The organism is Martelella alba (genome assembly GCF_005217455.1).
Classification (GTDB): Bacteria; Pseudomonadota; Gammaproteobacteria; order Enterobacterales; family Enterobacteriaceae; genus Acerihabitans.
In genome coordinates this window covers 1-114723 of sequence record NZ_SZPQ01000020.1, presented here as the reverse complement: position 1 = coordinate 114723, position 114723 = coordinate 1, and the positions used below count along the sequence as shown (strand labels likewise).

The window sequence follows — 114723 nt, the reverse complement described above, 5'->3', positions numbered from 1 at the left end:
CTGCCGCGCCGCCATGTCGCCGCCGGGCAACGCCACCGGCGGTAAACCGCCCAGCCATTCACAACGCCGATAGTCGATCAACAGGCATTCGCCCCCCCACAACGCGCCCTGCCCGACAGCGTTGCCCGGCGCCGCCGTCCGGGGCTCCGGTTGGCCGGGACCCGCCGTCGCGGCGCATAAGTCATCATCATAGCCCGGCCGGCTTTCACCGTATCCCAGCCCATCCAGCGCCAGACCGATAACCGGCCCGGCCTCCCGCGGCCAGCCGTTTTCCGCCAGACAGGCCGCCAGGTGGGCGTGATGATGCAATATGGCCACGCAAGGCAGCCCGTTTTGTCCGGCCAGTATTTCGCCCTGGCGACGGCTGAGATAGCCGGGATGCGCGTCCACGGCAATCAGGGCGGGAGTGAAATCCCAGATCTGCCGAAACAGCGCCAACGCCTGGCGCTGCTGTCGCGAGATGCCTTCATCGGCGAGATCGCCCAAATGCTGGCTGACAATCGCCTGTCCGTCGCGCAGCAGGCAAAACGTGTTTTTCAGATCGGCGCCCAGCGCCAGCACGGGCGGAATCCGTTCGAAACCGGGCGGCAGCGGCAGGGCGTCCGGTACATAACCGCGCGCGCGACGCAATATCTCCGGTCGTCCAAGGGCCGGGCGCACCAGGGAATCGTCGGCCCGTTGCAGAATATCCCGGTTATGCATTAGCCAGTAATCGGCGATTCCGGCCAGATCCGCCAATGCCCGGTCGTTCTCCAGCACGGGCGGCCGCCCGCCGGCATTGCCCGACGTCATCACCAGCGGCCGACCCGCGCGCCGCAACAGCAGATGTTGCAAGGGATTGGCCGGCAGCATCACGCCGATTTCATGCAGGCCGGGAGCGACAAGCCCGCATAAGGCGGATCCCCCACAACCCGGCGGTGCCGCCTCGGACGGCGGTTTGGCGAGAAGCACGATGGGCGCGGCCGGAGAACGCAGCAAGTCGATGGCCTCTTGGGTCACAGGGCCGAGATAACGCCGTAATCGACGCAGGTTCGGCATCATCACCGCCAGCGGTTTGGACGGCCGGTGTTTGCGCCGGCGCAACCTGGCCACCGCCGCCAGATTAGTGGCGTCGCAGGCCAGATGAAATCCCCCCACTCCCTTGATCGCCACAATTTCCCCGGCCAGCAACCGCCGAACCGCCAAACTGATTGCCGCATCGCCGGTCGCCAGTTCGCCGCCGTCCGGCCGCGCCAGCCAAACATGCGGCCCGCAATCGGGACAGGCGGTGGGCTGGGCATGAAAACGCCGGTCGGCGGGATCGCGGTATTCGGCCGCGCAGCGCGGACAAAGGGGGAAAGCCGCCATGGCGGTATTCGGTCGATCATAGGGCATGCGGCGGATCAGGGTAAAACGCGGACCGCAATGGGTGCAATTGATAAAGGGGTAATGCCGGCGCCGGTCGCCGCGATGCAGCAATTCCGCCAGACAGGCATCGCAGGTGGCCGCATCCGGCACCACCTGGGTGGTCATCTCGCCGCCGCCGCTGGCGAGAATGGTGAATTCCCGCGGCGGCCGCGGCCATTGCCATGGCAAACTTTCAATAGCGTGAATTTGCGCCAGCGGCGGACAGCATTGCCGCAACCGTTCGGCAAAGTCGGCGGCGTTGTGGCCGTACAAACGCACGTCGACGCCGGCGCCATTATTGCTCACATCGCCATTGAGGCCCATCTGGCGGGCCAGCCGCCAAACCGTCGGACGGAATCCCACCCCTTGAACCTTGCCTTTAATACGCAGCAGGATGCCGTCGTATGCCATATCTTGTCCTTGTATTTCCCCCGGCCGGCGGCGCCGTTGTCAGCAAATGCGCGGCAAAGGTTCATCATGGGGAAGATCCAGCAATCGGACAATCCCGTACGGACCACGCAACCTCACCTGTCCGTCATGGGTGGCCTCGCCTATGGTACAGGCCCCGCCCCCTAGCGGATGCCGGCGCAATGCCTGTAAAACCCGCTGTTCCGCGCCGGGTTCCACGGCCACCAGGAGTTTACCCTCATTGGCGAAATTGAGCGCCTCCAGCCCCAGCAATTCGCACACGCCCCGCACCGCGGGTTTGATGGGCAGGGCCGTTTCCTCAATAAGCATGCCGCAACCGCTGCCTCGGGCGAATTCATGCATAATGGCGGTGACCCCGCCCCGGGTGGCGTCGCGCAAGGCGCGGACGCCGGCGATATTGCGCAGCGCGGCGATCATGGGCGCCAGCACCGCGCAATCGCTCGCCAGATCCGTTTGCATGCCGAGATTTTCCCGCAGGTTGAGAAGGGTCGCGCCATGGTCGCCCAATGTGCCGCTGACAATGATCCGATCCCCCGGACGGATGGCCTTCACCCCCCAGTCCACGCCGGCCGGGATCATGCCCAGGCCGGCGGTATTGATAAACAGTTTGTCCGCCGCGCCGCGCGGCACCACTTTGGTGTCGCCGGTGACAATCTGCATGCCGGCGTCCCGGGCGGTTTCGGCCATGGAGCGGACTACCGCTTCCAGGGTCGTCAGCGGCAATCCTTCTTCCAGAATAAAGCCGCAAGACAGCCAGCGCGGCGTCGCGCCGCCCACCGCCAGATCGTTGGCGGTTCCGCAAACCGCCAGTTTGCCGATATCGCCGCCGGGGAAAAACAGCGGATCGATCACATAACTGTCGGTGGTAAACGCCAGACGATCGCCGGCCTCGGTCAAGGCATCCAGCGGCAAACGGGCCTGATCTTCGCCGGCCGCCAGCAGCGGATTGTCAAAGGCGCTGACAAATAACCCGCTTATCAGCGATTGCATGGCGCCCCCGCCATTGCCGTGCGCCAAGGTAATCTGTTTGGTCATGATTCGCTCCGACGATATTGATACCAGGCGGCGCAGGCGCCTTCCGAAGACACCATCAACGCGCCGAATGCGTTTTGCGGATTACAGTCTTCGCCGAACAACGGGCAGTCGGCCGGCTTACAGCGGCCCGTCAGCACCTTCCCGCAGCAGGCGCGGGGATCATCGGCCACCGGTTGCGGATCGGGCCGGAATCGCCATTCCGCATCGAACGGCCGCCACGCTTCGCGCAGGCTGACGCGCGAATCCGCTATCACGCCCAAACCCCGCCACTCGCCGGCGCCTTCGGTGATGAATACCTCATCCATCGCTTGCTGCGCCAGCCGGTTGCCTTCGTCCGGCACCACCCGCCGGTACTGGTTTTCCACGCACACGCGGGCATCGGCGTACTGCTCGCACAGCATCAGTAATCCTTGCAGAATGTCTCCCGGCTCGAAGCCGGTGATCACCACCGGCTTGCGGTAGACCTCGCAGATACCGGCATACGGCTGCCGGCCGATAACCATACTGACATGGCCCGGCGCGATAAAGCCATCGATACGAACGTCCGGTTGCGACAGCAGGCTTATCAGCGTCGGCATCAGCGTGATGTGCTGGCAGAACAGGAAAAAGTTCGTCACGCCGTCGGCCCGCGCCTGCCGCAAGGTGACGGCGGTGGCGGGCATGGTGGTTTCAAAGCCGATGCCAAAGAACACCACCTGCTTCTCAGGATGCTGTTTGGCCAGCATCAAGGCGTCCAGCGGCGACCAGACCATGCGCACATCGGCGCCGCGCCGGCGGGCGCTCAGTAATGTCCCTTGCCGGCCGGGCACCCGCATCGCATCGCCAAAGGTACAAAAGATGACGTCCGGTCGCAGGGCGATTTGGATACAGGCATCGATTCGCCCGGCGGGCAGGACGCACACCGGACAGCCCGGGCCATGGATAAACTCGAGCGACGGCGGCAATAGCCGATCCAGGCCGAATTTGAAAATGGCGTGGGTATGGCCGCCGCAGACCTCCATGATTTGCAGCGGATGTTCGGCGGTGAATCCGGTGTGCCCCATTCGGTCGTGGATGCGCGCCACCAGCGCCCGCACCAGATCCGGTTGGCGATACTCGTCAACATAGCGCATCGCCGCCTCCCCGCAGGAACGCGCCGACATCGTGCTCCACCTCCTCCATCGCCTGCAGCGCCGCCAGGGTTTCCCGCGCTTGCGCCTCGTCGAGCAGGCTCATGGCAAAGCCCACATGCACCAGAACCCACTGGCCCGGCAGCGCCGCCATGGCGTCTTTATCGGCGCAGACCAGCCGGATATTCACCCGCCGCCTGACGCCGCACACGTCCACCCAGGCGTCGCCGTCATGCTCGTTATCCAGCGCCAGCACTCGGCCGGGTATGCCTATACACATGTTTGTTCTCCCACCCGTTACGCGGGCGCTTTTGCTACTTCGTCCGGACGCGGTCGGCGCCGCTCGCCCGGTCCGTTTGGCCGACGTGACTTTACCGCCGCCGCTGTTCCTGCAACCAGTTCAGCCAGGCGTCCATCCCCTCGCCAGTGGTTGCTGAGACCTTCAGTACCGCGATGTCCGGATTGACCCGGCGGGCATAGTCGATACAGGCGTCGACATCGAAAGCGACCCAGGGCAGCAAATCGATTTTGTTGAGGATCATTAGACTGGCGGCGGCGAACATATGAGGATATTTCATTGGCTTATCCTCGCCTTCGGTTACCGAGAGCACGACGACCTTGCCGTGCTCGCCCAGATCGAAGCCGGCCGGACACACCAAATTACCGACATTCTCGATAAACAGCAGGCCGTTATCCGCCGGCGCCAGCCGAACGGCGGCGTCGTGTACCATCTGCGCGTCCAGGTGGCAGCCCTTGCCGGTATTTACCTGTATGGCCGGCACGCCGGTGGCGCGGATCCGTTGCGCGTCGTTGGCGGTTTGCTGATCGCCTTCGATGACCGCGCAGGGCAGAGTCTCCTTCAACCGCGCCAACGTTTCGCCGAGCAAGGTGGTTTTACCGGAACCGGGGCTGGAAACCAGATTAAGCGCCAGTATGTGGCGAGACTGAAAATACTCACGGTTACGAACCGCCAGCCGGTTATTCTTATCCAGCACATCCATCTCGATTTCCACCATGCGGCGCTGGCTCAGGCCGGGAGCATGCCCGCCCGCCTCGCCATGGCCGTAGTCCAAATCACCGCTGATATCCGCCCGCGGCGTAAAACCGCGATTTTCCGGCGCAGAGTAATAATAATGATGATGCACTTCGGCATGATAATGGTGGTGATGGATGATCTGCACGGGGGCGGCGTCCGGTTTGCGCGAGTCCGCATCATCCAGCGGGCCGAAACGGCGAAAAACGCCGTATTGGGCAGGCCGGCCGGGGTGATCCGGTTTATGGACATACCCGATATCGCTGTGCCGGTGATCATGGACATGCCCGTGGCCGTGATCATATTCGTGGCCGTGTTCATGGCCATATTCGTGGCCGTGTTCATGAGCATGTTCGTGGCCGTGTTCATGAGCATGTTCGTGGCCGTGTTCATGAGCATGTTCGTGGTCGTGGTCGTAGCCATGCCCGTGGTCGTGTTCGGGACCGTGTTCATGGTTGCGCTCATGGGCATGTTCGTGGCCGTGTTCATGTTCGTGGCCGTGTTCATGTTCGTGGTCATGAATCGGGACGTTTTGCTGATGATGACTTTCGACGACAAGATCGCCCTCTATTCGGCGTTCGCCTTCGCCGCAGCCGCAGGTACTGCACATGACAATTCTCCCTCTGACAGAGACCGGGATGGCGCGACCGGCGGCGGCGCCTCGGGCGGAACGCCCGGATGCGGGACTTGGGCCGGTTACGCCCCGGGGTAGTATAGCGTCAGGCCACTTCCATCCGTTTGATCTGGATTCGATCCTGAGCCTCGGTTTGCAAACGATCGGCACCGCAAAACGGACACACTGGAATCGGGACGGGGGGCAGCGTCACTTGCCGTCGACAGTGGGGACACCAGGCCCCGGCCGTCTGCTGTTCAAGATAAAGCCGGCAATCCTGCGCCAGGGTGCCGCGGCAGACCATATCGAAACAAAACCGCAGCGACTCCGCTTCCACGCAGGCAAAGGCGCCAATGGACAACCACACGCCGGTCACGCGCCGCGCGCCGCTTTTGCGCGCCTGCTGTTCTAGAATTTCCAGCGTGTTTTGCGCCAGCGTCAATTCATGCATCGATTGCCTCGTTTTACCCTCCCGCCATCGCCGTCTCCATGCAAGACGGGTGCCAGTTGCCGTCCCATCGGAACGGGGTTGCGCCTGAGGGACCGCGACCACTCCCAGCGACGGGGTTCTCAAGTAAAATCAGGCTATTGAGCGGATAACGCCGCCGCCGTCCCCGGGCTTTCCGCGGGGGCGCCCAACGGCGTCGTCATAAATGACGACGAAACCGCGCCCGCGAATTTCGTCACTTATGACGACTCCCATGCCCGCCGTCACGACCCGCCGGCAAGGGAAAAAGCCGGCAAGCCTGGCCTGCCGGGCTGTTTGGCAATATCCCTATTACTGGCATGGAAAATGCTTGCAGCGCCAGCATATTCAAACACGTTATCACGCAGCCTGAGAGGCATCCGTTTCTCCCGGAGGAGAAGGTTATGAACCGCTTCGTTATCGCGGAACCACAACTTTGCATTGGATGTAATACCTGCATGGCCGCCTGCACCGAGGTGCACAAGGCCGAGGGTCTGCAATCGCATCCCCGATTATCCGTTACCAAGACCGACGGGCAAACCGCGCCCATGCTTTGTCGCCAATGCGAAGACGCGCCTTGCGCCAGGGTATGCCCGGTCAACGCCATTACCCAGGGGCCGGATTCGATCATCTTGAATGAAAGCCTGTGTATCGGCTGCAAACTCTGCGCATTGGCCTGTCCGTTCGGCGCCATAACGCCGGCCGGCAGCAAGCCGGTGAATCTGCCTGCTACTTATCGGCATTACATCCCCGCCGAGCAGTTGGCCGATGTGCCGGAAAGTCCGCCGAAAACGCATCCGTTCCTGGCCTGGAATCCCGGCGTGCGCAGCGTGGCGGTGAAATGCGATCTGTGCGCATTCCTGCCGGACGGGCCGGTTTGCGTTCGGACCTGTCCCACCGATGCGCTGGTACTGGTGGAAGAGGACGCGGTGGAACAAACCGGCCGGGCGCGCCGTCGCTACGCGGCGCGCTGGCTGTCCTCGGGTCTGGATACCCCATCCCCCACCCTGCCGAAACAGGAGTAAACATGGACGCATTTCAATTACTGGGCGGCTCGCTTGGGCTGTATCTGGCGGGCGGTATCCTGTCTCTGCTGCTGGCGCGGCGGGAAAATCTGGCGATTTGGGTCGCCGGTCTGTCGGCCATGGCCGGCGGCTGCCTGGGGCTCTTGAGCGCGGCGCCGGTCTTGCTCAGCGGCCGAACCTTGAGCTATAGCATGGCCGGCCCGTTCCCCTTCGCTTCATTCAGTCTGCGCCTTGACGGCCTGGCGGCTTTCATGCTTTTGGTCATCTCGCTGCTGGTGGTGCTGTGCGCGCTCTATTCCCTGGCCTATGTCCGTGAATATCTGGGCCGGGGGGCGGCGGCCATGGGATTTTTCATGAATGTGTTTATCGCCTCCATGGCCATACTGGTGACGGTGGATAACGCCTTCTGGTTCATCGTGTTCTTCGAGATGATGTCGCTGGCGTCCTGGTTTTTGGTTATCGCCGATCAGGATGAGGAATCCATCAACGCCGGTCTGCTGTACTTCTTTATCGCCCATGCCGGCTCGGTGCTCATCATGATTGCTTTCTTCCTGCTTTACCGCCAAAGCGGCAGTCTGGAGTTCGCCTCATTCCGCGCTTTGACGCTGTCGCCGGCCAGCGCGTCAATCGTTTTCCTGCTGGCGTTTTTTGGTTTCGGCGCCAAGGCGGGCATGTTGCCGCTGCACAGCTGGCTGCCCCGCGCCCACCCCGCCGCGCCGTCTCATGCCTCGGCGCTGATGTCCGGCGTGATGGTGAAAATCGGTATTTTCGGGATCATTAAAGTCGGGATCGAACTGCTGGGCGCCAGCGAGCTGTGGTGGGGCGTGGTGGTGCTGGCGTTCGGCGCGGTCTCCTCGGTACTGGGCGTTCTCTACGCCTTGGCGGAGCATGATATCAAGCGGCTGCTGGCCTGGCATACGGTGGAAAATATCGGCATCATCCTGATGGGCGTCGGCGTCGGCATGATAGGCATCGCCGCCGGCCATCCGGTGCTGGCCGCGCTGGGTCTGCTGGGCGCGCTCTACCATCTGCTCAATCATGCGGTCTTTAAGGGCCTGCTGTTTCTCGGCGCCGGCGCCGTTATTTGGCAAACCCACACCCGCGATATGGAAAAAATGGGCGGGCTGGGCCGGCTGATGCCGTACACCGCCCTGGCGTTCATTATCGGCTGTATGGCGATTTCCGCCCTGCCGCCGCTCAACGGCTTTATCAGCGAGTGGTATACCTATCAATCCCTGTTCGCCATGAGCCATCAAAACGGTTTTATCCTGCGGCTCGCCGGACCCGTGGCCATTGTGATGCTGGCGCTGACCGGCGCGCTGGCGGCAATGTGCTTCGTTAAGGTCTACGGCATCAGTTTCTGCGGCGCCGCGCGCAGCGAAAAAGCCGCCCGGGCCGGGGAAGTGCCCCGGCCGATGATCATCGCCATGTCGATCCTGGCGCTATTGTGCGTATTGCTCGGGATCGGCGCGTCCTGGATCGCGCCGGTGCTGGCCACGGTCGCCGCCGGACTGGCCCACGCCCATGATGTCGCCGTGGCGCACGGCGCCGTGCTGATTCCGCAACAGGCCGGCCAGGCGATACTCTCCCCCTTGATGATTTTCATTCTCTTGCTGGCGCTGCCGCTGATTCCGCTGGCGATTTATCAGGCCGCCAAACGCGGCCAGCCGGGCTATCGGCGCGGCGGCGACCCTTGGGCCTGCGGCTACGATTGGCAAGGGACGATGGCCATGTCGGCAGGCAGTTTTACCCAGCCCTTACGGGTCATGTTCGCCGGATTGTATCGGCTGCGCCGCCAGCTTGATCCGTCGCCGGCGCTCAAGCGCGCTCTGGACGTCGCCGTACGGGGCGCCGGGCGGACCGAACCGTTTTGGGATGATTGCATCATCACCCCGCTGGTACGGTTGACTCAACGGGCGGGCGGACGAATTCAGGCGTTGCAGGGAGGCGACTTTCGCATCTACTGCCTGTATGTGGTCGCCGCCCTGGTCATCCTGTTGCTCGCCGCCGCCGTCTAAGGAGAAAGACCATGTTGACACAACCTATGCCGACGCTGCCCTGGGGACTGTTTGCCCTGATACAGGCATTGCTGCTGCTGGCGGTCACCCCGCTACTGACCGGAATCTCCCGGCAGATCCGCGCGGTGATGCACTCACGGCGCGGACCGGGCATCTGGCAGGATTACCGGGACATCGCCAAACTGTTCAGGCGGCAGTCGGTGGCGCCGGAACAGGCCGGCCCCGTATTTCGCCTGATGCCCTATGTTTTGCTGGCCACTATGTTACTGGTGGGCATGGCCCTGCCGGTTTTCACCGCCCTTTCGCCGTTCGGCGCGGCCGGCGACTTGATTACCCTATTGTATTTGTTCGCGCTGTTTCGCTTTTTCTTCTCGCTGGCCGGACTGGATACCGGCAGCACCTTTGCCGGCATCGGCGCCAGCCGGGAACTGACATTGGGGATCCTGGTGGAGCCGACGCTTATCCTGGCATTGCTGGTGGTGGCGCTCATCACCGGTTCCACCAACATCGGCACCATAAGCGCCACGCTCTCCGGCGGCTGGACATCGCCCACCGCCACCTTTTTGGCCCTATTGGCCTGCGGCTATGCCGCCTTTATGGAAATGGGCAAGATCCCGTTTGATGTGGCGGAAGCGGAACAAGAGCTGCAGGAAGGGCCGCTGACCGAATACGGCGGTTCCGGCCTGGCGCTGGTGAAATGGGGACTCGGCTTAAAGCAGGTCGCGGTGGCGGAGCTTTTCCTGACGGTGTTCGTCCCCTTCGGTAAGGCGGCCGTCCTGACCGCGCCCGCGTTGCTCTTCGCGCTGGTCGTCGCGGTCATCAAGCTGCTGGCGGTGTTCGTGCTGGCCTCTTTGCTGGAAAACAGCCTGGCCCGCGGACGCTTCTTACTGATACCGCGGGTGACTTGGCTGGGGTTCGGCGTCGCGGCGCTGTCTTTCGTCTTTTACCTTACCGGTCTTTGAGGAGCCAGGAAATTCATATGGAGACTATAGCCCTTGCGACCGTTCTGGTCCCGTTCGTCGGCGCGCTGCTCGCGGCATGCCTGCCAAGACGGATGGCAAAATGGATTTGCACCTTTTTCGCGCTGCTGGCCACGATCGGTACCTTATCGCTGGCCTGGACGTTTTATGCCCACGGCAAGACGGACGCCGTCTTCCCGCTACTGAGCTACGGTCATGCCGAACTCATCGGGATAACCGTGGATAGGGTCAGCACCCTTATCGGGTTCGCGGTGGTGTTTCTGGGTTTGCTGGTCAGTTTGTATTCCACCGGTTATCTCACCGCCGGCAACCGCGAACATCCCCATGAAGGCACCAACCGGTACTACGCCTTTCTATTGGTATTCATCGGCGCCATGGCCGGACTGGTATTGTCGTCCACCCTGCTCGGCCAATTGCTGTTTTTCGAAATCACCGGCGGCTGCTCCTGGGCCCTGATCGGTTACTACCAGACGCCCAAGTCTCTGCGCTCGGCCATGAAGGCGCTGCTGATTACCCATGTGGCCGCCATTGGCCTGTATCTGGCCGCGGCGACATTGTTTTTACATACCGGGACGTTCGCACTGAGCGCCCTTGGCCAAATGCAAGGACCGGCCGCGCTGGTGGTATTCGGCGGGATTTTGTTCGCCGCCTGGGGGAAATCGGCGCAATTGCCGCTACAGGCCTGGCTGCCCGACGCCATGGAAGCGCCGACGCCGGTCAGCGCCTATCTGCACGCGGCGTCCATGGTGAAAGTCGGCGTTTACATTTTCGCCCGCGCCATCCTGTCCGCCGGCAATGTTCCGCACATCATCGGCTGGATCGGCATGATTATGGCGGTCATCACCATGATTTACGGTTTTATGATGTATCTGCCGCAACAGGACATGAAACGGTTGCTGGCCTGGTCCACCATTACCCAGTTGGCGTATATCTTTCTCGCCCTGTCGCTGGCCATATTCGGCTCGAAGGAAGCTTTCGAAGGGGGCATCGCCTATATCTTCAACCACGCCTTCGCCAAAAGCCTGTTTTTCCTGGTGGCGGGCACCCTCAGCTACAGCTGCGGCACCCGGCTATTGCCGCGGTTGCGCGGCGTGCTGGGGAAAATGCCGTTGGCGGGCGTCGGCTTTTGCGTGGCGGCGCTGGCCATTACCGGCGTGCCGCCGTTTAACGGCTTTTTCAGCAAATTCCCCATTTTCGCCGCCGGCTTTGCCCTGTCGCGCCAATTCTGGTTACTGACGCCCATCATGATTCTGGTGCTGATGGAATCGGTCGCGAGCTTCGTCTGGCTGCTGTACTGGTTCGGCAAAGTGGTGCCCGGCAAACCCAGCGACGACGTGGCTGGCGCCGCGCCGGTGCCGCCGGCCATGAGCATTGTGCTGGGGGTATTGATAGTGATGTCGCTGTGCTCCAGCTTTATCGCCGTCGCCTGGCTTGGATAAGGAACAAGACTATGACCGGATCTCTAATTGTCAATAATTTGGCGGGGCTGATGATGTTAACGTCGCTGCTGGTGATCGGCGCCAAACGCCCCATGGCGTCCAGTTGTCTTTATGCCCTGCAATCGCTGGTGCTGGTGTTGATTTTCTTTACCCTGGCCGAGACCCTGCACGCGCGCCAACTGATGCTCTGGTCGCTCAGCGCCTTGGTGACCAAGGTTATCCTGGTGCCGCTGATTATGGCGCGGGCTTTTCGCAAACTCGCGGACCCCGCCGCGGACGGCGGGCTGTTGAGCCCGCCTTTGCTGATGCTGGCGGCGGCGATTATCGTGGTGCTGTGCTGGTTTGTGGTGGCGCCGGTGGCGTTGCCGCTGGCGGCGCCGCTGAAACCGGCCCTGGCGGTATCCCTTGGACACTTTTTGCTCGGCCTGCTGTGCATCGTCAGTCAGCGCAACATTCTCAAACAGGTGTTCGGCTACTGCCTGATGGAAAACGGCGCGCACCTGACTTTGGCGTTACTGGCCAACCGGGCGCCGGAACTGGTGGAAATCGGCATCGCCACCGACGCCATTTTCGCGGTGATTATCATGGCGCTGATGGCGCGTAAAATCCATCGCACGCTCAAGACGCTGGATGTTTCCCAATTAACGGCGCTGAAGGGGTAATGAGATGAGCGATACCGCTTTACTGTTGTTATTACTGGCGACGCCGCTGGTCTTTGCCCTGCTGTCGTTCGCCTGCGAACTGTTTGGCGCCGCGGCGCGCGGCGCCGTGACCACGCTGCATACCCTGGGTATCGTGGCGCTGCTGGCCGAAGCCCTGACGGTGGTGGCGCGGGTGGCGGCGGAAGGCCAGATCCTGGCGGCGCGCCAATGGCTGTATCTGGACAGTCTCGGCGCGCTGTTCCTGGCCATTTTGGGGATCATTGGTTTCGTTACCGGGTTGTACTCCATGGGGTATATGCGCCATGAAGTGGACGAGGGCGAAATATCACTTCCCGTCTTATGCCGTTATTACGGTTTCTTCCACCTGTTTTTGTTCACCATGCTCTTGGTGGTCAGCAGCAACAACCTGATCCTGATGTGGGCGGCGGTGGAAGCCACCACGCTCAGTTCGGCCTTCCTGGTGGGCCTGTACGGTCAGCGCTCATCGTTGGAAGCCGCCTGGAAATACATCATCATTTGTACCGTCGGCGTCGCCTTCGGTTTGTACGGCACCGTACTGGTTTACGCCAATGCGGCGAATGTCATGCCCGACGCCGGCCAGGCCATCTTCTGGACCGAGGTGCTGAAACACGCCGCATCGCTCGATCCCACCCTGATGCATCTGGCGTTCGTGTTCGTGCTTATCGGTTTTGGCACCAAAACCGGCCTGTTCCCCATGCATGCCTGGCTGCCGGATGCGCACAGCGAGGCGCCGAGCCCCACCAGCGCCTTGTTATCGGCGGTACTGCTCAATTGCGCGCTGCTCGTGATCCTGCGCTATTACATCCTGGTCAGCGGCGCCATCGGTCCGCAATTCCCCAGCCGCCTGCTGATCATCTTCGGTTTATTGTCCGTGGCGGTGGCGGCGTTTTTCATCCTGGTGCAGCACGATATGAAACGGCTGCTGGCTTATTCCAGCGTGGAGAACATGGGGCTTATCGCTATGGCGGTCGGGATCGGCGGGCCGTTGGGCATTCTGGCGGCGCTATTGCATACCTTGAACCACAGTTTGGCGAAAACCCTGTTGTTTTGCGGCTCCGGGAACGTGTTGCTGAAATACGGCACCCGCGATATGGGCGCGGTCAAAGGGATGTTGCGGGTCGCGCCGCTGACCGCCGTCTTGCTGGGCGGCGGCGCGCTGGCGCTGGGCGGCATGCCGCCGTTCAATATTTTCCTCAGCGAATTTATGACGGTTACCGCCGGTTTGGCGAGCGGCCATGTCGCGCTGACGGTGGTGCTGTTGCTGTTGCTGACCCTGGTGCTGGGCGGTCTGGTGCGCATGGTGGCGCTGACGGTATTCGGCGCCCAGCCCGCCGCGGTGGCTAAAGGCGAATTGGGTTGGCTGACCACCGCGCCGATGGTCCTTCTGCTGGTGCTGATGCTGGTCATGGGCACCGCCATTCCCCGACCGGTGACCCGGTTGCTGGAAAATGCCGCGACCATTGTGCTCAACCGCGACAGCGCCGCTTTTCACTGGCCCTGGACCGGCAACGCCGCGCACACCCTTAATACCCCGTCTGGAGAAGTAAAGTGACTGATACCCTTTCCGATAAACTTGGCCGTGACTACCTGGCCCGGGTGCATGAAAAATTCCCGACGGCGATCCTGGCGGAAGAATGGCAGACCGACAACCAACTCACCATCACGGTTAAAACCGACACACTGCCGGAGGTGGTGGAATTTCTTTATTACAGTCAGGGCGGCTGGTTATCGGTGTTGTTCGGCAATGATGAACGTACCTTGTGCGGCGATTATGCCGTTTATTATGTGCTGTCGATGGAACAGGGCGAGAAATGCTGGGTCATCGTTAAGGCGTTGGTAAGCCCCTCAACCCTTGAATACCCCTCGGTCACGCCCCGCGTACCGGCGGCGGTATGGGGCGAACGGGAAATCCGCGATATGTACGGACTTATCCCGGTGGGCCTGCCGGATGAACGCCGTCTGGTGCTGCCGGATGATTGGCCGCAGGATGTGTATCCGTTGCGCAAAGACAGCATGGATTACCGGCTGCGTCCGCCGCCCGCCAGCGAGAGCGAAACCTACCCTTTTGAAAATGCCGCCGCCGGCGAAACCCGGGTCGTGCCCATCGGTCCGCTGCATATCACCTCCGACGAGCCCGGCCACTTCCGCCTGTTTGTCGACGGCGAGCAAATCGTCGATGCGGATTACCGGCTATTCTACGTGCATCGCGGCATGGAGAAACTGGCGGAAACCCGTATGGGCTACAACGAAGTCACATTCCTGTCCGACCGGGTGTGCGGTATTTGCGGGTTTACCCATAGCGTGGCCTATACCACGTCGGTGGAAAACGCCCTGGGTATCACGGTGCCGACGCGCGCCCACGCCATTCGCAGTATTCTGCTGGAAGTGGAACGCCTGCACAGTCATTTGCTCAACATCGGCCTTTCCAGCCATTTCGTCGGTTTCGATACCGGTTTTATGCAATTTTTCCGGGTGCGGGAAAAATCCATGACCATGGCGCAACTGCTTACCGGCGCGCGGAAAACCTACGGCATGAACCTCATAGGCGGCATCCGGCGGGATATTCTCAAGGAACAGCGCGTCAAAACGCTGCAATTGGTCAACGAGATGCGCGGCGAATTCCTGCAACTGGTGGATATGCTGTTGAGTACGCCCAATATGGCCCAACGGACCCAGGGCATCGGCGTGCTGGACGCGAAGGTGGCGCGCGACTACAGCCCGGTGGGGCCTATGGTGCGCGCCAGCGGCTTTAAGCGCGACACCCGGTTCGATCATCCTTACGCCAACTACGGCAATTTGCCCAAGACGCTCTTCTCAATGGACGGCGGCGATGTTTATTCCCGCCTGACGGTCCGCATTAAAGAAGTGCTGGATTCCCTGGCCATGATCGAATACGGCCTGGACAACCTGCCGGAAGGACCGATCCTGACCGAGGGCTTTACCTATCAGCCGCACAAGTTCGCCCTGGGCTTTACCGAGGCGCCGCGCGGCGAAGACATCCACTGGAGCATGCTGGGAGATAACCAGAAACTGTTCCGCTGGCGTTGCCGGGCGGCCACCTACGCCAACTGGCCGGTTTTGCGCTATATGTTGCGCGGCAATACCGTCTCCGACGCCCCGTTGATTATCGGCAGCCTCGATCCTTGTTATTCCTGCACCGATCGCGTCACGCTGGTTGATGTCAATCGCCGCAAAGCCAAGACCGTGCCGTACCAGGAACTGGAGCGCTACGGTATTGAGCGCGTCCGTTCGCCGCTTAAGTAGAGGGCTGGACCATGTTTAAACTGTTTAAAACCATCCTGAAAGCCGGCGAGCCGACGGTGAAATATCCGTTTAAGCCGCTTGAGGTCAGTCCGGGATTTCGCGGCAAACCGCAATACGACGCGAGCCAATGCATCGCCTGCGCGGCCTGTACCAGCGTTTGCCCGGCCAATGCCTTAACCATGGAAACCGATGTCGACAGCGGCGAACGACGCTGGCAATTGTTTCTGGGCCGTTGCATTTTCTGCGGACGGTGCGAGGAAGTTTGTCCGACCCGCGCCATCCGGCTTTCGGATGAGTTTGAAATGGCGGTGGCCCGCAAGGAGGATTTGTATACCGCCGCCACCTTCAGCCTGCAAGCTTGCCGGGTCTGCGGCCAGCCCTTCACCGCCAAAAAATCCGTGGATTACGCGATGGCCTCGCTGGCGCAATCCGGGCTGGACAGCCAGGCGGTGGAGGCGATGCGCCCGCAATTCGAAACCTGTCCGGAATGCAAACGCCGTCAGAACCTGACCCGCAACCGTCACCTCAATTTGCAGCATAATCAGGGGGAAAAGAGACCATGAGCCACTCAGACATCCCGCTGCGCCAGCATGTCAGCCAACCGGTCGTTGTTGATGAACAGGCCCTGGCGCTCAAGAAAACCCTGCTAAAGGATATCCGCCGTTCGGCCTATGTCTATCGGGTCGACTGCGGCGGGTGCAATGGCTGTGAAATCGAAATTTTCGCGGCCATCACCCCGTTGTTCGATGCCGAACGGTTCGGCATTAAAGTGGTCGCCTCGCCCCGCCATGCCGATATCCTGCTGTTCACCGGCGCCGTAACCCGGGCCATGCGGGTGCCGGCCCTGCGCGCCTATGAATCGGCGCCGGACCCGAAGATCTGCGTTTCCTACGGCGCCTGCGGCTGCGGCGGCGGCATTTTCCATGACCTTTATTGCGTCTGGAGCGGCAGCGAAAGCATCGTGCCCATCGACGTATGGATCCCCGGCTGTCCGCCGACGCCGGCGGCCACTCTTTATGGTTTCGCGGTGGCGCTCGGCTTGCTTGATCAAAAGCTCAAGGGCGAAACCCATCACGAACAGCCCGGCGAGCGTGCCCTGTTGCCGTTGCCGGACGTACCGTTGCATACCCGGGTCATGGTTGAACGGGAAGCGCGGCGATTGGCCGGTTACCGCGAGGGGCTGAAAATCAGCGATCGATTGTTATCCCTGTTGTCGGGGGCGTCGGCGCCGGTACTGGCGCAGCGGACGGAAGAATGGCTGCGCGGTGAAAACGATCCGCGGCTGACGGAAATCGTCCGCCGCCTGTTGCACACCCTGCAAAGCGAAGCTCGCCATGGCTGACGTTTATATCTGGTCGTTACGGCAAAAGTTCCTCGACAGCAAAGTGGCGGTGCCCGAGCAGGCGCAGCAAGTCATGTACTACTCGCTGGCTATCGGCCATCACGTCGGCGTGATCGATTGCCTGAACAAAGAGCTGAGTTGTCCGCTTGAGCAATACCGTCAATGGACCGAACTGCTGCCGGAAGGGGATGCCCGGCGTAAACTGCGCGGTCTGCTGACCTTCGGCGAGATTATCATCGACAGTTCGCACACGGATATGCTGGCCCATGCCCTGGCGCCGTTGTGCGAAACCCAGCCGGCGCCGTTCAATGAATGGAGCGCCCGCCTGATAGCGCTGCTCGGTGAAATCGCCCGTGAACCGGCCATCTACCTTATCGTAAGAAAAGTATGAGCATAGTGAAGCAGACCATGAATAGCGCCGAGACCGATGTCAGTGTCGTGCTGACCGTGGGCAACAGTATGATGGGGGACGACGGCGCCGGCCCTTTGCTGGCCGAACTGATGACACAACAACCCGTGGCCGGCTGGCAAGTCGTCAATGGGGGTTCAGCGCCGGAAAACGTCGTCCACCAAGTCCGCGCCCTGCGCCCCCGCCGGGTGGTGGTGGTGGATGCCGCCGATATGGGCCTGACGCCGGGCGCCACCCGGTTAATCGATCCGGCGGATATCGCCGGGATGTTCATTATGAGCACCCATAATTTGCCGCTCAATTTCTTGATAGACCAGCTTAAGGAAGACATCGCCGATGTCTGGTTCGTGGGTATCCAGCCGGATGTCGTGGCGTTTTATTTCCCCATGACCGACCCGGTTGTCCGAGCGGTGCGGGATGTCTACCAACGTCTACCGGAGTGGCGGAATGATGGCGGGCTGGCCTGGCTTGACGATGGCGAGACCGATATTGCGGCGGTCCGGTAGCAGCGCCGTACCGGCTCATCCGTCCACCCGGCGCACGACAACGACCTTACCCATGGCCTGCCCGGCAAGGCACGCAGGAATGCCATAGGCGCAGTGACGAACCGGCGGCGACATCGTCACTTATGTCGAAAAACCCCGGGCAGCCGCAAACCTTGTTCGTTCCAGCCGGATCGCCTCAGATAAATATAATAAAAACATAAAGTTAAATTTTTCTAATGACTATTGCAAACTGGCATAAACCCTGCTTTATATAGGGACATTACCCCGCGCCAACCCGCGGGCCGCAAGTACAACGACCATCGGAACCGTGAGGAGAAACCAATGAACCGGTTCGTTATCGCTGATCCTCAAAAATGTATCGGCTGCTTTACCTGTGAAGTTGCTTGTGTGGTGGCACATAACGGCAACCAGCCCGGCGCGCTGACGCCTGAAAACTTTTTGCCGCGGCTGAAAGTGATCAAAGAGTGGAATATCAGTACGCCCGTATTATGCCGCCAATGCGAAGACGCGCCGTGCGCCAATGCCTGTCCCAATGGGGCGATTATCCAGGCCGGGGATCATGTCCAGGTCCTACAGGAAAAATGCATCGGCTGCAAAACCTGCGCCGTCGCCTGTCCTTACGGCGTCATGGATATCGTTACCCGGCGGATAAGCGATGAACGCAATCCGCTGGCGGGATACGCCATCAAGGCCGAGGCGCATAAATGCGACCTTTGCGCGGGCCGCGCCGAAGGCCAGGCCTGCGTCAACGCCTGTCCCACCGAAGCACTGGTGCTCATGACCCATGAAACGGTTGAGGGCATGAAACAAAAGAAACGGCAGCGGGCCGCCCTGGAAGGTCTCGGCGCTATCCTGTCCTGACCACATAACAGTTAACCACCGGATTAGGAATACAAATCCTCCACAAGGGGTATGGCACAATGCACAAAGCTCTTACCGTATGTCCGTACTGCGGCTCAGGCTGCAAAATCAACTTACTGGTCGAAAACAATACCGTGGTCGGCGCCGAGGCGGCGGATGGCCTGACCAATCAGGGGCAACTCTGCCTGAAAGGCTACTACGGCTGGGATTTCCTCAACGATACCCGCCTGTTGACGCCTCGCCTGCGCAACCCCATGATCCGCCGCGAGAAGGGGGGAGCGCTGGAAGACGTGTCCTGGGACGAGGCCATCGAATTCGCCAGTTCCCGTTTGCGGCATATTAAAGAAAAATACGGTCCCAAAGCCATCATGCAAACCGGTTCGTCACGCGGTACCGGCAACGAAACCAATTTCGTGATGCAAAAATTCGCCCGCGCGGTGATAGGCAACAACAACATCGATAATTGCGCCCGGGTATGCCACGGCCCCTCGGTGTCCGGATTACAGGTCACGCTGGGCAACGGCGCCATGAGCAACTCCATCGGCGAAATCGAAGACACCAAGTGCCTGCTGGTGTTCGGCTACAACGCCGCCGACTCCCACCCCATCGTGGCCAGACGCATTCTTAAGGCCAAACAGAAAGGGGCCAAGATCATCGTCTGCGACCCGCGGCGCATTGAAACCGCCCGGTTGGCCGATTTGTGGCTGCCGCTGAAAAACGGCTCCAATATGGCTTTAGTCAACGCCTTCGCCAATGTCCTGATTAACGAGAATCTCTATGACGCCGACTATGTGGCGCGTCATACGGAAGGTTTTGACGAGTACAAAGCCATCGTCGCCAAATACACCCCTGAATACGTGGAAGGCATCACCGGTCTACCCGCCCAGCAAATCCGCGAAGCCATGCGCATGTATGCCGCGGCGCCCACCGCCACCATTCTCTGGGGCATGGGCGTGACGCAGTGGGGACAGGCGGTGGACGTGGTCAAAGGACTTTCCGGTTTGGCGCTGATGACCGGCAATCTGGGTAAACCGAACGTCGGGGTCGGGCCGGTACGCGGTCAGAATAATGTCCAGGGCGCGTGCGATATGGGCGCGTTGCCAAACATGTTCCCAGGCTACCAACCAGTGACCGACCCGGAAATTCGGGCCAAATTCGCCCGGGCCTGGGGTGTCGCATCCCTGCCGGCCGAACCGGGATTTACGCTGACCGATGTGCCGCATAAAATTCTCAGCGGCGAAATCCGCGCCAATTATGTCATGGGCGAAGATCCCCTTCAGACCGAACCGGATCTGTCGGTGATGCGCCAGGCGCTGAGCCAGGTGGATCTCTTGATCGTGCAAGACATCTTCATGACCAAAACCGCCTCCATCGCGGACGTGATTCTACCCTCCACCTCCTGGGGCGAACATGAAGGGGTTTACACCGCCGCCGACCGTGGATTCCAGCATTTCGAAAAAGCCATCGAACCGAAATACAATGTCAAGACCGACTGGCAGATTATCAGTTTGATGGCCACGGCCCTCGGTTATCCCATGCACTACAATAATACCCGGGAAATCTGGGACGAACTGCGTGGCCTCTGCCCGCTGTATGCGGGCGCGACCTACGACAAAATGGCCGGCTTCGGCTACGTGCCATGGCCTTGTCTTGATGAGGACAGCCCGGGCACTCCCTGGCTGTATGCCGGCGATAAATTCGACCGGCCGAACGGCAAAGGCTTATTGTTCGCCGCCGAATGGCGTCCGCCGCTGGATCAGGTTGATGATGAATATCCGCTGATTCTCTGTACGGTACGGGAAGTGGGCCATTACTCCTGCCGTTCGATGACCGGCAACTGCACCGCGCTGGCCACTCTGGCCGATGAGCCGGGATATGTGCAGATCAACCCGCAAAACGCCGAGCGGCTGGGCATCAAGGATCAGCAACTGGTTTGGGTGGCCTCCCGCCGGGGCAAAGTGATATCGCGGGCCTCGGTCAGCGAACGGATCAATTTCGGCGCGGTATACATGACTTACCAATGGTGGATAGGGGCCTGCAACGAACTGACCATCGATAATCTCGATCCCATCTCCAAAACGCCCGAGTATAAATACTCGGCGGTCAAATTGGAGCGTATCGACGATCAGCGCTGGGCGGAAAATCACGTACAGACCGAATACAACCACTTGAAGGCCCGCCTGCGCGACGCGGTGGACGACGCCGCCCACACGGCGCAATCCTGACCGGCAAGCCGTTATGCCCGCCGCGACGGCGGCATAACGGCGCCCTGAGCGTTTTTTACCAGGCCTGCGGCGAGATTCCCAGCCGCTGCATGCGGGACAGCAGCGTGGTGCGTTTGACGCCCAGTTTGTTGGCCGCCCCGCGCGGTCCCGCCACAATGCCGTTGGTTTCGCGCAACGCCTGGATAATACGCTGACGTTCCACCTCATCGTCCTCCACCGGCGCTGATTTGCGCGTCAAGGCGCGGGACGGGGCCGAAGCGGGAGCCGGGGACGCCGCCGGCGAGACGGCCGGCTGCAATTCATCCAGTTGCAGGTTGAGCGTGCTGCCGCGCGAAAGGATCACCGCTCTTTCAATCACATTTTCCAACTCGCGCACATTACCCGGCCAGGGAAGACGGCAAAGCCGGCGCAGCGTTTCGCCGGGTATGCTGTCGATGGTGCGATTCATCCGCCGGGCGATTTTCTGTGTGAAAAATTTCGCCAGAAGCGGAATATCCTCGGGCCGCTCGCGCAACGGCGGGATATGGATGGGAAAAACATTCAGCCGGTAATACAGATCGCTACGGTACTGCCGGTCGGCCACCATGTGCTTCAAATCGCGATTGGTGGCGGCGACCAGCCGAACGTCCACCGGAATCACCCGGCTGCCGCCCAGCCGTTCGATTTCCCTCTCCTGCAACACCCGAAGCAGTTTCGGTTGCAGTTCCAACGGCAAATCGCCGACCTCGTCGAGAAACAGCGTTCCGCCCTCTGCCAGTTCGAACCGGCCCTGCCGCGTGGTGGTCGCGCCGGTGAACGCGCCCCTTTCATGGCCAAACAGATCGCTTTCCAACAAACCGGATGGTACGGCGGCGCAATTCATTTTAACCATGCGTTTGCCGCTGCGGCCGCTATGCTCGTGTATGGCCCGGGCGATAAGCTCTTTACCGGTGCCGGTCTCGCCCAGGATCAGCACCGTGCTGTCGCTGTCGGCCACCATCTGCACCTGTTCGAGCACGGCGTTCATCGCCGCGCTTTGCCAGACGATTTCACCAAAACTGCCGTTGTTGTAGATTTGTTCATTCAACCAGATATTTTCGTGTTCCAGATTGTCCTTCAGACGGGTGATTTCGTCATAGGCGCGGGCGTTATCCACGGCGATGGCAATGCGGGCGGTAATCTGGCTGAGCAGCCGCAAATTGGCCTCGCTGAAAATCTCGTCCCGGCTTTGCGCCAGTTTCAGGATACCGAGCGGCTTATGGCCAAACATCAACGGCAACAAACAGATCAGGCGCAACCCCTCCCGCCGGAGATCGGCCAGATGGGCGTCTTCTTCGGCCAGTCCCGGCTCACGCCGCAGATCAATCAGTACGGGTTCGGTGCCGGCCAGCGCCTGTTGGGCCAGACGATTGCCGGCCAGCGGCCGGGTGGCCTGCTCCCGCCGCATGGACTCGCCAGGGCGGTAATGGGTGATGTAGAGATTGAGCCTGGCGTTATCGCCGCTGTTCTCGCATAAGGCCAGATTAATATAATCAATACCGAAGAAACGGTGGATCTCTTTGGATACTTCCGCGGCCAGGGCATCCATCTCCCGGCAAGAGAGCACGGAATTGGTGACATCCACCAGGATCCGGTGATGATCGCGCTCATGGCGCAGTATCTCGTTCTCCTGGCGCAAGGTCTCCGCGGCGTCCAGATTCTCCAGCGCCAGCGCCAGCAACTGCGCCAGCCGGCGCAAAAACGAGCGCTCATCCTGACTGTAGTGATAACCGTCGGTACGGGTGAAAAACACATCGCCGAACCGCCGACGGGGAGAAACCACCGGCACCGCGCAGCGGCTGCAATTTTCCGGCAGCGTTTGCGCGCTGTCCGGTTCGGGTCCTTCGCACAGACCGTCGCGATCGCAGTGTAAATGGCTACGGGGCAGCGTAAGCACGAGATCGATATACTGGCATGGGATCGGCAGCGGCAGTAAGGCGGATAGAATCGCGGCGTTGTCCCGCAGGAAAAAGATTTTTTGCGAGATCTGGATTATCGCTTCCTGCCACTGGCCGTTATTTTCCGTATCGTTCGACGTTTTCAGCATCGGTATGGTTTCACGTCCTGGCATGTACAACTGCCGGTTATTTTAATTGAGACGCCCCATAAAAAATATTCGTCCTCTGCATTAGTTTGATCTGGGCCGGTATTTCACCGTGCCGCCGCCAATAACCGACCGATAATCGGGATAATTTCTTTCGTTATATATTTAATTACATATCACTTGATGGCCATTGCGCCGACTTAAATGAAAATGATTCTCTTTTGCATAGGGATATTTTGGGTAAGTACGCCCGCGGTGGCCGCAATCACTGGCGCTGATGCACAATGGCCGTTATGGAGGTTATGGAGGTTATGGAGGTTATCTTTATTTGCTCCAGCAGGTTACCGCGGTAAAAGATAACCCGCGGCGCGGTTTGTCATTATTTTGGCATATGTCCTTAAATGACCGTAATACGGCCACAATGGATTACCAGTCTCAAATTGGCGCTATCTATAAAGGCCCCTTTGCCAGCCGCCCGCGTGATTTCGTTGGGTTGGGGTTCAGTAAAATGCATATCAATGGCAGCGTCGCAAAGCGGTATCGACTGCTTAACGAGGGAAAAGGCATTGAGGATGACACTAACCCGGCCTATTCCCCGGTACGCTCGGCGGAATATGTCACGGAATTAAATCACAATGTGGCCATCACCCCCTGGTTCACGCTGCGGCCCAATGTGCAATTGCTGGCGCACCCTGGCGGCGCGGAAAACGTGAAGGACGCCTGGGTGTTTAGCACGCAAGTCATGCTGCGTTTTTGAAGCCAAACTCTGCGCCCTGCGTCGCGCAAGGGGACACCGTCCGCACGGTGGGGGCGGCGGACGGCGTATCGGCCGTTCAGGCGGTCTGCAAACGAATGATATCCACTTTTCGCTGACGAACCATGGCCAGCATTGCCGCGATACCCACCACCGCGAGAATGCTCGACAGAATGAAGGCCGACCGGTACCCCCCGCCGTACTGAATCAGAAAACCCGTGATGCCCGGCGAGAGAATGCCGGCCAGGTTGGCCAGCAAATGCACAAAGCCGCCTGCCGAACCGATACGGGAAGCCGGCACGATATCCTGCAACAGGGACCAGCAGGCCTGCGGCGTCATATAAGCGAACAGCGTCGCGACGGTTATCAGCATCACCGCCGTCTCCAGGCTGGCGGCATATGCGGTCAGCAACACGCAGATTGCCGCGATGGCCAGGCCACAGACAATCACCAGCTTGCGCGACAGTAAAAAATTACCGCTTTTGCGGAAAATCCCGTCGCAAACCATACCGCCGCCAACAAAGCCCAACGTGGCCCCCAGCCAAGGCAGGATACCGACGATACTCATGCTTTTAATGTCCAAATGCTGGAAATCCGTCAGATAGCTGGGCAGCCAGGAAAGAAAAAAGAACTGAATATAGTTGAAACAGAAGAACGCCGCCGCCACGCCCAGCACCGGCATGGATAACACATAAAAGAAGACGCCGTGCCTTTGCTGCGCCGGCATATCGCCGGCGGCTGCCGGCGTTGCCTGGCCGGCCGGACGATCAGCGACGATAGTGCCCGCTTCCTCGGCGGACACCCGACGATGTTGTTCGGGTTTGTCGCGGAACAACAGCAGCCAGGCCGCCAACCAGATAAAACCCAAAATGGCGATGACCACGAAAGAGACCCGCCAACCGAAACGAAGCCCCACCAGACCGACAATCGGCGCGGCGACGGCGGCGCCGAGCGGTTGTCCGGCATTGGTGAATCCGACCGCCCGCCCCACTTCCCGCCGGGGAAACCAGTTGGCGATGGATTTATTGGTTGTGGTTCCCATAGGGCCTTCGCCAATACCGAACAAAATACGCACCGTCATAAAATAACCAAAACCTGTGGCCATGGCGGTGGCGCCGCAAAAAAACGACCAGATGCCGGCCGCCCAGGCGTAAACCCGCCGCGGGCCAAACCGGTCGGCGGACCAGCCGCCGATAAAACAAAACAGGCAGTACCCCACAAAAAACACGCTGAACAGCAAACCCATTTGCGCATCGTCAATATGTAAGTCTTTTTTTATCAACGGCGCCATGACAGACAGCGCCGAGCGGTCAAGGTAGTTCAGCATGCCGGCGAAAAACAGTAATAATGCCACCACCAGGCGATATTTATTTTTCAGCATAGGGTCGCTCCATGGACAAATCGGCAAAGGCGATACGGTAGCGTTGCAACAACACATCGGCGGGATCGAACCCCAGCCCCGGCGCGTCGGACAACCTCAGGCGCGGCTGGAAATCCAGTTCCGGATACAAAGGCTCGGGCCATTGCAGATAGGGGACCTCCAGCGCCACATCCTCCGGCAAAGTCGCCACCAGATGGGCGGTGGCCAGCAGGGCCGCGCCATAGTAGAAACAATGGGGCACCACCTTTACCTGGTATTGCCGCGCCAGGCGATAAATCGCCAGCGCCGCGCTGATACCGCCCACTTTCGCCACGCTCGGTTGCGCGACGCTCAGGGCGCCGGCAATAAAATGCTGACGAAAACCTTCCAGACCCTGGGCGTTCTCCCCGGCGGCGATAGGCGTACCACAGGCCAGTACCTGCGCCAGGCCGGCCACATCATCCGGCGGCCAGACAGGCTCTTCCAGCCAGGCCAAATCAAGCTCCCGCAGATTCCGGGCCTGCCGGCACGCCTCTTCCACGCGCCAGGGACAATTCACGTCCACCATCAGCCTGGCATCCGCCGGCAGGCTATGCCGGGCGGCCGCGATAGCCGGGTATTCGGTCTCGTGCAACTTGATGGCGCGAAAACCGGCTCGATAGGCGCGCAAGGCGTGGGCGGCCACCTGATCGGGGTCGTTGTCGTAACTGACCAGGCTGGCATAAAGATCAATGTCGCGGCGCTCGGCGCCCAGTAACCGCCATAACGGCTTATCGGCTTGTTTACCGCACAGATCCCACAACGCGATATCCACCGCCGACAACGCGAACTGTATCGGCCCGCTGCGGCCAAACGCATGGAAGGCGCGCTGCGCCTCGTCCATCAGGGAAGCCAGCCCCACCGGGGTCCCGTCGAAGGTTTTACCAATGAAAAAACGGCCCACCGGCCCCTTTAGCGCGGCGAATGTCACCGGGTTGGACAGATGGCCGAAACCTTCGCCCCAGCCTTGCAGGCCGTCTTCTGTGGTCAGACGCACCAGCAAGGTTTCCATTTTGGTCAACGCCAATGACGCGGCGTTATAAGCATCCTCTCCCGCTTTGTCGTCGTGATCGCCGCTTCTGTCCGAGGTAAAAGGCATCGCCAGGCGCATCACTTCTAATTTGCTGATTTTCATTATGCCCGTCTCATGTAGGGTACGCCGGCCGCCATGGTTCAGCGGCCGAAGGAAGACATCCCCGCATTGCCAGTGAGAGATGTTAATATGATGAAACAAAAAGGAGTATAAAAGGTGGTCGGCGATGCCACATCATTCAGCAGCACAGCTTTGCAGGACGGAAATTGGTTTTCTTTGGGCAGATGAATAAACGACTGCGAACCTTATCACGAATTCCGCCTGCGTTTTGATTTATTGGCCGTCCATGGGGGCGTAAGCGCGGTCAGTCGCACACAAAATCGCGTTTGATTTCCGCCACGATGTTCTTTTCCGGCGTGGATTCACGGGTCAATAACGCAATCAATTTTTTTTGATTTTCCCGTTTGTCATCCTGGCCTCCTTGCTTAAAATACTGAATGTATTGCGCAATTTTATCAAACTCAGTGGGTTTGAGGTTATGGACGCCCGCTTCCACTATTTTACCGAAGGCATTAAACTTCGCTCTACCCGCTCTATCAAGAAACAATATCGGTTTATTCACCAATTGGTATTCAATAAGAAAACTTAATCCATCAACGATCAACAGATCGGAGGATTTAAAGACGCCCTGGTATTCCCCATTATCGATGATGCCTGTATTAGGTAACCCGTTCCACGCGGTGAAAAAAAGATCTATCCGCTCTTTTGGCTCCCCCCGCAGTGCGGCCAGCGTCGTAATAAGAGCCGGATGGGGGCTAAACAGAAAATCCACGTCCTGGTGGGTTTGCGCCAGGCGCAACATAGGTTCATAGACATCAGGGAAAACACCGAAATCATTCCATCCGCGACCGATGGAGTGATGCGCACTCCAAATGACTTTGAAATCGTTACCGGAGGAGATCGGCCAACTGGGTTTGGCATGCAATAGAAAATTGACTTTGGGGTGGCCAGTCACTACCAACCGGCGATCATTTCTTTTATTGTAATCTTTAACCAATTCATAAACCTCTTGCGAGGATAAAAATATTTTACTGCACATGTTGTGATAATATGTTGATAAAAACATCATGGCATGTTCAGCGATGGGCGCAATACCATAAGACAGATAGTATAATTTAGCAAAACCGATATGTTCCGTGCGGAAAGCCGGTGGCACATCGGGTTCCCAATGGGATTGACGAAAAATAACATGCGGTGCAATGGCCTTCAGAATCTGCAAATCCGCAAACGAATCCGCATCATTGAATCTGATGTGCTTAACGTTGAGCCGCGCCAATCCCTGATGATTTTTTTCCTCATCCTGATATGTCTCGGCACCAGGGTATCGCCGCTGTATTGAAATAACGGTGGGTTGAAATGTTTCATCATTAAGCATTTCTTCATAAACGGCATGCAGATTCGCCCACGCCTCGATATTATGTACCAGAAAAACACAGCGGATTTTATCCTTAAACCGTGTTTCAGATGCAATCATATTGATTGACTGATAAAGACTATCGATGGATTTCTTTTCAATTTCTGATTTTTCCAATAACTCCGCGCACTGGTTTGAAAGCTTTTCTTGAACGTTTAATAGGGTTTCCTGTTTCCCCAAGATATCGTTTTGTTTAGACAGTATATGGTCTTGCCTGGCATATAAATAGGGATAAATCTTTGATTTGACGGACTTGAAAATATGTATGCCTTTCATTACGTTCCCTCAACGGACACGGATTTTACGCTTTGTCTTTCTTTGAATAAATTTAAAACAAACGTTATTATCCAGTTTTAATTATCATTGTGATCGCAAATTTAATTAGCATTTCTTTATATACACTGAATACACCGAATTAAACCGCGGCGGCGCCTGGGCGATACCGTTGTCGGAAAAGCGGGTAAATAACCAACAAAGAGACAACGTAAGGAATTACGCGTCCGGGCGCTGGAAAATTCGGGTCGCCTTAATGTGTCTTGCTGATTTGGAGAATATTGCCGATATATCAAACCACAGATACTCGTTATACTTCAAGTTGTCTCTTTGTCGGCGACGCTCGCTCGCCCCGGTCACCGAGTGATTGATGCGACTGGGGACGGTCAGGGCGGGTCACAGGGGCATGGCCGCCGCCCGGCGGGGTTTGCGACGATAGAGGGCGACAACGCGGCGGTTGGGGCGAAGCGGCCATGGCGATACGCGGACGACCGGTTACAGCATCAGCTTGGGTAGCCAGGCCGCGCCGCGCACACCGCTGGAATCGCCATGCCGCGCCTTGCGGATTGGCGTGGAAAATTCCCGGCCGAATATCCATTCCGGCATCAGTTTCGGTAAGGTCTCATAGAGGCGGTTCACATTGCTCATTCCGCCGCCCAAGACGATAACGCCAGGATCGACGACATTCACCACATTGGCCAGGGCCTTGGCCAAACGCCGCTCATATTGCCGCAACGCCTCTTCGGCCAACGGATCGCCCTGTGCGGCCAGACTGACGATTTCGTCCCCTTTCAGCGCCGTCCCGCTTAATCGCCGATAGGCGGTGACGAAGCCAGTGCCGGAAATAAAGGTTTCGTTGCACCCGACCTTGCCGCAATAGCAGGGAACGTCGCGCTGATAGACCTGCTCGATGTCATCCGGCCAGGGCAGCGGATTATGCCCCCATTCGCCGGCAATGCCATTATGCCCTTGATGGACGCGGGTATTGATGGCCAGGCCACCGCCGCAACCGGTACCGATGATCACCGCGAACACAATGGGCACCCCGGCGCCCGCGCCGTCGGTCGCCTCGGAAATCGCCAGGCAGTTGGCGTCGTTGGCCACACAAAAAGGCCGCTGCAATAAACCTTGCAGATCTTCCCTGAAATAACGGCCGTTTAACCAGGTCGAATTGGCGTTTTTGATCTTGCCGGTGACTTGAGAAACCGTGCCCGGTATGCCGATGCCCACGCTGCCCCGCTCGCCCACCGCCGTTTCCGCCCTGGCGATAAGATCGCCAATCACGGCCAGCGTACCGTCGTAATCGCCGCGCGGGGTCGGCACCCGGTGCCGATACAATTCCTGTCCCGCATCATCCAGCGCGATCACTTCCGTTTTTGTACCGCCCAAATCAATACCGATATGCATAATGGGGCCTTTTAATGTTGTGGTGAGGGGAAAGCCAGACCGACTTGCGCCGGCCTTCCCCGCGTTCAGATTTGGCGCCGCCGCTTCAACCACGCGTTCAACGCAAAAAACAGCCCGCGGCATAATACAATGATGATGATAATACCGCCCCAGGTTGCGGTAATCATAAACGGATCCAGGCGTAACAGGTTAAGTCCGCTGGAAATCAGTTGCAGAATAATCACCGCCAACACGACCCCGGAGACCCGGCCGAAACCGCCGAAGGGACTGACCTTGCCCAAAAACGCCGCCAGCACCGCCACCAGCAGATAAGAATCGGCATAACTGGCCTTGACCGAATTAAGCTGACCCAGCATGACCAATGCCGTCAACGCGGCAAAACAGGATGACATAACGTACTGGATGACCGTCACCCTGGTGATGTTGACATTGGAAAAACGGGCCGCTACCGGATTGGATCCCATCATATAAAGCATAAAGCCGAAACGGGTTTTATTCAGGATGACCGATGCCGCGATCGCCGCGGCCAGAAACAGCAATAATGAATTGGGCACGCCGAAACTCTGCCCGTTGCCGATATTCACCAGCGCCTCAGGAAAGCCGGTAATGGTATAACCTTTGGTCAGCACCACATTCAGGCCGGAGACCAGCGTCATGGTACCGAGCGTCACCAGGATATCGGGAATTTTCAGCAAGGCGATCAACAGACCGTTCACCACCCCTACCGCCATGCAGGCCGCCACGCCCAGCACAATAGCCAGCGCCGCCATGTCGGCGGAGGCGGATTTCATGCCCTGGGGGAACACCGCCTGTAAAAACAGGGCCATCACAATGCCGCATAAATTGGTCGTGGCGATGATCGACAGATTGATGCCGCCCGAGAGCATGGAGATCATCATCCCCAAAGACAGAAAACCCACGATCGGCAATTGATAAGCCATGGAGCCGAAATTCTGCCAGCTCAGGAATTTGTCGCCGTTTAACGCATACATCATTAGGAATACCGCGATAAGCACCGCGTACAACGACGCGTTTTCACTGAGTATCAGAGGCAAAGATCGGCCGCCGGCCGGCTTTTTCGTTATCACGACCGCTTTCATGAGGGCTCCTTCATATCAACCATTACCCGCACCCGGGAGCGCCGCTGCCGCAATACCTGCAACGCGTTGGCGGATACGCTCGCCAGAATCACCAGGCCGGTGAAAACATTGTAATAATAAGGCGATATCTTCATTAGGGTCAGGCTGTTGCTGAGAATGGCAAACAGCAGTACGCCGAGCAGCGTTCCGGCCACGCTGCCGCGCCCGCCGGTCACCGATGCCCCGCCCAGCACCACGGCGGCGATAACCTGCAACTCGGAACCGACAATGGAATTGGGAATGACCGTTTGTACGACGGAAACCTGGATTATGCTGGCGAACCCGGACAAGGCGCCCACCAGGATATAGATAAACAACGTGGTTTTTTTCAGGTTGAAGCCGACCCGCTGTGCCGATACGGCATTGCCGCCCACCGCATAAATACTGCGGCCCAGCACGGTGTGGCGCAAAAACAGATGCAGCGCCAGCGCCAGCAGAAACCAAAGGCAGGTGATGAAACTGATACCGACCAGCGCGCCATTGGCGGCGTGCATGGGGAAGAGTTTCCACTCGGCCAGCCCAAGAAACGAGGGCGGCAGATCGTAAATCAGATCTCCTTGGGTGACTACATACAACAGCCCGTAAAAAAGACTGTTGGTGGCGATAGTGACAATAATGGCGGTGATTTTGAAATAGTATATGATAATACCATTCAAAGAACCCATAATGCCGCCAAGTACGATACTGCAAAATATCGCCAGATAAATATTATCCAGATCGGCCCGCAAAAAATAATAAACCACCGCATACTGCACAACCTGGGCGATAGCGGTAAAAGACACGTCAAAACCGCCCGAAATAAGCACCAGCAATACGCCCAGGGCGAATATCCCCAGCACGGTGTAGGATTTCAACAGGCTGGCGATATTATCCAAGGACATGAAAGCCGGATTCACCAGGGTAATGGCCGCGGCGAACAGGATAATCAACAGCAACAACAACCCTTCCCGTGATTTCACGATACCAGCAATACCCATCATTCATTTACCTCACCCGTGTTCTGTTCGGCGATTCGCCGACGCGCATTCCCCCGGCGTCAGGCATGTTCCAGTTCCCGTTGCAATGCCTCGTTTTCAATGGCGTCGGCGGCATACTCCTTGCCAAATCTGCCCCGGGTCATCACGATAATCCGATCACAGTTGGCTAATAATTCCGGTAGATCGTCGGAAATAAAGACGATGCCCATCCCCGCCGCCGCTTTTTCCTTCACCGTCTGATAGATGGCGCTTTTGGCGCCGACATCGACGCCCACCGTGGGGCTGTCTAAAATGAAAATGCGCGGATGGGTGGCAAGCCATTTAGCCAGGACCACTTTTTGCTGGTTGCCGCCGGACAGCATTCTGATGTCCTGTTCCTGGCTGCCGTATTTCACCTGCATGCGCGTGAGCAGATCGCCCACCGCCTGACGGAGTTTGCCGCGATCGAGTAATTTCAATGGACCCAGATAGGATTTCAAGGAACAAAGCGCGGTATTGGCCGCGATACTCTGCTGCATCACCAGTCCCTGGAGTAAACGATCTTCCGGGACATAGGCGATACCGTTGGCCACCGCGGCGCTGACGCTATCAATGCTTACCGGACGGTTCTCGATAAGGATTTGGCCTTCCTCGGCCGGCTCAATGCCGAACAGCGCCAGCGCCAATTCGGTTCGGCCGGCGCCCAGCAAACCGGCAATGCCCAGCACTTCGCCTTTGCGCAAATCAAAATGGATATCGCGAAAACTGTTTTTCCTGCCAAGCCCGCGAACACTGAGCAGCACCTCGTTCCCGGCATGGGATTGCCGGGGGGGATAGGTTAATTCGTACCCCAGCATCAGGGCTTCGATGCCGGCCAGAGTGAGTCGATTGGCCGCCGCGGTATCAATCACTCTTCCGTCGCGCATAACCGTGACACGATCGCAGATTTCCAGAAGCTCATTGAGCTTGTGGCTGATAAAGATGAATGAAAGCCCTTGCGAGCGCAGACGTTGCAACAAAGCGAACAGATGTTTGATCTCGGTGCGGGTCAGCGCGGTGGTGGGTTCATCGAGAATAATCAGTCGGGATTCATTAATCAGCGCCCGGGCGATGGCCACCAGTTGTTGTTTGGCGATAGGCAGATCATCCACATCGGCGTCCAGTTCGAGCCGGATGCCCAATTGCTGGATAATTGCGTCGACTTTCTCTTTATACGCGCTGGAAAATACCAGGGTTTTATTGTCATTGACCATCTGGCTGATATAAATGTTTTCCAATACCGTCAGGTTGGGAAATAATGACAGATCCTGATATATAATACCGATACCCTGTTTCACCGCCTCGATGGCGGAGTATTTGGCGATCTGGCGGCCGTTGATACGCAACATGCCGCGGTCGAAATTCAGTACGCCGGCGATAATTTTCATCAAGGTGGATTTGCCGCAGCCGTTTTCTCCCACCAGGCCATGAATTTCCCCTACTCGGATATCGAAACCGACATCATTTAATGCTGTCACCCCGTCGAATGTTTTAGTGACATGTTCAACGGCAAGAAATTCCATCGTCTTCTCCCCCCGGCTAGACATACCCGGCGCCGGGACGGTACGGCGCCGGCGTCATGGTTAAAAATCGTATTTGCTGTAGTTGTCCTTGGTAACGGTCAGCGGCCGGTCGAAAATGATATTCTTACCTTCAATGGACGGCTTGCCGATACCAGGAATCTCCAGGCCATTCTTGATGTGATCGCGCTTGCCTTCAAGGATCAGCTTGGCGATATAGGTCATTGAATAGGCGGCATCGCCCGGGCTCCACAATACGGATTCGGTCATGGAACCGTCTTTTAGAAACGTGGCGCTTTCCTTGGGCGAGGTGGTGCCCATCACCGTAAGCTTGCCCACCAGCCCTTTTTCCCGCAATGCCTGCGCCGCGCCCGGACCACCCTGACTGCCGAAGGAAATGACGCCCTTGAGATCGGGATACGTGGACAGCAGCTCAAGTGTTTTTTGCCGTGACGCATTACGGTCTTCACTGACCGGGAAACGCTCAGCCACCAGTTTCAGATCGGGATATTTGGCCTTGGCCTCTTTGATGGCCGCGTCCGCCCAGATATTATGCGCCGGTACGGTCAGGGACCCGACATAAATGGCGTATTCGCCTTTGCCACCCACGTGCTTGGCAAATTGATCGAGCATATACTTACCGAATTTTTCGTTTTCAATCATCTCCACGTCATAATCGGCATTAGGCTGATTTACCGATTCATGGGTAATCACCACAATACCTTTATCGTGAGCGCGGGCGAAAACCGGTTCGCAGGAACTGGCGTTATTGGGAACCACCAGCAAGGCGTTAACGCCCTGACTGATGGAATCCTCAATAATCCGGACTTGCTGCGCCTCGTCCGGCGACGCGGGCGCTTGCTGGTAAACATTGATATCGAAATCCTTGCCGCCTTTCTTTAACCCTTTCTCGTAATCATTGAACCAGGCGGAACGTAATTTCGGAATGCCGACCATGGTGAATTGTTGTTCGCCGGCGGCGGCGGCGGTTGTGGAATAACTGTTCACGGCAGCGCCCAGCAGCAGGCACAGCGCAAATGCGTTGAGTTTTTTCATGATATGTCCTCTGTGGCTGAAAAAGGCTATCAGGCGGGGTAACGGCGTTCCGGCGCGGGAATGGCTCCGGCATTACCTAATTCGATGACCGCCCCCTGAAAACGTTCTTCAGTATCGAGATAATAGAAAACATCGTCACCGATATTCCCGCTTTGCACGACCTGATAACCGCGTTTTTCATATTCCGCTATGGCGTGCTGGCAATCCTTGAAATACAACTTCATATGGTGCAGCCCATAGCCATGCTTCTCGATGTACTCGTTATAAATGCTGTAACCACTGACCGGCTGCATTAATTCCATCTGCACACCGTTAACCCAGCATACGGCGATTTTATAGATATGCTCCGCCGGCTTACCGCGATAAAAGGAATGCTTGATATTATGGGGTCCATAGGTATAGACATCCCAAGGCCCGATGCCGCAAACCTGGTGGTAGTGCGCCATTGCGTCATCCAGGTCGGCGACCAGATGCGCAATTTGGATGATGTCACCGTCTTTCATAATAAAGTCCTTTGGCGAGATGCATTAACGTCAGGCGAAGTGATGCGGCAATCCCTCAAGATTGGTATGGCGTTTTTTCATTTCTTCAAGGGAAATACCGGTTTTTTCGATCAACAGCATGGTCACGATATCCACAAATAAAAAGAGCGACTGTTCAAGCAACGACGACATGGGCTGGATGGAGGCGATCTCCTGATCGCCTCCGAATATTTGGCCCGGCACCCGTACAGTCAGATCCGCATAGCCGCCATGTTCGTTTTCGGGATGAGCGGTCAGCAACGCAATCCTGGCCCCCGCGTCCTTCGCCAGCTTCACCACGTTCAGTTCCACATTGGTCACCGCGCAATGGCCGATCAGCAGATCGCCCGATCCGATGCAGGGTGTAGTGGTGTCATACACCACGTAGCTGTCGAAGCCCATATGCTTAAGCCGCATGGCAAAAGCCCGCACGGAAAGTTGCATTCTTCCCATGGCATACAACTGAATCGTTTTTGCTTTACAGATCTCATCCATAAGAAGGTGGATTTCATTCTCATCCACCGCCAGCAGCGTGGCCCGGTTTTCATTGATGACTTGCTCAACAAGGCCTTTATAGGTAGACATCACGCAATTCCTCGCATTTAAGTGGAAAAAAATGTCGCCGTGATATTTTACATATTAATTAATTTGTAAAATTACAAGATCAATATGTGAATACAACATACGATAATAATTTTGTAAAACTATCGATATTGATCACGTTTTTTTAGCAAATTTGTTAAATTAGTAGCCAAATTGTTCATATTAGCGATCAGGATCACATAAGATAACCGGCGTCTTTCATTGCGCTATCCGACCGGAACCTCCGGCCATTACACGGTGATATTGGCGGGTTTGGTGGCGTCAGCCGGCGATTTTCCCTGGATAACGACGTTGCCGCCCCCCAGGAGGGCGCACCTCGCTTAGCTTCGTCCGCAGAGGGGCGCCGCCACGGTGGCCGCTTGATTTTACAACTTTTCTCATTTAAGGTAGTTACAAGGGAAAACTTGACAAACTTACTGCCGTCCGGCGTGATTTCAGATACCTGCGGCACTTTGGTGTCGCGGGCGCAATGACAAAGGGCGAAAAGAATCATTATGGCGAAAAGAGGTAAACTGGACGGCGTCTTGCAGAGCATCTTGCAACGGATCCGCGACGGCGTTTATGGCGAGGGGCAGCGTTTGCCCTCGGAAACCGTCCTGTGTGATGAATTCGCCGTTTCTCGGCCCACGGTATCCAAGGCGTTGGGAAAATTACGGGAACAGGGGCTTATCAACAGCACCCAGGGTTCGGGTCATTATGTCTGTCAGCGCAAGACGGGCGCCGCCGCCGAAGCTCAGGAACGGATACTTGGCATTCTTTCCCCCAGAATGGAGGCGAATGAAAGCGGTTTCTTGTTTGAGCAGATATTCAAGTCCATCGCTTCGCTGTCGCAGCAGTTTAATTTTTCCCTGGTCTGGAATGGCGTGGTAACCCTGGGTCCTAACGCCAGCAAGCAAAAAATTATCGATACCGTGGAAAAGATCATCGACCGCTATACCAAAAGCGGTGTGCAGGGTATTTTTTTTATTCCGCTGGAATTTCATCCCTTCGCTGATGAAATCAATGAGTTGATTTTACAACTGCTCTCCAAAGACCATATCCGCGTGGTTCTGGTGGACAGCGATCTTAAAACCTATCCCGAGCGCAGTGCCTATGATTTGGTCGGCATTGATAACATCGCCGCCGGTTATGAAGTGACGCGCCATTTATTGAAAAACGGCGCGCGACGCATCGATTTCCTTTGCGAACGCGATTCGGCGCATACCGTGTCCATGCGAATAATGGGTTATAAGCTGGCCCTGCTCGCCGCCGCGTTGCCGGCTGACCCTGCCTGGGTACACCAGGGCCCGACGGGTGACCGCGCCTTTATCGCCGATTTGCTGGATGCCGGCGCCACGGATATTGTCTGCGCCAATGATTTTACCGCCATGAAATTGCTGGCGGTCTGCAACCAGTTGCATCGCAAGGTCAATGTGGTCGGTTTCGACGATAACGAATATTCCGCCTTGCTCGGCATCCCGCTGACCACCTACAAGCAGCCCTTTGGCGATATCGCCCGGGAAGCGGTGGCGCTGATGCTGAACCGGTTGCGGCATCCCTCCGTTGCCCCGCGCCATCTGCAACTGCGCGGCGAGTTGATCATCCGTTCCTCCGGCGGCGCGGCGGACCGTCTTCCGGCCCCCTAGGCCGCGAAAGCGGCGGCGCGCCGGCTATGGCCTGGGACCGACCGAGGCGCGAATGCACAGCTCGGTGGCAAAGTCGCTGCGTTCCGGGCCGGCGGACTGCGCGCCGATCCGTTGCAACAGCAATGCGGCGGCGGCGCGCCCCATTTCGCGCCCCGGCTGGCGCACGGTCGTCAGTGCCGGCACTAGCCGGCTCGCATCGGGGATATCGTCGAACCCGGTGACGCTGATGTCTTCGGGCACCCGGATATGCCGCTCGGCGCATCGGCGGATAAACCCGATGGCCATCAAATCATTGGCGCACAGCACCGCTGTCGGCCGCTCCGCCATGACCAGGATCGTTTCCGCCGCCTCGCGGCCGCCGCGCTCAGTATAATCCCCGCGCAAGACCGGCACGCTGTCCGGCGGGATCCCCGCGCCGGCAAACGCTTCACGAAAGCCGGCCAGCCGTTGCTCGTTGGTCCACAGCCCCCGCGGGCCGCTGATGACCGCCAGCCGCCGGTGTCCGCATGCCAGTACATGCGCAGCCAGATCGCGGGCGCCGCTGAGATTTTGCGCGCTGATAAACGGCACGTCGATCCCCGGCAGGCATTCATCCACAAACACCACCGACCCCTGTTGCGCCAGACTGATCAGCGAAGGGCTGGGCAACCCGGTACCCGAGAGGTAAATCACGCCATTTAAGCGCTGGGTGCGCAGTACCTGGGCGTAATATTCTTCCCGACGGGTGTCCGACCAGGTCATGCACAGCACCAGCAGGCAGTCGACATTATCCAGCGCGCTCTGTATGCCCTCGGCCACATTGGCGAAAAAGGCGTTGCCGAGATCCGGCACGATAAAACCAATGGACGAGACGCGCTGGCGTTTCAAACTGCGCGCAGCGCTGTTGGGTTCGAAATGCAATTCGGCAATACAGCGCTGCACATGCTCGCGGGTTTCCACCGCCACCGGCCGGCCGCTGTTGTTGATTACGGCGCTGACCGTGCCGATGGACACTTTGGCCAGACGGGCTACATCGCGAATGGTCGGCCGGCCCGCCCGCGAAGATTTCACGCTATCACTCATTGATCGTCGACTCGGCCCGGCGGCGGGGACGACGCCAGTAACGCCGCGACCAGCGTCGCGCCGTCGACGAGGAGCGCCAAGGCGTCATGACGTATTCCAGGCCAATCACCAGCAAAAAGCTCACGACCCCCAACAAGGCGAGAAAACCGATGGCGGAAAAGGTGCCGGCGGTATTGAGCCGGGAATTGGCCTGCAACAAATAAGCCCCCAGCCCGCCACTGGTGGAGGCGGTCCATTCGCCGATCACCGCGCCGGTCACGCTGAAAGTGGCGGACAGCTTCAGGGCGGAAAACAGCGGCGTATAGGTGGCCGGCAATTTGACGTAACGGAATATACTCCAGCGCGAGCCCCCCATGGATCGCACCAGGTTCAGCATGTCCCTGTCCACCGAATTCAGCCCATCCAACACATTGACCACCACCGGGAAAAACACCACCAGCGCCACAATGACCAGTTTGGGCGCCAGGCCGAAGCCCAGCCAAATGGTCAGCGCGGCGGAAATGGCGATGACCGGTACCGCCTGGCTGGCAATCAGTATGGGGTACAGTACGCTACGGATCCAGGGCGTGGCATCCATCAGCACCGCGAATAAAAATCCGCCGCCGGCGCCGACGATAAAACCCAGCAGGAAGGTGGTGAAGGTGCTTTCAAAACCTATCCACAGCACCGACCAGTCCGACAGGGCATGCCGCCAGGTCATTTCCGGCGAGGGCAACACATAGGGCGGGATCTGGAAGATACGCACCGCCAGGTCCCATACCGCCAGCACAAGTATCAGGGCCGCCAGCGGCCCCCCCAACGGCAGCAGTAATCCACGCAGTTTATTCATGGGCGGCGACGTCCTGTACGGAGTGATCGGTGTAAATCAGATCTAAAATCCGGCTTTTCAGCCGGGTGAACTCGGGACTGGTCAGGCAGGACAACGGTCGCGGCCGGGAAATCGGCACGGTAAAGATTTCCCGGATCCGGCCGGGACGGGGCGTCATCACCACCACCCTATCCGCCAGAAATACCGCCTCGTCGATATCATGCGTCACGAACACCACGGTACGATGCTGCTCCGCCCACACTTTCAGCAACCACTGCTGCATGGCCAGCCGGGTCTGGGAATCCAGCGCGCCGAACGGCTCGTCCAGCAGCATCACGTCGCGATGCATCGCCAGGGTCCGCATCAGCGCCACCCGCTGGCGCATCCCGCCGGACAGCGCCGCAGGGTAATGATTGATAAACTCGCCCAAGCCATAGCGTTCCGCCAGCGCGACGCCGGCCTGGCGATCCTCGCGGCTGGCGCCGCCCTTGAGGATGGCGCCCAGCACGATATTATCGATGACCGTCATCCACGGCAACAGCAAATCCTTTTGCAGCATATAGCCCACATGACCGGTGCTGCCGGTCACATCGCGATCATCAATAAAAATTTGCCCGCTGTCGGGGGCCAACACCCCGGAAATGACATTGAACAGCGTGCTTTTGCCGCAGCCGGAGGGGCCCACCACACAAACGAATTCGCCCTGGGCTATTTGCAAATCGGTAGTCGCCAGGGCCGTCACCGCGCCGAAGCGGCGGCTGACCTGACGGATGGAGAGTTTGGACATGGTATGGCCTCTGTAACAGGGTCGCTTCCCGGCAGCGCGGCATGCGCCCCGTGCTTGTTTCTTTCCTTACAGGATCTCGCACCGCTCTCGGCCGAACCACAGCAGATCTTCCACCTTGACCGCGATGCCGTCCCGCCGGGCAAAAGGTTCTATGGCCCAGGCGCCCCACATGGGCGTGGCATTGCCGGCATCGATAAATCCTTCGGTATAGGCGGCGCCCGCCGTCAGCGAATGGCCTATGTTTCCCAGAAGATCCAGTAAAACGAAGCCTTCACGCGACAGGCGCTCCCGGCTCAGCCCGAACAGGTCGCAGGCCGGCATTCCCGGACGACACAAAGCCAGGGTATCCCGATGGAGTGTTTCCAGATCCCGTAACGCAAGCTCCGCTTCGGGATAGTCGCCGATGACCCGGCTGCGGGTGCAATCGGCCCAGAAGCCCTCGGCGGTGATGGGATGGACATCGACTATCAACACATCCCGCATGGCGGCGGCCTGTTCGCCGGGTCCCTGAGTCGGGAAGCAGACATGGGCGTTTTTGCCCAGTCCGACATTGGTTATCGTCCAGATGCCGGCCGCGCCTTGCGAGCGCAGATAATCATGAATGGCTTGCTCGACGACGGTTTCGGTCACCCCGGCGGCAACGGCGTCCAGGCCTTTCTGCGCGGCCGATCGGGCCAACAGCTGCGCTCGCCGCAACCCGACGGGCGCCTGGGGCGCCACGTCAGGCCCCGGGCGATAAGTCCAGGCGGGTTTCATGGGTAAAACAGGCGCTGTCATGACAGATGAGTCCTCCCTTTGGGAACGGTCCGCGTATCGGGCCGCGCCTTTGCCGGATTCAAGGCAGATACTGGTTGGTAAAATAGTGTTCGGCCGGCAGCGGCGCCTTGACAATGCCTTGGGCCTTTATCGCCGCCAGCAGCGCCTGCCAAACCTGTAGATCCATGCGCAGGGATTTCCCGTCCACCGGCGACAGCAACGGCGCGGTGTCCTGCCACTGCTGTTTGATAAACGCCGGATCATACGCTTTGCTATAGGCGGCGGCGAACGCGGCTACGCCCTCGTCCGGATGCGCAACCGCGTAGCGGATGCTTTTCTCGGTAGCGCGCATAAACGCCGCCGCCAACTGCGGATGGGTCTTTAGCCACGTCTGATTGCCGGCGAACATGAAAATCGGCGTATCGGGCACGCCATGCTCAATGGCCGGCAAGAATTCCGGTTGCTGTTTACCCATGGTGGCCATTTCAGTCCCTTCGGCATTGGTGATACCGGTAATGGCATCCACCCGCTTTTGCAACAGTAACGGCACCGTGTCGTCAGCGGCCGTCACCATCTTGACGTCGTCAAGGGTCAAACCGGCGCTTTTGAGCATAAGGGCCAATTGCGCCTTGGTCCAGGCATCATTGTAAATACCAATGGTTTTGCCTTTCAAGCCGGCGACAGTATAAGGTTTTCCCTGCGCGCTGATAACGCCCCAGTTATTGCCTTTGCCATAACGGCCGATGGCCTCCACCGGCGCGCCCTGCTCCTTGGCGAAAATAATATCCATGACCGTGGTGAAAGCCACATCCGCCCGGCCTGTGCCGAGGAATTTCATGGTGTCGGCCACGGTCGGCGGCGCGACAATGGTCAGATCGATACCTTCATCACGATAAAACCCCTTTTCCTTACCCAATATCCAGGGGATCCAAAAACCATCGGCCACTGGCCATTCCTGAACGAAGGTGACCTTGGCGGGCGCGGCGGCGGCGGCGTCCGCCGTAAGGCCATACCCCGGCAGCAGGTGGCCCATCAACAGGGCGCCGGCCAATACCGTTCCCTGCAAAAACGCGCGTCTTTTCATAAAGTGGCTCCGGCATAATGAATGAAAGAGATGAAACGATTTTTATATTGAAACGGTTCGATAATTTTTGTCAATATTATCTATCATATAAATTTCATATTGATTTATCAGTATAAAAATAACATAAATATAAGTTGAACCGGTTCGATAACTTTCGTACCGGATTGCCATAAAAAATGCATAACCGCACAACGCTTAACCCGGTTTGCGGGGGAGAATCTTCATGAATCGAAAAAAAGTCTTATTGGTGGGCGAAACCTGGGTGACCTCGGCGACGCATTTCAAAGGGTTCGACCAGTTCGGCAGCGTCACATTCCATTCCGGCGCGAAAGGCGTGCGCGCCGCCCTGGCCGATACGGCATTCGAGCTGATACATATGCCGGCGCATCAGGCTGTGGAGGAATTTCCCTTCACCCTGAAAGAATTGGATACGTATGACGTCATATTGCTGTCGGATATCGGCGCCAATTCGCTGTTATTGCACCCGGATGTGTGGCTGAACGGTAAAACCGTCGCCAACCGCCTCGTGTTGCTGCGGGACTGGACCGCCAAAGGCGGCGCGCTGGCGATGTTCGGCGGTTACCTGAGTTTTCAGGGCATTGACGGCAAGGCCCGCTGGCATCGCACCGCGGTGGAACAGGCGCTGCCGGTGGATTGTCTGCCCTATGATGATCGTATTGAAGCGCCGGAGGGATTTCACGCCCAGATCGCGCCGGAGCACCGTGATCATGACATGTTCGCGGGCCTGTCCGGCGATTGGCCGGCGCTGCTCGGCGCGAATGAACTTATCGCCAAGCCCGGCAGCGACGTGCTGGTACGTCTGCCGGCAGCGCTGGGCGGCCATCCGCTACTGGTGACCGGCCGATATGGGCAGGGTCGGACGCTGGCCTGGGCGTCGGACATCAGTCCGCACTGGCTGCCGCAAAGCTTTCGCGACTGGCCCGGTTACCGGCAATTGCTGGTCAATATGTTGACCTGGCTGACCCGTCGCTAGCCGCCACGGTCTGGACGCGGCCAATACATCCCGGCCTGACGGCCATTTTCGGAGAATGCCATGAGTACGACGCACGCCGAAGCCCCCGTTACCGTCGCCTGCCTGCAAATGGCGCCGGTGTTCGGCCAAACCCGGCACAATGTACAGACCACGCTGGATATGATCGAGCAGGCGGCGGCACAGGGCGCCAATCTGTTGGTCTTGCCCGAATTGTGCAATACCGGTTATGTTTTCGCCTCTCGGGCGGAAGCCTTCGCCCTGGCCGAAACCCTTCCCGACGGCCCGACCACCCGGGCCTGGATCGACTGCGCGCGAAGGCTGGGCGTGTATATCGTCGCCGGCATTACCGAACGCGAAAATGAACAGTTGTATAACTCGGCGGCCGTCATCGGGCCGCAAGGGTTTATCGGCCGCTACCGCAAGGCGCACCTCTGGGGCGATGAGGCCTTGTATTTTGATCCGGGCAATCTGGGCTTTCCCGTGTTCCGGACACGTATCGGCACGCTTGCCTGTCTTATCTGCTATGACGGCTGGTTTCCCGAGAGCTACCGACTGGCGGCCTTGCAGGGCGCGGAGATCATTTGCATGCCCACCAACTGGGTGCCGATACCGGGCCAGGATCCCAAACGGGAAGCCATGGCCAATATCCTGGTTATGGCGGCGGCGCATAGCAATTCGGTATTTGTGGCCGCGGCGGATCGCGTGGGGGTGGAGCGTGGGCAGCCATTTATCGGGCAAAGCCTGATCGCCAGCTATACGGGCTGGCCGGTGGCCGGCCCCGCCGACCAGACCGCCAGCGGGATCATTATGGCCACAGTCAATCTTGCCGACGCCAGACGTCACCGCAACTGGAATGATTTCAACCAGGTTCTGCGCGATCGCCGCACCGATGTCTACGATGGGATGCTGGGCGCCGAGTGCCGGCCCGGCCGCTACTAAGCGGCCCGCCGTTGCCGGCGACTAGGAGGCCGGGCCCGGCGCGATGCCCAGTCTTATGGTGAAATCCTCAGCCGGCATGGGTTTGCCGAACAGATACCCTTGCGCCTCCAGGCAGCCTTTTTTTCGTAGGCGCTCGCACTGCTCCAAGGTTTCGACCCCTTCGGCGATGACATCCATCTTGAAGCTATTGCCAAGATAGAGTATGGCCCGAACGATAGCCGCATCGGGCGGGGAATCGCACATGGCGCGGACAAAACTTTGATCCACCTTAAGCCGGGTCACTGGATAGTGCTTAAGCATGCTAAGGGAAGCATAGCCGGTGCCGTAATCGTCGAACGCGATGCCGACGCCGTCGGCATGCAGCTCTTTCAGCGGCAGCAGCATGGTTTCATCGTGACGCAGGATAATGTTTTCAGTGATTTCCAACTCCAGCGCCTGGGGCGGTAACCCCGATTCCCCCAAAATAGCGCGCACCTGCTGGGCAAGCGCCCCGGTGCGGAACTGGGCGCTGAATAAATTGACGCCGATCCGAAAATTCACCATCCCGGCCTCGCGCCAGGCCGCCGCCTGTCGGCAAGCGGTGCGGATAACCCACTCGCCGACCCGCTCGGCCCAGGGACCGGATTCCAGCGCCGGCAGAAAAACCGCGGGTCCCAACAGGCCCTTTTCCGGATGGCGCCAGCGCAGTAAAGCCTCGGCGCCGACAATGGCTTCGTCGGATAAACGGACTTGGGGTTGGTAAAAAACTTCAAATTCCCGTTTCTGATAAGCCCGGCCAAGTTCCGATTGATAAGAGCGTTTGGCTTGGGATATTTCCCGCAGTTCTCGCGTGAAAAACCGTCGGCAATGCCGCCCTTCGGATTTGGCCTGATACAAGGCCAAATCCGCGCTGGTCATCAATTCCTGTATGGTCAGCCCATGCAGCGGATACAGTACGATACCGACGCTGGCGCCGATATTGACCGGCTGACCCTCGACGGTCACGATCTTCGAAATTTCCTCGATAATCTGGTCGGCGATTTCCGCCGCCCGTTTAGGATCGGCCAGCCCCGGCAGCAATAAGGCGAACTCGTCGCCGCCCATGCGCGCCACCACATCGCCGGAGCGCACGCAACCACGCAGCCGCACGCCCACATCCACCAACACGGCGTCGCCCCCCGCGTGCCCCAGATTATCGTTGACGTCTTTGAAACCATCCAGATCCACTAGCATAATGATGGCCTTGTCTTCATTCCTTAGCACCTGCTCCAGGCTTGAAGTCAACAAGGTACGATTAGCCAGTCCCGTAAGATGATCCATGTGCGCAAGCTGGAACAGACGTTCCTCGTTCCGGCGTCGGTCTGTAATATCTCGCAAGATAGCTCCATAACTGACATGTTGGTGATCGACCCACATTGAGGCGGAAAGCTCAACCGGTATCCAGACGCCGTTCGCCGCCCGGACTTGCAATTCCATCATTCCGCCATGCCGTAATGTCTTTTTATCGGCCACCAAACCTTTTACACGAGCCACCAACCCGTCCGGTATCAGTAAGCTTATGTTTTGGCCGATAATATCTTTGCTTTCATATCCCAGTAACTGACTTGCCGCCGCGTTCCAAAAGGTAATTATGCCGGTCTCGTCCGCGCAGATAATCGCATCCGGCGAGGTGTGCGCGATATTTTCGAACCGCACCTGGCTGGCGCTTCGCGCCCTATCCAGCCGGAACATCTCCAGTTTATCCATTACCAGGACGGCCAAATCCTGCATGTTCTGTCTCTCGCTGCCGCTCAGATCGACGCGCGGCATGCGATCGATAATGCAAAACGAGCCGATGGCATAACCCCCGGGCGCCCTCAGCGGCATACCCGCGTAAAACCGGATAAAGGGTTCACCGGTCACTAAGGGATTATCTTTGAATACCGGGTCCGTCAATGCGTCGGTTACCACTAAAAAACCCTGCTTTTCGATGGTATGGGCGCAAAAGGAAATGCCGCGCGGGGTTTCGCACGCGACCAGGCCGCGGCTGGCGACGTATAACAGGCGCTCTTTTTCCAGCAGGGAAATAAGCACAATGGGAACCTTGAAGATATTGGCCGCCAACTGCGTTAAGCGAACAAATCCCTCTTCCTGGATAGGTTCATGGATACCATATTCACTCAGGGCGGCCAAACGCTGCTTTTCATCCTGACTGTGGGGCGGGTGACTCATATTTTCAACCTTTATACTCGTCATACTTCATGTTGCCTCGTGGTTGGCCGCGATGAGACGCGAATTATTAAGGTTATGGAACATACTATTTAATCTTAATTTATTCGCATAACTTCCGGGACACCTTCGGAAATATCATCGTCTCAGGGTACAGCCTATTTCAGATCCCACGGCGGATGACCCGCTTTAACCTGTTGGCGGGACAAGCCAGGCCGGACGAATACGCTTGGCATTCGCAAGAAACGCGACAAGGAAATGGGCTTGTCTTTGAGTATAGCCACCGCAACGGGAAAGGCGTAACCCTGCCTGAATACGCCTGGGGAATAATGGCGGGAAACCCCGAACGACGGGCCGGCAATAAGCGCCGGTCCGCGGGGTCGGTTAGTGCGCGGCGGCCTGAATGGTTTGCGGCTCGCCGTGGGCGGTCTGGTTTTCCGCCGAAGGGCCGTCTTCGCAGCCGGGAGTTTTATCGCAATAGAGATCGAGCAGCTTCAGCGTTACGCCGTTGGTCCAGCCGAACCCATCCTGCAAAGGATATTCGCCGCCGCCGCCACCGCCCAGACCGCTGCCTTCCACCACGTATTTTTCCACCAGTTTGTGCTGGTTATGATAAAGCCGTTGTACATTGCCCAGGAATCGGGTGGCGATATCCTGCGCCAATGCGTCTTTGCCGTAATTGCGCAACCCTTCCACCGCCACCCACTGCAAGGGCGGCCAGCCGTTGGGCGCGTCCCACTGCTGGCCGGAGACCTGATTGGTGGTGGCGATACCCCCCTGCTTGAGCAACTGCGCGCGAACGGTTTGCGCCGTGCGGTCGGCTCTGTCCAACGGCGCGATTTTGGCATACAGCGGGAACACCGTCGCCGCGGTGAGTTGCTCCCGCAGCTTTCCCAACTGCCAATCGTAGTCGGCGTAAAACCCTTCCTGATCATTCCAAAGATGATCGTTAATGGCCTTTTTACGCCGCTCCGCCAGTTGGCTGTATTCGTTGGCGGCCTGTTGATCTTTGGCCAGCACGCTGGCGTTGGCCAGGGTATGCTCCAGGTGATACATCAACGCATTCAAATCCACCGGCAGGATGGCCGTGGTACGGATCGATGACAAATCGGCGGGATCGCCGAACCAGCGCGAGCTGAAATCCCAGCCGGACTCGGCGCCGGCCCGCAGATCGCGATAGACCTCGGACGCCGGACGATCCTTCGCCTCGCTGGCCGTTTGCACATCTTCCATATAGGACTCGGTGCGCGGCGTATCCAGGTCATCCCAGTAGCGGTTCAGGATGTCGCCATCCGGCAAACGCACCACCCGTTTGGCCGCGGCTCCGGGCGCCAGATGCCTGGCGCCCGCCATCCAATAGTCATATTCTTTCTTCATCTGCGGCAAATATTTCAGATAAACCCCCTTGCCTTCATGGGTCGCCAGCAAATCGACCATCAGCGAAAAGAAGGGCGGCTGCGAACGGCTCAGATAATAACTGCGGTTGCCATTGGGAATATGCCCGAATTTTTCAATCTCATGGGCGAAATTGTCGGTCATATCTTTGACGAGATTCCATTTTCCGCTTTCCGCCAATCCCAGCATGGTGAAATAGCTGTCCCAGTAATAGACCTCGCGGAAACGGCCGCCCGGTACCACATAATCGTTGGGCAGCGGCAGCAGCGAATCATAAGGCCGTACCAGAGACGTATTACGGGTCAATATCGGCCACAAGGTATTGATATGCTCACGCAACGTTTGTCCCGTCGGCGGCACGTATTTCACGCGATCCGTCGGGAATATGAAATTTTTATCAACGAAGGCGCGCAGGTTAAAATTCTTACGGCGCTTTTTCAGCTGGTAATCGGCGATGATCGCCGCTGGCGACCGGCGAGGCACCGCGTCGGCAAAGGTTTTCTGATCAGGGAACAGTTTTGCCGACTGAACATCGACATACAATTGCCCCAGTAAAATATCCGGCCCCAGTAATTCGGGGATATTGGTTTTCATTTTCGCCGAGGCCGAGGAAAGGGCCAGGCCCGAGGCGGCGCCCAGGGCCATGCCCAGTGTCAGAAATCGTCTCCAGGTCCACCTGAAAGAGCGTGTAAGCATAGGCATCTCTCCTTCTTCATACGCCATTGGGCCAATCTGGCCGCGGCTCGCAAAAACCGCAGCGGAATAATAACTATAGACAGTGATGGCATCATTTGCGGCGCCGGCTTTAAATACGGCGGGTAATTAAATACGTCGGAATCTTCCGATTAAACGCAGCGGTAAACGGCGGTCAAACTGACGCCATTTTCACCGCCGCCAAGCGCTGATACCTTTTTGCCGAAGGCAATCCGAACGGCAATAATTTAAATGCTTTGTTGGTCATAATGTTATATCCCCGTGCTATTTCAAATTACCTCTTTGCGGGCGGCGTTCACCCCCGGTCAAAAAAGGGCCATGCCCCTGGAATGGGCAAGGATATCCTCTTTATCGCCACGAGCCCGCCGTAGGCGGTTCACATACCTTTTGGCCATGTATACCGCCCGCTGGCCGCCAGGCGCATAGCCGACGATATGACTGGGCTGAGCGAACGCAGCCAACGAGGAGACAACGTGAAGTAGGGCGAGTTTAGCGAAGTAAAAGGAATTTAGGAATTATCGCATCCGGGCCGGGGGATATTGCCCCCAGGCACGTGCAAAAAGAAACTCCAGTACGACGCAACGGCCTATCAGGGTTCGATCTGGCAAAGAGAACATTATTAATAAAATAAAACACATTTATGATAAATCAAATATACCCAATAATCTTCGTGACGTCGCGACGGCGAATGAGAACCCATGCTTCGGCAACAGAAAGGCACGGCCTGGGGTGGTTGGCGCGCCATTCGCGCCATGCCATTAAAAACGGCGATAACGCATAACATTATCGCCGTTGCATCCCCGAAATACCAGGGACTGGCCCGCAGGTTCAGACCCGCGGACGATCATACTCCATGTCGCTGACCCGCTGCCAAACATCGGCGGGCATGTATATCGGCATATTTTCGCAACCCATGGCGCAAAACAGCGCATCCGCTTCCGAGCTGGAAAACACATTATCGACCGGCTCCTCCGGTAGGGTAACAAAGAGACGCTTTAACTGCTCAAGGATCATCGCGATACTCCTGGCCTAGATAACAAGGCCCGTTGGTCGGGTGAATACAGAAGCGTAACGTCCGATATTAAGGGGTTATGCCTTAAACCGCCCGTTTACCGGTGGCGCTTGTCGGCCCGCGGGGGTTGAAGGATTTTGCATACCTGCTCTTTATTGAGTATATAAACGCAAATCGATTTACAGGGAAAGCTTTTTTTGGCCTTCCGCCGGCACCTCGCGTTTTTGCAGCCGTTTATCGCGACGATTTGCGCCCTTACAGTGCCACCGTCAATGCCTGGCTCAACTTAAGCGCATTGAAAAAAGGAACAAAACCCGATTGGCGGTGTTCGACCTCTGACCTGCCATAGGAAATTTTTATAGACTCCGCCTTCTTCAGGTGGCATGGCGGCCAACCCCCAGGCGACGGGAAGGATGACAAGGATACGCTGAGGTCATCGAGCCGCCCCATCGCCCGCAGCGTTATCCATCCCGCCGCAATGCCGACATCGGTCCCGTCCCGACGGGTTGCCCGGACAACGCGGCCGTTGTAGCATGAGGTAATATTGCCGATGAGCGACAACATGACCAAACCCCCAAACCGCCGCAACGTCACCGCCCGTTCAACCCAAGGCATTACCGTATTCGACGTCGCCCGCCTGGCCGGAGTGGCGCCCATCACCGTATCCAGAGCGCTTAACCAGCCCGCCAAAGTCAAAGAAGCCACGCTGCAAAAAGTGATGCGGGTTATCCAGGAGACCGGCTATGTCCGCAACCAGATCGCCGGGTCGCTGGCCTCCAACCGGACCCGGCTGGTGGCGGTTATCGTGCCGGTCCTGACCAATCCTATTTTCTCCGATACCTATCAGGCCATCGCCACCCGACTGGCCGGAGCCAAATATCAAGTGTTGCTCGGCATTTCCGGCTACCATGCCGCTCAGGAGCAAGAATTGATCGAAGTGGTTCTCAGCCGGCGTCCCGACGGCATCATCCTGACCGGCACCGTGCATACCGAACTGAGTCGCAAGCGGTTGCAGGCCGCCGATATCCCCCTGGTGGAAACCTGGGACATGAGCGCGCGCCCCATCGATATGCTGATCGGTTTTTCTCATGAGGATATCGGCCGGCGGGAGGCTCAACACCTGTTGGGCAAAGGGTATCGTCATTTCGCCGTGATCGAGGTGGATGATCCGCGCGGTATGCGGCGCAGCGAAAGTTTTATCGGGGAATTGCGCCGCCATGGCGTCGCGCTCGAGGATCGTCTTACCTTCCCCGGTCTGCCGACGCTGGAACAGGGTCGTATGGGGCTGGTCCGTTTACTGGGCCGCCCAAAGCCGCTGATGATCGTTTGTACCTCAGATACCCTGGCGCATGGAGTGCTGACCGAAGCGGCCAGCCGGGGATTGGCGGTTCCCGAACAGATCGCGGTGATGGGGTTTGGCGATATGAATTTTGCCGCCCATACCTTTCCGGCATTGTCCACAGTGAAAATAGATGGCCGGGATATCGGTCATCGGGCGGCGACGGCCCTGCTTGAACGACTGAAAAGCCGTTTAGCGGCGCCGGTGGTGACCGATGTGGGCTTCACGTTGATTGACAGGGAAAGCACGGCCAACATTGGTGGTCATCAGGCGGAATAATTCAGCCATACCCTCAGGGGTTCACGGCGCGTCGCGGAGGCGACGTGAAGTATGATGGGTATTATTAAAAATTAAATAACTCGCTTTAATAATCATATTTCGTCCGCAATGGAGGGCAAAAGAGTATTTATGTTTCACTACACAGAATGTGGATTACCGGCCATCTGGCTCGTCAATGGTTTTATGAAACGTAAAATATATCAGGGCGGCCCGGTCTATATCAAAAATCTTACCGGCCTGCATCGGCTCATCGCCAAAACGTTGATCAACTGCCGCAGCGCCCTGACCGGTAAGGAAATGATTTTCCTACGCCGCGAGCTGCGTCTTTTGCAACAAGAGCTGGCCGAGAGGCTGGGCGTGGATCCGGTGTTTATCCACCGTTGGGAGAATAGCCCGCGTCCCCTGCCGCGCCATGCGGATATTGCCCTTCGGGCGCTCTATGCCGGCGCACTGCTGGAAAGAAGCGAAAAAGAGCTGTTCGTCCACCTGATCTCGGAATCGGCGCCGTTGCTGGTTAAAGAACGGTTGTACTTCATTTTCAGCCAACGGCACTGGCAACGCTATCAACCGGCGCCAAGCCGGGCCTAGCCAGGCAGCCTCCCCGAGGGCGGCTTACGGCCGGACTCTCGGCGCGGCAATAAAATCGTCATATTGCCCCCCTATACTCGAACGCGTTCAACTTGCCCCGCAGCGGCAAGTACGGGCATTCCGGATGGTATGGACGCGCAAAAGCCGTGTCGCATCGCGGCGAGATACATAGCCCCCGACGACTGGGGCGGACAAGCATCTCCGACAACAAGACGGCGTTAAGGATGACGGGGATCGCGCTAAGCGGTTCCGGAGACTGTACGCAGCCGGCGGAGGGGTAGCTTGAAGCATGACGATTGCCGTTTAATGCCAATTAAGTCCCATAAGAGGATAACATTATGTTCGCCCGCCTGTCCTTTACGCAGCGGCGCGCTTTCGGTCAACGGTCATTGCCGGTCGACGCGCCCTGCGTTTCATTTTTGTTAACCGTAGCACTTCCTTCGGCAACAGCGCCGACGTTCTCCTTTCATCCTGACCACGCGTCCTGTGACGACACGGGGGAACCTCATGTCGCTTGCGCCTGACGAACGCGGCGCGGCGGCCATCGCCGTCAGCGGGTTGTGTCATGATTTTGCCGGAAGGCGGGTATTGGACGATATCCATTTGCATGTACCGGCCGGGACTACTCTGGCATTGCTGGGACCCTCGGGTTGCGGCAAAAGCACGTTGCTTAAACTGTTGGCCGGCTTGTTACAGCCTGCCGATGGCCGGATCTGTTTCGGATCCCGGCTGATTGCCGACAAGCGGATTTGCCTGCCGCCGGAGCGCCGGGATATCGGCATGGTTTTCCAGGATTATGCGTTATGGCCGCATATGAGCGTGGCGCAAAATGTCGAGTTTCCGTTGCGAATGCGCCGCACGGCCGGTGACGAACGCCATCGGCGGGTGGAAACGGCTTTGCGCCGGGTCGGCCTGGACGGATACGGACGGCGCCGGCCCGCTGAACTGTCGGGCGGTCAGCAACAGCGCGTGGCGCTGGCGCGCGCCATTGTGGCCGAGCCGCGCATACTGCTGTTTGATGAGCCGTTATCCAATCTTGATCGGGATTTGCGTGAAACCTTGTGCCGGGAAATGGCCAACCTGCTCAGCCAGCTCCATACCACCGCCGTCTATGTCACCCACGATCACGGCGAAGCCAACCGTTTGGCCCGGCGCATCGCGCACATGGCGCAAGGGCGTATCGTCGATATCACCACCGTAGAGACACCTTTAGGGAGTTAGCATGCGATCACTGATTACCCGTCCGTTCCGTTGTCTGTTGACAGGAGCCATTGCCACCATGCTGTTAAGTAGTTGTTTGCTAGCCGGCCAAGCGCAGGCACTGACGCTTTATACCGCCGGACCCGGTTCGCTGGCCAGGAAACTGGCGGCGGGCTACCAACAAAAAACCGGCGAACATATCGATGTCTTCCAGGCCACCACCGGCAAAGTCATGGCGCGGCTGGAAGCGGAGCAAGCCAATCCGCGGGCCGATGTGCTGATTTCCGCCTCTTGGGACAGCGCGGAGGCGTTGCGGCGACGGGGCTGGCTTTTGCCCTATCAAAGCCCAAACGCGGCCAACGTGCCTGCACGGTTCAAGACCCCTTACTATGTGGCGCAGGGCATCTCCGCCCTGGGCATTGTCTGGAACAGCGCCAGCGGCGCGCCCCAGCCCCACGATTGGCGGGATCTGGCGCAGCCGGTCTATAAGGATAAAGTCACCATGCCCGACCCGGCCCTGTCCGGCGCTTCGCTGGATTTGGTCATGGGGTTGCAAAATGCCCTCGGCGAACGGGCCTGGACGCTGTTCGATAAACTCAAAGCCAACGGCATGATTATCGCCGGTCCCAATGCACAGGCGCTGACGCCGGTTTTACAGGGAGCCAGGGCGGCGGTATTCGGCGCGGTGGATTATGTGGCCTTCAATAGCCAGCATAACGGCGAATCCGTCAAAGTGATTTTCCCTTCCAGCGGCACGGTTATCGCGCCGCGGCCGATGATGATTCTCAAATCCAGCCAGCATCCCGATCAAGCGAAAGCGTTTGTGGATTACGTCCTTTCGCCGGCGGGCCAGAAAATGGTCGCCGACGCCTGGCTGATGCCGTCGCGTCGCGATATCGGCGCCAAACGGCCATTGTTTGGCGATCTGACCCTGCTGCCCATGCCCGCGGCTGAAAACGCCGATCGCAAATCGGTCCTGACGCGGTTCGCCACGCTATTCGACCGGCATTGAGCCGGTCCGTCATCCGGGAAGAGCATGAGGAAATTCGCCCTGCCGCTACTGACCGTGGCGGCATTAACCCTTTTGGTGGCCCTGCCGGTGCTGTTTGTCATATTCCAGGCCGTCTTCCCGCACCTGGACGCCGGCGTGCTGACCGGGGCCTTCAGCGCCGTCCCGGCGCTGGTCGATGATCCGCGATTGCCCGCATTGCTAAAAGGCACGCTGACCACCGGCCTGGGCGTGGCCGCCGTCAGCGCGATGATCGGCGTGCCGCTGGGGGCCTTGCGCGGCCTGTTCCGTCTGCCGCTGGCCCGCTGTTGGGACGCCCTATTGCTGGCGCCTTTTCTGATCCCGCCCTATATCGCCGGTCTGTCCTGGATAATGACGCTGCAACGGCGCGGCTATCTCGAACAACTGACCGGCTGGCGGCTGGATCATCTGCTGTTTAGCCAGGCCGGCATTATCCTGGTCATGTCGCTGAACATTTTCCCGGTCGTGTACTTCGCGGTATCCCGCAGTATGGCCGCCGCCGGCGGACGGCTGGCGGAAGTGGCCCAAGTGCATGGGGCAGGCCCCTGGCGCGCCTTTTTACTCATCACCCTGCCCCTGGCGCTGCCCGCCATCGCCGCGGGCGTGTTGCTGGCCTTCACGCTGGCCATTGAAGAGTATGGCATACCGGCGGCGCTGGGCACGCAAACCGGCGTAGCGGTACTGACCGTCGGTATCGAACAACGTCTGGCGGACTGGCCCATTGATTTAACCTCCGCCGCCTTGCTGTCGCTGATACTGGCCGCCATCGCCCTGACGGCCTATGTGGCGCAACGGATGGCGGCCGGCGGCCGCGATGTGGCGGTAACCGGCGGCAAACCGGCCGGTATCGCCGCCCGTTCGCTGGGCCGGTGGCGCTGGTGGGTCGTGGGTCTTTTCAGCATGATGGTTTTGCTGTCGGTGGCGGCGCCCATCGGCGCCATGCTGACGACGGCCTTCACCAATACCGTCTCCGGCGGGCTGCATTGGCAAAACCTCGGCACCCGCCATTTTACCGTGCTGTTCTCCCAGCGGGGCGAAGCGCTTGATGCGCTGGGCGTTAGCGTGGGGTTGGCGCTGGCCACGGCGCTGCTTACCGGCACGCTGGGTTTTTTGGCCGCCTGGCTGACCACCGGCGGGAAAGTTCCCGGGGCCATCATTATTGACATGTTGTCGCTGTTGCCCGCGGCGCTGCCGGGCGTGGTGGTGGCCGTTGGCCTGATACTGGCCTGGAACCGTCCGGGATGGCCGATAACGCCTTACAATAGCGGCTGGATCCTGCTGTTTGCCTACGGTTGCCTGTTGATGCCCTATCCGGTGCGCTACGTCAGCGCGGCGTTGCGCCAGCTTGGCGCTAATCTGGCGCCGGCGGCGCGGGTGCATGGCGCCACCGAAGGGCGGGCGCTGGGTTATATCGTGTTACCCTTGGTTTATCCGGCGCTGTTGGCGGCGATGATGATGGTGTTCGCCATCGCCTCCCGGGAACTGGTGGCTTCGCTCCTGTTGGCGCCGGCCGGCGTCGAGACGGTTTCCGTGTTTGTCTGGCGTCAGTTTGAGCAGGGCTCGGTGGGCGACGGCATGGCGATGGCCAGTGTCGCCGTGCTGATAAGCCTGGTTATTATGTTGGCGGCGGTCGCCCTGCTGCACCGCCGCCAACGCTGAAAGCCGGATGGCCGGCCCCCCGCCGGGAAAAGGGGAGCCGACAACGCGCCCTGCCGGCGGCGCTTTCCTCAAGCGGTCCCCGCGACAATCCTGCCTGATTGCGAAGCGACCCGCCTAAACCGGGTCGTTCTTCTTGTGACGCCAGGGTTGCGGCGCTGGTGCGCTAAGACGCGGCCACGCCGGATTTATCAACCAAATCAAGCGGCCGCCCCAACATACCGCATTCACGCCCATCCCTGGTGCAATACCGTTGGCTGTGACGCGTGGCCGGCGACCCTGGGCGGGATACGCGGCTGGCACAGCCTTTGCTTGGTTCTCTTCAGTCCTACAACCGTGACGGCGATGCCAATAAACCGGCGCGTTTTACTCAACGCCCCGCCGGATAAGTTCGCCTTTAGTATGCTGTCGGCCCGGTTCAATAAAGGGGTCGTTTCTCATTACCTTTGCTGCAGGAGTGATACTATGCAACGACGTAGTTTGCTGAAAGCCTTTGCCCTCTCGGCCACCGTTATCAGCATGGGCATCAGTTGGGGCGCCCTGGCCGCCGACACCATCAAGGTCGGCATCATGCATTCCCTGTCCGGCACCATGGCGATATCCGAAACGCCGCTTAAGGACGTCGCCTTAATGACCATTGATGAAATCAATGCCAAGGGCGGCGTCCTGGGTAAAAAAATCGAACCGGTGGTGGTCGACCCTGCCTCGAACTGGCCGCTGTTCGCCGAAAAAGCCCGTCAGTTACTGACTCAGGATAAAGTGGCGGTGGTGTTCGGCTGCTGGACATCGGTGTCGCGTAAATCGGTCTTGCCGGTCTTTGAAGAACTGAACGGCCTGTTGTTCTATCCGGTGCAATATGAAGGCGAGGAAATGTCGCCGAATGTATTTTATACCGGCGCGGCCCCCAATCAGCAAGCCATCCCCGCGGTGGAGTACATGATGAGCGAAGACGGCGGCGGCGCGAAACGCTTCTTCCTGCTGGGTACCGACTACGTCTATCCCCGTACCACCAACAAAATTTTACGGGCCTTCCTGCACAGCAAGGGGGTACAGGATAAAGATATCGAAGAGGTTTACACGCCGTTCGGCTATAGCGATTATCAAACCATCGTCGCCAATATCAAAAAATTCGCCGCCGGCGGCAAAACCGCGGTAATTTCCACCATCAACGGCGATTCCAATGTGCCGTTCTACAAAGAACTGGCCAACCAGGGCATTAAAGCCACCGATGTGCCGGTTATCGCCTTCTCAGTTGGCGAGGAAGAACTGCGCGGCATTGATACCAAACCGTTGGTGGGCAACCTGGCGGCCTGGAATTATTTCGAGTCGGTGGACAACCCGACCAACAAGAAATTCGTCGCCGACTACAAAGCCTATGCCAAGGCTCACAATCTGCCCAACGCCGATACCGTGGTAACCAACGATCCGATGGAGGCGACTTATGTGGGCATCCATATGTGGGCGCAAGCGGTAGAGAAAGCCAAATCCACTGATGTCGACAAGGTCCGGGCGGCGATGGCCGGACAAACGTTCGCCGCGCCATCCGGTTTTACCCTGACCATGGATAAGACCAACCATCATCTACATAAGCCGGTCATGATCGGCGAAATCGAGTCCGACGGCCAGTTCAACGTGGTCTGGCAAACGGACAAGCCTATTCGCGCCCAGCCCTGGAGTCCGTACATACCCGGCAACGACAAAAAACCGGATCATCCGGTCAAGACCGCTATGTAATGGCCGGATGCGGTCATCTATCGGATGCCGGGCGCCGGCCCGGCGTGTTCGCGCGTTTTGCGGCAAGAACGGGGACTCACCATGAATGGATGTCAATTTGTGTTGCGCTGGTTATGTCTGGGGCTGGGGTTGTGCCTGCCACTGTGGGTATTGGCCGGCCCCGCCGCCGATTTCGTTGCCGCCAGCCACGGCGACCAGGCCAAAATGCTGCAAAGCTGGTCCGCCGCGCCGGACGCCGCGCGCCTGCCCTTGCTACAGGCGCTGCGCCGGGAAGCGGTGGTGGTCGACCAGGCGGGCCGACCGTTCGTCCAGCATGCGGGCACGCTAAGCCCTCTGGAGGGCGACGCCAAACCGCAAGGCGACGTCAAGAAGCTGTGGATGAACAACCGCCTACGCAATCTTATCGCCACGGCGCTGTCGGCCCATCAGTTGGTCAGCAATGATCCCCGCGTTCGGTTGCGGGCCGCCGTTACCCTGCAACGGGAGGCGCAACCCGATCAATTGCCCCTGCTGACCGCGCGCCTGGCGCAGGAACAGGACCCGGCGGTACACAGCGCCCTGCAATCGGCGCTGGCCAATCTGCAATTAACCGATCCCGACCCGTCCGTGCGGCTACAGGCGGTGCGTATCCTCGGTGGTTCCGGCGATCCGGATACCCAGGCCCGCTTACAGCGGCTTACCGACAATAAAGTGGAAACCGATAGCCGGGTTCGCGCCGCCGCGGCTGAGAGCCTGCGGCAAATCCGCCATCGGCTGATGATAGGCGATCTGCTCGGGCAGGCCTTCAGCGGCCTGTCCCTTGGTTCGATCCTCTTGCTGGCGGCGCTGGGGCTGGCCATCACCTACGGCCTGCTCGGCGTCATTAATATGGCCCATGGCGAAATGTTGATGCTCGGCGCCTACTCCACCTATCTGGTGCAAACGCTGTTGGAGCGGGTCGCGCCGCAATGGCTGGCGTTTTACCCGCTGGCGGCGCTGCCGGTGGCCTTTTGCGTCTCGGCCGCGGTGGGTATGCTCCTGGAGCGTACCGTTATTCGGCATCTTTACGGCCGCCCGCTGGAAACGTTACTGGCCACTTGGGGCATCAGTCTGGCGCTGATCCAGGGCGTGCGTATGCTATTCGGCGCCCAGAATGTCGAGGTGGCCAATCCGGACTGGCTTTCCGGCGGCATACAATTACTGCCGAACCTGGTGCTGCCGTGGAATCGGATCGTGGTGCTCGGGTTCGTGCTGGCTATCCTGGCCCTGTGCTGGCTGCTGTTGAATAAAACCCGGCTGGGGATGAATATCCGCGCGGTGACGCAAAACCGGGCCATGGCCGCTTGTTGCGGCGTGCCCACCGGCCGGGTGGACATGCTGGCCTTCGGCCTGGGATCCGGTATCGCCGGCCTGGGCGGCGTGGCATTGTCCCAGCTTGGCAATGTCGGCCCGGAATTGGGCCAGGGATATATCATTGATTCGTTCCTGGTGGTGGTATTGGGCGGCGTCGGCCAGTTGGCCGGCACGGTGGCGGCCGCGTTCGGGCTTGGGATCGTCAATAAAATACTCGAACCGGAAATAGGCGCCGTGCTGGGCAAGATCCTCATCCTGGCGCTGATCGTGCTGTTTATCCAGAAACGCCCGCAAGGGCTGTTCGCCGTTAAAGGCAGAGTGATCGACTAATGAGCCAACCCTTAACCCTTTCCGGCCTGCAAAAAGCCCCGCGTTTGGCCTTTATGGCGATCCTGTTGCTTTTCGCCGGGCTGCTGGCGTTCCCGCTGCTGGCCCTGCTACCGGCCGAGCATCCCCTGGCCATTACCGCCTATACCCTGACGCTGACCGGCAAAATTCTCTGCTACGCCGTGGTGGCCATCGCGCTGGATCTGGTGTGGGGCTATGCCGGCTTACTGTCCCTGGGGCATGGGCTCTTTTTCGCCCTGGGCGGCTACGCCATGGGAATGTATTTAATGCGCCAGGCGGCCGGCGATGGCGTACCGCCGTTTATGTCGTTTTTATCCTGGAATCACTACCCCTGGTTCTGGGCCGGCACCGACCACTTCGCCTGGGCGCTTTGCCTGATTATCCTGGCGCCGGGCCTGTTGGCGCTGGTTTTCGGCTATTTTTCCTTTCGCTCGAAAATTCGCGGCGTCTATTTTTCCATTATGACCCAGGCCCTGACCTATGCCGCCATGCTATTGTTTTTCCGTAATGAAACCGGCTTCGGCGGCAATAACGGTTTTACCGGCTTTTCCACGCTGTTGGGTTTCTCCGTAACCGATATCCGCACCCGGGTCGGCCTGTTCCTGCTTACGGTGTTGTTGCTGGCCGCCAGTCTGGCGTTGGGTTTCGCCCTGGCGCGCAGCAAGTTCGGCAGGATCCTTACCGCCATTCGCGACGCGGAAAACCGCCTCGTGTTCTGCGGCTACGATCCGCAAGGCTTCAAGCTGTTCGTCTGGACCCTGTCGGCTGTCCTGTGCGGTCTGGCCGGCGCGCTCTACGTCCCCCAGGTGGGTATTATCAATCCCAGCGAAATGTCCCCCACCAATTCCATTGAAGCGGCCATTTGGGTGGCGCTGGGCGGCCGCGGCACCTTGATAGGCCCGCTGTTGGGCGCCGGGATTGTCAACGGCGCGAAAAGCTGGTTTACCGTGGCCATGCCGGAGTACTGGCAACTGTTCCTCGGGTTGATGTTTATCCTGGTCACACTGCTATTGCCGCAGGGCGTGGTGGGCCTGTTGCGTAAAAGGAGGCGCTGATGGCCGATGCCGCCAAACCGGCGGGCTTGCTGACGCAAACCTACCCGGCCGATAGCCGCCGGCGCCAACGCGACCCGGTATTGTCGCTGGAGAAGATCAACGTCAGCTTTGACGGCTTCCGCGCGCTGACCGATTTGTCGCTACACATCGGCGTCGGCGAGCTGCGCTGCGTCATCGGCCCCAACGGCGCCGGTAAAACCACCCTGATGGACGTCATCACCGGTAAAACCCGTCCGCAAAGCGGCCGGGCCATATTCGACCAGCAGACGGATCTCACCCGGCTGACGCCCACCCAAATCGCCCGGGCCGGCATCGGCCGGAAGTTCCAGAAACCGACGGTTTTCGAAGCGCTAACCGTGTTCGAGAACCTGGAACTGGCCTTGAAAACCACCAAGTCGGTTTGGTCGAGCCTGCGTGTTAAACTTGACGGCGAACAACGGGATCGCATCGACGACACGCTTGACACCCTCAGGCTTAACGCCGAGCGCCGCCGACTGGCCGGGCTATTGTCCCATGGCCAAAAACAGTTTCTGGAAATCGGCATGCTGCTGGTGCAAGACCCCCACCTGCTGTTATTGGACGAACCGGCGGCCGGCATGACCGATGCCGAAACGGCCTACACCGCGGAATTATTCCGTTCTCTGGCGGGTAAGCACTCGCTTATGGTCGTTGAACACGACATGGCGTTTGTGGAAACCATCGCCGATTACGTCACGGTCTTGCACCAGGGGCAAGTGTTGGCGGAAGGTTCGCTGCGGGAAGTCCAGGCCAACGAACAGGTCATTGATGTTTATCTGGGGCGTTAGCGATGGAGGTCCCATGTTGCAGGTAGAAGATCTCAATCAGTACTACGGCGGCAGTCATATTCTACGCGGTCTGACATTCGAGGCGCCCATCGGTCAGGTCACCTGCCTGCTGGGACGCAACGGCGTGGGTAAAACCACGCTATTAAAGTGTCTGATGGGATTGCTGCCGGTGAAAACCGGCCGTATCCGTTGGCAAAATCAATTGCTTAATTCGCGCAGGCCCCATCAGCGGGTACAGGCCGGTATCGCCTATGTTCCCCAGGGACGGGAGATTTTTCCGCGTATGACGGTGGAAGAAAATATTTTACTGGGGCGATCGCGCTTTTCCGGCGCCAAGGCCAGGCAATTGCCGGCCATGGTTTACGAGCTTTTCCCCATTCTGGCGCAAATGCGCCAGCGTCGCGGCGGCGATCTGTCCGGCGGGCAGCAGCAGCAATTGGCCATCGCCCGCGCCCTCGCCTGTCAGCCGCAATTGCTGATCCTGGACGAGCCCACCGAAGGGATTCAGCCTTCGGTCATCAAAGAAATCGGCCAGGTGATCAAAACCCTGGCGGCCAGAGGGGATATGGCCATTTTGCTGGTGGAGCAGTTTTACGATTTCGCGGCGGATTTGGCGGATAATTATCTGGTGATGTCCCGCGGCCAAATCGTACAGCGCGGCCGGGGCGCCGATATGGAAACCGATGGCGTGCGGGCCTTGGTCGCCATTTGAATGACGGCTGGGATTTTCCGCAGAATTGTTCCACACTGGCGCTATTCGTTTCGTTTTACAGGATTCCCCATGCAACGTCTGACTTTTTCCCTGGATGATCCGCTGGCGGCCGCCTTCGACCAACTGATGCGACAAAACGGCTATGCCAGCCGCTCCGAGGCCTTCCGCGATATGCTGCGCCGCGAGTTGGGCCGCCAGGCCGCCGCCGCTGAACCGGACACCCCGTTTATCGCCGTCCTCAGCTATGTCTACGATCATCATGAACGGCAATTGTCCAGCCGGTTGACTGAGTTACAGCATGATCATCATGAACTCACCGTTTCCACGATGCATGCCCACTTAAGTCACGCGGAATGCGTGGAAACCGTCATCCTGCGCGGTCCGCTCCGGCTGTTGGAGACGTTCGCCCAGTCCGTGATCGCCCAGACCGGCGTCCGCCATGGAAGCATTAATCTGATACCGCTGGAAAGCGCGCCTTGACCGTACAGTGACCTTCCTGACGGCACAAAAGGTCTTTTTTTAACCTATCGGCGTGATTTTACGCTGTTATGTTAAAAAGAACCTGATATGCTGTACAAAATAACAGGGTTAAGAGACCGGCCAATTGTCTATCCGTTTTTCCTCGGCCCGGCGGGAAGGCGATCCCGCCGAAGCCTACCACTATCCGGAACAGCTTCGTCCATTCATCGACGCGTTGCCGACCGGTCCAGGGGTCTATGTGTTCCACAGCGATAATGACGTCATGCCGCTGTATATCGGAAAGAGCGTCAATATCCGCAGTCGGGTCATGTCCCATTTACGTACCGTCGACGAGGCGCGCATGTTGCGTCAGGCCCGCCGCATCACCTGGTACCCCACTGCCGGGGAAATCGGCGCGCTGTTGCTGGAGGCGCGGATGATCAAACAGCTGCAGCCGCTGCACAATAAGCGATTACGGCGCAGCCGGCAGCTTTGCTCCATTCAGTTGTCCGGCGGGTTGCCGAACATACTTTTCTCAACGGAAATCGATTTCGCCCGCTCGCCTGATCTTTACGGACTGTTTCCCAGCCGCCGCGCGGCACAGCACGCCCTGATGGATATCGCCGACGAAGAGTCCCTGTGCTATGGGCTGCTTGGCCTGGAAAAGCTGACCCGCGGACGGTCGTGCTTCCGGTTTCACCTCGGACGCTGCGCCGGCGCCTGCTGCGGCAAGCAAAGCCCACAGGATCACTGGCTGCGCCTGACGGATGCGCTCCAACAAATGCGCATCGTCAGTTGGCCCTACGGCGGCGCCATTGGCCTGGTGGAGCAAAGCCCGCAACTTCGCCAGATTCATGTGGTGAACAATTGGTATTATCTCGGATCGGTCAGCCATCTCGCCGAAGCCGCCTCCCTGAGCAAAGTCGCGAAAAGTTTTGATCGCGACGGCTACCATATTCTTAACGGTCCGATACTCAGTGGACGCTATGACATTATCGAATTGGATGCCGGCACGCCGGCTTGACTCAATCAACATTCAACCAATGTTCCGCCGCTCTTCTCTCATCCGCGCAACACTGGCATGGTGTGCCCCTTATTCAAAACAAGAAAGGAGCACTCTTCGTGTTAGGACAAGGTATCACCGGCAGTCTGCCGAATCTGGACACGCTTACCGGCCGTATCGCGCACCAGGGCGATGATGAAATGCTGTTGCGCCTGCTGGCGGTCAGGCCGGTACAGGCATCGCTTTCGCTGGGAAGCCTTTCCCTGCGCAATCTGGCCCAGTGTGTCAGTGTCAGCGAGCCGGGCCGGCTGAAACGGGCGTTGGAAGTGTATGCCCTACTCAACAAGGGGCCACGGGAGGCGCCCCTTCCGCAGTTGACGGATTCGGGGCAAGACTGGCCGGCCACGGCGCGGGAAAAATGCCAGTTGTTCCTGGCCAGGCAGAAAAACCGGGAATTGGCGGAACTGCTCGGCGCATGCCAGATCCGCCGCGAGGAAGAGATGTACATCTTTGAGCATCCCGACTGGTACCTCAGTCCGGTGTCGCTGCCCCTGCACTCCGCCATGACGCCGGCGGAAAAGCGATTTTATAGCGATTTTCTGCATGGTTTGCATTATGGGGCAATTCGGGGATGTGGCGATCTGCGGGAGTTTCCCGGTATCGGACAAGAACATCAGCACTGACTGATAAGACAACGCCCTTACTACGACGGCGCGGCGTGACGAGAGGAAAAACGCCGGATGGCCCGTTAAACGGCAGTGGGCTCAGTTGGCGATCCGGCTTTTGCGGCGACGTTCACCACCCGGTCATGGCACGAAGCGCGATGACCGGCGGCGATAAGCAAGATTAAGACAGGGTCAATTTAGCCGCCAGGGTATGGATTTCGGCTTGTTTTTCCAGCAACGATTTAATGAAGTTGATGATTTTCATGGCAGGCTCCTTAAAGTTTTTGTGATCTTCATCACATAAATAGATTCTAATGAGTCTATTTCAGCCTGTCAATATTTTGTGATACACATCACACTTTTCTCGGATTTTGGCCAATCAGCGTCCATAATGACGGCCTTTGGCGTTGTTGCCGCGCAACAGGTTAGGGCAGGCCGGTTTCGCCCACCGACGACATCCGGCGCGCCGGCAGCGGCGCGGCGCGGTCGACCGGCGCCGAAAGAATCACCGACGTTTTGGTGGCGCCGTAGCGGCTGACCTGTTCAATGAAGGCTTCCAGTTCCGCCATATTCGTCACGGCCCCCTTCACCACCACGCAGGCTTCGCCGGTGACCCGGTAGCACTGCAAAATCTGCGGCATCCGGCTTATCGCCTGCAAGGTGCTCTGCCAGTGCTGATGGTTGATACGTAATTCCAGGAGAAAAGAAATACCCAACCCTAATTTCGCCAGATTCACCTGGGCATGGTAACCGGTAATCACTTTTTTCGCTTCAAGTTTGGCCACCCGTTCGGCGACCGCCGGCGGCGACAGATTGACCCGTCTGGCCAATTCGGCATAGGTAAGCCGGCCATTTTCCACCAGAGCGTGCAATATCATCTCATCGAATTTATCCATGCCGCGTCCCCCCGTTGATCCTAAAGCCGATAGGGCAATTTACCTGCGTTATAATGGCACAGCGCCCTAAATGCCGCTATTCCCCCAGCAAAAAGGGCGTAATTTATAAGTTCGTCATCATAAGATGAACTTATCACTATGCCGACTCAAAACCCGCATCGAATCAAACTCGTCCTGGCGCTATTTACGCTGTATGTCATCTGGGGTTCCACTTATTTTTTTATCCGCGTCGGGGTGGAAACCTGGCCGCCGCTAATGATGGCCGGCGTCAGATTCCTGACGGCCGGGATACTGTTGCTGACGTTCCTGCTGCTTAAAGGCGAATCCCTGCCGGCGCCGCGGCAAATCCTGAACGCCGGTATCATTGGCATTTTGTTGTTATCCGTAGGCAACGGACTGGTGACCCTGGCGGAGCAACAGCAGGTCCCTTCCGGCATCGCCGCGGTGATCGTGGCCGCGGTGCCGCTATTCGCGGTCAGTTTCGGCTGTTTGTTCGGCATGCGCGCCACCGTGCTGGAATGGCTGGGTATCGCTGTCGGGCTGGCCGGCATCGTCCTGCTGAATACCGGCGGGAATTTGACCGGTCATCCCTTTGGCGCGGTATTGCTGATCATCGCCTCCGCCAGTTGGGCATTCGGCTCGATCTGGGGTTCCCGTCTCGTTTTACCGAAAGGACCGATGGCCGGCGCGATGGAAATGCTGGTCGCGGGGGGCGTGTTGCTGATAACCAGTCGCCTGAGCGGCGAGCGTTTGACGCGGGCGCCGGATCTGGCCGGTATCCTGTCGTTGGGATATCTGGTTTTGTTCGGGTCGATGATCGCCATTAATGCCTATATGTTTTTACTGAAACACGCCCGCCCGGCGCTGGCCACCAGCTATGCCTACGTCAATCCGGTCGTGGCGGTATTGCTCGGCATGGCCTTTGCCGGCGAGCGCCTCGCGCCACGGGAGTGGCTGGCGTTGGGCATCATCATCCTGGCGGTAATCATCGTCATGGCGGGCAAATCCCTCACCGAGCGCCGCCGGCGCCCTCTCGGCCGCGGTTCGACCGACGACGCGACATCCGTTACCGGCAAGGTGGCATACAGGGACGCCGCCCTGCCGCCGGACACATGCCAGCCGCCGAGGACCGAAGACCTCCCCGCCGGTCATGGCCGGCCCTGCCGGTAGGCGGCGGCGCCGTAACCGCCTAGCGTGTTTGGAAAAAGCTCACCGCCCGCCGCAGTTCCTCACCTTGCTCGGTGAGCGCGCGCGCCGCCGCGGCGGCTTCTTCCACCAGCGCGGCGTTTTGTTGGGTGGCCGTGTCCATCTGGGCCACCGCCTGGCCTATTTCCTGAATCCCCAGATGCTGCTCGCCGCTGGCATCGGCAATCTCCTTAATAATGGCGCCCGTCTTACCCACCGAGTCCACCACTTCGGTTATGGCCTTACTGGCATGGTCGGCACGTTCAAAACCGGCATTGATCTTCACCACCGTGCCTTCTATCAGCGCCTTGATCTCTTTGGCCGCGTCCGCGCTCTTTTGCGCCAGCGTTCTGACTTCGCTGGCCACCACGGCGAAACCCTTGCCTTGGGTACCGGCCCGCGCCGCCTCCACCGCCGCGTTTAAGGCCAGCAGATTGGTCTGGAACGCGATGCCTTCGATAACCGCGATAATATTGACGATTTGTTTAGAGCTTTGCGAAATGTCGCGCATCTGCACCAGCATTTCCGCGACGATCTTTCCGCCCTGGGTGGCGGTCCGGGATGTGACGGCAGCCTGCTCGCTGGCCGTTTTGGCGTTATCGGCGTTCTGATGGACGGTTTGCGTCAGTTCCTGCATATTGGCCGACGTCTCAATAAGCGAGGACGCCTGCTCCTCGGTACGCTGCGATAAGTCGACATTGCCCTGGGCTATCTGCCCCGAAGCCGTCGAGATAGATTCGCTGCCGCGGATGATGATATCAATGGTATCGCGCAACTGCCGGCTCATCGCGCCGAGCACGGCCAGCAGACTGGTACTGTCCTTATCTTTGACCCGGATCTCGGTGGTCAGATCGCCCGCGGCGATTTTGCGCATGATATCGGCGGCATAAGACGGCTCACCGCCCAACTGACGCCACAAGTTACGGGAAATCAGCGTTGCCAGCAGGACGGAAAGCAGCAGCGCGAACACCACCAGCCCCACCATCGAGGTTTTGGCGATAAAATAGCCTTTGGCGGCCTGGTCGGCCGCCTGATTGCTGCCGCTTATCTCCCTATCCACCATGGTGGCCAAATCAAGCATCAGTTGGGTGCGGTATTTGGCCGCGGCGCCGGCGCTGACTTCCAGCGCCGTCGTCACGTCATTATCGCTCATTGCCTTGACCAGGTCGTCGTTAGCCTGACTGAACAGATCAAAGTTGGCCATGATCTGCTTAAACAGCGGCGTATCGCTCAAGGGGCTATGTAGCGCGACGTAATTGTCCTCGGCGCGGCGGAAATTGGCCACCGCCTGCATCAGTTCGACCCGGTGCCCGTCACGCGCTTTGTCGGTCACGGAACCGATAAACTGCAATTGCTGCAAGCGCAGCTCCGACAGATCGCCGCGCATTTCGAGGGTATAGCGCACGCCCGGTAGCCAATTGTTACGATAAGACTCGATATGGGCATGGGTGCCGCTCAGATGAAACATGGCGACGCCGCCCACGCAAAACATGAGAAATGTGATGATAGCGAAGCCGCTAAGCATCTGTACCATAAAAGGCAAATGCACGAATTTTTTCTTTTTCATAACCGATGACCAGTCTACAAGGTGTAGGGTTTTATCGGCATGGATCCAGGGAAAATGAGGGCGCCGTGGCATTTATTGTCATTCCGTGAACCGGCCGGTATTTTTTAAACTTGTTACAATTGCCATAAGGTTAATGATTGTCCGGGGCCGGACCGCGGGGAAACCGATATCACAACATGGCGCGATCGGATCGCGCCGCCACGTCGCCGGAATGGGAACCTGATATCCACCAGGGACACTGGGTGGCGGGCAAATGCTTTCCCGATAATTCCAAATCACGTCTTGGCCGGCGGCCCGCTGAATTCAGAGCAACGTGGTTATTTTCCGAAAATAATCGAATCGGCGCTTTTAATATCGGCTTATAGCGAAATCATTATTGGAATTAATCACTACCGATAATATTGAAATGGCCTTCAATTTTTTCCAATTTCCCATACCGACAATCCATGCTAGTATTATCCGCCCCTAAAGAAAGATAGATTACTGTTTATGACCTATGTATTTCTGCTTATCGCCATTATTTCCGAAGTCATCGCCACCACGTCGCTAAAGGCCTCGGCGGGCTTTACCCGGCTTTATCCTTCCGTCATGGTTATCGTCGGCTATCTCATTTCCTTTTTATTACTGTCACTGGTGCTGAAGTCCATGCCGGTGGGCATCGCCTATGCTTCCTGGGCGGGGCTGGGCATCGTCTTCGTCGCGATTGCGGGCTATCTGTTTTTTGATCAGCGATTGGATTTTTACGCTATACTGGGAATGGCGCTTATTATCGCCGGCGTATTAATTATTAACCTTATATCTAAATCATCCGCCCATTGACTCTGTGTATATACTTTAAATACGTCGAGTCGCATCGCGGCGGCAAGCGAACGCAGCCAACAAAAAGGCGACGAGAAGCTTGACAAGTCTATTAGGGTTTGAACCATGTATGTCGAAAATAAAATAGCCGATAGCTACAATATTCGATTACGCCCGCTGGAGCGCGAGGACCTGCGCTTCGTCCATCAGTTGGACAACAACGAAACCGTGATGCGCTACTGGTTTGAAGAGCCTTACGAGGCTTTCGTCGAGCTCTATGATCTGTACGAGAAGCATATCCATGACCAGAGCGAACGGCGGTTTATCATCGATATGAACGGCGTCGGTATCGGCCTGGTGGAATTAGTGGAAATCAACCACATCCACCGCCGCGCCGAGTTCCAGATACTTATCGACCCAGCCCATCAAGGACACGGCTATGCCAGTATCGCCGCCAGGCTGGCGATGGATTATGGCTTTATGGTGCTCAATCTCAACAAACTTTACCTGATAGTCGATCAGGAGAACGAAAAAGCCATCCATATTTACAGTAAACTGGGTTTCAAAATGGAAGGCGTTCTTATCAAAGAGTTTTTTGTCAACGGTAAATACCGCAACACCATCCGCATGTGCATCTTCCAGGAGGATTATCTGGCGCAGCGCTGAACCGGGGGAGGATTTTCCCTGAGAACGCCGCGCCTCGGCCGGTCATCCCCCCGCGCGGATAAGCTTGGTGTTTTCCAGCTCGAACAGCGCCACCGTGCGGGAAGGACAGGTGAACGCATCGCCGAAGGCGAAACTGTGTTCGTTGATATCGTCCGGCTGGTAAGTGTCAAACACATGCCGCCAGCCATAACCATGGGGGACCTCCGGCAAGGTGAACACCACATCCTCATGGGAGGCGCTAAACAGCAGCAATACCGTACTCAGCGAACCGACCCGCAACAGCCCGGTGGGTTGAGAACGGCCGTCCAACAACATGCCGATGCTTTTCAATCCGGCGTCGTTCCATGTCTCCTCGGTCATTTCCCGGCCAGTGGGCTGAAACCAGGTGACATCTTTGATATTGAGCTTTTCGTTAAGCTGGCCGCTCAGGAAACGGCCACGGTGCAGGATGGGAAACCGGTTGCGCAGGGTGATTAACCGGTAGGTGAATAAAATCAGCGATTCGCCTTTCTCGCCGATGCGCCAATCCACCCAGGAAATCTCGTTATCCTGGCAATAGCCATTATTGTTGCCCCCCTGGGTTCGGCCGAACTCATCACCGGCCAGCAGCATCGGCGTGCCCTGGGAAAACAACAGCGTGGCCAGCATATTGCGCATCTGGCGCAGTCTTAACGCATTGACGGCCGGATCCTTGCTGGGACCCTCTTCGCCGTAATTGGCGGAATGATTATCGCTATGGCCGTCGCGGTTATCCTCGCCATTGGCCTCGTTATGCTTATCCGCGAAAGAGACCAAATCGTTCAAGGTAAAACCGTCATGGGCGGTAATAAAGTTTACCGACGCATGGGGCTTGCGGCCGCGACGGTTGAAGATATCGGCCGAACCGGACAACCGGGTGGTGAACTCCGCCAATTGGCCTTCATCGCCGCGCCAGAACCTGCGCACCGAATCGCGAAACCTGTCGTTCCATTCGGACCAGCCGGGTGGAAATCCGCCCACCTGGTAGCCACCCGGTCCGCAATCCCATGGCTCGGCGATGAGTTTGCATTGGCTGAGTACCGGATCTTGCCGGCAGGTATCCAGGAAACCGCAGCCCTCATCGAAACCGTAGACTTCCCGCCCGAGAATGGTGGCCAAATCGAAACGAAAACCATCCACCTGCATCTCCGTTGCCCAGTAGCGCAGCGAATCGGTGACCATTTGCAATACCCGCGGATGACTGAGGTTGAGGGTATTGCCCGTGCCGGTATCGTTGATATAGTAGCGTTTTTCCTCCGGAAACAAGCGGTAGTAACTGGCATTGTCGATACCCTTGAGCGACAGTGTCGGACCGAGTTCATTGCCTTCGGCGGTATGGTTGTACACCACGTCCAGGATAACCTCTATGCCGGCGGCGTGCAGCGTGGCTATCATCTGTTTGAATTCGTAGACGGTGGATGTCGCCAAATATTGCGGATGCGGCGCGAAAAAGGCCAAGGTGTTGTAGCCCCAGAAATTGTGCAGACCCTTTTCCTGCAAATGGCGATCATCGGCAAAGGCATGGATGGGCATCAGTTCGATGGCGGTCACGCCAAGGGATTTGATGTATTCGGCGATTTGCGGCACGCTGAGGGCCGAAAAGGTGCCGCGCAAATGTTCGGGCACCGCCGGATGGCGCATGGTATAGCCGCGCACATGGGTCTCGTAGATTAACGTGCGTTCCCAGGGAATAAACGTCTTGCCGTTGGCCGGCCAGGAAAACGCCGGGTCGATAACCCGGCATTTGGGCATAAACGGCGCGCTGTCCCGCTTGTCAAGGCTGAGATCTTTATCGGGGGCGTCGAAATCATAGCTGAACAGCGCGTCGTCCCATTTCAGATCGCCCCAGATTTGTTTGGCGTAGGGATCGAGCAACAGTTTCGCCGGATTGAAGCGGTGCCCTTGCTCGGGATCATGAGGACCGTAAACACGATACCCGTAAAGCAGCCCCGGCCGTGCGTCCGGCAGATAGCCGTGCCAGACCTCATCGGTATATTCAGGCAGTTCTATCCGGTCGTATTCAACGCCTTCCTCGTCAAACAGGCACAGTTCCACTTTAGCGGCATGCGCGGAAAACAACGCGAAGTTCACGCCCAATCCGTCCCAAGTCGCCCCTAGCGGCACCGGTTTGCCTTCCCGGACCCGGGTTTTGCGATCGGCATCCAGCCGCTGGACGATATCATTGTCCGTATTAGGGTGGACAATCCGCACCCCCTTGCCATCCACCTTGACCTCAACCTTGCTATCGATGTTGCTCGCCATGGTCGCGGTGGCGATGGGAAAAACCGGTTCGTGCTTTTTTGACGTTCCCCTGGCCATTCCTTGTTCTCCTCTGCGCATGATGAAATTACGGGTCTGATAAACCCATTCGGTCGGGTTTCGCCCAACGCCGCGGTCTTGGGGCCGCTTGCCGACGAAAACCGGGGACTGCCGGACGCGTCGGTCGATAATGAGAGAGTGATATCGTTATGATGATGTTCCGGAATGGGATTCGATGCTTACATGCAGTGTAGTACCGCTTGGCGGTTATGCCAGTGGTGCCGAATCGCGAGGGTTTTAGAGTATACTGACCGGCGGATGATAACATGACTAAGGTAACCGCCATGAAGATCAATAAAGACACCCAGCTGTGCATGTCATTAGCCGGCCGTCCGGGCAACTTCGGTACCCGGTTTCATAATTTTCTTTACGAACAGCTCGGCTTGAATTATCTCTACAAAGCCTTCACCACCCGGGATCTTGCGGCCGCCATCGGCGGAATACGCGCGTTGGGCATCAGGGGATGCGCCATATCCATGCCGTTCAAGGAAGCCTGCATTCCCTTTCTCGACGAGCTGGATCACTCGGCCAAAGCCATCGATTCAGTCAATACCATTGTTAACACCGACGGTTATCTGAAAGCCTACAACACCGATTACATCGCGGTGGAACAGCTTATCCGCCAACATCAGCTTGATCCGCACATGCCCTTCGCCCTGCGCGGTAGCGGCGGCATGGCCAAGGCGGTGGCCGCCGCTTTTTATCAATCCGGCTTCAAGCAGGGCGTGATTATCGCCCGTAATGCCGAAACCGGCCGGCGACTGGCCAGTCTGTATGGGTATGACTGGCAGGGGGATGATCATGATCTGCAGGCCGCGTTGCTCATCAATGTCACGCCGATCGGTATGGCCGGCGGCGCGGAAGTCGACGCGCTGTCTTTTACCGAACAGCAGATTGAACAGGCCGACGCGGTGTTCGACGTGGTGGCGCAACCAGTGGAAACGCCCCTGATCGTCCATGCCCGCGCGCGGCGAAAAACAGTGGTCACCGGCGCGGAAGTTATCGCCATTCAGGCGCTGGAACAATTTGCGCTTTACACCGGCATCCGCCCCGATCACAACCTGGTGGCGCAGGCCGCCGCCTACGCGCGCGGTGAATAAGCACGCCCTCTGCGCCGCTCGCGCGCGGTAAACCAACGCCATGAAACGGTGAAGTCCCCTTTGCCGTTTCTGGGCGCGTTTTTGCGACAAGTCCATTGCCGCCGCCTTTAACGGGCCTTTTGACCATAGGAGAGTTTTTGTCGCGTTCTTCCCCTTGTCGCCGCCTTTTTCCCCTGGTGCAATGCCTGCACTGTTTTCAGGCAGTGGAACGGCACGCGCAAACAGCCTGTCAGCACATCTCTTTAATAATCTGATTTCACGGATCATTTTACCTTCATCGCATTGGCACATTCTTTGCTTTTTAATTAGTTAATTAATTAACAGCAATATCATTAGCCAAGGAGAACACCGGATGACGGTAGATGAAGTGATTGCGCGTTTCGAGCAGGAACGCGAGAAAATTTGGTTCGAGCAGCCCGACGAGGTACGGGATTTAGGCAGAGGCGTTATCCCTCGCGGTACCGGCTCGCGGGGACAATATCTGAGCACGCTCATCTTTGCCGAAGGGGAAGCACGCACCATGGCCGACGAGATGCTGTGGGGGCTTATCCGCGTGGCGGAGGACACCGACGCCGATCTGGCGACCCTGCAAGCGATCATCAAGGAAATCATTGGTTATAAAGCGGATTTTTTTGATTTCGTCAGTCTGCCCCACGCCGCCGGCATGATTCATCTGTACGTGGAAACCGCCTGCCAATGCGCCACCCTGGATGAACTCTGCCGACTGTCCCACGCGGCCTTGTCTTACGCCAACCGTCTGCATATGTGGGTGGATTTCGTCCTGCCCTGGGGTCTCGGCGACGGTTTTCGCCGGGTCAAGTCCGCCTGAGTGGCTAGTCCTTATTCAGAGAATCCATAGGAATCCGCATGAAACTAAGAATGAACGTCGCCGATGAACCCATTTGCGTTATCGAAGTCTGGGAAGACAAAGTCCCGAATCTGGCTCGGGAACTGCGCAATAAACTGCCGCTGAAAAGCGTGCTGCAACACGGTAAGCTCATCGGCGACATGGTGTTTTTCACAATGCCCATCGTCGCGCCCTGGGAAAACAAATACCGAACCGAAGAGGTGGGTAAAATGCGTCGGGAAAAATACGGCAAATGCACCGGTTCGGTGTGTTTTTACAGCCCCCGCCAGCAATTCTGCGTGGTATATGGCGATGATACCGCTGAAGAACCCCTGCCGATTTCCTATATCGGCGAGGTGATTGAAGGGGAATTGCCCTTGCGTGTCACCGGGTTGGAGACCTGGTTCGATCAGGGACGGGTGGTGGAATTGGAAATCATTGAATAGCCCGCCGGTCGCCAAGACCGGGCCGCGTCTTGGCGTCAAGCTTTTCACGCGCCGGCCAGCAGTTCCGCCATGGCGTGTTCAATAACCGCCGTCTCGGCGGCGAATCGGCCGGGGGCGCCGGCGCAATGGCCATAGGGGGATAACAGCGGACGCCAACGGGCGTTGGATAGCGTCAGGTATTCCTGTCGGGCTTCTTCCTCGGTAAAGTACTGATCAGTATGACAAGGCATCACGATAGTCCTGGCCCGGATAGCGCGCAGCCCCGCTTGCGTTTCCCCGCCGAATGCCGGTTCGCGGCCGATATCCCCCTGCTGCCAGGTATGCAGCATGCATAACAAATCGTTGGCGTCCCATTGGCAATGATCGCGCTCCCACGCGCGCAGTAAATCTTCCAGCGTGGCGAAATTCAGTCGGGTATACAACCGGTCGCGAAAAAAGGCGGCCGAGTAGGCCCAGCCGGCATAGCAGCGGCCGAAGGCGGCCAATCCGGCCTCGGGCGGGCGGGCATAATGGCCCTTATCGAACGTCGCATCGGCCATTAACGCCGCTTTAATCCCCTCCAGGAAAACAGAGTTCAGCGGCCAGCAACGGGCGGTGCCGCATATCGGCAGAAACGCCGCGACCCGTTGCGGATAAAGCGCCGCCCAGTGCCAGCCCTGCATGGCGCCCATAGACCAGCCGGCGATCAGCGCCAGGACGGCGACGCCAAGATGTTCGATCACCAGCCGATGCTGCGCCCGGACATTATCGCCGATGGCGACAAAGGGAAAGCCAGCCCCGCCCTGGCGGCGGGAGTTACTGGGCGAACTGGACAGGCCATTGCCGAACATATTGACGGCGATGATGAAATAGCGCGCCGGATCCAGCGCCCTCCCGCTGCCTATCATGGCCCGCCAGGAACGGTGGGTGCCGGTATACCAGGAAGGCAGCAGGACGGCGTTGTCCCGTCGGGCATTCAGCCGGCCGTGCGTCTCGTAAGCCAGAAAGCCTTCCCGCAACACCTCGCCGGATTGCAAGGGGAAATCCCCCAGCGGATAGTGTTGGTAGTCAACCATATGTCCTCCCGTGTCGGTCCGCCCCGCGACCTAGTTAATTAATCAGATAGTTAACTTGTTGCCGTTTCGCCGGCTGTGATAGAATTTCTCCGTTACGTCACCCTTGTCATCCATCATGACAAGACTACTTGGCATAGGCCGCAACCTTCCTTATGAAAAAAATCGCAACCGAAGATAAAAAGCTTCAGGCCAAAAACGGCAAAAATCCCCAAAACGATGTCGCGGCCATTTTGCAGGACTCGGCGCTGGAGTTGTTCGCGCAGCAGAATTATTCCTCGGTGCGCATTAAAGACATCGCCGAGGCCACCGGGTTAAATTCCGCGTTGATCTATTATTATTTTGGCTCCAAAGAAAATCTGTTTCTTAAAGTCATTGAATCTACAGTGGAAAACGCCTTCGAGAAATTTGACTCAATAAAAATGAACGCCTCGGATCCGAAAGAGGTGCTGTTCCTCTGGATTCAAATCCATATTTTGGAATTTTATCTGATGCAAAAGCTGGCGAAAATCAGCCTTGATTATGCCAGCACCAACGGCCGCACGCCGGCGATCGACAAAGCTATCCGCAAATTCTATGAGAAAGAATCGGTGGTGCTGAAAAATACCCTGAAGGACGGCATCAACGCCGGCGTCTTCCGGGAAGTCAATCCGGTGGATATGGCCATGTTTATTTCCACTTTCCTCGACGGGGTATTATTTCGTACCGTTATGTTTCCCAAATTCAAATACAAACATGCCATTAACTGCATGCGTGAATTCGTCTTTGAACATCTTGAGGCCAAACCCACCTGATCAATGCCGCTTCCGATATTGTCCCGTCACACGTCAGATCGCACCTGCGTTGGCCGGGATGGGTATTCTCCTGTCCCGGCCCTTGCGGCTATTTGGCGAACAACTGGCCAATATCCTTGAATGCCTTGAATTCCAGCGCGTTCTGACAAGGGTCGAGCAAAAAGAGGGTGGCCTGCTCGCCCACTTGCCCCTTAAAGCGGATGTAAGGTCCAATCACGAAGTCGGCGCCCCGCTCAGTCAGGCGTTTGGCCAGCGCCTGCCAGTCGTCCCAGGCCAATACCACGCCGAAATGCGGCACCGGCACATCATGACCATCCACCGGATTGGTGTGGACCTGCCGCTGGCTGGCAGTTTGCGGATGTTCATGTATCACCAGTTGGTGGCCGAAGAAATTAAAATCCACCCACTGTTCGCTGCTGCGTCCTTCCTCGCAACCGAATATTTCCCCGTAGAAATGGCGGGCCGCGGCCAAATCGTAAACCGGAATGGCCAAATGAAAGGGTGCCAGAGACATAATATGCTACCTCGTGTTGTCAAAACTCAAGATCAATGACCAGGGTTGCCGAACGGGCGCGGGAACAACATAGCAAAATCTTGTCGTTCGCCGCCTTTTCGCTGGCGCTCAGATAATCGTCGCGATGATCGGGAATACCCTCTATTACCGCCGCCAGGCAGGTGCCGCACACCCCCAGGCCGCAGGACGTTTCCACCGCGATGCCCGCCTGCCTCAGCGCCCCGGCAATGGTTTCTCCGGCGCCGACCGGGATGATCTCGCCGGTGGCGCGAATTTTCACCGCAAAGGGGGTTTCGCCGGCGGGCTTTGGCGGCGCGAAGGATTCGCAATGGCAATCTTCCGCCGGCAGCCCCAGCGCCAGACACTGCCCGGCGACAGTCTGCATAAAACCGGCGGAACCGCAGTAATACAGCTGGAATTGTCCATCGCGCCGCCAGTCTTGTAGGGTCCGCGCCAGGGACCCCGCCCACCCGGGCTGGTCGCCGCCATCCCCCGCGTCGACATCGGGATTGGCGCCAATGCGCGCGATGGGGTCGGCCGGGTCGGCGGCGGCGGCCGACAGCAAACCGATATCGGCAACTATAGCCGCATAGGCCGGTTCTTCGGCGAAAGCCCGCAAGGTCTCGGCGCGGCCGGCATAATACAACCGATACGGCAAGCCACGGCGTCGCAAGTCCAAAGCCATCGGCAAGAGCGGCGTGATACCGATACCGCCGGCCAGCAGCAAAACCGGGCCGGGACGATTGCGTAGGGGAAAATGGTTACGCGGCTCGCCCACGGACAAACCGGTCCCCGGCAACAAGCATTCACGGATAATCCGACCGCCGCCTTGCGAGGGGCGGGCGGCCAGCACCGCCAGCATGTATTCGCGCCGGCGCGCCGGATCGCCGCATAAGGAATAATATCGCGTTAACCCGCCCGGCAGATACAGCGGGATATGCGCGCCGGCGGTAAACGGCGGTAACGGCCCGCCGTCCGGCCGGGCCAGCGTCAGGATGATCACGCCCCCGCCCGCGTCCCTGCGCCCCGTCACCGTCATAGGGAATACATTTGCTTGTTTCATCGCGAAGCCGAATCCTGCGTTAGAAAAGTGTGCTGTACTGATCGATTTCCCATTGGCTGACATGCAGATGGTAGTTATTCCATTCCTGCATTTTGTATCTCACGAACTCATCACGTAACGCGGTGCCGAGCGTCGCCTCGACAAACGGGTCCTCGGCAAAGGCCTCCACCGCCTCCAGCAGATTTTGCGGCAGGAAATCAATGCCCCTGGCTCGCCGTTCGTGTTCGCTGATGGCATAGAGATTGTCTTCGTTGGGATCCCGGGGATCGATTTTCTCGCGGATCCCTTCCAGCCCGGCGGCCAGCGCCAGGGTGGCCGCCAGATAGGGGTTCACCGCGCCGTCGGCATTGCGCGACTCGCAACGGCCGCCGCCGGCCGGTACCCGTACCGAATTGGTCCGGTTATTGGAACCATAGGAATTGAACACCGGCGCCCAGGAGAAGTAGCTCATCGCGCCCTGGCGAACCAGGCGTTTGTAGCTGTTGACGGTAGGCGCGAACGCCGCGCATAGCGCCCGGCCGTGTTTCAGCAGACCGCCGATAAAATGGTAGCCGGTTTCGGACAAACCCAGCCCGCGGGGATCTTTTTGCGATGCGAACACATTGCCGCCATCGGCCAAATCATAAAGCGACATGTTAAAGTGCGCCCCGGTGCCGGTTTTGTTGGCGAAGGGCTTGGGCATCATGGTGGCCAGCAGCCCCAATTCCTTGGCATAGTGCTTGGCCATGAAGCGGAAAAAGATAAACCGGTCGCAGGTGGTCAACGCATCGGCATAATTAAAATCGAATTCAAACTGGGAGTTGCCGTCTTCATGGTCAAGGGAATATAAATCCCATCCCAGGCCGTTAATGGCGGAGGACATTTTGTCCAGCCAGGGGAACTGGTCGACGAAACCACGCAGATCGTAGCAGGGCTTAGTCAGTTTATTATCCCGATCGGGCACCGTCAGCCGCCCACCTTCGTCCTGTTTGAGCAGATACACCTCGCATTCGATGCCCAAATGGAAACCGAACCCCATGCGGTTGGCCTCGGCCAGCGCATTCTTCAGCGCCACCCGGGTATTCAACGGATAGGGCTCGCCCTTGAACGCATTATCCGCCGGCATCCAGGCGATTTTCGGTTCCCAGGGCAGTTGAATGATATGCCCGAGATCCGGCACCGACGTCAACTCGTCCTCATTGGGCAACTGTCCCAGCCCGTCCAGGGCATAACCGGTATACCGCTCGGAGCCGGCCGCCATCTGGCCGAGATGCCCAAGAGGCACCACCTTCCCTTTCGGCACGCCGTGGATATCCACATAGGCGCCCATGCAATACTCCACTCCCAAGTGTTGCAACTGTTCTGCGATCTCTGCGATCTGCTGGCGATTTTTGTTCATAATAGACTCTGCTTGCTAACAAAGAGGTTGTCCCGCATCAGGTATGCTCCACGACCTGATGGGGAATATAGGGCGCTTCCATGGCGGCGATTTCATCGGCCGTCAGAGCCAGCTCCGTCGCGGCGGCGGCTTCGGTCAGATGGTCGAACGCGGTGGCGCCGATAATGGGCGCCGCCACCTGTGGTTTGGTAAACAGCCAGGCCAGGGCCGCCTGGGCCTGGGATATGCCGCGTCCGGCGGCGACCTCGGTCACCGCTTCAATAACGCGGCGATCCGCCTGTTCGGTGGCCTGATAAAGGAACCGGGCATAGCCGTCATCGGCGCCGCGTCCGGTGGCGGCCGCCTGCTGCCAGGGGCGGGTAAGCCGTCCCCTGGCCAGCGGGCTCCACGGCGTCACGCCAACGCCTTCGTCCCGGCACAGGCCAAGCATCTCCCGCTCTTCCTCCCGATAAAGCAGATTGAGATGGTTTTGCATGGCGATGAAGGGCGTCCAGCCATGTTGCCGCGCGACATGCTGCGCCTTGCAAAATTGCCAGGCATACATGGACGATGCGCCCAGATAGCGGACTTTGCCCATTTTCACCAGGTCGTGCAGCGCCTCGAGGGTTTCTTCCAAAGGGGTGTCATAATCCCAGCGATGGATCTGATAGAGATCGACATAATCCGTCTGCAAACGCCGCAGGCTGGCGTCAATCTCCGTCATAATCGCCTTGCGCGACAAGCCCTTGGCATTCGGCCCCGAACGCATGGGGTTATAGACTTTGGTGGTGATGACCACGTCTTCGCGCCGGGCGAAATCCCGCAGGGCCCGGCCGAGAATTTCTTCGCTGTGCCCGTGGGAGTAGGCATTGGCGCTATCAAAAAAATTGATGCCGATATCCAGGGCCTGTTGAATGAACGGCCGGCTTTGCCGCTCATCCAGCGTCCAGCCATACCCGCTTCGTTCCGGCTCGCCGTAGGTCATGCAGCCCAGACACAGTGCGGAAACCTCCAGTCCGGATCGCCCAAGTTTGACTATTTTCATGCAGTTTACCTTCCTGTATTGATCGTGCCGCCGCCGTTCAGATTCGGGTACGGATATAGTTGGCCAAATGCCAGACCGTGGTCTCGAGATGCCCCAAACGCCCAGATTGCGCCAGACGCGAGGCGCTGCCCCGCTGCTGGGCGGCGTTGATCTCCAGGTCCTCATCAATAATGGACAGGCTGGCGTTCTTCATGGCGGCGGCGGTTTGGGCGAAGTCGGGCTGCCCGGCCGAGGCTTTTGAAACCAGCACCAGACGATGCCAGACCGTCATTTGCCGATTGACGGGCAACAGCGTGCTGATGCTGAGCCTGTCGGGATTGAGGCCTATCAGGCAGGAGGGATAAATCAGCAGCAGATGGATTTCCCGCATCTCCTGCTCGCTGAACCCTTCCAGGGGAATCAGGCCTTCGGTTAGAACTTCGGACAGTTCGCCGTTTTTGCGTAGCGGCTGGTGACAGAAGGTCCAGCCGGGACCGTCTTCGCCGATATAGCTCAGACGTCCGGGGAAACTCTCCTCAAGCGTGGTGCGATGCACGGCGGAGTGGTGGTAGCACTCCATAAAGGTTTCCACCGCCATTTTCCAGTTGAACGGGCAATCGTAATCCAGGGTATACGCCGTGGTCAGGTCCGCCACCTGGAATCGGTCGAACAGGGCGTTCAAGGGTTTCAGCCGCTGGGCGAGGGACTCGACCTGCTCGGAGAACGTGATAAAAATCATGCCGTGAAAAATTTCGCTGCGAATCACCGGCAGACCACACTGGCGCCGATCAAACTGCGCCGCCTGATTCATATAGGGCGTGCCGACAAGCCGCCCGGCGATATCGTAGGTCCAGTTGTGGAACGGACAGACAAACGCCTTGGCATTGCCCTGGCCGTTGACAATCGGCGCCCAGCGGTGCAGGCACACCGCCGACATAACCCGGACGCCCTCCGGGTTGCGCACCGCCACCAGCGGTTCGTTAACGATATCCAGGGTAAAATAATCGCCGACCTCGGGGATCTGTGAGACATGGCCGATAAACAACCAATCACCACGAAAGATCTTCGTTATTTCATGATTGAAAAAAGCATCGCTATGATAAGCCTCCGGCGGCAAGGTGGCGGCCAAGGCCGGATCGGCGGATTGCTGCTGCTTGATTCTTTCCACAATTAACGCGCAATCGTCCACGGCGCAATCAATTCGCTGTGAATATACGGGCATATTTCCCCCTCTCTAATAACAGGGCAAGTCGAATAAGATGACGTTGCGTCATTCCAGTTTTTCGTATTGCAATTCGCCGGCGGAGCCGTATTAGCTATTCACGGTCACCTTACCCAGCGCTTTTTCCAATAACGGAATGACTTCCAGGCCGAATTTTTGCAATGATTGCCGAGCGTCATGTATCGGCATATCGCCGAATTGGAAAAAACAATTATAATGGGACGGATTCAGATCTTTAACTTCGCGGATAATCCGCTCGGCGACATAATGCGCATCGCCGATAATCAAATTATCCCGAACCGTCGATGCTTCTGGCTCGCCGGCAAACGCCGGCGCTTTGATAAAGGCGCCCTCCGTCGCCAGGCCTTTATCGTGCAGGGCGGCGATCATCCTGGCGACAAACAAGGCGCGTTCAGCCGCGGCCAGCGCGGCCCGTTTACTGTCGGTGACGTGGATATATTGCTGCACCGCCACGGGTGTATCCGCCGGCAGGCCGGCTTCGCGCCAGGAACGGCGGGCATCGTCCACCATGGTTTTCAGCCGTGGCGAGCCGCGCCAACCGGCCGTCATAAACGCGGTCGCCCGCCAGCGCTGAAAATGCCCGAGCAATTGCGGATTCGTGGTGGTGATAAACAGCGGCGGAAGCGGTTTTTGCAATGGACTTAACAAAAATTCCGTGGTCATGGGCGCCCCCCGCCGGGAAACCGTATGGGTCCGGCCGGTGGTCAGCGCCGCTTCAATCATTGCCCAATGTTCAAGAAGAAGGCGATTGCGTTCTTCCACATCAACGCCATAGCGATCAAATTCATAAGCCTGGTAACCGCTGCCAATCCCCAACACCAGCCGGCCGTCGGTCAGCCGATCCACCAGCGCTATCTCCTGCGCCAGACGCATCGGCTGATAGAGCGGCAAAACGATAACCGCCGTACCCAGCCTGATTCGCCGGCTATGGCCCGCCATATGCGCGGCCATTAACAGCGGCGATACGCTGACGGAATAATTGGTGAAATGGTGCTCGGCGAACCAGGCGGTATCAAAACCCAGTTCTTCCGCCAAACCCACCATGCTGCGCATATCATTGATGACGCCCTGGATCCCTTGCGGGTTATCCTGGTAGGACATCAGATTAAATAACCCAAGTTTCATCACCGCCCCTTACGAAACGCTTTTTCAATCCGAACTTGTACCCAGCTCAATAACGTGGTGGCGAGCAAATACCAGATACAGGTCACGATCAATAACGGTATATTTTCAAACGTCCGTGAATAGATTGATTGCGCCGAATACAATAAATCCGATAATGAAATAACGCTCACCAGCGAGGTGGTTTTCAACATACCGATAACTTGATTGCCGGTCGGCGGAATAATAAAAGGGATCGCCTGCGGCAAAATAATGCGTCGCAGCCATTGTCCCTTATTCATTCCCAGGGCGCGCGCCGCCTCCTGTTGTCCGTTATCCACCGATGCGAGACCGGCCCGGACGATTTCCGCCATATACGCCGCCTCATTCAGACCCAATCCCAAAATCGCCGCGGTATAGGGCGTAATAAGATCGTTCATGCTGCCTTGATAAAGGGTAAACACATGCGGTATGCCGATATACGCCTGCGGATAAAGCGCGGCCAGGTTATACCAGAAGATCAGTTGCACCAGCACCGGCGTGCCGCGAAAGAACCAGATATAACCGGAACTGAAACGCGACACCAATGGATTGGCGGATAACCGCAGGGTGGCAATCGCCACCCCCAGGGCCACCGCCAGCAACATAATCACGGCCGTCAGCCAGACCGTTACCCACAATCCCGACAAGATGATCGGCGAAAACAGGTATCGACCGACAATGGGCCAGCCGAAATTGTCGTTGGAAACCATGGATTGCGCCAGCAGGAACAACAACAGTACGCATACCGTCGCCGAAATCCACCGCCCGGGATAACGGTTAGGCACCACCACCAGATTGTCGTGGGGAAACTGTTTTTCCTGTCCGGCGCCAATATGCGGCGCGCGCAGGAGTCGGTATTGCTGATTATCTGACATTGCCTCTCTCTCGGCTTCAGGAAGATCGGGGGATGGCCGCATATTATTAATTAATCAGTTAATTAATAATATGCGCTTACCGCTCCGCGCTGTCAATAAAAAAACAGCCACGGATTTAATTTTTTAATTAAAACTTTATCATTTAAAAACAACAATATACTTTCTATACTCATTGAGACAAATACTTGGATAAAAACGCGCGCGTGCGCGGATGTTGCGGCGAGCGGAACATATCCGCGGGCCGGCTCTTTTCGATGATGGCGCCATTGTCCATAAAAGCCACGCTGTCGCCCATTTCCCGGGCGAACCCCATCTCATGGGTAACCACCACCATCGTCATGCCGTCTTTGGCCAAATCCCGCATCACATCCAGCACTTCCCCCACCAATTCCGGGTCAAGGGCGCTGGTCGGCTCGTCAAACAACATCAGCGTGGGCCGCATGGCCAGCGCCCGCGCGATAGCCACCCGTTGCTGCTGTCCGCCGGAAAGCTGGGCGGGATAAGCGTTCAGCCGGTGAGATAGCCCAACTCGCGCCAACAGCGCTTTCCCCTGTTCCAACGCTTCGTTACGGGGCATTTTCCGCACCCGCAGCGGCGCCTCGATCACGTTTTCCAGCGCCGTCATATGAGCGAACAGATTGAATCGCTGAAAAACCATGCCGATCCCGGCGCGTCTGCGGGCAATCTCCGCTTCCTTCAGTTCGTAGAGCTTATCGCCCACCCGTCGGTATCCCATCAGCTCGCCTTCCACATACAGGGCGCCGCCATCGATTTTCTCAAGATGGTTAATGCAACGCAGAAAAGTCGATTTGCCGGAGCCGGACGGACCGATAAGACAGACGACTTCGCCCCGGCCGATAGTAATATCCACGCCTTTCAGAATTTCATTGCCATGGAAATGCTTCACCACCTGATAAGCGGCCACCGCCGGTAGGGTCGTGTCAGTCATCCTGATTCCTCTGTCTTTAAAGAAAACAATCGGGTTCGCGCCCACGGCCGTCAACGGGTCATATACCAGGTACACAGCCCCCCGCCATCCACCGCCAGCATATGCCCGGTGGTATAGGCCGCCCCGTCCCCAAGCAGATACAACACCGCCGCGGCCACGTCTTCCGGCGTCCCGGCGCGCCTGAGCGGCAGGCGGGCCACCTCGTCGGCCAATTGCGGCTCGTCCCGCTGCCAATGGTCGCCGGCTTCGCGGATCGGTCCCGGACTGACGCCGTTCACGCGGATACCGTAATCCGCCCATTCCACCGCCATCTGCCGGGTCAGGTTGGCCACCGCCGCCTTGGCCGGGCCGAACGCGCCGGCGCCGGGATAGCACCGGTGGGCCGAGGCGCCGGCGATATTGACAATGACGCCGCCTCCCTGACGGCGCATGTGTTGCGCCGCCGTCACGGACACCGTAAAACATCCGGTCAGATTGACGTCAATCACCCGCCGCCAGTCCTCGTCGCCCAGGCTTAATAAATCGCCGGCCGCAGTGGCGCCGGCATTATTCACCAGCATATGGACCGCGCCGAAACAGGCAATCGTCGCCGCAATCTGCCGGACGACCTGCTCCCGGTCGGCGATATCGCCATAAAACGCCTCGGCCCGGCCGCCGCCGGCGCGGATTTCCGTTAACAAGGCGTCCGCCGCGACGCGATCCCCCCGCACCAGTAATGCAATATCGGCGCCAGCTTGCGCCACGGCCAGGGCGACCGCGCGACCAATGCCCTTTGAGCCGCCGGTAATCAGCGCGGTCCGTCCCGCCAGCGGTTTATTGTTCATCGAATGTTGTCTCTCTGGCGGAATAAAGGGCGCGGCCGGCGCCTTGCGCCAGGGTGCGGCCGCAGATATAGCCCCAGGTCAGATTGGGGCCGAGCGTGGTGCCGGCGCCGACGCCCCGGGTACCGATGGGGTTGGCCATCGCCACGCCGGCGCAAAACAGGCCTTCGATAACCGCGCCGTCTTCATGCATCACCCGGCCGAATTCATCGGTGCGCGGCCCCCCTTTGGTGGCCATGAAGGTCCGATTGAACGGCACGGCGATAAACGGCGGTCGCCGTATCGGCAGCATGCCGCCCCGTAAGCGACGATCGCCTTGTCCGTGCCCGGCGACAAGATGGCGCTGGAAGTCCTCGTCGATGCCGCTTTCACACAAAGCGTTATAGCGCGCCACCGTCCGATCAAGGGTATCCGGCGGCAAATCCAGTTTCACGGCCAGACCGGCCAGGGTATCGGCCCGCCGCAGCCAGCCCTTGGCGCGCAGGGCATAGGCCAACAGCAGGGGGGCCCGCCACAGTAACCGGACATCGGCGATAAGCCAGGCGGGGAGATGCCGCGGCAACTGATCCCCATCGTCGCGCCTATCCAGCGCCTCGCCCAGATTAAAAGCGAATTCATTGGTAAAACGTCGTCCGTGGCGATTGACCAGGATAACGTTCGGCTCGTATTGAAAGAACACCGATAAGCCGTAGGGCCGGCCTTCATATCGGCCAGGCAGCGAACCGCTGATGGCGGCCTGGTCCATATGCGCCAGTCGCGCCCCCACGGCCTCGGCCATGCGATGGGCATCCCCTTCGTTGGTGGGGGGGCTGGAGATGGCGTCGAACGGGCCGGGAAAATGAACGGCCCGTCGCCGTGGATCCCATTCGAAACCACCGCTGGCCAACACGACGCCCCGGGCGGCCGACACGCGAATCAGACGCCCGTGCCGGGACGCCCAAGCCCCCACAATCCGCTGCGACGGGTCGGTGATAAGCTCCAAAACCCGCGTGGAGGTTTCCACCCGGCAGCCCTGGGCCAGGCAACCGGCCAACAGCCCGGTGATCAGCGCCGCGCCCTTGGTGCGGGTACCGGTCAGCCAGCGCGCCAATAACCGGGGCGCATAGCGGATTGCCGTACGCAGCGGGTGATGATAGATGTCCTCGCGGATCACCTCTTGGTAGGTATATATCTGCGGCAACGGCGACGCGCGGATGCGCCATCGGTTACCCAGCACCGCGCCGCGCAACGGCGCCGGCGTCACCATACGGCCGAAGGCGTTGGCGCCGTCGAACGCCATCAACGGATCGGCCTCCGGGGTGAGCTCAAAGCGCAACGGAGTATGGCTTTCCAAAAATGCCAGCATTTCCGGCGCGGAGCGGGCGAACGCCGCCCAAAGGCGATCTTCGCTTTCCCGCCAGCCGTCGGGCGCGGTGGCGCGCAGATAGGCCAGCGCCCGTTGCGGACTGTCTTCAACGCCACGGGCCAGCGCCAGGTGATTGGCGGGCACCCATATGGCTCCGCCGGACATGGCCGACGTCCCGCCCAACACCGCGGCTTTTTCCATGATCAGTACCGATAATCCCGCCGCCGACGCGGTCAACGCCGCGCTCAACGCCGCGCTGCCCGACCCCGCCACCAGAACATCGCACTCCAGGACCTGATCGGCGGCGGGTGGCCGCCCGCTGGCCGTGATAATGGATTCAGACATCGCCGATGATCGCCCTGGCGCTACATCGGTCGCGTGGTGAACAAATTGATGCCGGGTTCTTCCAGCATAACCGGCTGCAAATCCCATTTTTTCATGATGCGGGCATATTCGCCGTTGTCCCACAGGATTTTCAGCGCGCCAAGCAGTGCCTGAGCCAATGCCTGATTATCCGGTTTGACCACGATGCCCAGATAGTATTTCGGCATCAGCGGCATGGAGATCGTGCGGATGGGACGGGGAGCCGCTTTTTTGATTTCGGCGGCCGCGGCGGCGTCGTTCAAGACAAAATCGATACGGCCGGCGTAAAGCGCCAGCAATACGGCATCCGCCGATGGCAGTGTGGTGATGTTAATGGCCGGTTTGCCGTTTTTCACGCAGTTGGGCGAGAAAATTTCCCTGATCGCGTGTTCGAAATCGGTACCGGACTGTACGCCGACGTTGAGACCGCAGAGCGTCAGCGGATCGCTGGCAATGCTTTTATTTTCAGCCAGGGTATAAACTTCATTGGTGGCGTAGGCGTAGTTCACGAACGTCACCTGTTTTTCACGCTCCAGGCTGTCGGAGATACACTCCATGGCCATATCGTAACGCCCGCTCTTCACCCCTGGAATCAAACCGGCGAAATCAATGGATACCGGCTTGATGCCGACCCCCAGCACCTTGCCGATGGCATTCCACAAATCGGGTTCGAAGCCCACCATGGTTTTGTTATCGTCAGCGAAAACTTCGCAGGGCGGGTAATGGGCATCGGTAACCAGATGGATAACCCCCTGGCTTTTGATTTTTTCCGGCAATTGATCATGCAATGCCTTGTCCATGGCGAGCGGCCGCCCCTCGTCGGCATTGGCCGCCTGCCCCACAGCCAGGCCGGCGCATATCAATAGCAACTGGAGCAGCAGTGTTCTTTTTTTCATTTATCGGAACTCCTGAAACGTCTATTTGCTGAATAACTCGAGTAACATTGCGGCGAGTCAATAAAGCCGGGGGCATTCTCCCGGTGTCGGTCAAGAAAGTAGCAACTACCATGCCACTAATTAACTAATCAATTAATTAACTGATTAACTGACTAATTACCTGTTCATTGCGTCGATGGACCGGCGCGGGGTAAAAAAAGCGTGACCAGTCCCAGTACAAATGTTGCAAGTTTTCATCAAATTGGTGCGAAGTGTTATTATGGAGAGGACAGGCGGGCGTGGTTTTGCCCCGCGCTGGTTACCGCGCCCGGACCCGCCGACGCCATACCCCCGCCTACGTTGACGACCGGGAGAAACTTCCCGGCATGCCCCGTCCCGCTTGTTTACGTCGCGACAAGGTCAGGCCGGCGGTTAACCGACATTGAGCACGTCCGTCCCGGGCAAATCCGCGCCCCGGGATACCCGAAAGAAACAGCGGCCGAATGGGGTCCCACAGTCTGTCGCCTGTGCCGCGTCGGCGAAGGGTCGCCGTTAATTGAACATTTTTTGCAAGTACCGGTTTAACGAAGCGCGGGAACTGAAACCATGGGGAATACCGTAATGGCTGTCCGGCGCCCCATGGGGGTCGGCGGGGAACGCCTGGTAATAACCGCTGGATCGCACGGGCGAGGTCGGGGCGGCGAACAGACTGCTTTTCGCCTTTAACGCGGGATGCACCACCAAGGCGGTTCGACCGAACTTGGCCTCCCGGTTGACATAAACATAGTGATGGCCTTTCCGATAGCCGTAGCATTGTCGCGAAATATAATCTCTTTCAAAACCGGCATGTTCCAGTTCACGAGCGACTTCGTCGGGTCTTAAATACATTATTTGTCCTCTCTTCAGTCACGGTGAAGTGATTACAGCTAATGTAATCAGTTAGCGGCCCCGCCTGTAGACGGCGGCCTTTATTTCAGAATAATCCAAAAAACCATAACGTCCTGTCGTTTCGTTATCGTCAACACCTCTGGCAACCTAGGCGAACCGTGGTTTGCAATAGGATCCGGGCCGGTTTTCCCGCCATTGCCGAACGGACGGTTTCTCGTCACGGCCCGGCCTGGCGTTGGGCTTTTACCGGCAGGTCTCGCCAGTGTGGACTAAAATGTGATTACTGACTTTTATGACAAAAGGGAGAAACACATGTTTACCAAAGCCGAAAAAGACGACATCCAACGCGATATCAAAGACGATGTTTCTCTGTTAGCGGATACCTTGGATGAGTTGCTTAATACGTCGGAAAAAACCACCAAAGAACAGCTCGACGCACTGCGCAGCAAAGCCAAGGGCGTATTGAAAGACGCCCGTTCCCGTGCGGGCGGCAACGGCCGCCTGAGCCAATACGCACGGGACACCGCCATCCAGACCAAAAATTATGTGGTGGAAAAACCCTGGCAGAGCCTGGGCATCACGACCGCGGTAGGCATTATCCTCGGCGTGCTGCTTACGCGCCGCTAACCGCCTTTCCGGAGGGCGCCAAGGGGCGCCCCCGCCATTTACCGCCCTTCGCCTCAACCGCCGTCGCGGTTCAGACAGGCGGCAAACATATCGCCAGCCGCCATCCACCGCCAGCGTTCCCGCCCCATTCAAGAAGAGAGTCCTTGCGGAAAATTTACGTCGGTTAAAAAAAATCGCCTGACTGACTTGGCAGAACAGGGGCGTTAATACTATATATTGTATGGTTGATATCAATTACAACTACATATAGTATTTAAATCAAATGCTGCTTCACCCATTAGGCTCCTGTCCGCTAAAGGAGAGGAGAAGGGAACTAAAATAACTCGTGAGGTAAATACGAATCATGAGCATTATTATTTACACAAAGCCGGACTGCGTGCAATGCCATGCCACTTGTCGGGCGCTGGACCGCAAGGGCGTCGCTTACCAATGCGTCGATTTGATGGCTGATGGACGGGCGTGGGATCATGTGCGCTCGCTCGGCTATCGGCAGGCGCCGGTGGTGGAAACCGCCGACGATCATTGGAGCGGCTTTCGCCCGGATAAAATCGGCGCGCTGACCGCCGCGCTGGCGTCATGACGATGACGCCTTCCCTACCCGCCCTGGTTAATTTCTCCAGCTGTTCGGAGAATACCCACCGTTTTGTCGGCAAACTGCCGTGGCCGGCATGGCGAATTCCCTTGGCCGGCGGCCAGATGCCGACCCTGGATCGTCCCTATATCCTGATCACGCCAAGTTATGGCGGCGGCGGGGATCAGGGCGCGGTACCGCCGCCGGTGATTCGCTTTCTCAATAACGCCGTCAATCGCGCCTGGTTGCGCGGAGTGATAGGCGCCGGCAATCGCAGTTTCGGCGCGGCGTTTTGCCGGGGGAGCGATATCATCGCCCGTAAATGCCAGGTGCCGGTACTGCATCGTTTTGAATTACTGGGCACGCCGGAAGACGTGCGGCAGGTCTCTCTGGGAGTCACGACATGTTGCCAACGACAGAACTGAATACCGCCCGTCCCGGGCCGGAACTGGCTGATTACCACGCGCTGAATGCCATGCTCAACCTTTACGACGCACAGGGACGGTTGCAGCTCGATAAAGACCGCCAGGCCATCGCGCAGTATTTCGCGCAACATGTTCTACCCAACAGCCGGCGATTCGCCTCGCCGCGCGCCCGATTGGAGGCATTAACGGCGGAAGGCTATTATGAAGCAAAGGTTCTGGCGCCCTATGCCCCGGATTTCATAGATGAACTGTTCCGCCGGGCCGCGACCCGGCGATTCCGGTTTCAAACCTTTATGGGCGCGCTGAAATTCTACAGCGGCTACGCCCTGAAAACGTTTGACGGCCGCCAATATCTGGAGCACTTCGAGGACCGGGTCTGCATGGTGGCGCTGACTTTGGCCGCCGGCAATCCCGATCTGGCCCTCGATTTGCTGGACGAGATGCTCAGCGGACGGTTTCAACCGGCGACGCCGACTTTCCTCAATTGCGGCAAGCAGCAGCGGGGCGAGTTCGTTTCCTGTTTCCTGCTGCGTATCGAAGACAATATGGAGTCCATCGGCCGTGCCATCAACGCCGCGCTGCAACTGTCGAAGCGCGGCGGCGGTGTGGCCTTTATGCTGAGCAACCTGCGCGAGGCGGGGGCGCCCATCAAACGCATTGAAAATCAGTCGTCCGGCGTGGTGCCGGTGATGAAAATGCTGGAAGACGCCTTTTCCTACGCCAACCAGCTTGGCGCGCGCCAGGGCGCCGGCGCGGTTTACCTGCACGCTCATCATCCGGACATCATGCGCTTTCTGGATACCAAACGGGAAAACGCCGACGAAAAAATCCGCATCAAAACCCTGTCCCTGGGCGTAGTGGTACCGGATATCACCTTTCAGTTGGCCCGCGATAATCAGCCGATGTGTCTGTTTTCCCCCTATGATGTGGAACGGGTTTACAACAAGCCGTTTTCCCAGATAGCCATCAGCGAACGTTATCATGAAATGGTCGCCGATCCGCGCATTCGCAAGACCACTGTCGATGCCCGCCGTTTTTTCCAGACCCTGGCGGAAATTCAGTTTGAATCCGGTTATCCCTATATGGTTTTCGAAGATACCGTCAACCGGGCCAATCCCATCGACGGCCGGATCAATATGAGCAATCTCTGTTCGGAAATTTTGCAGGTGAACAGCGCCACGGAATACAACGAGGATCTGAGCTACCGGCGGGTGGGTAAAGATATCTCCTGTAATCTCGGCTCGCTGAACATCGCCCGCGCCATGGACTCGCCGGATTTCGGCCGCACGGTGGACATCGCGGTCCGCGCCCTGACTTCGGTGGCCGATATGAGCCAAATCACGTCGGTGCCCTCCATTGTCAAAGGCAACGATGAATCCCACGCCATCGGTCTCGGTCAAATGAATCTGCACGGCTATCTGGCGCGCGAGCACATTCATTACGGTTCCGAAGAGGGCGTGGATTTCACCAATATGTATTTCTACGCCGTCACCTACCACGCCTTGCGAGCCTCAAATCGACTGGCCAAAGAGCGTGGCAGGACATTCGCCGACTTTGGCCGGTCGAAATACGCCTCCGGCGAGTATTTCCGGCCATACCTGGAAAAGGCGTGGCGACCCGCCACCGAGCGGGTGCGCCAGTTGTTCGCCAAGGCCGACATAGACCTGCCCGACAGGGATGACTGGCTGGCTTTGCGGGAATCGGTCATGACTTACGGTCTGTATAATCAGAACCTTCAGGCGGTACCGCCGACCGGATCCATTTCCTATATCAACCACGCCACGTCCAGCATCCATCCCATCGTCTCGCCCATTGAGATTCGCAAGGAGGGCAAAACCGGACGGGTCTACTATCCGGCGCCCTATCTGGATGAAGATACCTTGCCCTATTACCGGGATGCCTATGAAATCGGGCCGGAAAAAATCATTGCTACCTATGCCGCCGCCAGCCGGCATGTGGACCAGGGCCTGTCTTTGACGCTGTTTTTTCGCGATACCGCCACTACCCGCGATATTAACAAAGCGCAGATAACCGCCTGGAAGCAAGGCATCAAAACGCTTTATTACATCCGCATCCGGCAAATGGCGCTGGAAGGCACCGAAGTCCAGGGCTGCGTTTCTTGCGCCCTTTGATATTTTCAGGAGGTTGAATCATGCATGCCGCAATATTGTCGCCAACGCTCAGGGCGGTAAACTGGAACCGTCTCGCGGACGAAAAAGATTTGGAGGTCTGGAATCGTTTGACCGCCAATTTCTGGTTGCCGGAGAAAATTCCGCTGTCCAATGATCTTTCTTCCTGGAAAACCTTATCGGCGCAGGAACAGCGGTTGACCATCCGGGTATTTACCGGCCTGACCTTGCTGGATACCCTGCAAAATACCGTCGGCGCGCCGGCGCTCATGGCCGATGCCGTAACGCCGCATGAAGAAGCGGTGCTATCCAATATCTGTTTTATGGAGGCGGTCCACGCCCGCTCTTACAGCTCGATATTCTCCACGCTTTGTCATACCGCCGAAGTGGATGCGGCTTATTGCTGGAGCGAGCAAAACAAGGCCTTGCAAAATAAAGCGGCGATTATTGGCGACTATTATCGACAAGAAGATCCGTTAACTAAAAAAATCGCCAGCGTATTTCTGGAATCTTTTTTATTTTACTCCGGATTCTATTTGCCGATGTATTTTTCCAGCCGGGCCAAATTGACCAATACCGCCGATCTTATTCGACTGATTATCCGCGACGAAGCGGTACATGGTTATTATATTGGCTATAAATTTCAACGTGCGTTGGCGCACTGCACCCCCGCGCGCCGGGAAGAAATCAAAGCCTTTGCCTATGACCTGTTGCAGGATCTTTACGAAAACGAACTGGTGTATAGCGAAGACCTTTATGGCGATATCGGCTGGCTAGAGGAAGTGCGGGCATTTTTGCATTACAATGCCAATAAGGCATTGATGAATCTCGGTTATGAGGCGCTGTTCCCGGCCGCGTTGGCGGATGTCAATCCGGCGATTCTGGCGGCGCTGGCGCCCAATGCCGATGAAAACCACGATTTCTTCTCCGGTTCCGGTTCTTCTTATGTGGTCGGTCGGGCGGTAAATACCGAGGACGAAGACTGGGCATTCTAATTACACATTAAATATTTCGAGTTGCATCGCGGCGGCAAGGAAGCGGCAAATTCGTCGGAGACGCATTTGCACCGTCCATGACGGACCGCGGTGAGAGACAGAATACCGCCGGTTCACTTCCTTCCCTAAGCACAGCCCAAAAGTCTCCTGAGGTAAATGAAGTCCGGCAATCGACAGGACTCATTCACTGCAACGGGGATATGGGAAAATACGCCATTCATAGACTATCCCGCTGAGTGTTATTAGCGCGGCCATTTTGTATCTGAAAAGCGCTGAGAAACAGGAACAAACAAGGCATGCGCAAAGATGCCAGACACTGACCGGGACCAAAATGGCGGGGGTATGATCCTAATGGGATGGGTTTAAGGGTTGCCTTATATGTCAAATATGTTAGGGTATAAGGCGTTTTATTCTAACAAAGGCCAATGTAGCGGATAAATTACATAGGAAATCGATAAATCAATGGCTGTAAAACTTGAGATAAAAAACCTTTATAAGATATTCGGCGAGCACCCGGAGCGGGTATTTAAGCTCATTCAGGCCGGACACAGCAAAGATACGATATTTGAAAAAACCGGTATGACGGTGGGGGTGAAAAACGCCTCTCTGGCGATTGAAGAAGGCGAGATATTCGTCATCATGGGATTATCCGGCTCGGGTAAATCCACATTGGTACGCCTCCTCAATCGTCTGATAGAACCCACTCGGGGCGAAGTCCTGATCGACGGCACGGATATCGCGCGGCTCTCCGACAAAGCCATGCGCGGCGTGCGGCGTAAAAAGATCAGTATGGTGTTTCAATCCTTCGCGCTGATGCCGCATCTCAATGTGCTGGACAACGCCGCATTCGGCCTGATGCTGGCCGGGGTGCCGCTGCGCGAGCGACAGTCCAGGGCGCTGGCCGCGCTGGAGCAGGTCGGTTTGGATAAGCAGGCGCAATCCTGGCCAGACCAACTGTCCGGTGGGATGCAGCAGCGGGTCGGCCTGGCGCGGGCGCTGGCCAACGATCCGGATATCCTGCTGATGGACGAGGCATTTTCCGCCCTTGACCCGTTGATCCGTGCGGAAATGCAGGACGAGCTGATAAACCTGCAATCCCAGCAACAGCGAACCATCGTGTTTATCTCCCATGACCTGGATGAAGCGATGCGCATCGGCGATCGCATCGCCATCATGCAGGGGGGAGAAGTCATTCAGGTGGGCACGCCTGATGAAATATTGCGCAACCCGGCCAATGACTACGTGCGGACCTTTTTCCGCGGCGTCGACGTCGGGCAGGTATTTTGCGCCGGCGATATCGCCCGGCGCAGTCCGGTATCGCTGTTGCGCAAAGCGCCGGGCTTCGGTCCCCGATCGGCGCTGCGGCTGTTGCAGGATGAAGATCGCGATTTCGGCTATCTGCTGGACCGCGACCGGCGTTTTCTCGGCGTCGTCTCGCTGGATTCGCTGAAAACCGCCGCGGTGGACGATTTGGGACTGGACCAGGCTATCATCGACAGCCCAAGCCCGGTGCCATCCGACACAGCCTTGAATGAATTGCTCATCTCGGTGGCCCAGGCGCCCTATCCCGTGCCGGTGGTGGACAGTCAGCGCCGCTATCTCGGCGTGATTTCCAAGGGCGGTCTGTTGCGGGCACTGGATCGGGAGGGCATGGCGCATGGATAACACAGTACAACCCACGGCCGCCGGCAATCCCTGGACCGACGCCGCGGCCCCGGCGCAACACGCGGCCGCCAACGCCGCCGGCAATCCCTGGTCCGACGCCGGGGCCCCGGCGCAACACGCGGCCACCAACGCCGCCGGCAATCCCTGGTCCGACGCCGCGGCCCCGGCGCCGACTGGCTGAACAACGCCGCCCCCGCGCCGGTGGAACATTTCAGTTTGCTGCATCCGTTCCATCACCAATGGATTCCGCTGGACAGTTGGGTGACCCAGGCCATCGACTGGCTGGTCATGCATTTCAGGCCCTTTTTCCAGGGCATCCGGCTGCCGGTGGATCTGGTGCTCGGCGGCTTCCAGCATATGCTGCTGGCTATGCCGGCGACGGTGGCGATTATCATTTTCTCGCTATTGGCCTGGCAAATCGCCACCCCGGCCATGGGTATCGCCACACTGGTGTCGCTTGTGCTGATTGGCGCCATCGGCGCCTGGTCCCAGGCGATGATCACCCTGGCGCTGGTCCTGACCGCGTTGCTGTTTTGCATGGCGCTGGGGTTACCGCTGGGTATCTGGCTGGCGCGCAATGATCGGGCGGCCAAAGTGATTCGCCCGTTACTGGACGCCATGCAAACCACGCCGGCCTTTGTCTATCTTGTGCCGATCGTCATGCTGTTTGGCATAGGCAATGTGCCGGGGGTGGTGGTGACCATCATTTTCGCGCTGCCGCCGGTGGTACGACTGACCATGCTGGGCATCCGGCAAGTTCCCGCCGATCTGATCGAAGCGGCCGGCTCCTTTGGGGCCAGTCCGCGGCAATTGCTGTTCAAAGTGCAACTCCCCCAGGCCATGCCCACCATCATGGCCGGCATCAATCAAACCCTGATGCTGGCGTTATCCATGGTGGTCATCGCCTCCATGATAGCCGTGGGCGGTCTCGGCCAAATGGTGTTGCGCGGCATCGGTCGATTGGACATGGGCCTGGCCGCCATCGGCGGCGCGGGTATCGTGATTCTGGCGATTATCCTTGACCGCCTGACGCAATCACTGGGGCACGGCAACCGCCGGCGCTCTTCTTATCGCCGGTTCACCGGCGGTCCTCTGGGCATGGTTATCCGGCTCTTCGCCGCGCGAACCGGAAATTAGCCCGTCAACCTTGACAAAATCATGCCCGCGCCGCTGCGGTGCGGGCCGCCGGCCGCCCTAACGGAATCACCGCTTCAAACGGGGCCGGTTCGCCGCTGCTCTTGCCGCGGCCGTTACCAGCCGGTGTCATCTTCACAACAAGGAGAAACTATGCGTTCTACCCTCTTTGGCGCCTCCACCATCGCCGCCCTGCTGCTGCTCCCCGCCGCCGCGTCCGCCGCCGACCTGCCGGGCAAAGGCATCGTGGTGCAGCCGGTGCAAAGCACATTGGCGGAAGAAACCTTCCAGACGCTGCTGGTGGACAAAGCCTTGGAAAAGCTGGGCTATCAGGTTAATCCCATACGGGAAGTGGATTATAATGTCGCCTACACGTCTATCGCCTCCGGCGACGCCACATTCATGGCGGTCAACTGGGATCCGCTGCATGCCGACCAGTACAAGGCGGCCGGCGGCGACGAGAAATTCTACCGCCGCGGCCATTATGTCGAAGGCGCCGCCCAAGGCTACCTGATCGATAAAAAAACCGCCGATAAATACCACATCAAAACCATCGACCAATTAAAAGATCCGAAGCTGGCCGCGCTGTTCGACGCCAATGGCGATGGCCGAGCCGATCTGGCCGGTTGTACGCCGGGCTGGGGCTGCGAGGCGGTCATTAATCATCAATTGAAAGCATATGGCCTGGAAAAAACCGTAGAACATAACCAGGGCAATTATGCGGCCATCATCGCGGATACCATCACCCGCTATAAAGAAGGCAAACCGATTCTGTATTACACCTGGACGCCCTATTGGGTCAGCGATGTTCTGGTGCCTGGCCGGGATGTGGTCTGGCTGCAGGTGCCCTTTTCATCCCTGCCGGGCGCGCAAAGCAAGATCAGCACCAAACTGCCCAACGGCGCCGATTACGGTTTCCCGGTCAACAGCATGCGGATCGTCGCCAATAAGCAGTGGGCCCAGGCCAACCCCGCCGCGGCCAAACTTTTCGCCATCATGAAACTGCCCATTGCCGATATCAATGCCCAGAACCTGCGGATGCACGAAGGCCATGCTTCGGCGGCCGATATCGAACGGCAAACCGATGGCTGGATCGCTGCCCATCAGCAACTGTTCGACGGTTGGGTGAAAACTGCCGCCGCCGCGACCAAATAGCGCCTCACCGGTCACGCCGGCAGGAATAAACCGCCGTCCCTTCCATCGGGGCATACCGGATGCCCGCGCCGCAACGGCGCACGCCGGCAAAGGCATGGACCGGGTTTATCCTTGTGGGTAAAAACGGCATAATGGGCACAAACCAGGATGACGACCGCCGCGCGTTTTAACGGTTCGGCCGGCGGTCCGCCAGGGAGTCCCCATGGAAAACACGCAGTACGCTCCGCCGGCCCGTCCGGCCACTTTTTCTGAAGGTTTGCTCGACAGTTTGCCCATTGTGATCGGCTACCTACCGGCGGCTTTTGCTTTTGGAATGAATGCCGTGAAACTGGGGTTTACGCCGCTGGAAAGCATTTTTCTGTCGTGTGTGATCTACGCCGGCGCCAGCCAGTTCGTCATCACCGCCCTGCTTAGCGCCGGCATGTCGTTGTGGGTATCGGTATTTACCGTGATGGCCATGGATGTCCGGCACCTGTTGTACGGGCCGGCGCTGCGTCACCGTATCGCCGGCCGGTTGTCGGGACGCAAAACCGCAATCTGGGCATTTGGCCTGACCGACGAGGTGTTCACGGCGGCCATCGCCAAACTCATCAGGGACAACCGCCGCTGGTCGGAAAACTGGATGATCAGTGTCGCGGCCTGCGCCTGGGGGTCATGGGTGGCCGGCACCGTTCTGGGCGCATTGTCCGGTAATGGCCGGCTCAACGCCTATCCGGCGGTGGAAGCCGCCTTGACGTTTATGCTGCCGGCGCTGTTCCTCAGTTTCTTGCTGGCGGCGGTTGGGCGGCGTCAGAGTCTGGTGCTGGCGGCGGCGTTGCTCGGTTCCCTGGCGGGCATGTTGCTGGTCTCCATTCCGGCGGCCATCCTGGCGGGTATCGGCGCCGGTTGTCTGGCGGCCTTATTCGGTCCGGCGCCCAGTCCGGCGGGAGCGGGAAATGCATCATAAGGTCATCGCCGCCGGCCTGATCGTCGGCGCGGTCAATTATCTGTTCCGCTATATGCCGTTACGGTTGGGTCAAGGGTTCAGTAACAAAGAAAACCATGCCGGCCGCTGGGTCGGGCGCGTGCTGGACGGTATCGGCATCGCCTCCATCTGCGCGCTGCTGGTGGTCTCCGCCGTGCCGGAAATCACCCGCGATACCCATAGGCTAATCCCCACCCTGGTGGGGTTCGCCGTGCTGATTGCGGTTTTTCACAAGACGCGCAGTATTGTGCTTTCCACCTTGATCGGCGCGTTGGGATTCGGCGTGATGTATAAACTTCTGCTGTTCTGAACCGAATTCGGTTACGTGGCGTTATTTTAAGCATACAATCTATACATAAGTCATTACATTAGTTATTATATACATAGTAACTAATGAGGTTTTGATTATTATGGAAAATTCTTTCGCGCCCATAGAACACATGCTGGCCCTACGCGCCCAGCAACGGCCTGATTTCCCGTTTCAGGAAATTCTGCTGACCCGGTTGTGCATGCATATGCAGAGCAAATTACTGGAAAACCGCAACCGGATGCTAAAAGCCCAGGGCATCAATGAAACCCTGTTTATGGCATTGATTACCCTTGAATCCCAGGACAAACATTGTATCCAGCCCTCCGAGCTGAGCTCGGCGCTGGGTTCGTCCCGCACCAATGCCACACGCATTGCCGACGAGCTGGAAAAACGCGGCTGGATTGAACGCAAGGAAAGCGAAAACGATCGCCGTTGTCTGTACCTGCACCTGACCGACGCCGGGGAGGCTTTTCTCAATGGCTTATTGCCGCCACAGCACAACAGCCTGATATCGCTGTGGTCCACGCTGACCCGCGACGAAAAACAGCAGTTGGAAATCCTTACCCGCAAGCTTCTTCAAAAGCTGGACGAACTGCTGGCGGAAGAGACCGTCGCCTGATACCGGCGGGTTGAACCCGCCGGCCCCAGGGAGTCAGGGATTTTGCCGGCGCCACTCCGCCAGCAGAATCCCGGTCGCCACTGAAATATTCAGACCGCCGCCCTGGCCGGCGCCGCCGATGCTTGCCGCGGTGTCCGCCGTGTTTAACAGATCCTCCGGCGGCCAGCCGCCTTCTTCACCTATGATCAGCACCGTTTTGGCCGGCATACGCAACGACGCCAGCGGCGTTCCCCGCTGGGCGGAATGACCGATAACCGCATATCCCGCACGGCGAAAACGATCCAGGTCGGCGGCGAGATCATCGCTGTGTATGGCGCTGACCGATTCCGCTCCGCCTTCGGCGGTCCGCACGGCGGCGCCGGACTCCAGCGCGGCGCCGTCATCCGCCATCACGCCCTTAACGCCGAAATAAGCGCAACTGCGCAAAATGGCGCCGAGATTGTAGGGTTTTTTCACTTCCGCCAGTACCAGCACGCAGTCTTGGTCATCGGCTTGCCGTAAATAATGCTCGACGTCCAGGCCGGCGCGTTTTTTCACCAGAAAGCAAACGCCGCCATGATGTTCGGTGCCGGAAGCCTTGACCAGTTCGTCGCCGTCCACCACATGGTAAGCCTTGCGATTGGCGGCCATCCAGCGCAGCGCATCGCGAAAACGCGGCGTGACGGCTTGCAGGAACCAGGCTCTGACGATAGCGTCGGGACGATGGCGAAAGAGCGCCTGACAGGCATTTTCGCCATAAATTCGCGTCTCTTCCGCGCGCTGGCGGCGCAGTTGCTCCGGATCGATCAGGCTTTTACCGCTGATGCCGCCGTGATCCGGTACATCGGTCTGATCGGAATCCTGGTAGCGCGTTTTCCAAGGGGAATCCGGCGACGCAGACGGTCCCTCCCGCCGCGCGGGGCGGTCGCCGCGCTCGTGACGGTTCCGTCTTTCGCCGGCGCGCTCGGCACCGGCGCCGGTATTGCGGGACGACGTGCGCGTCGGTCGTTCGGGCGATTCCTGATCGTCTTTACGCACATACATGACGCGGACTTTATTGTTTTTACCTTTCAGCGAATCGTTCATGTGTTTCTCCACCCAATCATGGGCGCGAAGATTACCTGATATTGCCCCTATTGGCTACCGGAATGGGCCTTACCCGCCAGACTCCACGTTGCCTCTCTGCCGGTCGCGATGCGACTTGACATAGCCGGGGTCTAAGCCGACAGCTATCAAAACCATCGGGTAAATCATTTTGTCACCGACCCGGCCTTTCACCATACTTTATCCTGAACACATTGAGGAGCATCGCCGGTTTTATGACTGAGGCGAGCGAACGCGGCCAACAAAGAAGTATCTGGAAGTATGACGAGTATTCAAGCGGTTTCCACCTTTTATTGACAGACTTCGACGTCATACATGACTGTCGGACACGGCCCAAAACATTTACTGGACAAAGCGCGGCGGTTCCCCGCTCGGCGAGGTTAAATTATGAACACGGTATGTCCTTCCTGTCTGGCCACCAATCGGCTACCTGAAGATCGCGTCGGCGACGGCGCCAAATGCGGGCGTTGCGGCACGGCACTACTGGATGGCCGGATAACCCATGCCACCGGCCAGACGCTGGATACATTGTTACAGGACGATTTGCCGGTAGTGGTTGATTTCTGGGCGCCATGGTGCGGCCCCTGCGTCGGATTCGCGCCGATTTTCGAAACAGTGGCGGCGGAGCGTCGCGGAAAGGTCCGTTTTCTCAAGGTCAATACCGAGGCGGAACCGCAGTTGGCGATCCGGTTCGGTATTCGCAGTATTCCGACCATCATGGTCTTCCGTAACGGCCGGCAGATCGATGCACTGCACGGCGCCCTGCCCAAGGGGCCATTCGAAGAATGGCTCGATGAAAGCCTGTCGATACCCAGCGCCTCCTGACATCGCGCGCCCGGCGCCACATGGACCGCAGGCGGCCGCGCCCGGCGGCGCAACTCCGCCGGGCGTCGCGCCGCCGGAAATAAAGTGCTTTCCCCGCGCAGGTCCGGTAAACTTGCCGTTTTTGCACGCTTATGTCCTATAATGCCGTTTCGGCTTTGCGTCGATATCGCCTGGCGCAAGCCACACGTCCTTTTCGCGCCCGCGGCTGCCGGGTGTCACGCTGTGACGCCTGTCTGCTGCCCGAGTCCCTTTGCCTGTGTGATCACATCAAGCCCGAAACGGCCCGCAGCCGGTTCTGCCTGCTGATGTTTGATACCGAGCCCCTCAAGCCCAGCAATACCGGCCGCCTCATCGCCGATATCCTGCCGGACACCCAGGCGTTTCTCTGGTCGCGCGCCGCGCCGGCGGCGGCAATGCTGGCGGCCGTTAATGACGGCGGGCGCCAGCCTTACGTGGTATTCCCGGCCCGCCAGGCCGACGTGGACCGGACGGTGGTAAACCATATCGATCCCAACGGTAGGCCGCCGCTGTTTATCTTGCTGGACGGCACCTGGCCGGAGGCGGGAAAAATGTTTCGCAAAAGCCCTTATCTTTCGCCGTTTCCCGTGTTATCACTGGATTTGACCACGCGTTCGCGCTATCAATTACGCGAATCGCCCGAGCATGGGCGGCACTGTACCGCGGAGGTGGCGGCCGCTTTGTTGCGCCAAGCCGGCGACCAGACGGCGGCGGATGCCCTTTCCCGCCATTTCGCGCTTTTCCGCGCCCGTTATTTGGCGGGTAAATCCAACCACAACAGGTGATAAACTCTTCGCCCCATCACAACGCCACTTGCTTAAAATGCCTAGACTGGGATGATGGGTTTTAAGAAGGGGGATGCATGAGTCAAAAAGGACTGGAGGCGCTGCTTCGGCCGAAATCCATCGCCGTGCTGGGGGCGTCCGATACGCCGGGCCGGGCCGGCTACCTGATGATGCGCAACCTGCTGGCCGGCGGTTTTCGCGGTCCGGTACTGCCGGTCACGCCGAAGTATGCGGCGGTGTGCGGCGTACTCAGCTATCCCGAAGTCCAAAGCCTGCCCCTGGCGCCCGATCTGGCGGTGATCTGCACGCATGCCCGCCGTAATCCCGAGCTGCTTGAGCAACTCGGGCGCCGCGGCTGCAAGACCGTGGTTATCCTGTCTTCTCCGCCGACCCAGTTTGCCGAACTGAAAGCCTGCGCCCATCGGCACGGCATGCGCCTGCTGGGCCCTAACAGTCTTGGCGTGCTATCGCCGGCCCAGGGACTCAATGCCAGTTTTTCCCCGGTGCCGGTACCGATACGCTCAGGCCGGCTGGCCTTTATTTCTCAATCGGCCGCCGTGGCCAACACCATACTCGATTGGGCGCAGCAGCGCGCGATGGGCTTCTCTTATTTCGTCGCCCTGGGCGACAGCCTGGATATCGATGTGGACGATGTACTGGATTTTCTGGCCCGCGACAGCAGAACCAGCGCCATCCTGCTGCATCTGGAACATCTCAATGATGCGCGTCGCTTTCTGTCCGCCGCCCGCGGCGCGGCGCGCAACAAGCCTATTCTGGTCATCAAGAGCGGCCGGACGCCGCAGGCGCAGCATCTGCTTAATTATCCCCAGGGCCGGGATGCGGCCTATGATGCCGCCATTCAGCGCGCCGGCCTGTTGCGCGTCCGGGATACCCACGAACTGTTCTCGGCGGTGGAAACCCTGAGCCATATGCGGCCGCTGCGCGGCGAGCGCCTGATGATCGTGAGCAACGGCGTGGGGCCGGCGGCGTTGGCGTTGGACGAGTTGCTCAGCAGGCACGGCAGGTTGGCCACGCTGGGTTCGGCAAGCCGCCTGGCGTTGCAGGGCGTGCTGCCCGCGGAGATCAACGCCGCCAATCCACTGAATCTGGGCGACGACGCCGATCCGGCGCGCTACCGATCAGCCTTGTCGATATTGCTCGATAGTCGGGATTACGATGCGATCCTGATAATCCACGCGCCGAGCGCCGCCTCGCCCAGCAACGACGCCGCCCGACAGGTCATCGAGTTATTCCGGCAACATCCCCGTGGCCGACAAGTCACGGTGCTGACCAACTGGAGCGGGGAATTTTCCTCGCAGGAAGCCCGGCGGCAGTTCACCGAAGCGGGGTTACCCACCTACCGCACGGCGGAAGGTTCGGTTATCGCTTTTATGCATATGGCGGAGTACCGCCGCAACCAGAAACAATTGCTGGAAACGCCGGCGCAACCCACCGGATTGGCGGCGGATACCGCGCTGGCGCATCAACTGATCCGCCGGGCGCTGGAACAGGGCCTGTATCATCTGGCCACCCACGAAATTCGTCCCATCGTCGAGGCCTATGGCCTTGCCACGCTGCCTACCTGGATTGCCGGCAACAGTGCCGAGGCGGTGAAAATCGCCGATGAAATCGGTTACCCGGTCGCATTGAAACTGCGCTCGCCGGATATCGCCCATAAATCCGATGTGCAGGGCGTCATGCTCTCGCTACGCAACGCCCGCGAGGTGGCGCAGGCGGCCGACGCCATGGTCGAACGGGTGGCGCACACCTATCCGCGGGCCCGTATTGAAGGCATGCTGGTACAAAGCATGGCCAATCGGGCCGGCACGCAGGAATTGCGAATCCGGGTTGAACAGGATCCGGTGTTCGGCCCCGTGATTTTGATGGGGGAAAGCGAAAGCGACTGGCGGCAAGCCGATCAGACGGCGGTGGCCCTGCCGCCGCTCAATATGGCGCTGGCGCACAATATGGTGCTACAGGGTCTGAAAAAAGGCGCCATTCGCGATCATCGACCGCTCTATCCCCTGGACGTGGCGGCCTTAAGCCAGTTACTGGTGAAAATCTCCACGTTGTTATTGGATTGCCCTGAAATTGAGCAACTGGATATCCATCCGTTGCTGGCCTGCGGCAGCGACATGACTTTGTTGGATATCAGTCTGACCCTGGCGGAGTGTCGGGGCGATCCGGAGGCCCGGCTGGCGATCCGGCCCTATCCTCAGCGGCTGGAGACCACGGTGATTCTGCGAAACGGCGAATCCTGCCTGTTCAGGCCCATACTGCCGGAGGATGAACCGCTGTTAAAGCAATTCATCGGCCGGGTGACGCCGGAGGATCTCTATTATCGCTATTTCAGCGAAATTGCCGAATTTACCCATGAAGATTTGGCTTATATGACGCAAATCGACTACGATCGTGAAATGGCTTTCGTGGCCGTGAAGCAGAAAAAACGGGTTTCGGAAATTCTCGGCGTGACCCGTGTTATCGCCGACCCGGATAATACCGACGGCGAATTCGCGGTACTTGTCCGGTCTGATTTGAAAAAACTGGGGTTAGGACGGCTGCTGCTGGAAAAAATGATAGGCTACGCCCGCGGGCACGGCTTGCAGCGATTGACCGCCATCACCATGCCGAGTAACCAGGGAATGATAACCCTGGCGAAAAAACTGGGGTTTACCGTTAAGTTACAGTTGGAAGACGGCATCGCGGCCCTGTCGCTGGAGTTGAAAGACGCCCCAGCGAAAGTGGCGTCTGGTTTTGCGCAGCCCGAGGCGAAATAGCGTCACAACGGCCTAAAGTAGTGTTATCATGGCCGATTACGCCTATTTATGTTCCGCATATGGTCGTTCCACCATACAATGACAAGAGAAGAAGCGCACTGTGATGTTGTCCAACTATAGACGTGCCAAACACCAACAACACCTTGCACAACTGCCCAAAATTCCCCAGACGGTTGAAGATGTAAAAACATTAACCAGCCCCACTGCATTTTGCACCGCTTTATTAGACGCAATCGAAAATGCCCGGCAACGTATTTACCTGGTGGCGCTCTACCTCGAGCAGGATGCCGGCGGCGAGGCGATTCTTTCCGCGTTGTACCGGGCGCGCGAACGCCGCCCCGAACTGGATATCGCGGTGCTGGTGGATTGGCACCGGGCGCAGCGCGGGCGGATCGGCGCCGCCGCGTCCCTCACCAATGCTGACTGGTATTGCCGCATGGCGCAGGAACGACCGGATATTTCCGTCCCGGTGTACGGCGTACCGGTAAATACCCGCGAAGCGCTGGGCGTGTTGCACCTGAAAGGCTTCATTATCGACGATACGGTTATTTATAGCGGCGCCAGCCTCAACGATGTTTATCTGCACCACGGGGACAAGTATCGCTATGATCGCTACCAGATCATTCGCAACCCGACCTTGGCCGATTGCATGCTGGATTACATCAAGAACCGGCTGCTGACCGCCACGGCCGTCAACCGCCTCGATACGCCGAGCCGGCCAAAAAGCATTGAAATACGTAATGAAACCAGAATGTTCCGCCAGTCTCTGCGCGAGGCGGGCTATGCCTGCGGCGCTGCCGTCGCCGATCGGCAATTGACCGTTACGCCGCTGGTGGGACTGGGCAAACGCAGCCCGCTCAACAGAATCATTCACCACTTGATGGCCTGCACCAATCAGAAAATCGTGATGTGCACGCCGTATTTTAATCTGCCCGCGCTGCTGGTGCGCAATGTGATTTCCCTGTTGCGGCAAAACCGCCAAGTGGAAATCATTGTCGGCGATAAGACCGCCAATGATTTTTATATCCCGCAGGATCAACCGTTTAAGATCATCGGCGCATTACCGTATTTGTACGAAATCAATCTGCGGCGGTTTCTGGCGCGATTGCAGCGCTACGTGGACAGGGGCCAATTGGTGGTGCGTTTATGGCAGGACGGCGATAACAGTTACCATTTGAAGGGCATCTGGGTGGACAACGAATGGCAACTGCTGACCGGCAATAATCTTAATCCGCGCGCCTGGCGGCTGGATCTGGAAAACGCGCTGCTCATCCACGATCCCGAGCATGCCCTTCAAGAACAGCGGGAATGTGAGCTACAAAAAATCCGCACCCATACCCGGGTCATCAAGCATTTCACCGAACTGGAGCGGATCGGTGATTACCCGATCAAAGTCCGTAAATTAATCCGCCGTCTGCGCCGCATCCGTATCGACCGTTTGATAAGCCGGATATTGTAGCCTCGTCCGCTCGGATTAACGGTTCACCGTCGCGAATCAACGTCAAATCTCAGGGTTGGGGAATGCGCCAGAAATGCTCTGGCGCGACCCGGCAATCAACATGGTCGCCGGCGGAAAAAGGGGAAATGCCGTAATGCGCGGCTTCCAGCCGCGCGCCTCCCGATAATTCAATATCAAGGGTAGTCTGCGCGCCGAACGAGCGCGCCGACCTGACGCATGCGCCGCGCCAGGTGGCGTCGGCAAGTTTGCCCGGCGAGGCCACTTCCACATGCTGGGGACGTACCAGATAGGTCTGCTCCCCCCCGCCGTCGCTGACACTATCCGCAAGCGCCGCCGATGTGGCGCCCATCACGCCGCTTTGTGGCGCGACCTGTCCGGTAAGCAACGTTCCCTGACCGAGAAATGTCGCCACAAATGCCGTTTCAGGGCAGCGATAAAGTGTATCGGGCGTATCGCACTGCTCAAGCCGGCCGTCGCGCATAATGGCAATCCGATCCGCCATGGCGAAAGCTTCGTCCTGATCATGGGTAACGATAAGGGTCGTCATGTGCAATCGGCGCAGCAGTTCGGCCAGCTCGCGCTGCAAACGCCCGCGTATCTGGCGATCCAGTGCGCCCATCGGTTCGTCGAGCAACAACACATTGGGTTTTACCGCCAGCGCCCGGGCGGTGGCGATGCGTTGGCGCTGGCCGCCCGACAATTGCTGTATGCGCCGGCCGCCGTAATCTTCAAGCCCAACCAGAGCGAGCAGGCGCTCAACCTCTTGCGCCACTTGCGCTTTGGGTAATCCGCGGATACGTAAACCAAATCCCACGTTATCACGCACGTTCAAGTGCGGAAACAGCGCGTAATCCTGGAATACCGTTGCCGTATCGATGCGATCCGGCGGCAGTCCCAGAATCGATCTGCCGCCAAGGGTGATATCGCCCTGTTCGGGCGCCAGCCTACCGCCCACCATGTTAAGCAGCGTCGTCTTGCCGGACCCGGAAGGGCCGAGAATTGCCAGAATCTCTCCCGGCTGAACGCGTAGGGTGACATTATCAATAACCTTGTGATGTCCGAAGCGGTGCGTGACGGCGAGTATCTCCAACTCACCGCCTATCATGGGGCCTGAAATTCTCATTTATCACCTTTCAAAAGCCGGATTGCCATCGGCGTCAGTAGGACCGCCACAACCAACACCAGTACAATGGATAGGGTCGAATACGCCAGCACCGTGGGAGGCAGGCCGTTACGCTGCAACGAATAAAACAGCATGGGCAGGGTGTTAAAACCTCGGCCGTTGAAAAACGCGATCGCCCATTCGTTGAAAGACATCAGAAACGCCAGCAGCGCCCCGGCACGCATCGCCGGCCACAAAATGGGCAATGTCACCAGGCGGAAGGATTGTGCCGCCGTGGCGCCAAGATCGCGCGCCGCCGCGTCCAGCCCCGTGTCATAGCGGATCAGTTGCGCGGTTACCATCAAAGTGACAAAAGGCGTCGTATACACCGTGTGGCCCAGCATAACGGCGATATAGCCAAGGGGCAGCCGGAGCGCGACAAAGCTTGATTGCAACCCCGCCGCCAATACCAGAACGGGGACCACCAACGGGAGAAAACCCAGGCTGGCCAAAGCCCGTTTCCCGACAATCCTGGCCCGCACGATAAAGAAGGCGAACAGTGTTCCAAACGTCCCGGCGGCCGCCATCGCCATCATTGCGATAAACAGGCTGCTTAATAGCGACTGGCCGATACTGGTATCGGACAGTAACTGCTCATACCATTTCAGGGTCAGGCCGCGCATGGGAAAGGCATAATAACGGGAAATGTTGAAGCTAAAGGCCATCATGGTCACGATGGGCGCCAAAAGAAACAGCATGACCGCCCCGGCTATCATGGCGAGCCAGTATTGCGATACCTTCATCGGCCAGGCCTCCCATCGTGGCCAAGCGATATGCCCAGCGTACCGCAAAGCCACGCGCCAAAAGCCATCACCAGCGAAATTACCGCGACGGACAGTGCGCCTACCAGGATCAGGATAACGGTCAGGGCGCTGCCCATCGGCCAGTTCAATGCATGGAAAAACTGGTCGCGGATATCGGTGGCCATCAGACGTCCCGTGGTCCCGCCGAGTATTTCCGGCTCAAGAACCGTGGAAAGCGTCGGCACAAAAACCAAGATGCCGCCGCTCCAAAGGCCTGGCGCGGAAAGGGGAATAATGATGCGCCAGAACGTTGTCGCCGCGTTGGCGCCGAGATCCCGGGCAGCCAGAATAATGCCGGGATCAATGGCTTTCATGGCCAGAAACAAGGTGAAAAGCATAAAGGGAAAGGCGTTATAGGTCATGGACAGCTTGACCGCCAACGGGCCATATAGCAACGACATCACTGGCGTATCAATGAGATGCAGGGACATCATCACTTCGTTCAATAGGCCGTTTCGCCCGAGGATTCCTCGCCATGACACCGTTCGGACCAGGCTGCCCACCAGGAATGTCGCCGAGACCAACGTCAGATACACTGCCTGAAACCGCGCCGAACGCACCACGATGGCAAGAAAGTAGGCCGTGGGGATCGCCAGCATGGCCGACATGCCGACCACCTCGCATGCCGTGGCGATGGTGCGGACCAAGACCTCAGGACGGGTTGAGCCCGCCGAGAAAATCAACCGGTAATTGGTCAATGAGGGGAAAGGCGCGTTGTGTCCCGTCAGCGAAAAGTAAATCAACCCCACTATGGGCAGTATGAAAAACGCCAGCAAGACGACGGTCCAAGGACCGCCGGTCAAAGCCGAGTAACGCAGGTCACGCATGGCAATATCTTCCCGATGTGCGTTGTTCAGGCATTGAGTACCTTGTCCCAGGCGGCCTGATAAGCGGCTGGTCTTGTCGGCGATGTCCACCAAACGGCTTTCGCGAGAAAGTCATCCACCTTGTCGAGTCCCAGCGCAGAGCGCGTCGCGGACGTCATTGCCTTGATGGCCGCCGTTGAAGTCGTTGCATAGCCTATCTGCTCGCCCATCAGCCGCCCATAAGTATCGCCGATCAGATAGTCCAGGAAGGCATAAGTGTCCTCCAGGGCCGCGCCGCTGGCCTCGGTAGTAACGAATGCGGCGTCATACCAGGCCAACTCTCCTTGTTTGGGATGCGACCACTGCACATCGATACCGTCTTTTCGTAAATCCAGCAGCATTTTCCATCCCCAGCATAGCGTCACTTCCCCCGTTGCCATCAGGTTTTTCAAATCGCCGATATCATTCCAATAAGTCCGCACCAAAGGCTTTTGCGCTATCAGCGCCTTGGTGACTTCATCCAGTTCTTTTTGGTCCATAGCGAAGGGCTTCTTGATGCCCAAATACAATGCCGTGGCCACGAGACTCTCGAACAAGCCGTTCGGCATGGCGATTTGCCCGGCATATTTCTTATTGAAAAGCGCGCCGATATCGTCGATTTCAACACCGAGCGCCTGACGATTATAGACCACGGAATCGGTACCCCAGGCGTAGGGAATACCATATTGCTTACCATTGAAAGCCAGCCCGCCCGCCGACTGGAACTGTGGCAACAGCGCTTGCCAGTTTTTCAGTTTCGCGAGATCGACCGGACGAAGAATACCGGCGTCATAGGTTATCTGCGAATGGTAGGAGCCGTCTGTCAGAACATCTATCCCCGCTCCGCCGGACTTGATTTTAGCGATAAGTTCCGAGGGGTCGGCAAAGAACTGGGTGCCCACCGTCGTAGCGGTTTTTTGGGTAAACGGCGCCAGCAACTCGGGTTTGGCATAATCCGCGTTGGTGCCCCACACGATTTTTTTGTCTTGCGCCATCGCGCCGCGCGGCAGCATGCCTAACATTGCGGCGGCAGTGCCGACCCCCACGCCTTTGAGCAAAGTCCGGCGGGACACGCCGTGTTTATTTACCTCTTCGAATGCCATAATAAGCCCTACCTCTACGTTGGTTTTATGGTGACACCCGCCAACGATGCCGACGGGTCCGGATAAATCAGACCTGAAGCGATGTCAAAGACGTGTGTAATTCGGCGCGCCGCGCGAGGGTCCGCTCGACATCAACGGCCAACGTTTCATCCGCGGCGTCGCCGGTGAGAATAACGCCGTAAATGTCGCGAGCCCGTTCTATCGTTTCCCAGCGTTGGGCCACATCATGCAAAACCCGCGCGGGATCGCGCGTCAGCGGGTTACCGTAGCCACCGCCCGAACAATCGAACCCTTCGATTATTTCGCCGGGACGAATAACGATATCCACGGAATTCGGCAGTTTCTCGCGCCGGCCGTCCACCGTAATTAACCAACCGGAGGCGCAGGAGCCGTCGGCGCCGCCACGCACCCCTCGACCGGGGGAGATCTGTCCGTCGCAGGGGTAGATCACCCGCATCTCGCCCCGCAACACCGAATAGGCCACATTACCGCCCGGGGAACCGCGAAATTTTCCCGCGCCGCCTGATCCCGGCATCAGTCGCAGACGTTCAAACTTGATGGGGTGCTTCATTTCGTTGATTTCCACCGAGTCCCGGTAGGTCAAACCGCCGCCGTCGGGCAATTCATATGTCACCCATCCGTCGGCGTGGGCGCTGGCCGGGCCGCCGTTATTGGCAATGATCAACTGATTGACGTATCCCTCGCCGTTGCGCGGATCCGTCCCCGAGATCACCGCCATGCCGACCCCCATGCCAATACCGCCCTCCGCGACGCCCAGGCCTTCCCCCAGCTCCGCCATGGCCGAGCCCAGCAGGTTCACCAGACGATCCGAGATATTGGTCGTCGCCACAGAACAACTGAAAGGGTGCCGGGGACGACCTATCACTTTCCCTTCGTCAAGCAGCAATTTGACGCAGCGGAACGTCCCGGCGTTTTTGGGAATATCCGCCGGAAGCGAGTTGAAGATACCGGTCAACGCGGCCGAGATGGAACAGGCTTCGCTGAGATTCAAACCGCAGGCCACATTCGGCACGTTATCGCGCAAATCGACGGTAATAAGCGGTTGCGCCGGGTCGACGCTCAACGTGGCCCGCACAGGGATCCCCTCGGGGATCACATCGGCGATGGGGTCATGACGGCTCTCGCGTCGCAGGGTTGCCTTGGGCAGCCGACGTATCGCCTGCGCCATACGCTGTTCCGAATAATCAAGCCAATCGCCTATGAAGCGGCGAATGACGTTTTTGCCATATTTCACGCAGAGCGCCTTTAAGCGCCGTTCGGCGATGCGCGCCGCGCCCAGTCCCGCCAGGAAATCCCCATACCATTGCCCGGGCACTCGGATACGCGAGCGGCACATCCGCACAATATCGTCAATCATTTGGTAGTCGCGCTGAATCTGCACCGCCGGGAAAATCAAAGCGCCTTCTTCGTAGATATCCCGGGCGGAAACGTGATAGGTCGTCGGCCGGGAATTGCCGATATCCGCCTGATGCGCCTTGGCAACGGCGGTGAACAGATGTTCGCCATCAATGAATACCGGCACCATAAAAGTGTGATCCGCCGGATGTGTGTTGCCCGTGTAAGGATCGTTATGCAAAAAAGCGTCGCCTTCACGTAACGCCGGATGCATTTCGCACAGGGTGCGCGTTTGCAGGTTGGCGCCGAAGCTATGGATCGGCAGTCCGTCCGCGCACGCCAGCAACTGATTATCCGCGGTGCAGATACCGCAGCTAAAGTCCCGCGCGCTGTTAATCACCGCCGAACGCGCCGCGCGCAACAACGTATTGGTCATTTCGCGCACGATACCGTCGATACGGTTGGCAATGATGGCGGTCAACACCGGATCTCTTTCAGCGCCCCGATCGTCGGCGCGCACGGTGGTATGGGTCATGCCTCGGTCCTCGTATCCAGTAGGTAATTACCGTACCCGCTCAGGGTAACCCGCATACCGGGATAGACGACCAGCGTGGTGGTGGGCTCTTCTATCACGGCGGGTCCGGGAATGGTGTGCCCCGCCGCCAGGTCCGATGCCAGATAAACAGGCGTTGCGGCCTCTACGCCTTCAGCGAAGAAACAGCGCCGGTGGGTATGGGGCCGGGTCTGCCCCTGTGCCGCCGCGCGCCGCGCATGAGGCGGACTCGGTACCTCGACGGTCAGCCGCGTTTTCCATGTCAGGAACTCAATGGCGCTGTGTGGATCGCTAATGGCGAAGATGCGTTCATGGGCATGATGAAACGCGTCAAACAACGCGGACTGTCCCGCCGCCGTGGCGAGATCCCCCTCGGGCACGGCGACATCGATAAGCCAGACCTGGCCCGCGTAACGCGCTTCAACCACATGACCGATATGTGATGCGGCGTGGCCGGCCATGGCCGGTTCCGTCATAAACGCCTGATGGCGCAATACGTGATCATCAAGCACGGCCGTTATGCCGGCCGCATCGAACGCTGTCGATAATGTGTAATGACTGGCGGTTTCCTCACGGACCACATCGGCGAACTGCATGCCCGATGCCGACAACGCCGACGCGGCGCACGGCAACAAGACCCTTTCACAGCCAAGTTCTTGCGCGATGGGCATGATATTCAGACCCGCCGCCCCGCCTCCCGCCACGATGGCGCTCTCCCGGGGATTAAGCCCTTCGGTGGTGGTGATTTCATGAATCGCTTTAATCATCAGCTCACTGGCGATAGCGACGATATCGTAAGCGGTCTGTTCGATGCCCCGACCCAATTGTTCGGCAAGGGTTGCAATGGACTTCCGCGCCGCCGCGACATCCAGCCGCATCCGACCTCCCAGGAAGGCGTCGGCGTTGAAGTATCCCAGCACACAGGCCGCATCCGATACCGTAGGCAGGCATCCTCCCCTGCCGTAACAGGCGGGACCGGGCTCCGAGCCGGCGCTTTGCGGACCGACGCGCAACAACCCGCCATCGTCAATCCAGGCAATAGACCCGCCGCCCGCGCCGATGGAGCGAATATCTACCGATGATATCCCCAGCAAATGACCGCGCCATTGTTCGCCGATCCAGGTATCGCGGGAATAGGTTAATTGACCATCGCGGACCAGGCCGACATCGAATGTGGTTCCGCCGGTATCGCAAACAATCACGTTACCGCCCAGTTGTTCCGCCAGGGAGAACGCCGCCGCCGCGATAGGCGCCATCGCAGGACCGGATCCCACAGTGTAGATGGGACGCTCATTCAATGCCCCGATCCCCATCAGGCCGCCCATAATGGTGGACATCATCAACTCTCCCTGGAAACCTTCGGCCCGCAGGTCACGCTCCAGGTCCCGTAGATGCGCCTGCATTAGCGGCTTGAGGGAGGCACGCCGAGGCCCGCCGGTATTCCCGGATAATAGGCAGGAGGGTGGAAGACAAGGTGTAAGACATGCCCGGCAGGATTTCCTCTACCAGTTCACCGATTCGCCGCTCATGAACCGGATTTGACACCGACCAAAGCAGGCAAACCGCGATAGCCTCATACTCCGCTTCACCAAGTTTGCGCAACACATCCCGTACCGCGTCTTCGTCCAGGGGATGGGCTATCGTCCCGTCCGCCAGGATCCGTTCCGGTACTTCGAATGTCCGGTTGCGAGGAATATAGGGTTGCGGGTAGTCGCGGGAAAAATCATGGGCGTTAGCCCGCCCGCCTTCCCGTAACACCAGGATATCGGGAAAACCTTCGGTTAAAAGCAAGGCCGTTTTTGCGGTATTGCCGGTGACTATTGCATTGGTTGAACGTGTTGTTCCGTATGTCAAGAGACGGCTGCCGGCCAAGAGGTTTCCGAGGTCGGTCCGCAATGCCTGGGCCGCGACGCCGAGCGCATCCCGCATGCCGGACCAGACCCGATCATGCGTGGTTAATGCTTTGCCTATGACGGATCGCCCCGCGCTGTCGCTGACGACCACATCCGTAAAGGTCCCGCCGGTATCAACGGAAATGCGATACATCTGTTCTCCTCCCTTAACGAAGGGCTTCAAGCCCATAGTCGAGCGCATCCAGTAGCCGCTCAAGCTCGGTATCCGACATGGTGAGCGCCGGCGCCAAAAACAGCGAATCGTGTTCGCCGGAAGTGCCAATCAGCGCGCCCGCCTCGATTGCACGGTCGGAAACGAGGCTGGCCGGCGGCGTTTCCGACGTATCGGCCCGCCAGTCGCGCCAGTCGCCACCCTTAAGTTCGACGGTCCAATGTATGCCGCGTCCGTCGATCCGCGCGACGATGTCATGCTTGCGCGCAATTGCGGCGAGACGGGTTTGGATGATTTTTTCCATATCACGAACCCGGTCCAAAAGCCCGTCCCGTTCAACCACGCGCAAATAAGTACGAGTCGCGGCGATCATGAGAGGATGACCGCGAAACGTCGAATAATTTTGCCAGCTCCCTTTACTGATGCGCTCCACTATGGCCTTTGATAGCACGACCGCGCCACAGGGCGCGGCGCCGCCGGCCAACGATTTCCCGAGCGTCACCATGTCAGGACGGGTCGTGCCGTGATCGAAGGCGAACCAGTGTCCACTACGGCCAAGCCCCGTTACCACTTCATCGGCAATCCATAAGGCGCCCGCCTTGCGGGCGGCCTGGGCGGCCCGATCCTGATAGGCGGGATCGTGGTAAATACCGCCTTGCGAATAATCGATAATCATCGCCGCACAGTCGGACAGTTGGGCTTCCGCCTCTTCCAGCGATTCCCGCGAACGCAGATAATGGATACGTCCGCTGTTTCGCGTCGAATAGGGCGCGGGCAACTCCGTCGTCTTTGTCAGGACGGGGACTGGGCTTACTCCGCCCCCATACCAGGAAATCCCCCCATGCCATTGCGGTTGTGTCGTCGCCGCTCGCGAAAGCCCCGCAAGACCGTGATAAGCCCGCTCACGCGTCGCGATGCGCGTGCGCCCCGTGAGCGCCTGCGCCAGCGACAACGCGGCGTCATTGGCCTCCGAACCCGACAAAAAAAAGCGCACCGCGCCTATCCAATCCGTTTCCCGAGCGAAAGCGGTTTTGATGAGCTCTTCCGCCGCCGCTTCCCGTTCGGCCCAAAACCAGCCTTCGCTTACCACGGGAGCACGGGTAATCGCGTCTTGCATCGCGGTAATGATGTCCGGATGGCGGTGCCCCAACGGGCCGCCGGTGCAACTTCCATCAATTAACTTTCGCCCGTCGGACATGACAAAGTAAACGCCCTCGCCGTCGATTATCCGTGGAGCATCCTGGATACCGGTATTCAATCCGGTCTTAAGAAGCCTGTCCATAAACATACCCTGTTTTGATCATAGGCTTTACCGTAGCACACACCCTGTCATCTGTCGACAGATGACAGATTACAGTAAACAATATTCAACTATCTCTTGGTTATCGCCTTTAAACTAGTTAAACTCGGACTCAACAGGCTTATTCACGATAAATTATGTGGAGTTATCATGACCAATACGGATATTTCACCCCCGCCCCTTTCGGCTGCCCGTTTGGCGGACCTGGCGCATGAACGCATACGCGCCATGATTTTGTCCGGCAAAATAGGCATGGGGGAAAGATTGGTCGAGGCGCAATTGGCGCGTGATTTCGGTATCAGCCGGGCACCGGTGCGGGAAGCCATGCGCCGTTTAATTGAAGACGGGTTGGTTCAGGAACAACCGAGGATAGGCGCCACGGTGTGCGATTTGACCGGTGACGATATTGTGGACATTTATAATGTTCGCCTGCCTCTTGAAGCCTCGGCCATTGAGATAGCGACGCTTAATGGCATGGATGTCGCGCCTTTACGTCAGGCCATTGCCGATATGGCCGAGGCCGCGACTCACGAAAACCGTCTCGCCGTGACAGAGGCGGAGTTGTCCTTTCACGCCGCCATTTTTGACGCGACGCAAAACAAGGTCATGATCCATATTTTCAATATTCTGCGGGCAAGATTGACGTTGGCGATGCTTTTTGATAATTCGGCCTTCAGCACCCTGGATGACGTGGCGAACGAGCATCTGCCTTTGCTGGATATCGTACAACGCGGCGATGCCAAGGGAGCGTCCATCTGGATGCTTGGCCACATCGTTTCATCCGTGCGGCCGCTCATCGAAAAACTGGGTGGCAACGCGGACCGTCTCAGGATCCCCGCGTTTTTCAATGTTCCCTGATCATCCGTTAGGCGCAGCCAGGCGCCAGGCGCGCTCAATCCCCCTGGCGGCACAGGCCGCCGCCGGCCTTTATATGACGTAAAAAAAAAGCCCCCTGCTTACGCAGAGGGCTTTTCTGTTTGGATGCCTGGCAGTTCCCTACTCTCACATGGGGAGACCCCACACTACCATCGGCGCTACGGCGTTTCACTTCTGAGTTCGGCATGGGGTCAGGTGGGACCACCGCGCTACGGCCGCCAGGCAAATTCTGTTACCCGCCGTTACCCTCTCGGGCAACCACAGGTGTTTATCCGGAACAACGCTGATTTTCCCTTTCCCTTCTTCGGCACGCATCCCGCACGCCACTCTCGTCTCTCTCTCAG

The 114723-nt window shown here is 58.3% G+C and carries 105 protein-coding genes and 1 rRNA gene (1 of these 106 only partly in view); 55 read left to right on the top strand and 51 right to left on the bottom strand.

All coding sequences use genetic code 11. The features are described 5' to 3' along the window. The 5 genes from hypF to hypB all read right to left on the bottom strand — a co-directional run. Positions 1–1797, bottom strand: the 5' portion of a protein-coding gene (gene hypF / locus FCN80_RS14780) for a carbamoyltransferase HypF (protein WP_136990940.1). It extends 642 nt beyond the left edge of the window; the window shows 1797 of its 2439 coding nt (coding positions 1–1797); the start codon lies at positions 1795–1797; the stop codon falls past the left edge of the window. 39 nt (positions 1798–1836) lie between these two features. After that, positions 1837–2850 carry a hydrogenase expression/formation protein HypE gene (hypE, locus tag FCN80_RS14775; RefSeq protein ID WP_136990939.1) on the bottom strand — a complete coding sequence of 338 codons (1014 nt, stop codon included), beginning with the start codon at positions 2848–2850 and terminating at the stop codon, positions 1837–1839. Next, positions 2847–3962, bottom strand: a complete 1116-nt coding sequence (gene hypD / locus FCN80_RS14770; RefSeq protein WP_136990938.1) for a hydrogenase formation protein HypD — start codon at positions 3960–3962, stop codon at positions 2847–2849. The genes hypE and hypD overlap by 4 nt, the downstream gene beginning before the upstream one ends. Then, positions 3949–4239 carry a HypC/HybG/HupF family hydrogenase formation chaperone gene (gene hypC / locus FCN80_RS14765; RefSeq protein WP_136990937.1) on the bottom strand — a complete coding sequence of 97 codons (291 nt, stop codon included), beginning with the start codon at positions 4237–4239 and terminating at the stop codon, positions 3949–3951. Before hypC ends, hypD begins: the two co-directional genes overlap by 14 nt. 91 nt (positions 4240–4330) lie before the next feature. After that, positions 4331–5140, bottom strand: a complete 810-nt coding sequence (hypB, locus tag FCN80_RS14760; protein ID WP_306767883.1) for a hydrogenase nickel incorporation protein HypB — start codon at positions 5138–5140, stop codon at positions 4331–4333. On the opposite strand from hypB, the gene FCN80_RS26845 reads away from it, so the two are divergent. Next, positions 5126–5704 (top strand): hypothetical protein, encoded by a 579-nt coding sequence (locus FCN80_RS26845; protein WP_230492688.1) that lies wholly within the window; start codon positions 5126–5128, stop codon positions 5702–5704. The two genes, hypB and FCN80_RS26845, sit on opposite strands and share 15 nt — an antisense overlap. Positions 5705–5711: 7 nt before the next feature. Here FCN80_RS26845 and hypA read toward each other — a convergent pair whose 3' ends face one another. Next, positions 5712–6056, bottom strand: a complete 345-nt coding sequence (gene hypA, locus FCN80_RS14755; protein ID WP_136990935.1) for a hydrogenase maturation nickel metallochaperone HypA — start codon at positions 6054–6056, stop codon at positions 5712–5714. A 419-nt stretch (positions 6057–6475) separates the two neighbouring features. Here hypA and FCN80_RS14750 point away from each other — a divergent pair, with 419 nt between their 5' ends. From FCN80_RS14750 to fdhF, 13 genes are all read left to right on the top strand, one after another. Then, positions 6476–7096, top strand: a complete 621-nt coding sequence (locus FCN80_RS14750; protein ID WP_136990934.1) for a 4Fe-4S dicluster domain-containing protein — start codon at positions 6476–6478, stop codon at positions 7094–7096. A gap of 2 nt (positions 7097–7098) precedes the next feature. Continuing rightward, complete coding sequence (gene hyfB, locus FCN80_RS14745; protein WP_136990933.1) at positions 7099–9114, top strand: hydrogenase 4 subunit B; 2016 nt, start codon at positions 7099–7101, stop codon at positions 9112–9114. An 11-nt stretch (positions 9115–9125) separates the two neighbouring features. Further along, complete coding sequence (locus FCN80_RS14740; protein ID WP_136990932.1) at positions 9126–10076, top strand: respiratory chain complex I subunit 1 family protein; 951 nt, start codon at positions 9126–9128, stop codon at positions 10074–10076. Positions 10077–10093: 17 nt separating this feature from the next. Next, on the top strand, positions 10094–11533 hold the full coding sequence (locus FCN80_RS14735) for a hydrogenase 4 subunit D (RefSeq protein ID WP_136990931.1): 1440 nt from the start codon (positions 10094–10096) through the stop codon (positions 11531–11533). Between the two features lie 11 nt (positions 11534–11544). Then, positions 11545–12195, top strand: coding sequence for a hydrogenase 4 membrane subunit (hyfE, locus tag FCN80_RS14730; protein ID WP_136990930.1), 651 nt, complete (start codon positions 11545–11547; stop codon positions 12193–12195). Between the two features lie 4 nt (positions 12196–12199). Continuing rightward, on the top strand, positions 12200–13768 hold the full coding sequence (locus FCN80_RS14725) for a hydrogenase 4 subunit F (protein ID WP_136990929.1): 1569 nt from the start codon (positions 12200–12202) through the stop codon (positions 13766–13768). Next, complete coding sequence (locus FCN80_RS14720) at positions 13765–15480, top strand: hydrogenase large subunit (RefSeq protein WP_136990928.1); 1716 nt, start codon at positions 13765–13767, stop codon at positions 15478–15480. The genes FCN80_RS14725 and FCN80_RS14720 overlap by 4 nt, the downstream gene beginning before the upstream one ends. 11 nt (positions 15481–15491) lie before the next feature. Beyond that, the gene (gene hyfH, locus FCN80_RS14715) at positions 15492–16043 is read left to right on the top strand and encodes a hydrogenase 4 subunit H (RefSeq protein WP_136990927.1); all 552 of its coding nucleotides are present in this window, start codon (positions 15492–15494) and stop codon (positions 16041–16043) included. Further along, positions 16040–16822: an NADH-quinone oxidoreductase subunit B family protein gene (locus tag FCN80_RS14710; RefSeq protein WP_136990926.1), complete on the top strand. Its 783-nt coding sequence runs from the start codon at positions 16040–16042 to the stop codon at positions 16820–16822. Before hyfH ends, FCN80_RS14710 begins: the two co-directional genes overlap by 4 nt. After that, positions 16815–17213 carry a formate hydrogenlyase maturation HycH family protein gene (locus FCN80_RS14705; protein ID WP_136990925.1) on the top strand — a complete coding sequence of 133 codons (399 nt, stop codon included), beginning with the start codon at positions 16815–16817 and terminating at the stop codon, positions 17211–17213. Before FCN80_RS14710 ends, FCN80_RS14705 begins: the two co-directional genes overlap by 8 nt. Further along, positions 17210–17737, top strand: a complete 528-nt coding sequence (gene hycI, locus FCN80_RS14700; protein WP_230492681.1) for a hydrogenase maturation peptidase HycI — start codon at positions 17210–17212, stop codon at positions 17735–17737. Before FCN80_RS14705 ends, hycI begins: the two co-directional genes overlap by 4 nt. Positions 17738–18058: 321 nt before the next feature. Then, complete coding sequence (locus tag FCN80_RS14695; RefSeq protein ID WP_136990924.1) at positions 18059–18598, top strand: 4Fe-4S dicluster domain-containing protein; 540 nt, start codon at positions 18059–18061, stop codon at positions 18596–18598. Between the two features lie 59 nt (positions 18599–18657). After that, positions 18658–20823, top strand: a complete 2166-nt coding sequence (gene fdhF / locus FCN80_RS14690) for a formate dehydrogenase subunit alpha (RefSeq protein WP_136990923.1) — start codon at positions 18658–18660, stop codon at positions 20821–20823. A gap of 55 nt (positions 20824–20878) precedes the next feature. On the opposite strand, the gene FCN80_RS14685 is transcribed toward fdhF, so the two are convergent. Continuing rightward, positions 20879–22912: a sigma 54-interacting transcriptional regulator gene (locus tag FCN80_RS14685; protein WP_136990922.1), complete on the bottom strand. Its 2034-nt coding sequence runs from the start codon at positions 22910–22912 to the stop codon at positions 20879–20881. Positions 22913–23162: 250 nt separating this feature from the next. Here FCN80_RS14685 and FCN80_RS14680 point away from each other — a divergent pair, with 250 nt between their 5' ends. Beyond that, on the top strand, positions 23163–23642 hold the full coding sequence (locus tag FCN80_RS14680) for a carbohydrate porin (RefSeq protein WP_136990921.1): 480 nt from the start codon (positions 23163–23165) through the stop codon (positions 23640–23642). Between the two features lie 76 nt (positions 23643–23718). On the opposite strand, the gene FCN80_RS14675 is transcribed toward FCN80_RS14680, so the two are convergent. From FCN80_RS14675 to FCN80_RS14630, 10 genes are all read right to left on the bottom strand, one after another. Further along, on the bottom strand, positions 23719–25020 hold the full coding sequence (locus tag FCN80_RS14675) for an MFS transporter (protein WP_136990920.1): 1302 nt from the start codon (positions 25018–25020) through the stop codon (positions 23719–23721). Further along, positions 25007–26173: a mandelate racemase/muconate lactonizing enzyme family protein gene (locus tag FCN80_RS14670; protein WP_136990919.1), complete on the bottom strand. Its 1167-nt coding sequence runs from the start codon at positions 26171–26173 to the stop codon at positions 25007–25009. Before FCN80_RS14670 ends, FCN80_RS14675 begins: the two co-directional genes overlap by 14 nt. A gap of 262 nt (positions 26174–26435) precedes the next feature. Next, on the bottom strand, positions 26436–27821 hold the full coding sequence (locus FCN80_RS14665) for a hypothetical protein (RefSeq protein WP_136990918.1): 1386 nt from the start codon (positions 27819–27821) through the stop codon (positions 26436–26438). Between the two features lie 492 nt (positions 27822–28313). After that, positions 28314–29225: a fructokinase gene (mak, locus tag FCN80_RS14660; protein WP_136990917.1), complete on the bottom strand. Its 912-nt coding sequence runs from the start codon at positions 29223–29225 to the stop codon at positions 28314–28316. Positions 29226–29290: 65 nt separating this feature from the next. Next, positions 29291–30325, bottom strand: a complete 1035-nt coding sequence (locus FCN80_RS14655) for an ABC transporter permease (RefSeq protein WP_136990916.1) — start codon at positions 30323–30325, stop codon at positions 29291–29293. Continuing rightward, positions 30322–31344 carry an ABC transporter permease gene (locus FCN80_RS14650; protein ID WP_230492680.1) on the bottom strand — a complete coding sequence of 341 codons (1023 nt, stop codon included), beginning with the start codon at positions 31342–31344 and terminating at the stop codon, positions 30322–30324. Before FCN80_RS14650 ends, FCN80_RS14655 begins: the two co-directional genes overlap by 4 nt. Before the next feature lie 56 nt (positions 31345–31400). After that, positions 31401–32882, bottom strand: a complete 1482-nt coding sequence (locus FCN80_RS14645) for a sugar ABC transporter ATP-binding protein (protein WP_136990915.1) — start codon at positions 32880–32882, stop codon at positions 31401–31403. 60 nt (positions 32883–32942) lie between these two features. Next, the gene (locus FCN80_RS14640) at positions 32943–33935 is read right to left on the bottom strand and encodes an autoinducer 2 ABC transporter substrate-binding protein (protein WP_136990914.1); all 993 of its coding nucleotides are present in this window, start codon (positions 33933–33935) and stop codon (positions 32943–32945) included. A 29-nt stretch (positions 33936–33964) separates the two neighbouring features. Then, positions 33965–34438, bottom strand: a complete 474-nt coding sequence (locus FCN80_RS14635; RefSeq protein WP_136990913.1) for a VOC family protein — start codon at positions 34436–34438, stop codon at positions 33965–33967. Between the two features lie 30 nt (positions 34439–34468). After that, positions 34469–35041, bottom strand: coding sequence for a phosphoheptose isomerase family protein (locus tag FCN80_RS14630; protein ID WP_136990912.1), 573 nt, complete (start codon positions 35039–35041; stop codon positions 34469–34471). Between the two features lie 512 nt (positions 35042–35553). Between FCN80_RS14630 and FCN80_RS14625 the strand changes: the two genes are divergently transcribed. Further along, positions 35554–36684, top strand: coding sequence for a GntR family transcriptional regulator (locus tag FCN80_RS14625; RefSeq protein ID WP_136990911.1), 1131 nt, complete (start codon positions 35554–35556; stop codon positions 36682–36684). A 24-nt stretch (positions 36685–36708) separates the two neighbouring features. On the opposite strand, the gene FCN80_RS14620 is transcribed toward FCN80_RS14625, so the two are convergent. The 5 genes from FCN80_RS14620 to FCN80_RS14600 form a co-directional block, all read right to left on the bottom strand. Next, entirely contained in the window at positions 36709–37734 is a 1026-nt protein-coding gene (locus tag FCN80_RS14620; RefSeq protein ID WP_170975399.1) for a LacI family DNA-binding transcriptional regulator, read from the bottom strand. Positions 37735–37738: 4 nt separating this feature from the next. Next, a complete protein-coding gene (locus tag FCN80_RS14615; RefSeq protein WP_136990909.1) occupies positions 37739–38575 on the bottom strand; it encodes an ABC transporter permease in 837 nt (278 codons plus the stop codon). After that, positions 38568–39341, bottom strand: a complete 774-nt coding sequence (locus tag FCN80_RS14610) for an ABC transporter ATP-binding protein (protein ID WP_136990908.1) — start codon at positions 39339–39341, stop codon at positions 38568–38570. The genes FCN80_RS14615 and FCN80_RS14610 overlap by 8 nt, the downstream gene beginning before the upstream one ends. A gap of 66 nt (positions 39342–39407) precedes the next feature. Next, positions 39408–40118, bottom strand: coding sequence for a M24 family metallopeptidase (locus FCN80_RS14605; RefSeq protein WP_136990907.1), 711 nt, complete (start codon positions 40116–40118; stop codon positions 39408–39410). A 58-nt stretch (positions 40119–40176) separates the two neighbouring features. Then, complete coding sequence (locus FCN80_RS14600) at positions 40177–41181, bottom strand: ABC transporter substrate-binding protein (protein WP_136990906.1); 1005 nt, start codon at positions 41179–41181, stop codon at positions 40177–40179. 223 nt (positions 41182–41404) lie between these two features. Here FCN80_RS14600 and FCN80_RS14595 point away from each other — a divergent pair, with 223 nt between their 5' ends. Together FCN80_RS14595 and FCN80_RS14590 are read left to right on the top strand one after the other, a co-directional pair. After that, entirely contained in the window at positions 41405–42175 is a 771-nt protein-coding gene (locus FCN80_RS14595) for a glutamine amidotransferase (RefSeq protein WP_136990905.1), read from the top strand. 60 nt (positions 42176–42235) lie between these two features. Continuing rightward, positions 42236–43114 carry a nitrilase family protein gene (locus tag FCN80_RS14590; protein WP_136990904.1) on the top strand — a complete coding sequence of 293 codons (879 nt, stop codon included), beginning with the start codon at positions 42236–42238 and terminating at the stop codon, positions 43112–43114. Positions 43115–43135: 21 nt separating this feature from the next. Here the strand turns inward: FCN80_RS14590 and FCN80_RS14585 are convergent, their stop codons facing one another. The 3 genes from FCN80_RS14585 to FCN80_RS14575 all read right to left on the bottom strand — a co-directional run bounded on the left by FCN80_RS14585 (position 43136) and on the right by FCN80_RS14575 (position 48424). Then, on the bottom strand, positions 43136–45304 hold the full coding sequence (locus FCN80_RS14585) for a sensor domain-containing phosphodiesterase (RefSeq protein WP_136990903.1): 2169 nt from the start codon (positions 45302–45304) through the stop codon (positions 43136–43138). A gap of 381 nt (positions 45305–45685) precedes the next feature. Next, entirely contained in the window at positions 45686–47392 is a 1707-nt protein-coding gene (gene treA / locus FCN80_RS14580) for an alpha,alpha-trehalase TreA (protein WP_136990902.1), read from the bottom strand. Positions 47393–48238: 846 nt separating this feature from the next. After that, positions 48239–48424 (bottom strand): hypothetical protein, encoded by a 186-nt coding sequence (locus FCN80_RS14575; RefSeq protein ID WP_136990900.1) that lies wholly within the window; start codon positions 48422–48424, stop codon positions 48239–48241. A gap of 560 nt (positions 48425–48984) precedes the next feature. Between FCN80_RS14575 and FCN80_RS14570 the strand changes: the two genes are divergently transcribed. The 13 genes from FCN80_RS14570 to FCN80_RS14510 all read left to right on the top strand — a co-directional run bounded on the left by FCN80_RS14570 (position 48985) and on the right by FCN80_RS14510 (position 62646). After that, on the top strand, positions 48985–50040 hold the full coding sequence (locus tag FCN80_RS14570) for a LacI family DNA-binding transcriptional regulator (protein WP_136990899.1): 1056 nt from the start codon (positions 48985–48987) through the stop codon (positions 50038–50040). Between the two features lie 183 nt (positions 50041–50223). Beyond that, the gene (locus FCN80_RS14565) at positions 50224–50628 is read left to right on the top strand and encodes a helix-turn-helix domain-containing protein (RefSeq protein WP_170975398.1); all 405 of its coding nucleotides are present in this window, start codon (positions 50224–50226) and stop codon (positions 50626–50628) included. A gap of 507 nt (positions 50629–51135) precedes the next feature. After that, complete coding sequence (locus FCN80_RS14560; RefSeq protein WP_136990895.1) at positions 51136–51849, top strand: ABC transporter ATP-binding protein; 714 nt, start codon at positions 51136–51138, stop codon at positions 51847–51849. A gap of 1 nt (position 51850) precedes the next feature. Further along, a complete protein-coding gene (locus FCN80_RS14555; protein ID WP_136990894.1) occupies positions 51851–52840 on the top strand; it encodes an ABC transporter substrate-binding protein in 990 nt (329 codons plus the stop codon). A 24-nt stretch (positions 52841–52864) separates the two neighbouring features. Continuing rightward, the gene (locus FCN80_RS14550; protein ID WP_136990892.1) at positions 52865–54517 is read left to right on the top strand and encodes an ABC transporter permease; all 1653 of its coding nucleotides are present in this window, start codon (positions 52865–52867) and stop codon (positions 54515–54517) included. Between the two features lie 462 nt (positions 54518–54979). Further along, complete coding sequence (gene urtA / locus FCN80_RS14545; protein WP_136990890.1) at positions 54980–56248, top strand: urea ABC transporter substrate-binding protein; 1269 nt, start codon at positions 54980–54982, stop codon at positions 56246–56248. Positions 56249–56329: 81 nt separating this feature from the next. After that, positions 56330–57910: an urea ABC transporter permease subunit UrtB gene (gene urtB, locus FCN80_RS14540; protein ID WP_136990889.1), complete on the top strand. Its 1581-nt coding sequence runs from the start codon at positions 56330–56332 to the stop codon at positions 57908–57910. Next, positions 57910–58983: an urea ABC transporter permease subunit UrtC gene (urtC, locus tag FCN80_RS14535; protein ID WP_136990888.1), complete on the top strand. Its 1074-nt coding sequence runs from the start codon at positions 57910–57912 to the stop codon at positions 58981–58983. Before urtB ends, urtC begins: the two co-directional genes overlap by 1 nt. Continuing rightward, positions 58983–59789 carry an urea ABC transporter ATP-binding protein UrtD gene (gene urtD / locus FCN80_RS14530; protein ID WP_136990886.1) on the top strand — a complete coding sequence of 269 codons (807 nt, stop codon included), beginning with the start codon at positions 58983–58985 and terminating at the stop codon, positions 59787–59789. Before urtC ends, urtD begins: the two co-directional genes overlap by 1 nt. A gap of 13 nt (positions 59790–59802) precedes the next feature. Beyond that, positions 59803–60501 carry an urea ABC transporter ATP-binding subunit UrtE gene (urtE, locus tag FCN80_RS14525; RefSeq protein WP_136990885.1) on the top strand — a complete coding sequence of 233 codons (699 nt, stop codon included), beginning with the start codon at positions 59803–59805 and terminating at the stop codon, positions 60499–60501. A 69-nt stretch (positions 60502–60570) separates the two neighbouring features. Then, the gene (gene nikR / locus FCN80_RS14520; RefSeq protein WP_136990883.1) at positions 60571–60981 is read left to right on the top strand and encodes a nickel-responsive transcriptional regulator NikR; all 411 of its coding nucleotides are present in this window, start codon (positions 60571–60573) and stop codon (positions 60979–60981) included. A 124-nt stretch (positions 60982–61105) separates the two neighbouring features. After that, positions 61106–61984, top strand: a complete 879-nt coding sequence (cho, locus tag FCN80_RS14515; RefSeq protein ID WP_136990882.1) for an excinuclease Cho — start codon at positions 61106–61108, stop codon at positions 61982–61984. Between the two features lie 98 nt (positions 61985–62082). After that, on the top strand, positions 62083–62646 hold the full coding sequence (locus FCN80_RS14510; RefSeq protein WP_136990881.1) for a hypothetical protein: 564 nt from the start codon (positions 62083–62085) through the stop codon (positions 62644–62646). Between the two features lie 407 nt (positions 62647–63053). On the opposite strand, the gene FCN80_RS14505 is transcribed toward FCN80_RS14510, so the two are convergent. Then, positions 63054–63524 carry an Lrp/AsnC family transcriptional regulator gene (locus tag FCN80_RS14505; protein ID WP_136990880.1) on the bottom strand — a complete coding sequence of 157 codons (471 nt, stop codon included), beginning with the start codon at positions 63522–63524 and terminating at the stop codon, positions 63054–63056. 138 nt (positions 63525–63662) lie between these two features. On the opposite strand from FCN80_RS14505, the gene yedA reads away from it, so the two are divergent. Continuing rightward, positions 63663–64694 carry a drug/metabolite exporter YedA gene (gene yedA, locus FCN80_RS14500; protein WP_136990879.1) on the top strand — a complete coding sequence of 344 codons (1032 nt, stop codon included), beginning with the start codon at positions 63663–63665 and terminating at the stop codon, positions 64692–64694. Positions 64695–64713: 19 nt separating this feature from the next. Here the strand turns inward: yedA and FCN80_RS14495 are convergent, their stop codons facing one another. Then, positions 64714–66276 carry a methyl-accepting chemotaxis protein gene (locus tag FCN80_RS14495; RefSeq protein ID WP_136990877.1) on the bottom strand — a complete coding sequence of 521 codons (1563 nt, stop codon included), beginning with the start codon at positions 66274–66276 and terminating at the stop codon, positions 64714–64716. Between the two features lie 489 nt (positions 66277–66765). On the opposite strand from FCN80_RS14495, the gene FCN80_RS14490 reads away from it, so the two are divergent. Next, entirely contained in the window at positions 66766–67095 is a 330-nt protein-coding gene (locus tag FCN80_RS14490) for a DMT family transporter (RefSeq protein WP_136990876.1), read from the top strand. Between the two features lie 105 nt (positions 67096–67200). Further along, complete coding sequence (gene speG / locus FCN80_RS14485) at positions 67201–67740, top strand: spermidine N1-acetyltransferase (RefSeq protein WP_136990875.1); 540 nt, start codon at positions 67201–67203, stop codon at positions 67738–67740. A gap of 42 nt (positions 67741–67782) precedes the next feature. Here speG and glgX read toward each other — a convergent pair whose 3' ends face one another. After that, positions 67783–70077, bottom strand: coding sequence for a glycogen debranching protein GlgX (gene glgX, locus FCN80_RS14480; RefSeq protein ID WP_136990874.1), 2295 nt, complete (start codon positions 70075–70077; stop codon positions 67783–67785). Positions 70078–70343: 266 nt separating this feature from the next. On the opposite strand from glgX, the gene FCN80_RS14475 reads away from it, so the two are divergent. From FCN80_RS14475 to FCN80_RS14465, 3 genes are all read left to right on the top strand, one after another. Next, on the top strand, positions 70344–71177 hold the full coding sequence (locus tag FCN80_RS14475) for a shikimate 5-dehydrogenase (RefSeq protein WP_136990873.1): 834 nt from the start codon (positions 70344–70346) through the stop codon (positions 71175–71177). A gap of 352 nt (positions 71178–71529) precedes the next feature. Then, positions 71530–72006: a cucumopine synthase-related protein gene (locus FCN80_RS14470; RefSeq protein ID WP_136990872.1), complete on the top strand. Its 477-nt coding sequence runs from the start codon at positions 71530–71532 to the stop codon at positions 72004–72006. 38 nt (positions 72007–72044) lie between these two features. Next, positions 72045–72470, top strand: a complete 426-nt coding sequence (locus FCN80_RS14465; RefSeq protein WP_136990871.1) for a hypothetical protein — start codon at positions 72045–72047, stop codon at positions 72468–72470. Between the two features lie 44 nt (positions 72471–72514). On the opposite strand, the gene FCN80_RS14460 is transcribed toward FCN80_RS14465, so the two are convergent. Then, the gene (locus FCN80_RS14460; protein ID WP_136990870.1) at positions 72515–73525 is read right to left on the bottom strand and encodes an alpha/beta fold hydrolase; all 1011 of its coding nucleotides are present in this window, start codon (positions 73523–73525) and stop codon (positions 72515–72517) included. A 152-nt stretch (positions 73526–73677) separates the two neighbouring features. Here FCN80_RS14460 and FCN80_RS14455 point away from each other — a divergent pair, with 152 nt between their 5' ends. Continuing rightward, positions 73678–74316: a TetR/AcrR family transcriptional regulator gene (locus FCN80_RS14455; RefSeq protein ID WP_136990868.1), complete on the top strand. Its 639-nt coding sequence runs from the start codon at positions 73678–73680 to the stop codon at positions 74314–74316. Positions 74317–74404: 88 nt separating this feature from the next. On the opposite strand, the gene FCN80_RS14450 is transcribed toward FCN80_RS14455, so the two are convergent. The 12 genes from FCN80_RS14450 to FCN80_RS14395 form a co-directional block, all read right to left on the bottom strand. Then, positions 74405–74830 carry a VOC family protein gene (locus FCN80_RS14450; RefSeq protein ID WP_136990867.1) on the bottom strand — a complete coding sequence of 142 codons (426 nt, stop codon included), beginning with the start codon at positions 74828–74830 and terminating at the stop codon, positions 74405–74407. 19 nt (positions 74831–74849) lie between these two features. Beyond that, positions 74850–75893 carry a PDR/VanB family oxidoreductase gene (locus tag FCN80_RS14445; protein ID WP_170975397.1) on the bottom strand — a complete coding sequence of 348 codons (1044 nt, stop codon included), beginning with the start codon at positions 75891–75893 and terminating at the stop codon, positions 74850–74852. 19 nt (positions 75894–75912) lie between these two features. Then, complete coding sequence (glnT, locus tag FCN80_RS14440; RefSeq protein WP_136990863.1) at positions 75913–77271, bottom strand: type III glutamate--ammonia ligase; 1359 nt, start codon at positions 77269–77271, stop codon at positions 75913–75915. Between the two features lie 37 nt (positions 77272–77308). After that, complete coding sequence (locus FCN80_RS14435; protein ID WP_136990862.1) at positions 77309–78295, bottom strand: aldo/keto reductase; 987 nt, start codon at positions 78293–78295, stop codon at positions 77309–77311. A gap of 37 nt (positions 78296–78332) precedes the next feature. Continuing rightward, on the bottom strand, positions 78333–79496 hold the full coding sequence (locus FCN80_RS14430) for an aromatic ring-hydroxylating oxygenase subunit alpha (protein WP_136990860.1): 1164 nt from the start codon (positions 79494–79496) through the stop codon (positions 78333–78335). Positions 79497–79586: 90 nt separating this feature from the next. Next, on the bottom strand, positions 79587–80642 hold the full coding sequence (locus tag FCN80_RS14425) for an LLM class flavin-dependent oxidoreductase (protein WP_136990859.1): 1056 nt from the start codon (positions 80640–80642) through the stop codon (positions 79587–79589). Beyond that, on the bottom strand, positions 80642–81535 hold the full coding sequence (locus FCN80_RS14420) for an amino acid ABC transporter permease (RefSeq protein ID WP_136990858.1): 894 nt from the start codon (positions 81533–81535) through the stop codon (positions 80642–80644). Before FCN80_RS14420 ends, FCN80_RS14425 begins: the two co-directional genes overlap by 1 nt. Before the next feature lie 169 nt (positions 81536–81704). After that, positions 81705–82484: an amino acid ABC transporter ATP-binding protein gene (locus FCN80_RS14415; protein WP_136990857.1), complete on the bottom strand. Its 780-nt coding sequence runs from the start codon at positions 82482–82484 to the stop codon at positions 81705–81707. A gap of 50 nt (positions 82485–82534) precedes the next feature. Next, complete coding sequence (locus tag FCN80_RS14410) at positions 82535–83308, bottom strand: SDR family NAD(P)-dependent oxidoreductase (RefSeq protein WP_136990856.1); 774 nt, start codon at positions 83306–83308, stop codon at positions 82535–82537. Beyond that, the gene (locus FCN80_RS14405; RefSeq protein ID WP_136990854.1) at positions 83298–84995 is read right to left on the bottom strand and encodes an FAD-dependent oxidoreductase; all 1698 of its coding nucleotides are present in this window, start codon (positions 84993–84995) and stop codon (positions 83298–83300) included. Before FCN80_RS14405 ends, FCN80_RS14410 begins: the two co-directional genes overlap by 11 nt. A 20-nt stretch (positions 84996–85015) precedes the next feature. Continuing rightward, positions 85016–85909, bottom strand: coding sequence for an ABC transporter substrate-binding protein (locus tag FCN80_RS14400; protein ID WP_136990853.1), 894 nt, complete (start codon positions 85907–85909; stop codon positions 85016–85018). Between the two features lie 531 nt (positions 85910–86440). Beyond that, on the bottom strand, positions 86441–86776 hold the full coding sequence (locus FCN80_RS14395) for a DUF2002 family protein (RefSeq protein ID WP_136990852.1): 336 nt from the start codon (positions 86774–86776) through the stop codon (positions 86441–86443). 312 nt (positions 86777–87088) lie between these two features. Here FCN80_RS14395 and FCN80_RS14390 point away from each other — a divergent pair, with 312 nt between their 5' ends. The 12 genes from FCN80_RS14390 to mprA all read left to right on the top strand — a co-directional run bounded on the left by FCN80_RS14390 (position 87089) and on the right by mprA (position 97370). Then, complete coding sequence (locus FCN80_RS14390) at positions 87089–87403, top strand: ElaB/YgaM/YqjD family protein (RefSeq protein WP_136990851.1); 315 nt, start codon at positions 87089–87091, stop codon at positions 87401–87403. 343 nt (positions 87404–87746) lie between these two features. After that, positions 87747–87983 (top strand): glutaredoxin-like protein NrdH, encoded by a 237-nt coding sequence (gene nrdH, locus FCN80_RS14385; protein ID WP_136990850.1) that lies wholly within the window; start codon positions 87747–87749, stop codon positions 87981–87983. Between the two features lie 2 nt (positions 87984–87985). Further along, on the top strand, positions 87986–88399 hold the full coding sequence (gene nrdI / locus FCN80_RS14380) for a class Ib ribonucleoside-diphosphate reductase assembly flavoprotein NrdI (protein WP_136990849.1): 414 nt from the start codon (positions 87986–87988) through the stop codon (positions 88397–88399). Next, the gene (gene nrdE / locus FCN80_RS14375; RefSeq protein ID WP_136990848.1) at positions 88378–90531 is read left to right on the top strand and encodes a class 1b ribonucleoside-diphosphate reductase subunit alpha; all 2154 of its coding nucleotides are present in this window, start codon (positions 88378–88380) and stop codon (positions 90529–90531) included. The genes nrdI and nrdE overlap by 22 nt, the downstream gene beginning before the upstream one ends. 20 nt (positions 90532–90551) lie before the next feature. Continuing rightward, entirely contained in the window at positions 90552–91523 is a 972-nt protein-coding gene (gene nrdF / locus FCN80_RS14370) for a class 1b ribonucleoside-diphosphate reductase subunit beta (protein ID WP_136990847.1), read from the top strand. Positions 91524–91973: 450 nt separating this feature from the next. Beyond that, positions 91974–93188, top strand: a complete 1215-nt coding sequence (gene proV, locus FCN80_RS14365) for a glycine betaine/L-proline ABC transporter ATP-binding protein ProV (RefSeq protein WP_373880338.1) — start codon at positions 91974–91976, stop codon at positions 93186–93188. Then, on the top strand, positions 93181–93369 hold the full coding sequence (locus FCN80_RS26840) for a hypothetical protein (protein ID WP_230492679.1): 189 nt from the start codon (positions 93181–93183) through the stop codon (positions 93367–93369). Before proV ends, FCN80_RS26840 begins: the two co-directional genes overlap by 8 nt. A gap of 20 nt (positions 93370–93389) precedes the next feature. Further along, positions 93390–94325 carry a glycine betaine/L-proline ABC transporter permease ProW gene (gene proW / locus FCN80_RS14360; protein ID WP_306767882.1) on the top strand — a complete coding sequence of 312 codons (936 nt, stop codon included), beginning with the start codon at positions 93390–93392 and terminating at the stop codon, positions 94323–94325. A gap of 150 nt (positions 94326–94475) precedes the next feature. After that, positions 94476–95477: a glycine betaine/L-proline ABC transporter substrate-binding protein ProX gene (gene proX / locus FCN80_RS14355; RefSeq protein WP_136990844.1), complete on the top strand. Its 1002-nt coding sequence runs from the start codon at positions 94476–94478 to the stop codon at positions 95475–95477. A gap of 202 nt (positions 95478–95679) precedes the next feature. Continuing rightward, complete coding sequence (locus FCN80_RS14350) at positions 95680–96423, top strand: AzlC family ABC transporter permease (RefSeq protein WP_136990843.1); 744 nt, start codon at positions 95680–95682, stop codon at positions 96421–96423. Further along, the gene (gene ygaH / locus FCN80_RS14345) at positions 96413–96751 is read left to right on the top strand and encodes an L-valine transporter subunit YgaH (protein ID WP_136990842.1); all 339 of its coding nucleotides are present in this window, start codon (positions 96413–96415) and stop codon (positions 96749–96751) included. Before FCN80_RS14350 ends, ygaH begins: the two co-directional genes overlap by 11 nt. Before the next feature lie 100 nt (positions 96752–96851). Next, on the top strand, positions 96852–97370 hold the full coding sequence (gene mprA / locus FCN80_RS14340; RefSeq protein WP_136990841.1) for a transcriptional repressor MprA: 519 nt from the start codon (positions 96852–96854) through the stop codon (positions 97368–97370). A 33-nt stretch (positions 97371–97403) separates the two neighbouring features. Here the strand turns inward: mprA and FCN80_RS14335 are convergent, their stop codons facing one another. Beyond that, positions 97404–98435 carry a tRNA/rRNA methyltransferase gene (locus FCN80_RS14335; protein ID WP_136990840.1) on the bottom strand — a complete coding sequence of 344 codons (1032 nt, stop codon included), beginning with the start codon at positions 98433–98435 and terminating at the stop codon, positions 97404–97406. A 405-nt stretch (positions 98436–98840) separates the two neighbouring features. Between FCN80_RS14335 and trxC the strand changes: the two genes are divergently transcribed. The 4 genes from trxC to pssA all read left to right on the top strand — a co-directional run bounded on the left by trxC (position 98841) and on the right by pssA (position 104317). Further along, positions 98841–99278 (top strand): thioredoxin TrxC, encoded by a 438-nt coding sequence (gene trxC / locus FCN80_RS14330; RefSeq protein ID WP_136990839.1) that lies wholly within the window; start codon positions 98841–98843, stop codon positions 99276–99278. Between the two features lie 131 nt (positions 99279–99409). Next, a complete protein-coding gene (locus tag FCN80_RS14325) occupies positions 99410–100081 on the top strand; it encodes a tRNA-uridine aminocarboxypropyltransferase (RefSeq protein ID WP_136990838.1) in 672 nt (223 codons plus the stop codon). Positions 100082–100158: 77 nt separating this feature from the next. Beyond that, positions 100159–102858 carry a bifunctional acetate--CoA ligase family protein/GNAT family N-acetyltransferase gene (locus FCN80_RS14320; protein ID WP_136990837.1) on the top strand — a complete coding sequence of 900 codons (2700 nt, stop codon included), beginning with the start codon at positions 100159–100161 and terminating at the stop codon, positions 102856–102858. A 103-nt stretch (positions 102859–102961) separates the two neighbouring features. Beyond that, a complete protein-coding gene (pssA, locus tag FCN80_RS14315; protein WP_136990836.1) occupies positions 102962–104317 on the top strand; it encodes a CDP-diacylglycerol--serine O-phosphatidyltransferase in 1356 nt (451 codons plus the stop codon). 49 nt (positions 104318–104366) lie between these two features. Here the strand turns inward: pssA and FCN80_RS14310 are convergent, their stop codons facing one another. The 8 genes from FCN80_RS14310 to FCN80_RS14280 all read right to left on the bottom strand — a co-directional run bounded on the left by FCN80_RS14310 (position 104367) and on the right by FCN80_RS14280 (position 113485). After that, positions 104367–105440 carry an ABC transporter ATP-binding protein gene (locus tag FCN80_RS14310; protein ID WP_136990835.1) on the bottom strand — a complete coding sequence of 358 codons (1074 nt, stop codon included), beginning with the start codon at positions 105438–105440 and terminating at the stop codon, positions 104367–104369. After that, the gene (locus FCN80_RS14305; RefSeq protein ID WP_136990834.1) at positions 105437–106222 is read right to left on the bottom strand and encodes an ABC transporter permease; all 786 of its coding nucleotides are present in this window, start codon (positions 106220–106222) and stop codon (positions 105437–105439) included. The genes FCN80_RS14310 and FCN80_RS14305 overlap by 4 nt, the downstream gene beginning before the upstream one ends. Next, positions 106219–107109 carry an ABC transporter permease gene (locus FCN80_RS14300; RefSeq protein ID WP_136990833.1) on the bottom strand — a complete coding sequence of 297 codons (891 nt, stop codon included), beginning with the start codon at positions 107107–107109 and terminating at the stop codon, positions 106219–106221. The genes FCN80_RS14305 and FCN80_RS14300 overlap by 4 nt, the downstream gene beginning before the upstream one ends. Positions 107110–107135: 26 nt before the next feature. Then, a complete protein-coding gene (locus FCN80_RS14295; protein ID WP_136990948.1) occupies positions 107136–108230 on the bottom strand; it encodes an ABC transporter substrate-binding protein in 1095 nt (364 codons plus the stop codon). Positions 108231–108297: 67 nt separating this feature from the next. Then, entirely contained in the window at positions 108298–110121 is a 1824-nt protein-coding gene (locus FCN80_RS14290) for a hydantoinase B/oxoprolinase family protein (RefSeq protein ID WP_136990832.1), read from the bottom strand. Next, positions 110118–111542, bottom strand: a complete 1425-nt coding sequence (locus FCN80_RS14285) for a hydantoinase/oxoprolinase family protein (protein WP_230492678.1) — start codon at positions 111540–111542, stop codon at positions 110118–110120. Before FCN80_RS14285 ends, FCN80_RS14290 begins: the two co-directional genes overlap by 4 nt. Continuing rightward, positions 111511–112185 carry a hydantoinase/oxoprolinase N-terminal domain-containing protein gene (locus FCN80_RS26835; RefSeq protein ID WP_230492677.1) on the bottom strand — a complete coding sequence of 225 codons (675 nt, stop codon included), beginning with the start codon at positions 112183–112185 and terminating at the stop codon, positions 111511–111513. Before FCN80_RS26835 ends, FCN80_RS14285 begins: the two co-directional genes overlap by 32 nt. A gap of 13 nt (positions 112186–112198) precedes the next feature. Continuing rightward, complete coding sequence (locus tag FCN80_RS14280; protein WP_136990831.1) at positions 112199–113485, bottom strand: aminotransferase class III-fold pyridoxal phosphate-dependent enzyme; 1287 nt, start codon at positions 113483–113485, stop codon at positions 112199–112201. A 168-nt stretch (positions 113486–113653) separates the two neighbouring features. Here FCN80_RS14280 and FCN80_RS14275 point away from each other — a divergent pair, with 168 nt between their 5' ends. Continuing rightward, positions 113654–114361 carry a GntR family transcriptional regulator gene (locus FCN80_RS14275; RefSeq protein ID WP_136990830.1) on the top strand — a complete coding sequence of 236 codons (708 nt, stop codon included), beginning with the start codon at positions 113654–113656 and terminating at the stop codon, positions 114359–114361. Positions 114362–114486: 125 nt separating this feature from the next. Here the strand turns inward: FCN80_RS14275 and rrf are convergent. Beyond that, positions 114487–114602 (bottom strand): 5S ribosomal RNA (rrf, locus tag FCN80_RS14270). Positions 114603–114723: the final 121 nt, after the last annotated feature.

What these genes read in the sequence shown, in the direction of transcription:
- FCN80_RS14300 (WP_136990833.1), bottom strand. Translation starts at nt 107,109, where the DNA reads ATGCGTGACCTGCGTTACTCGGCTTTGACCGGCGGTCCTTGGACCGTC.
- FCN80_RS14560 (WP_136990895.1), top strand. Translation starts at nt 51,136, where the DNA reads ATGTCGCTTGCGCCTGACGAACGCGGCGCGGCGGCCATCGCCGTCAGC.
- FCN80_RS14735 (WP_136990931.1), top strand. Translation starts at nt 10,094, where the DNA reads ATGGAGACTATAGCCCTTGCGACCGTTCTGGTCCCGTTCGTCGGCGCG.
- FCN80_RS26845 (WP_230492688.1), top strand. Translation starts at nt 5,126, where the DNA reads ATGGATGATCTGCACGGGGGCGGCGTCCGGTTTGCGCGAGTCCGCATC.
- glgX (WP_136990874.1), bottom strand. Translation starts at nt 70,077, where the DNA reads ATGGCCAGGGGAACGTCAAAAAAGCACGAACCGGTTTTTCCCATCGCC.
- urtC (WP_136990888.1), top strand. Translation starts at nt 57,910, where the DNA reads ATGAGCCAACCCTTAACCCTTTCCGGCCTGCAAAAAGCCCCGCGTTTG.
- FCN80_RS14410 (WP_136990856.1), bottom strand. Translation starts at nt 83,308, where the DNA reads ATGAACAATAAACCGCTGGCGGGACGGACCGCGCTGATTACCGGCGGC.
- mprA (WP_136990841.1), top strand. Translation starts at nt 96,852, where the DNA reads ATGGAAAATTCTTTCGCGCCCATAGAACACATGCTGGCCCTACGCGCC.
- FCN80_RS14450 (WP_136990867.1), bottom strand. Translation starts at nt 74,830, where the DNA reads ATGTCTCTGGCACCCTTTCATTTGGCCATTCCGGTTTACGATTTGGCC.
- FCN80_RS14465 (WP_136990871.1), top strand. Translation starts at nt 72,045, where the DNA reads ATGAAACTAAGAATGAACGTCGCCGATGAACCCATTTGCGTTATCGAA.
- hyfH (WP_136990927.1), top strand. Translation starts at nt 15,492, where the DNA reads ATGTTTAAACTGTTTAAAACCATCCTGAAAGCCGGCGAGCCGACGGTG.
- hypA (WP_136990935.1), bottom strand. Translation starts at nt 6,056, where the DNA reads ATGCATGAATTGACGCTGGCGCAAAACACGCTGGAAATTCTAGAACAG.
- FCN80_RS14435 (WP_136990862.1), bottom strand. Translation starts at nt 78,295, where the DNA reads ATGAAAATAGTCAAACTTGGGCGATCCGGACTGGAGGTTTCCGCACTG.
- FCN80_RS14595 (WP_136990905.1), top strand. Translation starts at nt 41,405, where the DNA reads ATGAATCGAAAAAAAGTCTTATTGGTGGGCGAAACCTGGGTGACCTCG.
- FCN80_RS14490 (WP_136990876.1), top strand. Translation starts at nt 66,766, where the DNA reads ATGACCTATGTATTTCTGCTTATCGCCATTATTTCCGAAGTCATCGCC.
- hypC (WP_136990937.1), bottom strand. Translation starts at nt 4,239, where the DNA reads ATGTGTATAGGCATACCCGGCCGAGTGCTGGCGCTGGATAACGAGCAT.
- FCN80_RS14590 (WP_136990904.1), top strand. Translation starts at nt 42,236, where the DNA reads ATGAGTACGACGCACGCCGAAGCCCCCGTTACCGTCGCCTGCCTGCAA.
- FCN80_RS14505 (WP_136990880.1), bottom strand. Translation starts at nt 63,524, where the DNA reads ATGGATAAATTCGATGAGATGATATTGCACGCTCTGGTGGAAAATGGC.
- FCN80_RS26835 (WP_230492677.1), bottom strand. Translation starts at nt 112,185, where the DNA reads ATGTATCGCATTTCCGTTGATACCGGCGGGACCTTTACGGATGTGGTC.
- FCN80_RS14415 (WP_136990857.1), bottom strand. Translation starts at nt 82,484, where the DNA reads ATGACTGACACGACCCTACCGGCGGTGGCCGCTTATCAGGTGGTGAAG.
- FCN80_RS14615 (WP_136990909.1), bottom strand. Translation starts at nt 38,575, where the DNA reads ATGAATAAACTGCGTGGATTACTGCTGCCGTTGGGGGGGCCGCTGGCG.
- FCN80_RS14350 (WP_136990843.1), top strand. Translation starts at nt 95,680, where the DNA reads ATGGAAAACACGCAGTACGCTCCGCCGGCCCGTCCGGCCACTTTTTCT.
- urtE (WP_136990885.1), top strand. Translation starts at nt 59,803, where the DNA reads ATGTTGCAGGTAGAAGATCTCAATCAGTACTACGGCGGCAGTCATATT.
- FCN80_RS14650 (WP_230492680.1), bottom strand. Translation starts at nt 31,344, where the DNA reads ATGATGGGTATTGCTGGTATCGTGAAATCACGGGAAGGGTTGTTGTTG.
- FCN80_RS14310 (WP_136990835.1), bottom strand. Translation starts at nt 105,440, where the DNA reads ATGAGAATTTCAGGCCCCATGATAGGCGGTGAGTTGGAGATACTCGCC.
- FCN80_RS14495 (WP_136990877.1), bottom strand. Translation starts at nt 66,276, where the DNA reads ATGAAAAAGAAAAAATTCGTGCATTTGCCTTTTATGGTACAGATGCTT.
- FCN80_RS14275 (WP_136990830.1), top strand. Translation starts at nt 113,654, where the DNA reads ATGACCAATACGGATATTTCACCCCCGCCCCTTTCGGCTGCCCGTTTG.
- nrdF (WP_136990847.1), top strand. Translation starts at nt 90,552, where the DNA reads ATGCATGCCGCAATATTGTCGCCAACGCTCAGGGCGGTAAACTGGAAC.
- FCN80_RS14400 (WP_136990853.1), bottom strand. Translation starts at nt 85,909, where the DNA reads ATGAAAAAAAGAACACTGCTGCTCCAGTTGCTATTGATATGCGCCGGC.
- FCN80_RS14625 (WP_136990911.1), top strand. Translation starts at nt 35,554, where the DNA reads ATGGCGAAAAGAGGTAAACTGGACGGCGTCTTGCAGAGCATCTTGCAA.
- nrdE (WP_136990848.1), top strand. Translation starts at nt 88,378, where the DNA reads ATGTTGCCAACGACAGAACTGAATACCGCCCGTCCCGGGCCGGAACTG.
- FCN80_RS26840 (WP_230492679.1), top strand. Translation starts at nt 93,181, where the DNA reads ATGGATAACACAGTACAACCCACGGCCGCCGGCAATCCCTGGACCGAC.
- FCN80_RS14305 (WP_136990834.1), bottom strand. Translation starts at nt 106,222, where the DNA reads ATGAAGGTATCGCAATACTGGCTCGCCATGATAGCCGGGGCGGTCATG.
- FCN80_RS14550 (WP_136990892.1), top strand. Translation starts at nt 52,865, where the DNA reads ATGAGGAAATTCGCCCTGCCGCTACTGACCGTGGCGGCATTAACCCTT.
- FCN80_RS14610 (WP_136990908.1), bottom strand. Translation starts at nt 39,341, where the DNA reads ATGTCCAAACTCTCCATCCGTCAGGTCAGCCGCCGCTTCGGCGCGGTG.
- FCN80_RS14320 (WP_136990837.1), top strand. Translation starts at nt 100,159, where the DNA reads ATGAGTCAAAAAGGACTGGAGGCGCTGCTTCGGCCGAAATCCATCGCC.
- FCN80_RS14605 (WP_136990907.1), bottom strand. Translation starts at nt 40,118, where the DNA reads ATGACAGCGCCTGTTTTACCCATGAAACCCGCCTGGACTTATCGCCCG.
- FCN80_RS14475 (WP_136990873.1), top strand. Translation starts at nt 70,344, where the DNA reads ATGACTAAGGTAACCGCCATGAAGATCAATAAAGACACCCAGCTGTGC.
- ygaH (WP_136990842.1), top strand. Translation starts at nt 96,413, where the DNA reads ATGCATCATAAGGTCATCGCCGCCGGCCTGATCGTCGGCGCGGTCAAT.
- FCN80_RS14585 (WP_136990903.1), bottom strand. Translation starts at nt 45,304, where the DNA reads ATGAGTCACCCGCCCCACAGTCAGGATGAAAAGCAGCGTTTGGCCGCC.
- FCN80_RS14445 (WP_170975397.1), bottom strand. Translation starts at nt 75,893, where the DNA reads ATGAAACAAGCAAATGTATTCCCTATGACGGTGACGGGGCGCAGGGAC.
- speG (WP_136990875.1), top strand. Translation starts at nt 67,201, where the DNA reads ATGTATGTCGAAAATAAAATAGCCGATAGCTACAATATTCGATTACGC.
- nrdH (WP_136990850.1), top strand. Translation starts at nt 87,747, where the DNA reads ATGAGCATTATTATTTACACAAAGCCGGACTGCGTGCAATGCCATGCC.
- FCN80_RS14570 (WP_136990899.1), top strand. Translation starts at nt 48,985, where the DNA reads ATGACCAAACCCCCAAACCGCCGCAACGTCACCGCCCGTTCAACCCAA.
- pssA (WP_136990836.1), top strand. Translation starts at nt 102,962, where the DNA reads ATGTTGTCCAACTATAGACGTGCCAAACACCAACAACACCTTGCACAA.
- FCN80_RS14675 (WP_136990920.1), bottom strand. Translation starts at nt 25,020, where the DNA reads ATGCTGAAAAATAAATATCGCCTGGTGGTGGCATTATTACTGTTTTTC.
- FCN80_RS14740 (WP_136990932.1), top strand. Translation starts at nt 9,126, where the DNA reads ATGTTGACACAACCTATGCCGACGCTGCCCTGGGGACTGTTTGCCCTG.
- FCN80_RS14405 (WP_136990854.1), bottom strand. Translation starts at nt 84,995, where the DNA reads ATGTCTGAATCCATTATCACGGCCAGCGGGCGGCCACCCGCCGCCGAT.
- FCN80_RS14335 (WP_136990840.1), bottom strand. Translation starts at nt 98,435, where the DNA reads ATGAACGATTCGCTGAAAGGTAAAAACAATAAAGTCCGCGTCATGTAT.
- FCN80_RS14295 (WP_136990948.1), bottom strand. Translation starts at nt 108,230, where the DNA reads ATGGCATTCGAAGAGGTAAATAAACACGGCGTGTCCCGCCGGACTTTG.
- FCN80_RS14630 (WP_136990912.1), bottom strand. Translation starts at nt 35,041, where the DNA reads ATGTCTACCTATAAAGGCCTTGTTGAGCAAGTCATCAATGAAAACCGG.
- proX (WP_136990844.1), top strand. Translation starts at nt 94,476, where the DNA reads ATGCGTTCTACCCTCTTTGGCGCCTCCACCATCGCCGCCCTGCTGCTG.
- FCN80_RS14635 (WP_136990913.1), bottom strand. Translation starts at nt 34,438, where the DNA reads ATGAAAGACGGTGACATCATCCAAATTGCGCATCTGGTCGCCGACCTG.
- mak (WP_136990917.1), bottom strand. Translation starts at nt 29,225, where the DNA reads ATGCATATCGGTATTGATTTGGGCGGTACAAAAACGGAAGTGATCGCG.
- FCN80_RS14685 (WP_136990922.1), bottom strand. Translation starts at nt 22,912, where the DNA reads ATGCCAGGACGTGAAACCATACCGATGCTGAAAACGTCGAACGATACG.
- FCN80_RS14680 (WP_136990921.1), top strand. Translation starts at nt 23,163, where the DNA reads ATGCACAATGGCCGTTATGGAGGTTATGGAGGTTATGGAGGTTATCTT.
- urtD (WP_136990886.1), top strand. Translation starts at nt 58,983, where the DNA reads ATGGCCGATGCCGCCAAACCGGCGGGCTTGCTGACGCAAACCTACCCG.
- FCN80_RS14555 (WP_136990894.1), top strand. Translation starts at nt 51,851, where the DNA reads ATGCGATCACTGATTACCCGTCCGTTCCGTTGTCTGTTGACAGGAGCC.
- glnT (WP_136990863.1), bottom strand. Translation starts at nt 77,271, where the DNA reads ATGAACAAAAATCGCCAGCAGATCGCAGAGATCGCAGAACAGTTGCAA.
- urtB (WP_136990889.1), top strand. Translation starts at nt 56,330, where the DNA reads ATGAATGGATGTCAATTTGTGTTGCGCTGGTTATGTCTGGGGCTGGGG.
- FCN80_RS14325 (WP_136990838.1), top strand. Translation starts at nt 99,410, where the DNA reads ATGTCCTATAATGCCGTTTCGGCTTTGCGTCGATATCGCCTGGCGCAA.
- FCN80_RS14725 (WP_136990929.1), top strand. Translation starts at nt 12,200, where the DNA reads ATGAGCGATACCGCTTTACTGTTGTTATTACTGGCGACGCCGCTGGTC.
- FCN80_RS14705 (WP_136990925.1), top strand. Translation starts at nt 16,815, where the DNA reads ATGGCTGACGTTTATATCTGGTCGTTACGGCAAAAGTTCCTCGACAGC.
- treA (WP_136990902.1), bottom strand. Translation starts at nt 47,392, where the DNA reads ATGCTTACACGCTCTTTCAGGTGGACCTGGAGACGATTTCTGACACTG.
- trxC (WP_136990839.1), top strand. Translation starts at nt 98,841, where the DNA reads ATGAACACGGTATGTCCTTCCTGTCTGGCCACCAATCGGCTACCTGAA.
- nikR (WP_136990883.1), top strand. Translation starts at nt 60,571, where the DNA reads ATGCAACGTCTGACTTTTTCCCTGGATGATCCGCTGGCGGCCGCCTTC.
- yedA (WP_136990879.1), top strand. Translation starts at nt 63,663, where the DNA reads ATGCCGACTCAAAACCCGCATCGAATCAAACTCGTCCTGGCGCTATTT.
- fdhF (WP_136990923.1), top strand. Translation starts at nt 18,658, where the DNA reads ATGCACAAAGCTCTTACCGTATGTCCGTACTGCGGCTCAGGCTGCAAA.
- FCN80_RS14640 (WP_136990914.1), bottom strand. Translation starts at nt 33,935, where the DNA reads ATGAAAAAACTCAACGCATTTGCGCTGTGCCTGCTGCTGGGCGCTGCC.
- FCN80_RS14455 (WP_136990868.1), top strand. Translation starts at nt 73,678, where the DNA reads ATGAAAAAAATCGCAACCGAAGATAAAAAGCTTCAGGCCAAAAACGGC.
- FCN80_RS14655 (WP_136990916.1), bottom strand. Translation starts at nt 30,325, where the DNA reads ATGAAAGCGGTCGTGATAACGAAAAAGCCGGCCGGCGGCCGATCTTTG.
- FCN80_RS14565 (WP_170975398.1), top strand. Translation starts at nt 50,224, where the DNA reads ATGAAACGTAAAATATATCAGGGCGGCCCGGTCTATATCAAAAATCTT.
- FCN80_RS14280 (WP_136990831.1), bottom strand. Translation starts at nt 113,485, where the DNA reads ATGGACAGGCTTCTTAAGACCGGATTGAATACCGGTATCCAGGATGCT.
- urtA (WP_136990890.1), top strand. Translation starts at nt 54,980, where the DNA reads ATGCAACGACGTAGTTTGCTGAAAGCCTTTGCCCTCTCGGCCACCGTT.
- FCN80_RS14395 (WP_136990852.1), bottom strand. Translation starts at nt 86,776, where the DNA reads ATGTATTTAAGACCCGACGAAGTCGCTCGTGAACTGGAACATGCCGGT.
- FCN80_RS14425 (WP_136990859.1), bottom strand. Translation starts at nt 80,642, where the DNA reads ATGAAACTTGGGTTATTTAATCTGATGTCCTACCAGGATAACCCGCAA.
- FCN80_RS14575 (WP_136990900.1), bottom strand. Translation starts at nt 48,424, where the DNA reads ATGATCCTTGAGCAGTTAAAGCGTCTCTTTGTTACCCTACCGGAGGAG.
- hyfE (WP_136990930.1), top strand. Translation starts at nt 11,545, where the DNA reads ATGACCGGATCTCTAATTGTCAATAATTTGGCGGGGCTGATGATGTTA.
- hyfB (WP_136990933.1), top strand. Translation starts at nt 7,099, where the DNA reads ATGGACGCATTTCAATTACTGGGCGGCTCGCTTGGGCTGTATCTGGCG.
- FCN80_RS14290 (WP_136990832.1), bottom strand. Translation starts at nt 110,121, where the DNA reads ATGACCCATACCACCGTGCGCGCCGACGATCGGGGCGCTGAAAGAGAT.
- FCN80_RS14285 (WP_230492678.1), bottom strand. Translation starts at nt 111,542, where the DNA reads ATGCAGGCGCATCTACGGGACCTGGAGCGTGACCTGCGGGCCGAAGGT.
- FCN80_RS14460 (WP_136990870.1), bottom strand. Translation starts at nt 73,525, where the DNA reads ATGGTTGACTACCAACACTATCCGCTGGGGGATTTCCCCTTGCAATCC.
- FCN80_RS14750 (WP_136990934.1), top strand. Translation starts at nt 6,476, where the DNA reads ATGAACCGCTTCGTTATCGCGGAACCACAACTTTGCATTGGATGTAAT.
- nrdI (WP_136990849.1), top strand. Translation starts at nt 87,986, where the DNA reads ATGACGCCTTCCCTACCCGCCCTGGTTAATTTCTCCAGCTGTTCGGAG.
- hypD (WP_136990938.1), bottom strand. Translation starts at nt 3,962, where the DNA reads ATGCGCTATGTTGACGAGTATCGCCAACCGGATCTGGTGCGGGCGCTG.
- FCN80_RS14390 (WP_136990851.1), top strand. Translation starts at nt 87,089, where the DNA reads ATGTTTACCAAAGCCGAAAAAGACGACATCCAACGCGATATCAAAGAC.
- FCN80_RS14645 (WP_136990915.1), bottom strand. Translation starts at nt 32,882, where the DNA reads ATGGAATTTCTTGCCGTTGAACATGTCACTAAAACATTCGACGGGGTG.
- FCN80_RS14420 (WP_136990858.1), bottom strand. Translation starts at nt 81,535, where the DNA reads ATGTCAGATAATCAGCAATACCGACTCCTGCGCGCGCCGCATATTGGC.
- FCN80_RS14670 (WP_136990919.1), bottom strand. Translation starts at nt 26,173, where the DNA reads ATGAAAATCAGCAAATTAGAAGTGATGCGCCTGGCGATGCCTTTTACC.
- hycI (WP_230492681.1), top strand. Translation starts at nt 17,210, where the DNA reads ATGAGCATAGTGAAGCAGACCATGAATAGCGCCGAGACCGATGTCAGT.
- FCN80_RS14695 (WP_136990924.1), top strand. Translation starts at nt 18,059, where the DNA reads ATGAACCGGTTCGTTATCGCTGATCCTCAAAAATGTATCGGCTGCTTT.
- FCN80_RS14710 (WP_136990926.1), top strand. Translation starts at nt 16,040, where the DNA reads ATGAGCCACTCAGACATCCCGCTGCGCCAGCATGTCAGCCAACCGGTC.
- FCN80_RS14665 (WP_136990918.1), bottom strand. Translation starts at nt 27,821, where the DNA reads ATGAAAGGCATACATATTTTCAAGTCCGTCAAATCAAAGATTTATCCC.
- FCN80_RS14600 (WP_136990906.1), bottom strand. Translation starts at nt 41,181, where the DNA reads ATGAAAAGACGCGCGTTTTTGCAGGGAACGGTATTGGCCGGCGCCCTG.
- hypE (WP_136990939.1), bottom strand. Translation starts at nt 2,850, where the DNA reads ATGACCAAACAGATTACCTTGGCGCACGGCAATGGCGGGGGCGCCATG.
- FCN80_RS14470 (WP_136990872.1), top strand. Translation starts at nt 71,530, where the DNA reads ATGACGGTAGATGAAGTGATTGCGCGTTTCGAGCAGGAACGCGAGAAA.
- FCN80_RS14430 (WP_136990860.1), bottom strand. Translation starts at nt 79,496, where the DNA reads ATGCCCGTATATTCACAGCGAATTGATTGCGCCGTGGACGATTGCGCG.